This is a genomic window from Acidaminococcus sp. AM05-11 (assembly GCF_003472805.1).
In the GTDB taxonomy this organism is placed as follows: domain Bacteria; phylum Bacillota; class Negativicutes; order Acidaminococcales; family Acidaminococcaceae; genus Acidaminococcus; species Acidaminococcus hominis.
The window spans coordinates 57,672-172,211 of sequence record NZ_QRMX01000002.1; the positions used below are offsets into that span (position 1 = coordinate 57,672).

General features: G+C 53.1%; 111 protein-coding genes, 1 tRNA gene, 1 other RNA gene, 4 pseudogenes and 2 other annotated features (2 of these 119 running past the window's edge). Of the genes and pseudogenes, 22 read left to right on the plus strand and 95 right to left on the minus strand.

Annotation, left to right across the window (positions count from 1 at the left end; all coding sequences use genetic code 11):
• Both pfkB and DW089_RS01430 read right to left on the minus strand, forming a co-directional pair.
• Nucleotides 1-373: the 5' portion of a 1-phosphofructokinase gene (gene pfkB / locus DW089_RS01425; RefSeq protein WP_105325589.1), read on the minus strand. It extends 533 nt beyond the left edge of the window; only the first 373 of its 906 coding nucleotides appear in the window; its start codon is at nt 371-373; its stop codon lies off the left edge, out of view.
• A 17-nt stretch (nt 374-390) separates the two neighbouring features.
• On the minus strand, nt 391-1,242 hold the full coding sequence (locus DW089_RS01430) for a ChbG/HpnK family deacetylase (RefSeq protein WP_118286671.1): 852 nt from the start codon (nt 1,240-1,242) through the stop codon (nt 391-393).
• A 495-nt stretch (nt 1,243-1,737) separates the two neighbouring features.
• On the opposite strand from DW089_RS01430, the gene DW089_RS01435 reads away from it, so the two are divergent.
• Together DW089_RS01435 and DW089_RS01440 are read left to right on the plus strand one after the other, a co-directional pair.
• The gene (locus tag DW089_RS01435; RefSeq protein WP_118286672.1) at nt 1,738-2,349 is read left to right on the plus strand and encodes an ECF transporter S component; all 612 of its coding nucleotides are present in this window, start codon (nt 1,738-1,740) and stop codon (nt 2,347-2,349) included.
• Nucleotides 2,350-2,393: 44 nt separating this feature from the next.
• Nucleotides 2,394-2,759, plus strand: a complete 366-nt coding sequence (locus DW089_RS01440) for an ACT domain-containing protein (RefSeq protein WP_105325752.1) — start codon at nt 2,394-2,396, stop codon at nt 2,757-2,759.
• Between the two features lie 87 nt (nt 2,760-2,846).
• Here DW089_RS01440 and DW089_RS01445 read toward each other — a convergent pair whose 3' ends face one another.
• The 9 genes from DW089_RS01445 to DW089_RS01485 form a co-directional block, all read right to left on the minus strand.
• Entirely contained in the window at nt 2,847-3,716 is an 870-nt protein-coding gene (locus DW089_RS01445) for an aldo/keto reductase (RefSeq protein ID WP_118286673.1), read from the minus strand.
• Between the two features lie 15 nt (nt 3,717-3,731).
• Nucleotides 3,732-4,250, minus strand: coding sequence for a flavodoxin family protein (locus DW089_RS01450; RefSeq protein WP_105325593.1), 519 nt, complete (start codon nt 4,248-4,250; stop codon nt 3,732-3,734).
• A complete protein-coding gene (locus tag DW089_RS01455; RefSeq protein ID WP_105325594.1) occupies nt 4,247-4,567 on the minus strand; it encodes a carboxymuconolactone decarboxylase family protein in 321 nt (106 codons plus the stop codon). Before DW089_RS01455 ends, DW089_RS01450 begins: the two co-directional genes overlap by 4 nt.
• 12 nt (nt 4,568-4,579) lie before the next feature.
• On the minus strand, nt 4,580-4,984 hold the full coding sequence (locus DW089_RS01460) for a cupin domain-containing protein (protein WP_105325595.1): 405 nt from the start codon (nt 4,982-4,984) through the stop codon (nt 4,580-4,582).
• Nucleotides 4,985-4,986: 2 nt separating this feature from the next.
• Entirely contained in the window at nt 4,987-5,355 is a 369-nt protein-coding gene (locus DW089_RS01465; protein WP_105325596.1) for a cyclophilin-like fold protein, read from the minus strand.
• Nucleotides 5,356-5,612: 257 nt separating this feature from the next.
• On the minus strand, nt 5,613-6,077 hold the full coding sequence (locus tag DW089_RS01470; RefSeq protein ID WP_118286674.1) for a pyridoxamine 5'-phosphate oxidase family protein: 465 nt from the start codon (nt 6,075-6,077) through the stop codon (nt 5,613-5,615).
• A 97-nt stretch (nt 6,078-6,174) separates the two neighbouring features.
• Nucleotides 6,175-6,657 (minus strand): methylated-DNA--[protein]-cysteine S-methyltransferase, encoded by a 483-nt coding sequence (locus DW089_RS01475; protein WP_105325597.1) that lies wholly within the window; start codon nt 6,655-6,657, stop codon nt 6,175-6,177.
• Nucleotides 6,657-7,310, minus strand: a complete 654-nt coding sequence (locus DW089_RS01480) for a DNA-3-methyladenine glycosylase (RefSeq protein ID WP_105325598.1) — start codon at nt 7,308-7,310, stop codon at nt 6,657-6,659. The genes DW089_RS01475 and DW089_RS01480 overlap by 1 nt, the downstream gene beginning before the upstream one ends.
• A gap of 230 nt (nt 7,311-7,540) precedes the next feature.
• Nucleotides 7,541-8,821, minus strand: coding sequence for a M18 family aminopeptidase (locus DW089_RS01485; RefSeq protein ID WP_105325599.1), 1,281 nt, complete (start codon nt 8,819-8,821; stop codon nt 7,541-7,543).
• A 161-nt stretch (nt 8,822-8,982) separates the two neighbouring features.
• Here DW089_RS01485 and DW089_RS01490 point away from each other — a divergent pair.
• A pseudogene (locus DW089_RS01490) lies at nt 8,983-10,437 on the plus strand (amino acid permease).
• Between the two features lie 201 nt (nt 10,438-10,638).
• Here DW089_RS01490 and DW089_RS01495 read toward each other — a convergent pair.
• From DW089_RS01495 to DW089_RS01505, 3 genes are all read right to left on the minus strand, one after another.
• Nucleotides 10,639-12,285 (minus strand): ABC transporter ATP-binding protein, encoded by a 1,647-nt coding sequence (locus DW089_RS01495; protein ID WP_118286675.1) that lies wholly within the window; start codon nt 12,283-12,285, stop codon nt 10,639-10,641.
• Nucleotides 12,275-14,035, minus strand: a complete 1,761-nt coding sequence (locus DW089_RS01500; protein ID WP_233547527.1) for an ABC transporter ATP-binding protein — start codon at nt 14,033-14,035, stop codon at nt 12,275-12,277. Before DW089_RS01500 ends, DW089_RS01495 begins: the two co-directional genes overlap by 11 nt.
• Before the next feature lie 154 nt (nt 14,036-14,189).
• Nucleotides 14,190-15,566, minus strand: a complete 1,377-nt coding sequence (locus DW089_RS01505) for an MATE family efflux transporter (RefSeq protein ID WP_370450900.1) — start codon at nt 15,564-15,566, stop codon at nt 14,190-14,192.
• A gap of 365 nt (nt 15,567-15,931) precedes the next feature.
• On the opposite strand from DW089_RS01505, the gene DW089_RS01510 reads away from it, so the two are divergent.
• From DW089_RS01510 to DW089_RS01520, 3 genes are read left to right on the plus strand one after another with little or no spacing between them, the layout of a single operon-like run.
• Nucleotides 15,932-16,429 (plus strand): MarR family winged helix-turn-helix transcriptional regulator, encoded by a 498-nt coding sequence (locus DW089_RS01510; RefSeq protein ID WP_105325602.1) that lies wholly within the window; start codon nt 15,932-15,934, stop codon nt 16,427-16,429.
• Nucleotides 16,426-18,171 carry an ABC transporter ATP-binding protein gene (locus DW089_RS01515; protein ID WP_105325603.1) on the plus strand — a complete coding sequence of 582 codons (1,746 nt, stop codon included), beginning with the start codon at nt 16,426-16,428 and terminating at the stop codon, nt 18,169-18,171. The genes DW089_RS01510 and DW089_RS01515 overlap by 4 nt, the downstream gene beginning before the upstream one ends.
• The gene (locus DW089_RS01520) at nt 18,146-19,990 is read left to right on the plus strand and encodes an ABC transporter ATP-binding protein (RefSeq protein ID WP_118286677.1); all 1,845 of its coding nucleotides are present in this window, start codon (nt 18,146-18,148) and stop codon (nt 19,988-19,990) included. Before DW089_RS01515 ends, DW089_RS01520 begins: the two co-directional genes overlap by 26 nt.
• A 103-nt stretch (nt 19,991-20,093) precedes the next feature.
• Here DW089_RS01520 and DW089_RS01525 read toward each other — a convergent pair whose 3' ends face one another.
• Nucleotides 20,094-20,594, minus strand: coding sequence for a DUF805 domain-containing protein (locus DW089_RS01525; RefSeq protein WP_105325605.1), 501 nt, complete (start codon nt 20,592-20,594; stop codon nt 20,094-20,096).
• Between the two features lie 202 nt (nt 20,595-20,796).
• The gene (locus DW089_RS01530; protein WP_105325606.1) at nt 20,797-21,297 is read right to left on the minus strand and encodes a nitroreductase family protein; all 501 of its coding nucleotides are present in this window, start codon (nt 21,295-21,297) and stop codon (nt 20,797-20,799) included.
• A 245-nt stretch (nt 21,298-21,542) separates the two neighbouring features.
• On the opposite strand from DW089_RS01530, the gene bioD reads away from it, so the two are divergent.
• The 3 genes from bioD to DW089_RS01545 all read left to right on the plus strand — a co-directional run bounded on the left by bioD (nt 21,543) and on the right by DW089_RS01545 (nt 24,554).
• Entirely contained in the window at nt 21,543-22,229 is a 687-nt protein-coding gene (bioD, locus tag DW089_RS01535) for a dethiobiotin synthase (protein ID WP_118286678.1), read from the plus strand.
• On the plus strand, nt 22,229-23,581 hold the full coding sequence (gene bioA / locus DW089_RS01540) for an adenosylmethionine--8-amino-7-oxononanoate transaminase (protein ID WP_105325608.1): 1,353 nt from the start codon (nt 22,229-22,231) through the stop codon (nt 23,579-23,581). The genes bioD and bioA overlap by 1 nt, the downstream gene beginning before the upstream one ends.
• A gap of 67 nt (nt 23,582-23,648) precedes the next feature.
• On the plus strand, nt 23,649-24,554 hold the full coding sequence (locus DW089_RS01545) for a 4Fe-4S cluster-binding domain-containing protein (RefSeq protein ID WP_118286679.1): 906 nt from the start codon (nt 23,649-23,651) through the stop codon (nt 24,552-24,554).
• Nucleotides 24,555-24,621: 67 nt separating this feature from the next.
• Here DW089_RS01545 and DW089_RS01550 read toward each other — a convergent pair whose 3' ends face one another.
• Entirely contained in the window at nt 24,622-25,833 is a 1,212-nt protein-coding gene (locus DW089_RS01550; protein ID WP_105325610.1) for a diaminopimelate decarboxylase, read from the minus strand.
• 181 nt (nt 25,834-26,014) lie between these two features.
• On the opposite strand from DW089_RS01550, the gene DW089_RS01555 reads away from it, so the two are divergent.
• On the plus strand, nt 26,015-27,217 hold the full coding sequence (locus tag DW089_RS01555; protein WP_105325611.1) for an MFS transporter: 1,203 nt from the start codon (nt 26,015-26,017) through the stop codon (nt 27,215-27,217).
• Nucleotides 27,218-27,286: 69 nt separating this feature from the next.
• On the opposite strand, the gene DW089_RS01560 is transcribed toward DW089_RS01555, so the two are convergent.
• The 3 genes from DW089_RS01560 to DW089_RS01570 form a co-directional block, all read right to left on the minus strand.
• Nucleotides 27,287-28,474 (minus strand): MalY/PatB family protein, encoded by a 1,188-nt coding sequence (locus tag DW089_RS01560; RefSeq protein WP_105325612.1) that lies wholly within the window; start codon nt 28,472-28,474, stop codon nt 27,287-27,289.
• Nucleotides 28,475-28,581: 107 nt separating this feature from the next.
• The gene (locus tag DW089_RS01565; protein ID WP_105325613.1) at nt 28,582-29,247 is read right to left on the minus strand and encodes a PolC-type DNA polymerase III; all 666 of its coding nucleotides are present in this window, start codon (nt 29,245-29,247) and stop codon (nt 28,582-28,584) included.
• 38 nt (nt 29,248-29,285) lie between these two features.
• Nucleotides 29,286-29,546: a heavy-metal-associated domain-containing protein gene (locus tag DW089_RS01570; RefSeq protein WP_105325614.1), complete on the minus strand. Its 261-nt coding sequence runs from the start codon at nt 29,544-29,546 to the stop codon at nt 29,286-29,288.
• Nucleotides 29,547-29,756: 210 nt separating this feature from the next.
• On the opposite strand from DW089_RS01570, the gene DW089_RS01575 reads away from it, so the two are divergent.
• The 6 genes from DW089_RS01575 to DW089_RS01600 all read left to right on the plus strand — a co-directional run bounded on the left by DW089_RS01575 (nt 29,757) and on the right by DW089_RS01600 (nt 35,377).
• The gene (locus DW089_RS01575) at nt 29,757-30,344 is read left to right on the plus strand and encodes an HD family hydrolase (RefSeq protein WP_105325615.1); all 588 of its coding nucleotides are present in this window, start codon (nt 29,757-29,759) and stop codon (nt 30,342-30,344) included.
• 278 nt (nt 30,345-30,622) lie between these two features.
• Nucleotides 30,623-31,474, plus strand: a complete 852-nt coding sequence (panC, locus tag DW089_RS01580) for a pantoate--beta-alanine ligase (RefSeq protein ID WP_105325616.1) — start codon at nt 30,623-30,625, stop codon at nt 31,472-31,474.
• A 3-nt stretch (nt 31,475-31,477) separates the two neighbouring features.
• Nucleotides 31,478-31,861 carry an aspartate 1-decarboxylase gene (panD, locus tag DW089_RS01585; RefSeq protein WP_118286680.1) on the plus strand — a complete coding sequence of 128 codons (384 nt, stop codon included), beginning with the start codon at nt 31,478-31,480 and terminating at the stop codon, nt 31,859-31,861.
• A gap of 19 nt (nt 31,862-31,880) precedes the next feature.
• A complete protein-coding gene (locus DW089_RS01590; RefSeq protein WP_105325618.1) occupies nt 31,881-32,846 on the plus strand; it encodes a bile acid:sodium symporter family protein in 966 nt (321 codons plus the stop codon).
• Nucleotides 32,847-33,069: 223 nt separating this feature from the next.
• Nucleotides 33,070-34,650, plus strand: a complete 1,581-nt coding sequence (locus tag DW089_RS01595; protein WP_118286681.1) for a GDSL-type esterase/lipase family protein — start codon at nt 33,070-33,072, stop codon at nt 34,648-34,650.
• Nucleotides 34,651-34,783: 133 nt separating this feature from the next.
• On the plus strand, nt 34,784-35,377 hold the full coding sequence (locus DW089_RS01600) for a nitroreductase family protein (RefSeq protein WP_105325620.1): 594 nt from the start codon (nt 34,784-34,786) through the stop codon (nt 35,375-35,377).
• 146 nt (nt 35,378-35,523) lie between these two features.
• On the opposite strand, the gene rplT is transcribed toward DW089_RS01600, so the two are convergent.
• The 4 genes from rplT to thrS all read right to left on the minus strand — a co-directional run bounded on the left by rplT (nt 35,524) and on the right by thrS (nt 38,740).
• Nucleotides 35,524-35,877: a 50S ribosomal protein L20 gene (rplT, locus tag DW089_RS01605; protein ID WP_105325621.1), complete on the minus strand. Its 354-nt coding sequence runs from the start codon at nt 35,875-35,877 to the stop codon at nt 35,524-35,526.
• Between the two features lie 31 nt (nt 35,878-35,908).
• Nucleotides 35,909-36,106, minus strand: coding sequence for a 50S ribosomal protein L35 (gene rpmI, locus DW089_RS01610; protein WP_118286682.1), 198 nt, complete (start codon nt 36,104-36,106; stop codon nt 35,909-35,911).
• A 17-nt stretch (nt 36,107-36,123) separates the two neighbouring features.
• A complete protein-coding gene (gene infC, locus DW089_RS01615) occupies nt 36,124-36,627 on the minus strand; it encodes a translation initiation factor IF-3 (RefSeq protein WP_199614478.1) in 504 nt (167 codons plus the stop codon).
• A gap of 55 nt (nt 36,628-36,682) precedes the next feature.
• Nucleotides 36,683-36,791 (minus strand) — a sequence feature (ribosomal protein L20 leader region).
• A gap of 44 nt (nt 36,792-36,835) precedes the next feature.
• Entirely contained in the window at nt 36,836-38,740 is a 1,905-nt protein-coding gene (gene thrS, locus DW089_RS01620) for a threonine--tRNA ligase (RefSeq protein ID WP_370450901.1), read from the minus strand.
• Between the two features lie 57 nt (nt 38,741-38,797).
• Nucleotides 38,798-39,008: a binding site (T-box leader), on the minus strand.
• 218 nt (nt 39,009-39,226) lie between these two features.
• On the opposite strand from thrS, the gene DW089_RS01625 reads away from it, so the two are divergent.
• Nucleotides 39,227-39,871, plus strand: a complete 645-nt coding sequence (locus tag DW089_RS01625; RefSeq protein ID WP_105325625.1) for a lactate utilization protein — start codon at nt 39,227-39,229, stop codon at nt 39,869-39,871.
• 129 nt (nt 39,872-40,000) lie between these two features.
• Here DW089_RS01625 and DW089_RS01630 read toward each other — a convergent pair whose 3' ends face one another.
• The 31 genes and pseudogenes from DW089_RS01630 to DW089_RS01785 all read right to left on the minus strand — a co-directional run bounded on the left by DW089_RS01630 (nt 40,001) and on the right by DW089_RS01785 (nt 70,077).
• Nucleotides 40,001-40,270 (minus strand): hypothetical protein, encoded by a 270-nt coding sequence (locus DW089_RS01630; protein ID WP_105325626.1) that lies wholly within the window; start codon nt 40,268-40,270, stop codon nt 40,001-40,003.
• Between the two features lie 155 nt (nt 40,271-40,425).
• Complete coding sequence (locus tag DW089_RS01635) at nt 40,426-41,283, minus strand: ATP-grasp domain-containing protein (protein ID WP_158572305.1); 858 nt, start codon at nt 41,281-41,283, stop codon at nt 40,426-40,428.
• A gap of 679 nt (nt 41,284-41,962) precedes the next feature.
• Nucleotides 41,963-42,160 (minus strand): helix-turn-helix domain-containing protein, encoded by a 198-nt coding sequence (locus tag DW089_RS01645; protein WP_105325628.1) that lies wholly within the window; start codon nt 42,158-42,160, stop codon nt 41,963-41,965.
• Between the two features lie 120 nt (nt 42,161-42,280).
• Nucleotides 42,281-42,664, minus strand: coding sequence for a hypothetical protein (locus tag DW089_RS11305; RefSeq protein ID WP_105325629.1), 384 nt, complete (start codon nt 42,662-42,664; stop codon nt 42,281-42,283).
• A gap of 47 nt (nt 42,665-42,711) precedes the next feature.
• Complete coding sequence (locus DW089_RS01655) at nt 42,712-43,020, minus strand: hypothetical protein (RefSeq protein WP_105325630.1); 309 nt, start codon at nt 43,018-43,020, stop codon at nt 42,712-42,714.
• A 249-nt stretch (nt 43,021-43,269) separates the two neighbouring features.
• The gene (locus DW089_RS01660) at nt 43,270-43,533 is read right to left on the minus strand and encodes a hypothetical protein (protein ID WP_105325631.1); all 264 of its coding nucleotides are present in this window, start codon (nt 43,531-43,533) and stop codon (nt 43,270-43,272) included.
• Between the two features lie 127 nt (nt 43,534-43,660).
• On the minus strand, nt 43,661-43,924 hold the full coding sequence (locus DW089_RS01665) for a hypothetical protein (protein WP_105325632.1): 264 nt from the start codon (nt 43,922-43,924) through the stop codon (nt 43,661-43,663).
• Between the two features lie 361 nt (nt 43,925-44,285).
• Nucleotides 44,286-44,516, minus strand: coding sequence for a hypothetical protein (locus tag DW089_RS01670; protein ID WP_105325633.1), 231 nt, complete (start codon nt 44,514-44,516; stop codon nt 44,286-44,288).
• A gap of 579 nt (nt 44,517-45,095) precedes the next feature.
• Nucleotides 45,096-45,442, minus strand: a transfer-messenger RNA (tmRNA) gene (ssrA, locus tag DW089_RS01675).
• Between the two features lie 121 nt (nt 45,443-45,563).
• Nucleotides 45,564-47,948, minus strand: a complete 2,385-nt coding sequence (locus tag DW089_RS01680) for a ribonucleoside triphosphate reductase (RefSeq protein ID WP_118286684.1) — start codon at nt 47,946-47,948, stop codon at nt 45,564-45,566.
• Between the two features lie 384 nt (nt 47,949-48,332).
• A complete protein-coding gene (locus DW089_RS01685) occupies nt 48,333-49,043 on the minus strand; it encodes an anaerobic ribonucleoside-triphosphate reductase activating protein (protein ID WP_118286685.1) in 711 nt (236 codons plus the stop codon).
• A gap of 589 nt (nt 49,044-49,632) precedes the next feature.
• Nucleotides 49,633-50,853 (minus strand): annotated as a pseudogene (locus DW089_RS01690) (sodium/glutamate symporter).
• A 173-nt stretch (nt 50,854-51,026) separates the two neighbouring features.
• Nucleotides 51,027-51,887: a zinc metalloprotease HtpX gene (gene htpX / locus DW089_RS01695; RefSeq protein ID WP_118286686.1), complete on the minus strand. Its 861-nt coding sequence runs from the start codon at nt 51,885-51,887 to the stop codon at nt 51,027-51,029.
• A gap of 12 nt (nt 51,888-51,899) precedes the next feature.
• Complete coding sequence (locus tag DW089_RS01700) at nt 51,900-52,871, minus strand: divergent polysaccharide deacetylase family protein (RefSeq protein ID WP_105325638.1); 972 nt, start codon at nt 52,869-52,871, stop codon at nt 51,900-51,902.
• 10 nt (nt 52,872-52,881) lie between these two features.
• Nucleotides 52,882-53,787: a site-specific tyrosine recombinase XerD gene (xerD, locus tag DW089_RS01705; RefSeq protein WP_199614435.1), complete on the minus strand. Its 906-nt coding sequence runs from the start codon at nt 53,785-53,787 to the stop codon at nt 52,882-52,884.
• Nucleotides 53,780-54,031, minus strand: a complete 252-nt coding sequence (gene hfq / locus DW089_RS01710; RefSeq protein ID WP_105325640.1) for an RNA chaperone Hfq — start codon at nt 54,029-54,031, stop codon at nt 53,780-53,782. The genes xerD and hfq overlap by 8 nt, the downstream gene beginning before the upstream one ends.
• Nucleotides 54,032-54,046: 15 nt before the next feature.
• Entirely contained in the window at nt 54,047-54,979 is a 933-nt protein-coding gene (gene miaA / locus DW089_RS01715) for a tRNA (adenosine(37)-N6)-dimethylallyltransferase MiaA (protein WP_118286688.1), read from the minus strand.
• Nucleotides 54,969-55,751, minus strand: coding sequence for a class I SAM-dependent methyltransferase (locus DW089_RS01720; protein ID WP_233547528.1), 783 nt, complete (start codon nt 55,749-55,751; stop codon nt 54,969-54,971). The genes miaA and DW089_RS01720 overlap by 11 nt, the downstream gene beginning before the upstream one ends.
• A 10-nt stretch (nt 55,752-55,761) precedes the next feature.
• Nucleotides 55,762-57,702, minus strand: a complete 1,941-nt coding sequence (gene mutL, locus DW089_RS01725) for a DNA mismatch repair endonuclease MutL (protein ID WP_118286690.1) — start codon at nt 57,700-57,702, stop codon at nt 55,762-55,764.
• Nucleotides 57,699-60,308: a DNA mismatch repair protein MutS gene (gene mutS, locus DW089_RS01730; RefSeq protein WP_105325644.1), complete on the minus strand. Its 2,610-nt coding sequence runs from the start codon at nt 60,306-60,308 to the stop codon at nt 57,699-57,701. The genes mutL and mutS overlap by 4 nt, the downstream gene beginning before the upstream one ends.
• A complete protein-coding gene (gene miaB, locus DW089_RS01735; protein ID WP_118286709.1) occupies nt 60,305-61,633 on the minus strand; it encodes a tRNA (N6-isopentenyl adenosine(37)-C2)-methylthiotransferase MiaB in 1,329 nt (442 codons plus the stop codon). The genes mutS and miaB overlap by 4 nt, the downstream gene beginning before the upstream one ends.
• A 161-nt stretch (nt 61,634-61,794) precedes the next feature.
• Entirely contained in the window at nt 61,795-62,127 is a 333-nt protein-coding gene (locus DW089_RS01740; RefSeq protein ID WP_105325645.1) for a hypothetical protein, read from the minus strand.
• 47 nt (nt 62,128-62,174) lie between these two features.
• The gene (locus tag DW089_RS01745; RefSeq protein WP_118286691.1) at nt 62,175-63,404 is read right to left on the minus strand and encodes a glycosyltransferase family 2 protein; all 1,230 of its coding nucleotides are present in this window, start codon (nt 63,402-63,404) and stop codon (nt 62,175-62,177) included.
• 13 nt (nt 63,405-63,417) lie between these two features.
• Nucleotides 63,418-64,143, minus strand: a complete 726-nt coding sequence (locus DW089_RS01750) for a hypothetical protein (protein WP_105325647.1) — start codon at nt 64,141-64,143, stop codon at nt 63,418-63,420.
• Nucleotides 64,128-64,649 carry a 2-amino-4-hydroxy-6-hydroxymethyldihydropteridine diphosphokinase gene (gene folK / locus DW089_RS01755; RefSeq protein WP_105325648.1) on the minus strand — a complete coding sequence of 174 codons (522 nt, stop codon included), beginning with the start codon at nt 64,647-64,649 and terminating at the stop codon, nt 64,128-64,130. The genes DW089_RS01750 and folK overlap by 16 nt, the downstream gene beginning before the upstream one ends.
• Entirely contained in the window at nt 64,640-65,836 is a 1,197-nt protein-coding gene (gene folP, locus DW089_RS01760) for a dihydropteroate synthase (RefSeq protein ID WP_118286692.1), read from the minus strand. Before folP ends, folK begins: the two co-directional genes overlap by 10 nt.
• A 1-nt stretch (nt 65,837) precedes the next feature.
• Nucleotides 65,838-66,608 (minus strand): GTP cyclohydrolase FolE2, encoded by a 771-nt coding sequence (gene folE2 / locus DW089_RS01765; protein WP_105325650.1) that lies wholly within the window; start codon nt 66,606-66,608, stop codon nt 65,838-65,840.
• The gene (gene queD, locus DW089_RS01770) at nt 66,602-66,964 is read right to left on the minus strand and encodes a 6-carboxytetrahydropterin synthase QueD (protein ID WP_118286693.1); all 363 of its coding nucleotides are present in this window, start codon (nt 66,962-66,964) and stop codon (nt 66,602-66,604) included. Before queD ends, folE2 begins: the two co-directional genes overlap by 7 nt.
• A complete protein-coding gene (gene trmL, locus DW089_RS01775; RefSeq protein WP_105325756.1) occupies nt 66,961-67,428 on the minus strand; it encodes a tRNA (uridine(34)/cytosine(34)/5-carboxymethylaminomethyluridine(34)-2'-O)-methyltransferase TrmL in 468 nt (155 codons plus the stop codon). Before trmL ends, queD begins: the two co-directional genes overlap by 4 nt.
• 11 nt (nt 67,429-67,439) lie before the next feature.
• Entirely contained in the window at nt 67,440-68,627 is a 1,188-nt protein-coding gene (locus tag DW089_RS11560; RefSeq protein ID WP_231085809.1) for a glucosaminidase domain-containing protein, read from the minus strand.
• A gap of 28 nt (nt 68,628-68,655) precedes the next feature.
• Nucleotides 68,656-70,077 carry a sodium:solute symporter family protein gene (locus DW089_RS01785; protein WP_105325652.1) on the minus strand — a complete coding sequence of 474 codons (1,422 nt, stop codon included), beginning with the start codon at nt 70,075-70,077 and terminating at the stop codon, nt 68,656-68,658.
• A 246-nt stretch (nt 70,078-70,323) separates the two neighbouring features.
• On the opposite strand from DW089_RS01785, the gene DW089_RS01790 reads away from it, so the two are divergent.
• Nucleotides 70,324-70,998, plus strand: coding sequence for a metal-dependent hydrolase (locus DW089_RS01790; RefSeq protein WP_105325653.1), 675 nt, complete (start codon nt 70,324-70,326; stop codon nt 70,996-70,998).
• An 85-nt stretch (nt 70,999-71,083) separates the two neighbouring features.
• Here the strand turns inward: DW089_RS01790 and DW089_RS01795 are convergent, their stop codons facing one another.
• Both DW089_RS01795 and DW089_RS01800 read right to left on the minus strand, forming a co-directional pair.
• Nucleotides 71,084-74,422 carry an exodeoxyribonuclease V subunit beta gene (locus DW089_RS01795; protein WP_118286694.1) on the minus strand — a complete coding sequence of 1,113 codons (3,339 nt, stop codon included), beginning with the start codon at nt 74,420-74,422 and terminating at the stop codon, nt 71,084-71,086.
• Between the two features lie 5 nt (nt 74,423-74,427).
• The gene (locus tag DW089_RS01800) at nt 74,428-77,433 is read right to left on the minus strand and encodes a PD-(D/E)XK nuclease family protein (RefSeq protein WP_118286695.1); all 3,006 of its coding nucleotides are present in this window, start codon (nt 77,431-77,433) and stop codon (nt 74,428-74,430) included.
• A gap of 221 nt (nt 77,434-77,654) precedes the next feature.
• On the opposite strand from DW089_RS01800, the gene DW089_RS01805 reads away from it, so the two are divergent.
• Nucleotides 77,655-79,175, plus strand: coding sequence for a WG repeat-containing protein (locus DW089_RS01805; RefSeq protein WP_118286696.1), 1,521 nt, complete (start codon nt 77,655-77,657; stop codon nt 79,173-79,175).
• Nucleotides 79,176-79,249: 74 nt separating this feature from the next.
• Here DW089_RS01805 and DW089_RS11700 read toward each other — a convergent pair whose 3' ends face one another.
• From DW089_RS11700 to DW089_RS01815, 3 genes are all read right to left on the minus strand, one after another.
• Nucleotides 79,250-79,381, minus strand: coding sequence for a hypothetical protein (locus DW089_RS11700; RefSeq protein ID WP_255419926.1), 132 nt, complete (start codon nt 79,379-79,381; stop codon nt 79,250-79,252).
• Nucleotides 79,382-79,463: 82 nt separating this feature from the next.
• A complete protein-coding gene (locus tag DW089_RS01810) occupies nt 79,464-79,658 on the minus strand; it encodes a hypothetical protein (RefSeq protein WP_105325657.1) in 195 nt (64 codons plus the stop codon).
• Nucleotides 79,659-79,732: 74 nt separating this feature from the next.
• Nucleotides 79,733-80,146 (minus strand): peptide deformylase, encoded by a 414-nt coding sequence (locus tag DW089_RS01815; protein WP_105325658.1) that lies wholly within the window; start codon nt 80,144-80,146, stop codon nt 79,733-79,735.
• 118 nt (nt 80,147-80,264) lie between these two features.
• On the opposite strand from DW089_RS01815, the gene DW089_RS01820 reads away from it, so the two are divergent.
• Nucleotides 80,265-80,819 carry an NAD(P)H-dependent oxidoreductase gene (locus tag DW089_RS01820; protein ID WP_105325659.1) on the plus strand — a complete coding sequence of 185 codons (555 nt, stop codon included), beginning with the start codon at nt 80,265-80,267 and terminating at the stop codon, nt 80,817-80,819.
• Nucleotides 80,820-81,047: 228 nt separating this feature from the next.
• The gene (locus DW089_RS01825) at nt 81,048-82,007 is read left to right on the plus strand and encodes an L-lactate dehydrogenase (protein WP_105325660.1); all 960 of its coding nucleotides are present in this window, start codon (nt 81,048-81,050) and stop codon (nt 82,005-82,007) included.
• A 107-nt stretch (nt 82,008-82,114) separates the two neighbouring features.
• On the opposite strand, the pseudogene DW089_RS01830 reads toward DW089_RS01825, so the two are convergent.
• The 3 genes and pseudogenes from DW089_RS01830 to DW089_RS01840 all read right to left on the minus strand — a co-directional run bounded on the left by DW089_RS01830 (nt 82,115) and on the right by DW089_RS01840 (nt 85,072).
• Nucleotides 82,115-82,908 (minus strand): annotated as a pseudogene (locus tag DW089_RS01830) (SDR family oxidoreductase).
• A gap of 43 nt (nt 82,909-82,951) precedes the next feature.
• Nucleotides 82,952-83,878, minus strand: coding sequence for a fumarylacetoacetate hydrolase family protein (locus tag DW089_RS01835; protein WP_105325662.1), 927 nt, complete (start codon nt 83,876-83,878; stop codon nt 82,952-82,954).
• Between the two features lie 12 nt (nt 83,879-83,890).
• Nucleotides 83,891-85,072 (minus strand): pyridoxal phosphate-dependent aminotransferase, encoded by a 1,182-nt coding sequence (locus tag DW089_RS01840; protein WP_105325663.1) that lies wholly within the window; start codon nt 85,070-85,072, stop codon nt 83,891-83,893.
• 150 nt (nt 85,073-85,222) lie between these two features.
• Here DW089_RS01840 and DW089_RS01845 point away from each other — a divergent pair, with 150 nt between their 5' ends.
• A complete protein-coding gene (locus DW089_RS01845; RefSeq protein ID WP_105325664.1) occupies nt 85,223-86,173 on the plus strand; it encodes a LysR family transcriptional regulator in 951 nt (316 codons plus the stop codon).
• A 93-nt stretch (nt 86,174-86,266) separates the two neighbouring features.
• On the opposite strand, the gene DW089_RS01850 is transcribed toward DW089_RS01845, so the two are convergent.
• From DW089_RS01850 to rnr, 32 genes and pseudogenes are all read right to left on the minus strand, one after another.
• On the minus strand, nt 86,267-87,196 hold the full coding sequence (locus tag DW089_RS01850) for a M14 family metallopeptidase (protein WP_105325665.1): 930 nt from the start codon (nt 87,194-87,196) through the stop codon (nt 86,267-86,269).
• The gene (locus tag DW089_RS01855; protein WP_105325666.1) at nt 87,193-87,996 is read right to left on the minus strand and encodes an ABC transporter ATP-binding protein; all 804 of its coding nucleotides are present in this window, start codon (nt 87,994-87,996) and stop codon (nt 87,193-87,195) included. The genes DW089_RS01850 and DW089_RS01855 overlap by 4 nt, the downstream gene beginning before the upstream one ends.
• Nucleotides 87,989-88,828 (minus strand): ABC transporter ATP-binding protein, encoded by an 840-nt coding sequence (locus DW089_RS01860; RefSeq protein WP_105325667.1) that lies wholly within the window; start codon nt 88,826-88,828, stop codon nt 87,989-87,991. Before DW089_RS01860 ends, DW089_RS01855 begins: the two co-directional genes overlap by 8 nt.
• Nucleotides 88,825-89,649, minus strand: coding sequence for a nickel/cobalt ABC transporter permease (gene opp1C, locus DW089_RS01865; protein WP_105325668.1), 825 nt, complete (start codon nt 89,647-89,649; stop codon nt 88,825-88,827). Before opp1C ends, DW089_RS01860 begins: the two co-directional genes overlap by 4 nt.
• Nucleotides 89,650-89,651: 2 nt before the next feature.
• Nucleotides 89,652-90,590: a nickel/cobalt ABC transporter permease gene (gene opp1B, locus DW089_RS01870; RefSeq protein ID WP_105325669.1), complete on the minus strand. Its 939-nt coding sequence runs from the start codon at nt 90,588-90,590 to the stop codon at nt 89,652-89,654.
• Nucleotides 90,591-90,656: 66 nt separating this feature from the next.
• Nucleotides 90,657-92,246: a nickel ABC transporter substrate-binding protein gene (gene nikA, locus DW089_RS01875; RefSeq protein WP_118286697.1), complete on the minus strand. Its 1,590-nt coding sequence runs from the start codon at nt 92,244-92,246 to the stop codon at nt 90,657-90,659.
• Between the two features lie 113 nt (nt 92,247-92,359).
• On the minus strand, nt 92,360-93,262 hold the full coding sequence (locus DW089_RS01880) for a LysR family transcriptional regulator (protein WP_105325670.1): 903 nt from the start codon (nt 93,260-93,262) through the stop codon (nt 92,360-92,362).
• A 448-nt stretch (nt 93,263-93,710) separates the two neighbouring features.
• Complete coding sequence (locus tag DW089_RS01885; protein ID WP_158572301.1) at nt 93,711-95,318, minus strand: DUF4153 domain-containing protein; 1,608 nt, start codon at nt 95,316-95,318, stop codon at nt 93,711-93,713.
• 61 nt (nt 95,319-95,379) lie between these two features.
• Nucleotides 95,380-95,619 (minus strand): YdbC family protein, encoded by a 240-nt coding sequence (locus DW089_RS01890; RefSeq protein WP_105325672.1) that lies wholly within the window; start codon nt 95,617-95,619, stop codon nt 95,380-95,382.
• A 99-nt stretch (nt 95,620-95,718) separates the two neighbouring features.
• Entirely contained in the window at nt 95,719-96,159 is a 441-nt protein-coding gene (locus DW089_RS01895; protein ID WP_105325673.1) for a hypothetical protein, read from the minus strand.
• Nucleotides 96,156-97,637, minus strand: a pseudogene (locus tag DW089_RS01900) (DNA methylase). The gene DW089_RS01895 and the pseudogene DW089_RS01900 overlap by 4 nt, the downstream one beginning before the upstream one ends.
• A 174-nt stretch (nt 97,638-97,811) precedes the next feature.
• Nucleotides 97,812-98,261, minus strand: coding sequence for a GatB/YqeY domain-containing protein (locus tag DW089_RS01905; protein WP_105325674.1), 450 nt, complete (start codon nt 98,259-98,261; stop codon nt 97,812-97,814).
• A gap of 26 nt (nt 98,262-98,287) precedes the next feature.
• Complete coding sequence (gene rpsU / locus DW089_RS01910; RefSeq protein ID WP_105325675.1) at nt 98,288-98,464, minus strand: 30S ribosomal protein S21; 177 nt, start codon at nt 98,462-98,464, stop codon at nt 98,288-98,290.
• A gap of 92 nt (nt 98,465-98,556) precedes the next feature.
• Nucleotides 98,557-98,892: a histidine triad nucleotide-binding protein gene (locus tag DW089_RS01915; protein WP_105325676.1), complete on the minus strand. Its 336-nt coding sequence runs from the start codon at nt 98,890-98,892 to the stop codon at nt 98,557-98,559.
• A gap of 34 nt (nt 98,893-98,926) precedes the next feature.
• Nucleotides 98,927-100,240 (minus strand): tRNA (N(6)-L-threonylcarbamoyladenosine(37)-C(2))-methylthiotransferase MtaB, encoded by a 1,314-nt coding sequence (gene mtaB / locus DW089_RS01920; RefSeq protein WP_105325677.1) that lies wholly within the window; start codon nt 100,238-100,240, stop codon nt 98,927-98,929.
• A gap of 5 nt (nt 100,241-100,245) precedes the next feature.
• Nucleotides 100,246-100,980 carry a 16S rRNA (uracil(1498)-N(3))-methyltransferase gene (locus DW089_RS01925; protein ID WP_105325678.1) on the minus strand — a complete coding sequence of 245 codons (735 nt, stop codon included), beginning with the start codon at nt 100,978-100,980 and terminating at the stop codon, nt 100,246-100,248.
• A 4-nt stretch (nt 100,981-100,984) separates the two neighbouring features.
• Nucleotides 100,985-101,926, minus strand: a complete 942-nt coding sequence (gene prmA / locus DW089_RS01930) for a 50S ribosomal protein L11 methyltransferase (protein ID WP_105325679.1) — start codon at nt 101,924-101,926, stop codon at nt 100,985-100,987.
• Between the two features lie 184 nt (nt 101,927-102,110).
• Nucleotides 102,111-102,521 carry a hypothetical protein gene (locus DW089_RS01935; RefSeq protein ID WP_105325680.1) on the minus strand — a complete coding sequence of 137 codons (411 nt, stop codon included), beginning with the start codon at nt 102,519-102,521 and terminating at the stop codon, nt 102,111-102,113.
• Nucleotides 102,522-102,862: 341 nt separating this feature from the next.
• Nucleotides 102,863-103,348: an Asp23/Gls24 family envelope stress response protein gene (locus DW089_RS01940; RefSeq protein ID WP_105325681.1), complete on the minus strand. Its 486-nt coding sequence runs from the start codon at nt 103,346-103,348 to the stop codon at nt 102,863-102,865.
• A 78-nt stretch (nt 103,349-103,426) separates the two neighbouring features.
• On the minus strand, nt 103,427-104,260 hold the full coding sequence (locus DW089_RS01945; protein ID WP_231086251.1) for a nitroreductase family protein: 834 nt from the start codon (nt 104,258-104,260) through the stop codon (nt 103,427-103,429).
• 119 nt (nt 104,261-104,379) lie between these two features.
• Nucleotides 104,380-104,454 (minus strand) — tRNA-Asn (locus DW089_RS01950).
• A gap of 46 nt (nt 104,455-104,500) precedes the next feature.
• Nucleotides 104,501-105,163 carry a histidine phosphatase family protein gene (locus DW089_RS01955; RefSeq protein ID WP_118286699.1) on the minus strand — a complete coding sequence of 221 codons (663 nt, stop codon included), beginning with the start codon at nt 105,161-105,163 and terminating at the stop codon, nt 104,501-104,503.
• Nucleotides 105,164-105,188: 25 nt separating this feature from the next.
• Nucleotides 105,189-105,974 carry an RNA-binding protein gene (locus DW089_RS01960; RefSeq protein WP_105325684.1) on the minus strand — a complete coding sequence of 262 codons (786 nt, stop codon included), beginning with the start codon at nt 105,972-105,974 and terminating at the stop codon, nt 105,189-105,191.
• 1 nt (nt 105,975) lies between these two features.
• Nucleotides 105,976-106,797, minus strand: coding sequence for a pyrroline-5-carboxylate reductase (proC, locus tag DW089_RS01965; protein ID WP_105325685.1), 822 nt, complete (start codon nt 106,795-106,797; stop codon nt 105,976-105,978).
• A complete protein-coding gene (locus DW089_RS01970; RefSeq protein ID WP_105325758.1) occupies nt 106,785-107,288 on the minus strand; it encodes a cell division protein SepF in 504 nt (167 codons plus the stop codon). Before DW089_RS01970 ends, proC begins: the two co-directional genes overlap by 13 nt.
• Nucleotides 107,289-107,321: 33 nt before the next feature.
• Nucleotides 107,322-108,026: a YggS family pyridoxal phosphate-dependent enzyme gene (locus DW089_RS01975; protein WP_105325686.1), complete on the minus strand. Its 705-nt coding sequence runs from the start codon at nt 108,024-108,026 to the stop codon at nt 107,322-107,324.
• 17 nt (nt 108,027-108,043) lie between these two features.
• A complete protein-coding gene (pgeF, locus tag DW089_RS01980) occupies nt 108,044-108,814 on the minus strand; it encodes a peptidoglycan editing factor PgeF (RefSeq protein ID WP_199614472.1) in 771 nt (256 codons plus the stop codon).
• Between the two features lie 181 nt (nt 108,815-108,995).
• Nucleotides 108,996-110,486 carry a polyphosphate:AMP phosphotransferase gene (gene pap, locus DW089_RS01985; protein ID WP_118286701.1) on the minus strand — a complete coding sequence of 497 codons (1,491 nt, stop codon included), beginning with the start codon at nt 110,484-110,486 and terminating at the stop codon, nt 108,996-108,998.
• 249 nt (nt 110,487-110,735) lie between these two features.
• A complete protein-coding gene (locus DW089_RS01990; RefSeq protein ID WP_105325689.1) occupies nt 110,736-111,731 on the minus strand; it encodes a 2-hydroxyacid dehydrogenase in 996 nt (331 codons plus the stop codon).
• Between the two features lie 270 nt (nt 111,732-112,001).
• Nucleotides 112,002-112,376, minus strand: coding sequence for a desulfoferrodoxin family protein (locus DW089_RS01995; protein ID WP_105325690.1), 375 nt, complete (start codon nt 112,374-112,376; stop codon nt 112,002-112,004).
• 147 nt (nt 112,377-112,523) lie between these two features.
• A complete protein-coding gene (gene smpB, locus DW089_RS02000) occupies nt 112,524-112,988 on the minus strand; it encodes an SsrA-binding protein SmpB (protein ID WP_105325691.1) in 465 nt (154 codons plus the stop codon).
• Nucleotides 112,939-114,540 carry the 3' portion of a ribonuclease R gene (gene rnr / locus DW089_RS02005; RefSeq protein ID WP_105325692.1) on the minus strand. Its footprint extends 849 nt past the window's final position, so the window shows 1,602 of its 2,451 coding nt (coding positions 850-2,451); its start codon lies off the right edge, out of view — the gene reads right to left on this strand; the stop codon is at nt 112,939-112,941. The genes smpB and rnr overlap by 50 nt, the downstream gene beginning before the upstream one ends.

Below are 114,540 nucleotides of genomic sequence, written 5' to 3' on the forward strand. Positions count from 1 at the left end.
TCAGTTGGTCCAGCTGGGCTTCCAACCGGGACAGATCCTCTGGGGACACCTGGGGCCCCTGGCCGTTGATGGCCGTTTCCTTGCTGCCCCGCACCTTGACGTTTATCCGGGAAAAGCCGCTGCTTACCGGCAGCAGCTCTGCGGGAATGCCGTACTGTGCCAAAAGGCGTTCAATCTCGTCCCCGGTAAAGCCGGCCTTAAAGCCCAGGGCTTTGGTAGAAACTCCCAGGTGGGTAAGAATAATGGACACGTTGATGCCCTTGCCCCCGGGGAAAATTTCCTCGGCCTGGGTCCGGTTGATGTTCCCCACCTGAAACTGGGGCACGGTCACCACATAATCCAGGCTGGGATTAAAGGTTACGGTATAAATCATAAAAGTTCCTCGCGTTCTTATAAATCGGTGAAATTAATTACGGAAATCCCCTGGCTTTTCACCAGGTCCAGGTTTTGGGGCGCTGTTACTGCGGTCAGTTCGGCTTCAAAATCGTGGTCCCACTGGATAGCTGGCTGGAGCACTGCGTTGTCCGTGCCCGGGTGCAGCATCACTTCCGTGGTGCCTTCCTGAAGCTGCAGCAGAATGGTCCGGAAATTGCTCAGGTCCACCGCCTCCCCGGCCACAATGCCGCCAAAGTAATCGGGGGTAAGAAAGCCCCTGGCCTTGGCCTTGGACTGGGCCCGCTCTGCCAGCAGATGAAGGCCCATACGGCCCACCTGCTCACCCAGGTTGCTTTTCCGGGTGGCCAGCAGGGACACAGGAATGGCGGGAATCCGCACCCGTTTTACCCCGCAGCCTTCGCAGAGGCTCAGGATAATGTCGATGATTCCCGGCAGCACGTGCATATGCTGGTGGCTGTCAGCGTGGGTGGGACGCAGGCCGGTGGCCAAAAAAGCTTCCAGCTGGGCCTTGCATTCTTTTTTCACGTCACTTCTGCGGACCTTGCCGCTGAGATACTGCTTCACAAACTCCTTGTGGCTGGGGAAGAATTCACCGGTCTTGGGGTCAATCAGGGACGGAATCTCCCTAATTGGCAGCACCGGTTTGCCGTTTACCAGGGTGAAATGGATGCCCAGTCCCAGTTCCGGGTGGGTTTTGGCAATATCCACCGCTTCCTGGAAGGCTTCCCCGGTAACCATTACCGTGGCAGAACGGATAAGCCCCTGCTCCACCCCTTGGCGCACCGCCGCATTAATATAGGAATGCCGGCCAAAATCGTCGGCATTAACAATCAACTTTTTGGTCATAATCTAAGCCTGCCCTTATTTGAATACTTGATATTCTATTGTATCGTAAAATGAGGAGCTTGTCACTTATGAAACGAAAAGCCGATGCAGGCTTTCCAGCAAATTGGTCAATTTTGTTAGTAGCTTGACAGGAACGTGCTTGTTTTGTAATATTTCTATTAATAGAAGAAGACTGGACCCTGATGAGGACCTGTTGACCAGCAGCTTGTTGGGGAGTACTCTCTTCTTCATGGCCAGAAGGGCGCAGGGCTTGCTGCGTTCTTTTTTTGTGGGAAAATAGGCACCTGGCTGGGACAGTACCGAAAGGCTGGTCAGGCAAAAGTGTTGCAGCTGGCCATTCGTTTCTTAGTAAAAGCTCCCCTAACAGCAGTTTTTCTCCGTTGTTCCTGGTTTCCCTACAACCGCAGCCAATTTAGCAGAAATCTGTGCTATAATGATTCCATATCAGTACTCTGGGATAGGAGCACTGAGAAAACGCACCAAGGAGCGCTACGCATGATCAACGAATACAAAACCCGTTCCCGGGTCTTTATAGGGGTGCTGGGGGCTTTGTCCTCCCTGCTTATGGCTTTCGAGTTTCCGCTGCCCTTTGCCCCGGCGTATATGAAATTTGAGATTTCCGATGTGGCGGCGATTATGGCGGTCTTTTTTCTGCGGCCCGGTGCAGCTGCTCTGACAGCCCTGATCAAGATTCTCATCAAGGTGTTTCTCACCGGCAGCAGTACGGCTTTTGTGGGAGAATGGATGGCCCTGTTCTGCAGCCTGGCCTATGTGCTGCCGGCGTCCTATTTCTACCACCAGTTCCGCACCACCCAAAGTGCCATTCCTGCGCTGCTGTTGGGTACGGGCTTTGCCAGCTTGTTTGCGGTGCTGGCCAACCGGTACGTGGCCCTGCCCCTGTACGTCAAGATGTTTGGGATTTCCCTAGATACCATTGTGAAAATGGGCTCCGCCACCAACCCTTTCGTGCACTCTCTCAATGGGTTTCTGCTGCTGACGGTATTTCCCTTTAACCTGATTAAATACGGAATTGTATCCCTGGTGAGCTTCCTGCTGTTCAAAAAATCCAGCAAAGCCCTGGCGGACCTGATCAACAAAAATCGCTAACGATAAACCTGAATGAAGAAAGGATGCTGAGTATGACTGTGGCTTTGGAACTAAAACCCCTGCCCTACGACCTGACGGTCTGCAAGGTGGCTTCTCCCAAGGAGCTGCCTTTGTCCAGTGATTTTTATTTTGTGGGGAAAACGGACGAGGAACTGTCCCTGGTCTGTCTGACTAAAGATGTACCGGCAGCAGCGGAACCCCGGGATGATGGCTGGAAGGCTTTCCGCATCCAGGGAGTCCTGGATTTTTCCCTGATGGGCATTTTATCCAAACTGTCCGGAATTCTGGCCGAAAATCACATTGGCATTTTCGCCGTATCCACCTACAATACGGATTATATCCTGGTTAAGAAGGAAAACTTTACGAAGGCCCTGGACGTTTTGGCGGGGGCAGGCTACCTGATTCTGTAGCCAGCCGCCTATGGTCAACAAAAAAGGAAGAACAGCTTGAGGAGTACCTGAAGCCGTTCTTCCTTTTTATTTTTTCAAGGCCAATTCTTAGCCTTTATATTTCCCGCCAAAAACGGGGAATTTGCCGGCAGCGCCGTAATCGTCATAATGGACGTTTTTCAAGGTTTCCATATCGGCGTCACTGATGGTAAAGTCCACCGCGGCATTGCTCTTCATATGGTCGGGGTTTGCCGTCTTGGGCAACACCACCGTACCCAGCTGCAGGTCATAGCGCAGGCAGAGCTGGGGCACGGTTACGTTGTACTTGTGGGAAATTTCCTGCACGGCGCCAATGTTCATGGCTGCTCCGTGGGCAATGGGGGCGTAGGCTTCCACCTGGATGCCCTGGGTCTTGCAGTAGTCCAGGAGGGCTGCCGGGGTATGGCCCACATGGCACAGGACCTGGTCCACCATAGGTTTGGTGCCGCAATGCTTGATAATATTGTCCAGGTCTTCCTGAAGGAAGTTGGACACGCCAATGGCCCGGAGTTTCCCTGCCAGATAAGCATCTTCCAGGGCTTTCCAGACTTCTACGTTTTCTGCAAAATAACGGTTTTCCGACTGGTTTACCACTTTCCAGGGCTGGGGGCTGTGGATAATCATCAAATCCAGGTAGTCCAGACCCATTTTTTCCAGGGTGGCGTCAATGGACGCTTTGGCGCTTTGGTAATCCTTGTGTTCTGCGGCCACCTTGCTGGTCACAAACAGCTTATCCCGGCTAATGCCGCAGGTGCGGATGCCTTCCCCTACCCCGGCTTCATTGCCGTAGGCCTGGGCCGTATCAAACAGGCGGTAGCCGATTTGCGCAGCGGCCCGGACGGCGTCTGCTGCGTCTTTGTCTTCAATAAACCAGGTACCCAAACCAAATACGGGAATGTGTACCCCATTGGCTAGCTGTAAGGTTTCGTCAAAAATCATCGTAATTCCTTCTTTCTATAAGTTCCGGCCGAAGTCATACAGCTTCTGCCGCATTTTCTCAGTTTTGTTCTGGCTGCCGGCGGCGGTAAAAATGCCCCGGTTCCGACACCCCAGATAGTCGATAAATACGTTTTTGTACCAGGTTTCTACCGCAGCGTACACCCCGGGAGAACCGGAGCTAAGAAGCAGTGCGCTGTCCCGGATGGTACGGGGCATACCGGTGGCGTGCATCCGCTGGATGGCTGCCAGCAGCTGGGCCGAAGCCTCAAAAAAATAGATGGGACTGGCCAGCACCAGCAGCTCCGCCTGCCCTAGGGCTGCGATAACCTGGGGGTGGTCGTCCTTTTGGATGCACTTGCCCTGGCCCCTGCCGTGGCAGTACTCACAGCCCAAGCACCCGGCAATTTTCATAGAGGCCACCGGCAGCACGGTCACGGTATGACCGGCTTCTTGGGCTCCTTCTCTAAAGGCGTCCACCAGGAAGGCGGTATTGCCGTGGGGCCGGGGACTGCCGTTAAGCACCACAATATTCACTTGGCATAGACCTCCTTGGCATAGCGGAAGGCGGCCCAGGCTTTGGGCCACCCAGCGTAGAAAGCAGCCTGGGTGAGGATTTCCGCCATTTCTTCTTTGGTTACGCCGTTTTCCCTGGCTTTGGCAATATGGAATTTCAGGGAGCTGTCCAGCACACCGCTGGCCATAAGCGCCGTTACCGTAACAATGCTCCGGGTCTTCAGGGGCAGTTCTTTTTCCCGGGCCCAAACTTCCCCAAACAGAACGTCATCATTCAAATGGGCGAACTCCGGTGCAAAGTCTCCCAATTGATCTTTGCCTGCAGTGACTTTTGCCATGATTGCTTCCTCCTATTTCAACTTGTTATAGTCTTCAGCGGCTACGGGTTCCAGCCACTCGGTGGAACTGTTTTCGCCGGGAACGCCAATGGACAGGTGCTGGAACCATTCATTTTGGGCAGCGCCGTGCCAGTGTTTCACTCCTTCGGGGATATTCACCACATCGCCGGGCTTCAGTTCCCGGGCAGGTTTGCCCCATTCCTGGTACCAGCCCCGGCCGGCGGTGACAATGAGAATCTGGCCGCCGCCCTTGGACGCATGGTGAATATGCCAGTTGTTCCGGCAGCCCGGTTCAAAGGTTACGTTGGAAATATGCACCTGCTCCTTGGAAATGGGATACAGGTAGCTTTGTCCTACAAAATATTTGGCATAGGCATCATTGGTCTTGCCAATAGGAAATACGCTGAGTTCTTTCATGATTATTCCTCCACCCTTTCAAATTTGATTTTGGTATCGCCCAGGTTTTTGAAAAACGTTACGTCATCAGCAATGTGCCCGATGGGCTGCTGTTCAAAGATTTCCCCATTCTGGGCATAGAGAATCACCAGGCTGCCCCGGGGCGGCCAATAGGAAATATCGCCAATTTTGTAGCCGGTATACTTGGCTTCTTTGGCAGGCAGGCTGCCCTTTCCCATCCGGAAGCACATTTCCCGTTCATATAAATTCTGCATGGAATAGGTCTGGGGCAATTTGTTCCACAGCGCCCGGACAGCTTCGTTTTCCTGCAATTTGGCAACGAGAACGTGTTTCCCTGCCGTTATTTTGATTTTGCGTTCTTTTTCGGTCATGCTGCATCCCGCTTTCTTGAGGATTTGCCAGAAAGAAAGGAGCCTGACAGGCTTCCTTTTCCTTACAAGTACACTATAATCCTTTTGCAGGCGTATGTAAAAGGCCTATATTTTATAAAGCGTTATACAATTTATGCATGGAAGTTTCAGCGGACTCCCTGCCAAAAACGCCATTTTTCAGCGCAAAAAAGCCAGGCAAAAGGAGGCTTCCTTCTGTCTGGCTCTGCTGCGGTTCCAGCCGTATTTTTTCTGCTGTCTTAGCGTCTGGCCTTACCGGTAAGCTGCTCTACCTGCATCTCATAGACCCGGGTTCTGTCTTTAGCGGCCTGGGTATATTTGGCGCCCTTTTCCAGAAATTGGGGTGCGTACTTGGTGCCAAACTTCAAAAGGCCCTGAACCTTTTCTTCCCCGGTGAGTTCCCGCAGGGTACCAAAACAAATGGCGGAAATATACCGGGTGCTGAATTGCTCCGGCAGAGGCTCGGTAGGGCCTACGACCGTAAAGCAGGCCTTGGAGCAATAGGCCAGGTTGTCGATTTTATGCCCTTCCACAGCACAATGGAAGGTGATCAGGCCGGGATCCTCGTACACAAAGGAAATGGGCACGCCGTAGGGATACCCGTCCCTGCCCATGGTGGACAGGACGCCATACTGCTGTTGTTTCAACAAAGCAATGGCTTCCTCGTTGGGAATCTGCCGATCTTTCCGTCGCATTTCGTACATAAGTTTTACTCTCCTTAAACTTTCTTTCTAATATATAGTAATCCTACTGTCTTAGTATTATACTCCTTGCGAATTTCCTGACAAGGGGTCCTGGGAATTATTTCAGGGCTCCTTCCAGCTTCAGCAAAGCCGTTTTCCGTTCAAGGCCCCCGGCGTAGCCGGTCAGGCTTCCGTCCGTGCCAATAACCCGGTGGCAGGGCACTACCAGGGAAATGGGATTGCTGCCCACGGCACCCCCGATGGCCCGGGCGGCTTTAGGTTTCCCCAAGGCTTTGGCCAGTTGACCATAGGTAACGGTGCTGCCGTAAGGAATTTGCAGAAGCTGCTCCCAGACTTTTTTCTGAAACGCCGTGCCTATAAATTCCAGAGCCGGTGTTGTTTTTGGCTGCTTGCCGGCAAAATACGTATTCAGCCAGGTACAGGTTTCCTGCAGCACGGGCACCAGTTTTTCCTCCCGGTTTTCTGCCAAAGTACTGCCAAAAGCCTTTTGGCCGCTGAACCACAGGCCCACCAGTTTGTCCCCATTGGCGGCCAGCACCACTTCCCCCAGGGGAGAGGAATAGTTCCAGGTATATTGCATTATTTCTTCGCCTCTTTCTTTTTCTTGGGTGCCGGATCGGTCAGCCCCGGAATGGCGCCCCCGGCCACTTCCCAAAAGTACAGGCTGGCTACGGAGCCGTAGGGGGACAAACGCCTTTGAATCCGGGCAAACTGCTTCTTATCGATGCGGCGGTGGCGGTAGACCATGCGCAGCCCCCGCTGGATGCCCAGGTCGTCAAAGCTCAGCACATTGGGCCGCAGCAGGGTAAAAAGCAGCAGCATTTCCGCGGTCCACCGGCCAATACCCTTCAGGGAGCTAAGCCGTGCAATGACTTCTTCGTCGGGAAGCTCCGTCAAGGCTTCCAGGTCAAATTCTCCGCTGAGCACCTTTTGAGTAAATTCCAAAATGTAGGTGGCTTTCCGGGAGGAGACCCCCTGGGCCTGGAGGTTCTCCTGCCCCAGGGCCGCCACGTTTTCCGGGGTGACAGTACCAGCGGCTGCCGAGAGCCGGCCCCAAATGGCAGCCTGGGCCTTGCCGGAAATCTGCTGCCCCACAATGTGATGGACCACAGCGCTGTACAAGCCGGGCATCACTTCCCATTCCAAATGGCCCAGCTGGTCGATGACCGCCCCCAGTTTCTTGTCCTTGCTTTTCAGATAGCTGATTTCTTTTTCGCCGTAAGGATATAACATGGCCATCCCTCCCGTTTCTCTATGCTTTTATTCTAGCATAAAGCCCTGAAAAACATAGCTTGGAATCAGGGAAAAATAAGAGGAAATTGCCAAAAAATATCCCCACTGCCAGGCCGAAGCCTTACAATGGGGATATTGTCATTTTTCCCAGTGTTCAGGTGGGTATTCTTTTGCACAGTTGGTAAAAAATTTACCCAGCTGCTATGGAGTCCCTCTCCGCTTTGCCGTTCTCAGCCGTTATAGAAAGCGGTAAGCAATGCGTTGATGGCATCCTGGTCATCAGCGCCCATGGTTTCTCTGGCAGAATGCATAGCCAACAGAGCCACGCCGATATCCATGGTGCGGATGGGGGTCAGGGCAGAGGCCATGGAGCCCAAGGTGGAGCCGCCCTTCACATCACTGCGGTTCACAAACAGCTGGCAGGGAATGTGGTTGGCTTCGCACAGGCCCTTTACAATAGCAACAGCTTCAGCGTCACCGGCGTAGGACTGGGAGCAGGCTTGTTTCAGTACCAGACCGCCGTTCAGCACAGGTTTGTTAGTGATGTCGCATTTGTCCACATGGTTGGGATGCAGGGCATGGGCCACGTCCACGGACAGCATAAAGCCGGAAGCCAGGTCCTCGAACAGGTCTTCCTCATTAAAGCCCAAAGCCTTGTACACCCGGCGCAGCAGGTGGTCCAGTACCAGGGAATCGGCACCCTGTTTGGTCTTGGAACCAACTTCTTCGTTGTCAAACAGGGCAGCCACCCGGATGCCGCTGCCTTCGTTGTTGATGATGCCGGTCAGGCAGGCGAAGCAGGAGGTCAGGTTGTCCAGGCGGGCGGAAGAGATGAACTCGTCCTTCAAGCCGAAGGTGCAGCCTTGTTCAAAGGGATAGGTGGACAGTTCGAAGCTCAGAATGTCTTCGGCTTTGCAGCCCAGTTCCCCGGCCAGGAAGTTCACGAAGAAATGGGGATCCTTTTCGTCCTGACCCAGCATGGTAGCCAGGGGCAGCACGTCCTTTTGCTTATTCCATTTGTAGCCGTCGTTGACTTCCCGGTTCATATGGATGGCCAGGTTGGCCATGGTGAGCAGCGGCCGTTTGAAGTCCACCAGGTGTACCTTGGGAGCAAAGGGTTTGTCCGTACGGGTCACAATCTTGCCGGCCAAGCCCAGAGGACGATCCAGCCAGGTGCTGACAATCATGCCGCCGTAGCCTTCTACGTTCAGGGTCCCGTATCCGTTGGTGTTGATTTCCGCAGCCGGTTTCAGCCGGAAGCAGGGGAAGTCCGTATGGGCAGCCGCCATCTTCAGGCCCCGTTCCCCGGCTTTGCCGGTACGAAAGGCAATGAGGGCGGAATCAAAAATCTTTACGTAATACTTGCCGTCATCGGCCAGTTTCCAGTCTTCAGTCAGGGACAGGCCTTCAAAGCCGTTGTCCTGCAGCAGCTTTTCGCTGGTTTGTACCGTATGATAAGGGGACGTGCTGGTTTGGATGAAGTCAAGCAGAGCTTTTGTACTTTGTTTCATGGGAATTCCTCCTTGAATTGGCTCGAAATAATAACTATTCCGAAATGTTGTACAAACTGAACAAATATATTATAAAATAGTTCGGCAAAGTATTCAAGAAGATTGAAAAATATGATAAGATATTATCAACCGTATTATATTTTACAAAGGAGGCAATTCAATTGGACAACAAAAATGAATCCAGCAACACATCGAACAAGTACCTATCTTGGAAATCCCTAGCGCTGATGACCTTCACAGCCGTATGGGGCTTCGGCAACGTGGTGAACGGCTACGCAAACCAGGGCTTAAAGGCTGTGGTATCGTGGATCCTGATGTTCACCCTGTACTTTGTTCCCTACGCTTTGATGGTAGGCGAAATGGGGTCTACCTTCAAGGAAAGCAAAGGCGGCGTTTCTTCCTGGATCCGTTCCACCACCACGACCAAGCTGGCCTACTTCGCAGGCTGGACCTACTGGATCGTACACATGCCTTATCTGGCACAGAAACCTCAGAACATCATCATCGCCTGCGGCTGGGCAACCTTAGGCAACGGCACGCTCACCAAAATGATTGCGCCCCTGCCTCTGCAGCTGACCGCTCTTGTTATTTTCTTCTTCTTCCTGTGGTATGCATCTCGGGGCATTGGAGCCTTAAAGCGCATCGGCGCTTTGGCCGGTTCCTCCATGTTCGTCATGTCCCTGCTGTATATCGTCCTTGCCCTGGCCGCACCGCATCTGACCACCGCCAAGACCTTTACCTACAGCCTGGATTGGAATACCCTGATGCCCACCTTCGACTTTGACTACATGACCACCCTGGCCATTCTGGTCTTTGCCGTAGGCGGCTGCGAAAAGTTGTCTCCTTATGTAAACAACCTGGAAAAACCTTCTTCTGAATTCCCCAAGGCCATGATTTTCATGGCTGCCATGGTAGCTATCACTGCACTCCTGGGAACCTTTGCCATGGGCCTGATGTTCGACCCCAACAACATTCCCAAGGACCTGATGATGAACGGTGCTTACTACAGCTTCCTGAAGCTGGGTGAATACTATGGTGTGGGCAGAACCTTCCTGGTTATCTATGCTATCTGCAACGTGCTGGGCCAGTCCGCCACCCTGGCCATCTCCATCGATGCGCCCATCAAGATTCTGCTGGGCGACGTAGATCCGCAGTTCGTTCCCAAATCTTTCACCAAAATCAATGCCAACGGCGTGCCTGTAACCGGCTACAAACTGACTGCCGTACTGGTCAGCATTCTGCTGATTGTTCCGGCTCTGGGCATCGGCGATATGACCACCCTGTAAAACTGGCTGATCCGTCTGAACGCTGTGTGCATGCCCCTGCGGTATCTGTGGGTATTTGTTGCCTACATCATGCTGAAGAAACACTCCGACAAATTTGCCGCTACCTACCAATTTGTAAAGAGCAAAGGCGTAGGTATGGTATTCGGCGGCTGGTGCTTCTTCTTCACCGCTTACGCCTGCATCATGGGGATGTTCCCCCGCGGCGTCCAAAGCGGTACCAGCGGCTGGTACTTCCAGTTTGCCATGAACATCATCACCCCTGTGGTGCTGCTGGGCATCGGCCTGATTTTGCCTGAACTGGCTAAAAAAGAACGGGAACAGGGCAAATAAGCCTTCCCATGAGTTCTCGTTCCTAAAAAAATACCGTCCATTGCGCGTCCAATCGCAGTGGGCGGTATTTTTTATGGCTTTCCAACCAACGGGCCGGGCCTGGGCCAGAAGAGTAAGGCAGTTCAGCCAACTGGCGGCAAGTATGTGAGAAGAAACGACTCCCCCAGCCCGTCAGGACTGAGGGAGTTTTTTCGCAAAGCGTCAATTCAAATGGATTTTCCGTTTGTCGTTCATAACGGCAGACAGCCGGTGGGAAATGGACAGAACGGTTCTGCCTTCAGCGGCAGCTTCCAGGGCTTCCAGGATATTCTGCTCGGTTTCGCTGTCCAAGTTGGCGGTGATTTCGTCCAGCAGCAAGAGCCTGGGAGACGTAACCACAGCCCGGGCAATGGACAGCAGCTGGAGCTGACCTCGGGAGAAAAGACCGCTGGACATAGGTGTATCCAGCTGCTCCGGCAGGGCCCGAACCACCGCTTCCAGCCGGGAAAGGCGCAGGGCAGCCCAGATTTCCTCATCTGTAATGGCTGGGTCAAACAGGGCAATCTGGTCTCTCAGGTTTCCCTGTATAGCCTGGAAATCCTGCTCCACACAGCCGTACACTCGGCGTTTGGCCGCATCCGGAATAGCCTGGGGATTTTCCCCAAAAAGCCGGATGGCGCCGCCCTGGGGTTGGTACAGACCCAGCAGCAGCTTAAAAATGGTGCTTTTCCCGGCGCCGCTGCGGCCCAGGATGAATACGTGTTCCCCAGGAGCAATGGTAAAGGACAGCTGTTTTAAAATGGGCAAACTGGGGTCGTAGCCAAAGGTCACCTGGTCAAACACCACGGCAGGGGCGTTCTCCTCTGGTTTTTCCGCCTCCGGCACCACCCGGTCGGGCACGTTTAAAAAGTCGCTGATATGCCGTATACCTGCAATGGCGGTCTGGATATTCTGGAGCTCCATGCCGATGTTCTCAATCGGCGCAAAGAGCTTGCCCACGTAGGAAATCACGGCTACCGCAGACCCTACGCTGAGGCCAAACAGTCCCTGCAGCTCCAGCCCGGACACGGCGGCAACCATCATGACCGCCACCACGGCAGCCTGGACGATTTGGATAATGGAAGAATAAATTCCATCGTAGAAATTGGAACGGTTTACGGCGTTATAGCTGTCGCTGATGTAAGCGTCGTAGCGGGATTCCATGTACTTTTCCTTCCCCAGCACGTGGATCATGCGGATGTTCCGGATGGTTTCCGGTACGTGGTTGCTGACCCGGCCGATGGCCTGCCGGTTGTCCCGCTGGGCCACCAGGGTTGCCCGCTGAAAATGCCTGGTCAGAAGGAACAGGAAGGGCGTAAGAATCACCAGCAGGATTGCCAGGCCCGGACATTCGGTAAAGATGATGCCCAGGATGCCGATGAGCTTAAAGCTGTCGGCCAGCATCCCCACAATGCCATCGGAATACAGGGTATCAATGGTGTCGGCATCGTTGACGAAAACACTGGTAATCTGACCGGCAGGGTGTTTGGTAAAGTAGTCGGCGGGCAGCCGGTCCAGCTTGGCGCACAGCACGGAACGGATGCCGTGGGTAATTTTCTGGCCGAAGATGGTAATGGCGCTGTTCTGAGCCGTTTCAAACAGGTCGGAAACAATTACCAGCAGCAAATAGCCGGCGGACAGGCGGAAAGAAATCCCCTTCCCCGCCGTCAGTTCGTTGATTACCCGTTTCAGCACCAGGGGCGGCAGCAGGCTGGTTACTACGGAAGCCACTATCAGGGCTACCAGCAACAGTACGGCCCCAGGATGGGTCTTTAAGGAAGTTTTTACGGAAGCAATCACGGGAGCGTAGGTGCTTTGCTTATTTTGCATCTAAATCCACCCCCTCTGCCTGTTTCTGGTACAGCTCCGCATACTCCGGCTGGGAATCCAGCAGCTCCTGATGGGTGCCGAAGGTGCCGGTGCCATCATGAAGAAACAGTACGTGGTCAAACTCCGGAAAATGGAGCAGCCGATGGGAAATCAGCAGGATAACTGCCTCCGGGCACAGGGTCCGAAGATTGTTCAAAATGCGGCTTTCCCCCTTGGGGTCCACGGCAGAAAAGGGGTCGTCCAGCACCAGCAGGGGCCTGGCATGGGCCAGGGTCCGGGCCAGGGCGATTCTTGCCTGCTGGCCGCCAGAAAGCTGGGTGCCGCTGCTGCCGGCCAGGGAATTTTCCTTATCCGGCAGGGCGGCCACTTCCTGGTCCAGGCACACGGCCCGCAGATAGGACCAAACGTCGATTGGGTCGCCCAACGTGATGTTTTCCGCAATGGAAGCGGTCATCAGCTCCGGTTCGTGGCCCATATAGGAAATCAGGGCCTTCCGTTTCTCCGGGGACAGGGCGCGAAAATCCGTGCCGTTTAAGGTAATAGTCCCCACCCAGGGCACCTCCCCAATAAAGATTTTCCCCAGCATACTCTTGCCGCAGGCCACCCTGCCGGTAATACCCACAATATCCCCGGGCTGGGCAGTAAGACAAATCTGGCGCAGTACGGGAGAAGACTCATCGTACTGGCAGCTGACCTGGTCCAGTACCAGGGTTACCGGCCGGGCTTTTTCCAGCTTGCTGCTTTCCCGCTCTGTTACCTGAAGCTGGAGCAGCGGCTTTAACCGTACCCAGGAAACCTGGGCTTTCTGCACGGCGTTAAACAGCTTGGCCGCATGGCTGGTTTTTACCGCCAGTTTAGTAAAGCAGGCCACATAGGTGGTAAAGCCGGCAATGTCCCACTGGACCCAGCCCGTTCCCAACACGTTTCGGGAACCGAAATAGAAGATGATCAGCATCCCGCACATGGCAATGGCATCGTAGATGGGCATCATACTGCCTTCAAAAATATTGGCCCGGGCGCTGGCCCGTTCATAGGCCGCCAACTGGGCCTCGTAACCCGTATCCCGATTCTTTTCCCGGCCAGTAATCCGGTAGGTCAGGGCATGGCTCACCCGGTCCATGGTCAGTTGGTTCAGCTGGGCTTCGCAGGCCTTGTAGGCACTGTTGGTTTCGCTGACAATTTTCTTCAGCCAATTGGCCATGGCGTAAGCAACGGGAATCACCAGGCAGGCCAGAAGCGTCAGCCGCCAGTCGTAACCCAGCAGCAGGGCCAGATACACCACCATCACCACTCCGGTATCAAAAACTTCAGTGGTAAATTTCCGCATGCCCTCGGAACAGGCGTCCACATCGGACACGGCCTTGGTCATCAGATTCCCCAAATTCTCCCGGCGCAGCTCCTTGCTGTCCATATGCACCAGGCTGTGGTACAGGGTGTGGCGCATGAGCCAACCAATCTGGGCGGAAAAAATCCGGACGCTGTAGCGCTTCCCTGCCCGCATGACCTGGACCAGCGCCAGGACTGCCACATAGCTGAGTGCCAGTTTCACCATGTCCAGGGGGACAGCCCGGTGCTGGAGAATGTCGTACAGGCACTGGGCCATTTGACCTTCAAAATAGGGTCCCGCCCCCATACCCACGTTATAAAGAATCCCGGTAATGGTCACAATGACCAAAATGGGTGCCTCTGCCTTAAAATAGGAGAGGATTTTGGCCGGCTCTTCCACCCGGCGTTCCTTATGGTTTTTCACGCTGCTCAGCTCCCCTGCCAACTGTTTGTTATCGCTCTAATACAGAGTAGTATACTCCTTTCCCTGCCAAAAGAGGTTCCAGCATTTATAAATTTTTCGTGAAAAAAGCTGTGAAAAGCAAAAGCGCTTCTCACAGCTCCAGACAGTTATTCTCTTATTTCACTCCGTATTTCCGTTTCAGCCTGCTGAAATAGCGGTAAAACATGGGACCGGTGGTGCAAACCGCTACAGTATCCGCAATGGGTTCCGCCAAGAACACCCCTGTAACAGGTTCTGCCACCAGATGGGGCAGAATGAAAATCAAGGGAATCAGCAGAATGATTTTCCGCCAAATGGTTAGGAAAATGGCAGTAGGGGCCTGGTCCAAGGCCACAAAGCTATATTGGCAGGCCACCTGGACCCCATACAGGAACAGCATGGACAGGTAGATACGGATAGCCCCTGAAGAGTACTGGATCAGCTGGGCATTGTCCGTAAAGATGGCTGCCACCCAGTCCGGCCGCAGCATGCACAGCGCCCAGATGAGGCAGGAGCCGGCAACACAGGATACCAACAGGTCGCGAAAACAGTCCCGAACCCTGTCAATTTTCTCCGCGCCCAGATTATAACTGAGAATGGGCTGTGCTCCCTGAACCAGTCCGGGCAGCAGCAGCATGACAAACTGCATAATGGAATTCATGATGCTCATGGAACTGACGGCCATATCCCCACCAAAACGCTGGAGGGAAGTATTAAAGGAAATGGCTACCATATTTTCCGTCAGCTGCATCAGGGCAGGACTGGTCCCCAGGAGGATGCAGGGCAGCAGCAAATCCCGGCGAAAAACAATATTCTTTAACCGCAGCTTTAGGGTGCTGTGCCGAGACAGAAGAAAGCCTACCACGCAAAGGGCAGAAACTCCCTGGGACAGTATGGTAGCCAGAGCTGCCCCCTCTACGCCCCAGTGCAGCAAATTAATCATGACATAGTCCAAAACCACGTTGCAGACGGCTCCCACAGCCACATTCAGCATACTGATTTTTGTAAAGCCTTCTGCGGTGATAAAGGCATTGAGCCCCAGGGTCAGCTGAATCAGCACCGTCCCCAGACAGTAAATATTCATATAGTCCAAGGCATAGCCAATGGTACCGGAGCTGGCCCCAAAAAGCAGCAGCACCGGACGGCCGCACAAACGCATGAACACCGTGAGCAGCAGGGACAGCACCAAAATCATCCAGGTACAGGTCCCCAGGATTTCCTCTGCAGCCGGGTAATTCTGCCGTCCCATCATAATGGAGGCTTTGGGGGCACCGCCCATACTGACCAAGGCTGCCAGGGCGGATATGGCCAGAATCACCGGGGTGGTAATCCCCACCCCAGCCAGGGCCAGCGGTCCTTCCACGGGGATATGGCCGATAAACATCTTGTCCACCAGATTGTAGAGGATATTGATCATTTGGGCCAAAATAGCGGGTACGGCCAGGGAGAAAAAGAGACGATGGATGGGTCCGGTGCCTAAAAGGCTTTCCTGTTCTCCCTTCCTGTTTCCCAGGGTAAGCTTCTGCTCCTGCTTTTCCATAACCATCCCGTCCTTCATAACTCCTGCCGTTTGCGGTAAAACACCGCAGCGCCTTGGCAGGAGCATTAGATTTCTGCGGCCTGCCAGGCTGCCAGCACCCGCAATATTCGTTATTTTCATTCAAACAGTTTTGCAGTGCAAAAGTCAATACTCATTCTTTTCAGAGTAAGAAAGACCAAGCTAACGGCAAAAAATACCCTGCAAAAGGCAAAAATCACAGCAGCTATTGCCGGCATCCTCCCCAGCAGGTAAAAATGCGGGTTGATTATAATCCGATTTCGTACTATAATCTAATACAGGTTTAAAATACGATTTCGGATTATAAGGAGGCTTCCAAAGTGGAACAAGACCGTAAAGCTATGCGCCGGCTGATTATCGCCATAAATAATATTGACGAGCTCTATTACAACGATACCGCCAAAATTGGCATCAAGGAATCCCTGCTGTGGCTGCTGTATGCCCTGGATAACGGCCAGGCCCATTCCCAAAAGGAAATTTGTGCAGAATGGGGTTTTCCCAAAAGTACGCTGAACACCACCATTAAGCAGGCAGAGTCAGAAGGTTATCTGACGCTGTCCCCCATTCCCGGCAAACGGCGGGAATGCCATATTGAACTGACCCCCCTGGGACAAGCCTACACCCGAAAGGTACTGGCGCCGATTTATCAGGCGGAAGCCCAGGCTTTTACGGAAACGGTAGAAAAATACTCTACTTCCTTTATTGATGCCCTAGCTTTCCTCAGTGACCGGCTGAAGCTGGCATTCCAGACCCATGTGGAGAAACTGGAGGAAACCTCGCAGACAGGCCAAAAGGGGAAAGGGAGGACTACGCCATGAGGGTTCTGCTGCATTTTCTCAAGCCCTACAAATGTCTCTGCTTTTTCACCGTACTGGTGACTTTGATAGATGTGGCAGGCACCCTGTATATTCCCACCCTGGCAGCGGAAATGATCAACATTGGCCTGGAAACAGGCAATTGGCCGGAAGTGGTCCATAAAGGTGTCTGTATGCTGGGAGCGGTACTGCTCTCTGCCCTAGGAACGCTGGTGGGCAGTTTTCTCTGCGCCCGGCTGTCGGCCAGGCTGGGACGGGACCTGCGCAATGCTCTGTACGACCACGTCCTTGCCTTTTCGGAGACCGATTTTGACCAGTTTGGCACCGGTTCCCTGATTACCCGTACCCTGACAGATGTCAGCGTGGTCCAACAGGCTTTTACCTGGTCCATTCAGATGATTTTGCCAGTACCTGCCCTGTGCCTCATGGGGATGGGGCTGGCCTACTCCCTGAACCCGGAAATGGGAAAGCTGATGATTGGGGTCACCACGGTAATTTTGGGCGGGGCCGTGCTGATTACCCGGAAAGCGGCAGTCATTTTTGAAAAGCTGCAAACCCTGCTGGATAAAATCAATGTGCTGATTCGGGAAAATCTCACCGGGGTGCGGGTTATCCGTGCCTTCAACAAGGAAGCCTACGAAGAAAAACGGCTGCACCGGTCCTTTGCAGACTATGCAGAATCAGCCATTCATGCCAATGGACTGTTTTTCGGCCTGGAAAGCCTGGCCATCTTTGTCATGAACCTATGCATCTGTACCATTTTGTGGCTGGGAGCGGACCAGATTGGCGCAAGGCAGCTGGAGATTGGGGACCTGACTGCTCTCACGGAATACGCCATTCTGATTTTGTTCTACGTGATTTTGGCCCAAATGGTGGTGATTCTCCTGCCCCGGGCCAAAGTATGCCTAAACCGGATTGGTGCTGTTTTGGCAAAGCAGCCGGAAATTACTGATGGGAAGGCAAAAGCACTGCCTGCGGCTGCACCCGAAGTGTTCCGGCTGCATAACGTTACTTTCCGTTTTGCCAACGCGGCGGAGGCTGCTCTGCAAAACCTGGACTTTGCCCTGTGCCGGGGAAAAACCACCGCCATTATTGGCAGCACCGGCAGCGGAAAATCCACCCTGGCCAAGCTCCTGCTCCGCTTTCACGATGTAACGGAAGGAGCCATTACCCTGGAGGGAATGGATATTCGCCAGCTGACCCAGGAACAGCTGCGCAAACATATTTCCTATGTACCCCAAAAGGCTTGGCTGTTTTCCGGCACCCTGGCCGAAAACCTGCGGGTGGGCTGGAAAGAAGCTTCCCAGGAGGACCTGAAAAAGGCCCTTTCCATTGCCCAGGCGGACTTTGTGAAGGACCTGCCGGAAGGACTGGAAACCCAGGTATCCCAAGGGGGAACCAATTTTTCTGGTGGGCAGCGGCAGCGGCTGGCCATTGCTCGGGCGCTGCTCAAAAAAGCAGATTTGTACATTTTTGATGACAGCTTTTCTGCCTTGGATTTCAAAACGGATGCGGCCCTGCGGCGGGCCCTTAAAAACACCCTGGCAGGGAGTTCGGTTCTGATTATTGCCCAACGGGTCAGCACCATTGAAACAGCGGACCAGATTATTGTGCTGGAAGACGGCCGGACCGTGGGGGTGGGCACCCATCAGGAATTGCTGAAAGGCTGCCCAGCATACCAACAGATTGTGGAATCCCAAACGAAAGGAGGCAGCTGCCATGGCACAGGACAACCGGCAAACTGAACACCAACAGGACACTTCCCTGGCCTATGAACTGTCCTTTGAAAAGCCCCAGGCTGCCTGGAAAACCCTGAAACGACTGTGGCAAACAGCCCGGGCCTTCCACCAAAGGCTTATTCTGGTGCTGCTGTCCGTAACCTTCTACACCATTTTGATGATTGCAGCACCCTGGTACAGTGCCGGGGTCATTGACCATCTGTGGAACGACATTCAGATAAGCCAAACCCTGGGACAGGCATTTCACGTAACCTGGCAGCAGGGCGGCCGGGAAATCGGAATTTTGTTTCTGCTATATCTGGGAGCCTGGCTGTTCTATAGTCTGCAAAGCTATGCCATGCTCTCCTTTGCGGAGACCCTGTCCCTGCACTTGCGGACAGAACTAAGCCAGAAATTAAACCGGCTGCCCCTGTCGTATTTTGACCATCAGCCCACGGGAGACAGCCTCAGCCGCTTTACCAACGACCTGGACAAAATGTCCGAAGCCCTGCAAAATGGGGTGCTAGAGCTGTTTACTTCGGTCGGCATGGTGCTGGGGGCACTGGTTATGATGTTCCATTTCCAGCCCCGGCTGACCCTGCTGTTCGGGCTCTTTACCCTGCTGGCGCTGGGAGTTACCAAACTGTTTTCCCAGGCCACCCTGAACCAAGCCTCCGCCCGGCAGCAAGCTATGGGCAGGGTCACCAGCCTGATAGAGGAATACTACAGCGGCCGGGTAATTCTCAAAGCCTTCAGCCGGGAAGCGGACAGTTCCCAGCATATTCATACTGCCAACGAAGCCTTGGCCCGGTCTTCTGAAAAGGTAGATTTTCTCATTAATGTAGTGAATCCAGCCATCCGTCTGGTAAATCGGCTTGGACAAGTGGGCATCGCCCTTTGGGCCAGCAGTCTGCTGATTCAGGGACGCCTCAGTGTGGGGGCCTTCCAGGCCTTTCTCCAGTATATGAACCAGGCTGCGGAGCCGCTGACAGATGCTTCCTACGTAATTACCTCCATGCAGTCTGCCCTGGCCTCTGCGGAGCGAGTCTACCAACTGCTGGACGAGCCGGAACTGAGCCCGGAGCCGGCGCAGCCCCCGGTGCTTCCTACTATACGGGGCAAAGTGGAATTTCGTCAGGTACGGTTTGGCTACAGTCCGGACAAGGAAATTATGAAAGGAGTCAGCTTTACCGTACAGCCCGGCCAAAAGGTGGCCATTGTAGGGGAAACCGGTGCCGGGAAGACCACCCTGATCAATCTCTTGATGCGCTTCTACGAAGTTCAGGGCGGGAAGATTCTCCTGGACGATGTGGATATTGCCGACCTGTCCCGGCAGCAGCTCCGTTCCTATTTTGGCATGGTACTCCAGGATACCTGGCTGTTTGAAGGCACCATTGGTGAAAACATTGCCTATGGCAGGCCGGACGCTTCCCCAGAAGAAATCCGCAAGGCAGCACAGGCAGCCCGGGTGGACTTCTTTGTACGAACCCTGCCCCAGGGCTATGATACCCGGCTGGAAAATGACAGCGAAGCCATTTCCGTAGGCCAGCGCCAGCTGCTGACCATTGCCCGGGTCATTCTCTGCAACCCTCCCCTTTTGATTTTGGACGAGGCCACCTCCAGCGTGGATACCCAGACGGAAATGGAAATCAACCGGGCTATGAAGACCCTGATGCAGGACAGGACTAGCTTTGTCATTGCCCACCGGCTGTCCACCATTGTGGACGCAGACCTGATTCTGGTTATGGCCGGCGGCAATATTGTGGAACAGGGCACCCATCAGGAACTGCTGCAGCAGGGCGGCGCCTATGCGGACCTATACAACAGCCAGTTTGCCGGGGCATAATTTCGTTGGTACAGCAAAAAAGTCAGTTTCCCTTGTTTCGGTTTTGGGAAACTGACCTTTCTTTTTATCTGTAATTTGTGCAGCGGCTTGGCAAAAGCCTGCCCTACCATACCTCCGGGTAGTTGGTGGGGTCCAAGGGATCCGGGCCGTACCGGTTGTTCCCTTTGTCTCCTGGAATCAGTGCCAAACCGGCAAAGATAATCAGGTTCAAAGCATCTTTCATGTCCGGCCCGCTGGGCAGCAGGCGAAACATCACAAAAAGGGCCAAACACCACCAGGCAGATTGGCCAAAGTCGTGCAGCCGTCTGGCAGCCAGGGAGTAGAAAAAAATAAAACTGACCACGGCAAGAATCAGTCCCACATCCATAACGGCGGACATGCTCTGCGCTTCTCCCCAAAAGGCCAGGAGCATACCCACCATCAGCAGGGCAAAATCCCCCAAACCATAGAGAAAATATTTTTTCCGGCTTAACCTGCCGCTAAAGGACAGGATGCTCCCCGGGGCAAAGGCCGAAACAATAAGAACAAGGATTCCCACCAGAATTGGCAGTCCGAATTGAAAAAATAGCCCCAACTTGATTAAACCCATAAAAAAATCACCCATTTGCAAAACCTCCTCTGCTGGCTTGCCGGGTACCAGGGCACACCGGCTGACGGGCAGGACAGCTTGCCTCAACGCAGACTGCTAGGGCATTTGCTAGGCTAATCCTTCCGCTAACCTTAGTATAGCAAAAGGGTTGGGTGATAAAACTCCCACAAAAAGCAAGACACCCTGCGCTTTTGCAGAGTGTCTCTTTTTACGCGGTTTATTCCACCACGTGGATTCTCTTGGGATCCCAACGGTCCCGCTGCTGCCGTTCCTTGTCCGGATAGCCATAGGCCAAAATGGCAAAGGGCTGCAGGGTATCGGGAAGGTTCAGGATTTCCTTTACCTTGGCAATGCGGTCTTCAAAGGGAGCTACCCCAATCCAAACGCCGCCCAAACCTACTTCACTGCAAGCCAGCCACATATTTTCCATGCAGATGCTCATATCCACAGGAGCAACCGGCTGGAAGGGCAGTCCTTCGGTGCGCATTACGCTCAAAATGGCAATGGGTGCACGGCCTACGGCGCCGGAATATTCGCTGATTCGGGCCAGTTTGGCCAAAATAATGGGGTTCTTGATTACGTAAAATTCCCAGGGCTGCTGGTCCCCGGCGGAAGGTGCCTGCATGGCGGCCTTCAATAAGTAATCGGTTTTTTCCTGTTCTACAGGACGGTCCTCATACCGTCTTACGCTGACACGGGTAAAAATACTGCTAGTCATACAATTCCCTCCTAATACTGGCAAACGCCTGAAGCGCGGACTCCCCGGGGGGTACTCCAAACCGTGCTTCCTATATTTTGTCTCAATTGTAACACGAACGTACACAGTTATCAATACCTAATATATACAATTTATCGTTAACTTTTTACCGTTAACCTTGATTGTAATTTTGGTTTACGTTATCATAAATAAAGTTAACCGCGGCTCAACTAGAGCCGCACCAATCTGTTTAGGGGGAATATATGATGTCAAACGGACTTTTCATTACCGGTACAGACACGGATATCGGCAAAACGTATGTTACAGCGCTGCTGATCAAGACCCTGCGTCAGGGCGGTTATGACACGGGCTACTACAAGGCGGCTATCAGCGGAGCGGACTCGGTGGCGGAGTCGGATGCGGGTTTCGTCAACCGTTTTGCCCAAATTGGGGAACCGGAAGACCTGTTGCTTTCCTATCTGTACAAAACAGCGGTATCCCCGCACCTGGCGGCCCAGCTGGAGGGCAATCCGGTGGACCTTGCGGTGATTCACCGGGATTTTCAAAAGGCTGCGGCCCACTATCCCTATCTGGTAATGGAAGGTTCCGGGGGCATCGCCTGCCCCCTCCGCCGGGATGCAAAGGCCCATATCGACCTAACGGATATTATCCGGCTGCTGGAGCTGCCGGTCCTGCTTGTGGCCAAGGCCGGCCTGGGCACCCTGAACCATATTGTCACCACTGCTGCCTACTGTGAAAAGCTGGGGATTCCCGTAAAGGGCGTGCTGCTGAACCATTGGCAGGGTGGTGTCCTGGAAGATGATAACCTCAAAATGATTCCCGCAATGACCGGGGTACCGGTGCTGGCCAAAATTTTTACAGGAGCTGCATCGCTGGACTGCGACCCCAAAACCCTGGCAGCCTGCTTTGCGTCTTTGGAGGTGAAGAACTAATGGAAAAATCCTGGGAACAACTGGACAAGGAGCTCATCTGGCACCCTGCCCAGCAAATGAAGGACAATGAGATTTTCCCGCCGGTGGTCATCGACCATGCCAAGGGCGTATACCTGTACGACAGCCAGGGCAAGGCTTATTTGGACATTATTTCTTCCTGGTGGTGCAATCTGCTGGGCCACTGCAATCCAGAACTTAACGCAGCGGTCAAGGAGCAGGTGGACACCCTGGAGCACGTGATTTTCACCAATTTCACCCATAAGCCGGCTATTGAACTGGCCCAGCGGCTCCAGCCCCTGCTGCCCAAAGGGCTCACCAAATTTACCTTCCACGACAACGGTTCTTCTGCTGTAGAAGCGGCCATGAAAATGGCCTTTCAATACCAGGTGCAGACGGGACACCCGGAACGAAAGCGCTTTATGTGCCTGCCCTGCTCCTACCACGGAGAGACCATCGGCGCCCTTTCCGTAGGTTCCCTGGACCACTATGCAGCCCTGTTCCACCCCATGCTCATGGATAATATACATTTTGAAGGGCTGGACTGCTTCCGCTGCCCTTACGGGGAAAACCGGCAAACCTGTCACACGGACTGCTTCGAAGCAGCGGAGCGGGCCTTTGCCCAGTACGGGCACGAAACGGCGGCCTGTCTGGTGGAGCCCATTCTCCAGGGAGCAGCCGGTATGCGGATCTATCCCCCGGCCTACCTGATCAAGCTGCGTAAATTGTGCGATGCCTACGGAGTCCTGCTGATCGACGACGAAATCGCCGCCGGTTTTGGCCGGACGGGAAAGCTCTTTGCCATTGAGCATGCCGGGGTCAGCCCGGACCTGCTGTGCACCTCCAAAGGTCTGACTGCCGGGTATCTGCCCATGTCCCTTACCATTACCACGGACCAGGTGTACAACGCTTTCTATGATGACTACGGCACCCAAAAGGCCTTTGTCCACAGCCACACCTATGCGGGCAATCCTCTGGCCTGCTCCATTGCCCTGAAGGTACTGGACATTTTGGAACGGGACAACCTGCTGGAGCGGGTCCGGGAAAATGGGGCCTACCTCCACGCCAGACTCCAGGAAGCGGTGGGCAATCACCCCAACGTAGGGGAAATCCGCCATATTGGCCTGATCAACGCCCTGGAACTGGTTCTCAATAAACAAACCAAGGAGCCCTTCCCCAGCAAATGCCGGCTGGGCTGGCAAATTTTCCGCAAAGCCATGGACAAGGGCCTGGTGCTGCGAAACATGGGGGACGTACTGTACTTTAACCCGCCCCTTACCATTGAGCGAAAGGATCTGGACAAGGCGGTGGCCATTCTCCGGGACGCCCTGTACGACCAGCTGCCGGTCAGCTAACCGGACCTGACGCCAAGTGCCGGGTTGTGCTATAATAGCCCTACACGCTAACGGAAGAAGGGTCTTTATGTATATCTGCAATTTATGTCCCCACAACTGCGGGGTCAACCGTCCGGAATATGAAGGAGCACCGGGACAGCTGGGCTACTGCCGCTGCGCCCTGCGGCCTAAGGCAGCCCGAGCCGCCCTCCACCTGTGGGAGGAGCCGTGCCTCAGCGGTACCCGGGGCAGCGGTGCAGTATTTTTCTCCGGCTGCACCCTCCAGTGCGAGTTCTGCCAGAACAGTGAAATCAGCCGGGAGGGCAAGGGCTGGGAGGTTACCCCGGAGGACCTGCGGAAAATCTACAGTTCTCTCATTGACCAAGGGGCCCACAACATTGATTTGATTACAGCCACCCAGTTTGTGCCGCTGCTTTTGGAATCTTTGGAGCCCAAACTGCCAGTGCCGGTGGTCTTTAACTGCGGCGGCTACGAAAAGGTGGAAACCCTGCGGCTGCTGGAAGGCAAGATCCAGATCTACCTGCCGGACCTGAAGTATTACCGGGAAGCAACAGCCATCCGCTACAGCAACGCTCCGCAGTATTTCCAATTTGCCACCCAGGCCATTCAAGAAATGTACCGCCAGGTAGGCCCCTATCAGCTGGATGAGGACGGCATTTTACAGCAAGGGGTGGTGATCCGCCACCTGATCCTGCCAGGCCAGACGGAAGACAGCAAGCGGATTATTGACTGGGTTACGGACACCTTTGGGCCGGGACAGGTGCTGTTTAGCCTGATGCGACAGTACGTGCCCTGCGGTCAGGCAGACCAGTTCCCGGAAATCAACCGGACCCTGACGGATGAAGAATACGCAGACGTGGAGAATTATCTGATGGACAGTCCCCTGGAAGACGGGTACGTCCAGGAAGCGGCCTCCGCCGATGAAAACTTCATTCCCCTGTTTGACGGCACGGGAATTCGCAGCCACAAATAAAAGACAAAATAAAAGGGACCTTCTGCACCAAGCCCTCAGGTTTGGCACAGAAGGTTCCTTTTTTGCTTTATAACAGTACTTCGTGAAGGTCAGCCACGCTGGCAAATTGGTCCGGGGACAGAACCCGGCCATAGGCACCGGCGTTGGTGATGCCCACCACATCCCCAATTTCCAGCCGGGGCAGTTCCAAATCCTCAGCCACCACATCGGCCGCCGTGCACAGGTTCCCAACCAGGGTAACCGTTTCCAGGGCACCCGGCTTCTCCCGCAGGGTAAAGAACTGGAAGGCGCCGGCCTCGCTGTAGAGAGGTTCGCAGGCTGCCGGTTCCGGATTGGGGGAATAGTTCTGGACCAATTGGCCCAAGGACGGCCGGATAAAGCCGTTTAAGGTATTGCTGAGAATCAGGAAGGTTTTCCCGTGGGATTCCTTCCGATCCAGCACCCGGGTCAGATACACCCCGGCCTGGCCTACGGCGTAACGGCCGGTTTCAATGAGCACCTTGGTCTGGGGCATAGCCTTGGCAAAGGCTTCTTCCTGGGGTGCCAGCCCCTTGGCCAAGGCGTCCAGGTCCAGGGGCTTTTCCGACAGGTTATAGGGAATGCCAATGCCGGACCCCAGATTCACAAAAGCCAGGGGGCGACCCAGCGTTTTGGCGGTCTCCTGGGCCAATTCCAGTACGTGGCCATAGTAGGCTGCCAACAGCTTCGGATCCAGTTCCTGGCTACGAAGATGGACGTGGATGCCTTGAACGGAAATCCGGCCGGGCTTCCGATTTTTCAGGTATGCCAAAGCTTGGTCCTGATCCACCCCAAACTTGGAGGCCACCCCAGGGCCTCCGGTAAAAGCAAAGTTGGGGTTGATGCGGAGCCCCACTTCATAGGTGGTGCTGCGCTCTGCGGCCACTGCTTCCAAAAGCTCCAGCTCGTGCAGACTGTCTGCGATGATGACGGCCTTGCCCAGGGTCCGTTCCAAATCCTCCCAGGTTTTTCCCGGGGCGGAATAATAGATTTGGGAAGGCGGCATTCCCGCTGCTGCGGCCAGTTCCACTTCCCGGGCGCTGGCAGCGTCTGCTCCCACCCCTTGGCTGGCAATGGCCTTCACCAGGGGCGGAAAGGGGTTGGCCTTCAGGGAATACAGAAAGCCAAAACGGGGAAAATGCTGCTGCAGGTTATCCAGTTGGGTCAAGATGGTATCCCGGTGGTACACATAGACGCTGGGATACTTCTTGCCAATATCCCGCAGTTTTTCTCTTTGTTCCATAATCCAAAATGGTTCCATAAGGATTTTCCCTCTTTCTCGATAAGCCTAAAGAAACAGGTGCGATTTTCCCTTCAGCCTGCTACAATAAAAGAAATACCGCCTGCTTTAGGCTTGCGTTTCTAGGATGATTCCCCCTAAGGGGCTATATACTCTATTATAAGATAAAATAATCAAAATTGCATGAAGGGAAGCTAAAATTATGTCCACACTTACGGCGGCAGCACCGCCCTCCTCTGCTGAGAACCCCACCTCCAAGGCCCGCTACGTACTGGCCCTGGGGCATCTTTGTTCCGATATCAACCAGGGCTCCCTGGCAGCCCTGCTGCCCTTTCTCATTGCCGCCCACCATTACAGCTACACCACGGCAGCCACCCTGGTCATGGTTTCCAACCTGGCCGGCTCCATTATCCAGCCGGTGTTTGGCCATATGTCTGACAAGAAGAACCGGCCAGGCTTTATGCTGCTGGGAGTCTCCCTGGCAGCAGGCGGCATGGCCCTGACCGGTTACGTTACCAATTTTGCCGGCCTGTGCCTGGCGGTAATGGTCAGCGGTATTGGGGTAGCCCTGTTCCATCCCCAGGCGGCCAAGCTGGTAAACGCCACCAGCCGCACCGGCAAAAAGGGCGTCAGCATGGGCATCTTTTCCTTTGGGGGCAATTTGGGCTTTACCCTGGGCCCCATTCTCACCACCCTGGCCATGTCCCTGTGGGGACTGAAGGGAACCCTGCTCTACCTGCTGGGTCCCCTCCTTTTCGGCACGGCCCTGCACCTGTTCTTCCCCAAAGAAGCCGCAGACGCCAGAACCGGGACGGCTGCAGCCCGGGGACAGGACCAGGCACCCCAGCAGGACGATGTGAAGAGCTTTGCCAAACTCAGCGTGCTGGTAACCCTGCGCTCCATCGTGTACAGCGGGGTCAGCACCTTCCTGGTGCTGTATTTCATCCACGTGCTGGGCCAGACAGACACCTTCAGCAGCACCCTGCTAAGCATCTACTACGCCGTGACTGCTGCCTCTTCCCTCCTGGGAGGCAAATTGGCGGACCTGTGGGGCGAAAAGAAAACCATTGTGTTTTCCTGCACCCTGCTGGCACTGGGGCTGATGCTGTTTCCCCGGGTACACAGCGTTCTCGCCGCAGGGCTGCTGCTGGTACCCATGGGCATGGGCATCAGCCTGTGCTACAGCTCCCTGGTGCTCTCCGGCCAGCGTTACCTGCCCAACCATATGGGTCTGGCTTCCGGCGTAACCCTAGGCCTGGCGGTCAGCATCGGCGGCATTGTAGCACCGCTTTTGGGTAAAATCGCCGATACACGGGGCCTGACGGACACCTACTCCATTATCGGCCTTCTGGCCGTCGTCATCTGGGTCCTGGCCCTGTGGCAGACGCCGCTGAAAAAAGCCTGAAAAAACTCCCTTCCCCAGTCCTATTGTGCAGGAACTGACGGAAGGGAGCATTTTTATTTACTGGCCCTTTTACAGCCCTTTGGCCGTAAAGGCGTTTTTCAGCTGGGTAAAAGCCTGTTCCACCACCACTTTGGGGCAAGCCAGGTTGAACCGTTCAAACTGGGCAGTTGCAGGTCCGAAGATTTTCCCGGAGTCCAGCCACAGTTTGGCATCGTCCACCACCAGCTGTTCCAGTTCCTCATCGGTAAGGCCATAGCCAGAGAAATCAATCCAAACCAAGTAGGTGCCTTCGGGCTCCACAAAGGTGGCCTTGGGGAAGTTTTCTTGCACAAAGTTCCGGACAAATACCATGTTCTGGTAAATGTACTGGTTCAGTTCCCGCACCCACTGGGCGCCTTTGGTATAGCAGGCTTTCACGGCTACCTGACCCATGATGCTGCCCTGGCTGTAGCCGGCAGCAGCGTTGGCCTTTTTGTAGGCCTGCCGCAGGGTTTCATCGGGAATGATGATATTGGCAGGCTGGAAACCGGCCACGTTGAAGGTTTTGCTGGGAGAAGTAAAGACCACCAGGTTCTTGTGGAATTTTTTGTCCAGGGTAAAAAAGCTGGTGAAATGGAAACCCGGATAAATAAAATCGCAATGGATTTCGTCATCCAGGATAATCACGTGATGGGCCAGGCAGATTTCTCCCAGGCGCTGGAGTTCTTCCGCAGACCACACCCGGCCTACCGGGTTATGGGGATTGCACAGCAGGAATACCTTTACGTTGTGGTCAATAATTTTCTGTTCAAAATCCGCAAAGTCTATGGTGTAGCGGCCGTTCTCATAATGAAGCTGGTTGTTCACAAACACCCGGCCATTGTCCTCAATGACTTCTTTAAAGGGATAGTACACCGGCTGCTGGATCAGGATGGCGTCCCCGGGCTGGGAAAAGGCCTTCACCGCCGTAGCCAGGCCGTACACCACCCCGCAGCCCAGGGTCACCCACTGGGGTTCAACGGTGTAGCCGTGCTGGGTGGAGAACCAATGGTTCAGGGCTGCAAAGTATTCTGCGTCCGGGTCCGTATAACCAAAAATTCCATGGTCAATCCGTTGGTGGAAGTTTGCCAGAATTTCCTCAGGCAGGGCGAAGTCCATATCTGCCACCCACATGGGCAGCAGGTCCGTGCGGCCCTTGCGCTGCAGGCCAAAGTCGTATTTCAGGCAGCTGGTGCCTTTGCGGTCAATGATCTGGTCAAAATTATATTTGTTTGCCATAACAAGCCCTCTTTTCCCAGTAAATCCTAGAATTTCAATATAATATAGGTATTCTAACATAAAAAGTCCGGCTGATGCAAAATGATTTTGCATCGCCGGACCATTTCTTACCACAAAGACAATTGTTCTTCTTCCGCATGATACCCGGCCCGGCAGACTTCCTTGAAAAAGGCTTCTTCCGTGCCAAATTTGGCCAGGGCTTCCGCCCGCAGGCGGCCATACACCAGCCGGGTGGCATCTACGTCGCTAAGGGCCCGGTGGGCATTCTCGTTGGTGAGCCCATAGAGCCGGACCATGTCGGCCAGCCTGTGCCCCTGCTCCTCCGGGTGAAGGGTCTGGGCATAAATCAGGATATCCACGTAGTCATTTAAAATGGGCGTTCCCAAAAGGGCCTGGGACCGGGCTGCCAGGAATTGGGCGTCAAAGCCCACATTGTAGCCGAGAAGCAGCCCGTCTCCGACAAACTGGGTGAACTGCCCAAGCACGTCCTGGGCAGCCGGAGCCTCCTGGAGCATGGCGTTGGTAATCCCCGTAAGCCGGGTAATAAAGGGGGAAACGAACTGGCCTGTAAAATGGGCCTTAGGCTGGAGCAGGGAAGAAAAGGTATCCACCACTTCTCCCTGAACCACCTTCTCCGCCCCTATTTCAATAAGCCGGTCCCGGTCAGGGTAAAGACCGGTAGTTTCCACGTCCACTACAATATAATTGTCAGGAAAGGCCAATTGGCTTTTGCCCGTGCTGACAGCAGGCGCCCTGCGGCGTTCTTTGTACATACTGCACCTCTTTCTGACCAACGGGCAGCGGGCAGGGATTATCCGAACAAACGAGCCAGGAATCCCTTCTTTTGTTCATACGGTACGGTCTTGATGTCCGTCACCTGATACCCGGTAGCGTCGATAACCTTACGGACCGCTGCCTCGTCCAGTGCTTGTTCTGAGACGATTTCTGTCTGTTTCTTCGTGTGGGAAGACGAAACGCTTTTAACCTTAAAGTGATTGCGAATGGCGTCGTTGATATGGCTTTCGCACATACTGCAAGCCATACCCTCCACACCTACGATACATTTTACCATGGGAAATCCTCCTTGTGTGACCCAAAGGCCAAACTATTTGGTACCCTATACCATCCCGGGGTATCTGTATTTATTATAGTAGGTTCCTGGGAAATGTCAACGAAAAAGTTAGTTTTAGATAACTCAATAATAATTTCCGCCGGAGCTTGTTCATTTGCCCAGGCTGGCTTATACTTAACCTAGATATTTTCCCTAGGAGGCTATTTTTTCATGAAACCCGAAGTATTATTGGAGATTCTTGCCCAGGCAGGCAAATTGAAAACCACCACCCGCCACTGCTTTACAGCACCTGGCCGCAAGGAAAGCGTGGCGGACCACAGCTGGCGCATGGCGCTGATGGCTCTTTTGCTGGCCCAGGACCCGCCGTATAGCTCACTCAATATGAACAAAGTCATAGCCATGTGCCTGATCCACGACCTGGGAGAAAGTTTTACCGGAGATATTCCCACCTTTGTAAAGACAGAGCAGGACCGGACCGAGGAAACCTTTGCCCTGACTAACTGGGTGCAGGAACTGCCTCAGGCCCAGCGCCTCCTATTTACGGAACTCTTTGCAGAAATGGAGCAGAAACAAACGCAGGAAGCCAAAATTTATAAGGCCCTGGACCGGCTGGAGGCGGTAATCAGCCACAACGAGTCGGACCTGGATACCTGGCTTCCCCAGGAATATGACCTGCAATACACCTATGGGGCCGAAGACGTAAAGTTTTCCCCCCAGCTGACCCAGCTCAAAAAAGCCATCGATGCCCAGACCACCGCAAAGATTCAAGCCCAGCGCCAGGGAAAAGATAAAATTTGATTATAATGTTCGGAAAAAAATTGAAAATCAATCGTAGAAGCCCTATACCAGGGCTCCTTTTGTATTAATTTTAGTTATGTAAACTACAACTGCATGGTTAACCCGAACTACTGTCTTGACAACCTGTTTTTTTGTTGTACAATAGCACCCGTGAATGTGTATTTCTAAAGCAGCGTTCCCGAAATGCACAAATAAAACTGAGGCCTGGACCGGCAGCCACAATGACTCTGATCGGCAGGCTCGCCCCCAGGCCGTCCCAACCAGAAAGGATGTTTGAAATGCAGCTGATTCGAACGGTAAAGGAAATTCAGGAATTCGTCAAGACCTGTAAGGCAGAGGGGAAATCCATTGGCCTGGTACCCACCATGGGTGCCCTCCACGAAGGCCATGCATCTCTGATTGCAGCGGCCCACAAGGAAAACCAGGTGGTTATCGTCAGTGACTTCGTAAATCCCACCCAGTTTGGGCCCAACGAAGACTACGATGCCTATCCTCGGAAACTGGAAGCGGACAGCAAGGTTGCAGAAGCAGCCGGTGCCACGGTGCTGTTTGCTCCCTCCCCCGCTGAAATGTACCCCCATAAGGATATGACCTGGGTAGAGGTCACCGGCAATGTCACCAAGGTGCTGTGCGGCCGTACCCGTCCCATCCATTTCCGGGGCGTTACCACGGTGGTTTCCAAACTGATGCATCTGTCCCAGGCAGACCGGGCTTACTTCGGCCTGAAAGACGCCCAGCAGACGGAAGTGCTGCGGCGCATGGTAGAAGATTTGTTTATGCCGGTAGAACTGCGGATTATGCCCATTATCCGGGAAGCCGACGGACTGGCCAAGAGCTCCCGGAACGTGTACCTGTCTCCGGAAGAACGGAAGGCCGCTTTGGTGTTGTCCCGGAGCCTGAAACACGCCAAAGAAGCCTTTGACAAGGGAGAACGCAGCAGCGCTGCTCTCCTAAAGCAGGTAAAAGACGAAATCTCCGCTGAACCCCTGAGCAATATTGACTATGTGGAAATGTACGGTATGCCCGGCCTGACCGAAGTGGAAGAAACCATTTCCGGCCGTGTGCTGCTGGCTGTTGCCGTGAAATTTGGCACCACCCGTCTGATTGATAACGTAGTATTGGAGGCCTAAGTCATGCTGCATCAAATGTTCCATGGCAAAATCCACCGTGCTACCGTGACGGAGGCCAACCTGAACTATATGGGCAGCATTACCATTGACCATAATCTCCTGGACGCTGCCGGCATTCTCCCCGGAGAACGGGTGCAGATTGTCAACAACAACAATGGGGCCCGTCTGGAAACCTACACCATCCCCGGCGCCCGGGGCACCGGCGTCATCTGCCTGAATGGGGCTGCGGCCCGGCTGACCCAGGTAGGTGATACGGTAATCATTATCGCCTATGCCCAAATGGAAGAAGCCGAAGCTCGGAGCTTTGTGCCCAAAGTGGTGATGGTGGACGAAAACAATCACCCGGTAAAGGTCCGGGGCCAGGAAGCCGAACGGGAAATCGGCTGAGCCCGGAAGGAGGACCCCTATGCTGGATAAACTCGTTCATTTTTGTACCCGTTATATGTCCGCTGGCGTTATCCTCATTGGGATCTTGGGCATTGTAGAGCCGGCTTTGCTGAAGCCTTTGGCTCCCCGGATTCCCCTGTTCCTGGGCATTATCATGTTCGGTATGGGCATGAGCCTGACCCCCAGCGACTTTAAGGCAGTGCTGTCCCGGCCCAAAAGCGTGGCCATCGGCTCCCTGCTGCAATTTACCATTATGCCCCTGGTAGCCTATGTCCTGATTCACCTGTTCCAGCTGCCCCCAGCCATTGCCATTGGCGTGGTACTGGTCGGCTGCTGCCCCGGCGGTACAGCTTCCAACGTAATCAGCTACATTGCCCATGCAGATGTGGCCCTGTCCGTATCCATGACCATGGTCAATACCCTGCTGGCTCCTGTGGTAACGCCCTTTTTGGTGTGGCTGATAGCCGGCACCTGGGTGCAGATCAGCTTTGTCTCCATGATGCTTTCCATCGTGCAGATGGTGCTGCTGCCCTTAATTCTGGGGGTAGCCCTGAATACCCTGTTCCCTGCCAAGGTCCAGAAGGTCATCCGGATTATGCCCATGCTGTCCGCGCTGGTGGTTATTCTCACCGTGGGCTGCGTGGTATCCCTGTCCGGCAAAGCCATTGTAGAAAATGGCCTGGTAATCCTGGCAGTGGTAATTCTCCACAACCTGTGCGGGATGCTGCTGGGCGGTTTCTTCGCCAAGCGCTTTGGTCTGAATACGGCCCAATGCCGGGCTATGACCATTGAAGTTGGCATGCAGAATTCTGGTCTGGCCTCCACCCTGGCCCTGATGTATTTCACCGCAGTGGGCGGTATTGCCGGTGCCATCTTCTCGGTGTGGCACAATGTCAGCGGTTCCCTGTATGCTTCCTACTGTATTGGCAAGGACGAAGAAGAAGACCTGGCCTACCAGGAAGCAGACGCTGAAGTCAATAAATAAGTTTTTGCCAAAAGGCTTTGGAGGCTTTTCTCCAGCCCCTTTTCCAGGCAGCTGGCCTTGTGCCGCTGCCTGTTTTTTTGTCTCCTTTTGTTCATTTTGTGACAATTTGGGGAGAACTTTGCTTTTTCCCGGTAAATTTCCTACAATATATTAAGCAGTACTTGACGCACACGTCTTACAAACACTGCCCGCAATTTCTAAAAAAGTTGAGGTATAAGATACTATGACCTATCATAAACGAAAATTGATTCCCACGCTTGTACTGGCTTCTCTGCTCCAAACAGGATTCCTTCTGCCCTCCATTGTCCACGCAGCGGTAACGGATGCACCGTCCCAAGCGGCAGACGGGGTGCTGCCCCCTGCCAAGGAAAAACCGGGGGAGGTTCAGCCAGAAGCTGCCAGTACCTCCAAAGAACAGCCCAAGGCTAACCCAAAGACGGCTCCAGAAGCGGCTGCGGCGCCAACTGACACTCAGGCTGCCCCGCAGACAGCTGTTGCCCCCTTACAGCCTGCTGGAGATTCTGACAATAATGAGGACGTGCCCACGGACGCGGACAGCACCCTGCAGCCCGCTGCCAAAGTGGACCCGGCTACGGGTCTGCCCATTCCCGCCATCCTGTCCCACTACACCCAGACGGATCCCGCCTCCCTGCGGCCCTTCCTGACCTGGAACAAGGTAGTTGGCGCCGTTTACTACGACCTTACCATTACCCTGCCCAACAACACCCAAATGCCCACCCAAAGGGCCTACGTGGAAGGCCTGAACGTAATCCTGCCCCCGGGTACCCAAGGGAATATCCGCTGGACCGTACAGGGCTTTGACCTGGATGACAACCCGGTATCCGCCCCGTCCAAAACAGAGGTTTCCTTTGTAAATCCCAAGGAGGAGCCGGACCTGACCCCGGTGCCCCTGACCCGTTTCAACACCGGCAACGGCACCACCCTGCTCTACCCGGTATACAACTGGATTCCCGTGGACGGCGCTGACCACTACCAGATTGAAGTTCTGAAAACCAACAAAGTAAGCCCTACCTTGCCGGCTTTGGACAAGCAGCTGCTTGAGCGGGGCCGCTCCACCGGCTTTGACTGGTACGATGACAGCTCCCACTACGCCCCCTATACCATGTACTGGCGGGTCCGGGCCATGGACGACAACGACAAGCCCCTGGGGCCCTTTACCGACCCTCTCCCCCTGCGCACCAATCCCAATGACAATTGGGAAATCGGTACCCTGGGCGACAGTATCTCCCACGGGGGCGGCGACCTGTCCTACTCCCCTTCCGACTGGGAATACAGCTACCAGTACTACCTGGACTTTGACTCCATCAATCTGTCGGAAAGCGGCGATACCAGCGCAGCTACCCTGGACCGTTTTGACAAGGACGTACTGCCCTTCCACGTAAAATACCTGATTATCATGACCGGCAGCAACAGCCTTCGGGGCTGGGTCAGCGGCAATTCCGTGATCAGCGACCTGGATGCCCTCCGGCAAAAATGTGCGGATAATGGGATTGTTCCCATCTTCATGACCTTGCCGCCCATCAACCCGGCCAATATCAAGCAGGCCTTTGATGAGCCTACGGCGGACAACTGGCAAAGCCAATTCAAGCTTGTTAACGACTGGATCCGCAGCCAGCCCTACCACATTGACCTGTCCGGAGTTATCGACGAAAATCAGGAGCTGCCCACCAGTCTGGCTGCCGATGGGCTGCATCTGAACTTCCGGGGCAAGCAGCTGATGGCCCAAGCCATCAACAGCCAATGGCCCGGCATCATGGCCGCCCTCCAGCAAAACCATAACTAAACTGCATAGTGACTAGCAAAAAACCAGAAGGTGTAGGGAAATACAAGATAATTTCCCTACACCCTTGTTTTTTATAAATATACCCTATATAATTAAAGAAGGATAATTATTAACTACGAAAGGTGGAATATATATGAGAAACTTTGTAGAGGCCATTGCCAATCGCCGTACCAATTACGCGCTGGGCAAAAATATCCCTGTCAGCAAGGAACAAGTTGTAGAAACCGTGCAGAAACTGGTCCATGAAGTACCTTCTGCCTTCAATATGCAGTCCGGCCGGATTATCATTGCCACCGGCGAAAATCACGACAAAATCTGGAACATTACAATGGAAACCCTGCGGAAAATCGTGCCGGCAGAAGCTTTTGGCCGCACAGAAGACAAAATCAAAGGCTTTGCCGCTGCCTATGGTACCATTCTGTACTTTGACGAAACAGCTACCGTAAAGAATATGCAGGAACAATTCCCTGCCTATGCAGACAACTTCCCCATCTGGGCCCAACAAGCCAACGGGATGATGCAGTTCGCCATTTGGACGGCCCTGACCGATTTGGGCTTGGGTGTCAACATCCAGCATTACAATCCTCTGATTGATGAAGAAGTGAAAAAGACCTTTGGGGTTCCCGATTCCTGGCAGCTGATTGCCGAAATGCCCTTTGGGGAAGCCCTGCAGGCCCCCAATGCCATTACCAAATTGCCCATTGATGAACGGGTAAAGGTATTCTAATTCCAGGCACCTCCTAACCATGGCCTCCAGTCCCTACGGGGATCTGGGGGCCGTTTTTTTTGCGTCCCCAGCGCTTCTGCCCCTTTCTCCGACTTTTTGGGCATAAAAAAAGATACTGTAGGATTTCCCACAGTATCTTGTGTGTCTTACAGGGCAGCTTTAGCAGTTTCAACCAGCTTTGCGAAAGCAGCAGCATCGTTGACAGCCAGGTCAGCCAGAACTTTACGATCCAGTTCAACCCCAGCTTTGGTCAGGCCGCAGATGAAACGGCTGTAGCTCAGGCCGTTGGCACGAGTAGCAGCATTGATACGAGCGATCCACAATTGACGGAATTCGCGTTTCTTTGCTCTTCTGTCCCGACGAGCGTACATCAGGCCTTTCATTACGGTTTCATTAGCTTTTCTGAACAGCTTGCTCTTGGAACCTCTGTAGCCTTTAGCCAGCTTCAGAATGTGTTTATGACGTCTATGAGCAGTTACACCAACTTTAATTCTTGCCATTCTCTTACTCCTCCTTGGATTCTAATCGTGCTTATGCGTAAGGCAGCATTCTTGCTACGCGTTCATGGTCAGTCTTATGAACCAGCGCGGCTTTACGCAGATTTCTCTTCCGGGCAGGAGATTTGTGCTCCAGAATGTGGCTCTTGAAGGCTTTTGCGCGTTTGAATTCACCGGAACCAGTGACTTTAAAACGTTTCGCAGCGGATCTGCGGGTTTTCATTTTCGGCATAATTGACTTCCTCCTTGTTATTTGGCGCTTTTAGGTGCCACAATCATAATCATGTTGCGGCCCTCGAGTTTGGGTTTTCTTTCAACCACAGCAATTTCCTGCAGTTTATCCGCCATTTTATTCAGTAATTCTTCACCCAGTTCAGGGTGGGTCAATTCCCGGCCTCTGAACATAATGGTCACTTTTACCTTGTCACCGCTTTCCAGGAAGCGGACGGCGTTTTTGGTTTTAACGTCAAAATCGTGGTCTTCGATGCGGATACGCAGTTTAACTTCCTTTACATCGATCACTCTCTGGCGCTTACGGGCTTCTTTTTCCCGTTTTTGCTGTTCATACTGGTACTTACCATAATCCATAATCCGGCATACCGGCGGTTTTGCTTTCGGAGCAATTTCCACCAGGTCCAGATGCCGTTGTTCAGCCAGATTCAGGGCCTCACTCAAGGACATAATACCCAGCTGTTCACCATCAGCAGAGTTCACGCGGACTTCTCTAGCACGAATCTCTTCATTAATTCGCAGTTCTTCTTTCGCTATGACTGCTCACCTCCATCAGTTAATCACAACTTCTCAAATTCTCAAAAATAAAAAACGGGCGAACCAAAGTCCACCCGTTCAAAATACGTATCAATGACCCTGTCGAGCGTTGCCGCAAGGTGAGAAGCAGGTGGCCTCTACTTGGTTACTTGATTATAATACCACAGAGGCCCCCCACTGTCAACCGTATTTCTTATTTTTTGTTTTTGATTTCATCCAACAGTTTGGCCGTGAAAGCATCTACGTCCATAGCCCCTTGGTCCCCTTCGCTGCGGCTGCGGACGGAAACCGTGTTGCTTTCCACTTCCTTCTCGCCGATAACCAGCATATAAGGAACCTTCTTGACCTGGGCTTCCCGGATCTTGTAGCCAATCTTTTCATTCCGGTCATCCAGATGTACCCGTACGTTCAGGGCCAGCAGCTTGTCCGTTACCTTCTTGGCGTAGTCATTGTACTTGTCCGTAATGGGCATTACCCGAACCTGTTCCGGAGCCAGCCAAGCCGGGAAAGCACCGGCATAGTTTTCAATCAGGATACCAATGAAGCGTTCAATGGACCCATACACCACTCTGTGGATCATAACCGGACGATGTTTTTGCCCGTCTTCGCCAGTATAGGTCAGATCGAATTTTTCCGGCAGCAGCATATCCAGCTGGATGGTGCCGCACTGCCAGGTCCGGCCAATGGAATCCTTCAGATGGAAGTCGATCTTGGGGCCGTAGAAAGCGCCGTCGCCTTCATTGATGGTGTACTTCAGGCCGAAGTCGTCCATGGCTTTTTTCAGGGCGCCGGTGGTCATTTCCCAGGTAGCGTCGTCACCCATGGAGTTGTCCGGACGGGTGGACAGTTCTGCATGGTAGGTCAGGCCGAAGGTAGCGTATACTTCGTCAAACAGCCGGATGGTTTCTTGGATAACGCTTTCAATCTGGCTGGGCATCATGAAGATATGGGCATCATCCTGGGTGAAGCAGCGTACCCGGAACAGGCCGTGCAGGGCACCGGACAGTTCATGGCGGTGTACCAGGCCCAATTCGCCCACCCGCAGGGGCAGTTCCTTGTAGGAGTGGGGCGTGTTGGCGTAAACCAGCATGCCGCCGGGGCAGTTCATGGGTTTAATGGCGTAATCCTGGTCATCAATCTTGGTGAAATACATATTTTCCTTGTAATGATCCCAGTGACCGGAGGTTTCCCACAGCTGCCGGTTCATGATCATAGGAGTCATAACTTCCTGATAGCCATATTTTCTATGAACTTCTCTCCAGTAATCAATCAGCGTATTGCGGATGATCATGCCGTTGGGCAGGAAGAACGGGAAGCCGGGGCCGTAATCGCTGAGCATGAAGATACCCAGTTCCTTGCCCAGTTTCCGGTGGTCGCGCTTGGCAGCTTCTTCCATCATATGCAGGTATTCTTCCAGTTCTTCTTTGGTGGCAAAAGCCGTACCATAAATACGCTGGAGCATCTTGTTGTGTTCATCGCCGCGCCAGTAGGCACCAGCAATGCTCATAAGCTTGAACGCCTTTACACGGCCCGTGGAGGGGCAATGCGGGCCGGCACACAGGTCGGTGAAGTCGCCCTGGGTATAGGTGCTGATAACGGCATCTTTCGGCAGGTCTTCAATCAGTTCCACCTTGTAGGGTTCATCTTTTGCCTTGAATTTGGCCAAAGCTTCTTCCCGGGGCAATTCATTGCGCACCAGAGGATAGTTGGCTTTGATGATTTTGCCCATTTCTTTTTCAATGGCAGCCAAATCTTCCGGCGTAAAAACGTGTTCACTGTCCAGGTCATAGTAGAAGCCTTTGTCAATGGCAGGGCCAATGGCAAACTTCGTGCCCGGGAACAGATGCTGAATGGCCTGGGCCATGACATGGGAAGCCGTATGGCGAATGGCATGGAGGCCTTCTTCAGAATCCGGAGTAACGAATTCCACCTGGGCATCGTGGTCCAGGGTATCGCTCAAATCTTTGTTGACACCGTCAACCTTGGCCAGCAGGGCTTGTTTGCCCAGTTTCTGGGACAGGCTCTTGGCAATGGACAGCAAGCTGCTGCCTACTTCAACTTCTTTTACACTGCCATCCAGCAGTTTTACTTGAATCATTGACATGATAGTTCCTCCTCTATTCTTAGCCAGGCAAAACAAAAAACCCGTCCCTGTAATAGGGACGGGCCTAAGCTCGCGGTTCCACCCTGATTGGTTCGACAATACGAACCCTCTCGGACCCTTTAACGCAGGATTACGATCTGGCTTACTATTGGTTCAGCAGATGGTTTGAAGGTGGTTACCTGCCACTTATCCGGGTCGGTTCTCAGCATTCCGACTTCTCTGTACAGCATCTATGACAGCTTGTCCTTCGCATTACCTTTGGCTTTTGAAATTGGCTTAATTATACCACGGGAGAAAATATTGTCAACCCCGGAGAACCATTTTCCAAAAATAATCCCCTACGGGAAGCTTTTTGGAATAAAATGTAACATTTCATACATAGAAAGTACAATCTAAAAAAATGCTGAAAATTCTACTGCCTTCCAGTTTCCCCTACGCCCCCCACTCTGCTACAATCCATCTTATAAAGGGGGAGTTCAAATGGATCGTTCTGATACTATGCATACCATGTATGACAAAAAGGGCCCTGTGGTGGCCAAGAATTTTGAAAAACGGGGCTTTGCAGCCTATTACTGTCCCACCCAGGAAGAAGCTCTGTCCAAGGCCATTTCTCTGATTCCAGCCACGGATGTGGTTTCCTGGGGCGGCACCGTTTCTGCCACCCAAATCGGCCTGCTTGACTACGTAAAGGCCCACAACAAGGTGATTGACCGGGATACCGCCAAAAATCCTGCGGAAAAATGGGAGCTGATGCGCCAGGCCCTGCTCTGCGACACCTACATTATGGGCAGCAACGCCGCCACCGAAGACGGCCAGCTGTTTAACGTGGACAACAACGGCAACCGGGTAGCCGCCCTGTGTTTTGGTCCCAACCAGGTTCTGGTCATTTTGGGCATGAATAAATTTGCCCCCACCCTGGAAGCCGCCATTGCCCGGGCCCGTTCTGTGGCTGCCCCCATCAACACCCAGCGCTTTGCCATCAAAACACCCTGTCTGGTCAATGGCATGTGTGCCGATTGCCTGAGCCCCGACAGCATCTGCAACCAGTTGGTCCACACCCGCCGCAACGGCGGCCCCAAAGGCCGGATCAAAGTGATTCTGGTAGGAGAAAATCTGGGCTATTGAAGCCAAAATCCTATAAAAGGCTGTCCGTACTTGGGCAGCCTTTTTTGATTTTCCAGCTTGGTGAATTGGAGACTTCCTGATTTTCCGCTTTTTCCCGGGGTCTCACAAGGCGCCGGCTTTTACCCAAAATTAGCCCCTCAGAAGGCTGTTTATCTCTTCGTTGGCCAGTTCTTGCGCCTGCTGCCGTCTCCAATTCAGTTCCCGCGCATACTCCTGCTCGTCCAGCCCTTCCGGAATGTCCCGTTTCAGGATTTCCAGGGTCTCCTGTTCCCGTTCTTCCACATCGTCAAGGAATTTCTCCAGACTGGCCTGGGGATGTTTCAGCTCTTTTAAGAGTCTCGGATTATAATCCTTCAGGTCCTCAATCAACGCTTTCGCTCTGCTGCTGTTTTTACCCATTTCTCTCGCCTCCAAATTGTCTAAAATACCATTTCGTTTATTTCAAGCCTGGAAATTTCAGGTTTAAAATAAATTTTTATAGAAAAAGCCGATTCCCCAATCCCCATACCTACCCTACATCCACATTTCTTTTTGAAGCAATCACATGTTCCACCTTATGTAGAGCAGCCATTAAGACACTCATATAGCGTCTTGTAATATGTTTCATAGTCTACAGAATCCGGTAGTCCGGAAACGCCGCCGTCCCCAGTCTCAAGAATTTTCCAATTTCCATCTTCTAACTCGGCATAATCCACGGTGTAGTAATTGCTGCCCAGCCTGCGATAGTGGTCAATCAGCTTCTGCGGAGGCCTTGGGGTAGCTGTTCCTTGGCCCGAATTGCGACTGATTGATGCCGGTATATGGTTGATGTAAAACACTCGATATTCGTTTGTATGATTTTCATACCGTTTTAGCGGGAGGTACTCTTTAATACAGATACCGCCTGTCAGCAGGTCTCCCCGGTACTTGTAAAATTCTCCCATCCAATAATCAAACTCCTGCTGAGTTACCGCTGCATCAAAATATTTGGGGAACTTTGTTCCCTTAACTGACTTCACATAGTCTTTCACCATGAAGCGGGAGAACTGTTTCTGAAGCTCAGCCACTGGAATCTCCGCATGAAGTGGATAAATCAGCATTTTCGCTGTATCTGCCTCCACGTATGGATACACATTGGGAAAAGTATGCAGCAACTTATATTGTTCCGGACTGGTAATTAATTGGATATTCTCCTTCAGCAGCAGGTTATAAAATTTTTCATATTGCTCCGGTTTCATCATCCACCCCCTGTAAACCGCCCTTGTAAGCTCTGCGGGAGCAGTGGATAGAATCAGTCTGCCTTCCTCAAACCAGGCATCATACCCAAATAAAGTCGCTCGAAACAATCCAGTACCCAATGCTGCCAGGTACTCCTCTCGCAATTCCTCATCTACTTTCTTAGGGTCAAAATAACTGGAAGGAAAAATAAGCATACTCACCAACGCCATCACTACCTTTTTTCTTATATAAAACCTCCTGCATTCGGTGCCTGCGCTATACAGATTTTGTCGCTTCTTGGCAAAGTATCAAATCCCTCCTGTCTTTACTTCAAAATTGCCAAAGCCAGTGCAATCAGAGATATTGCCAGTGCCAGATAAGAAATATATTTGTCCATGTTTCTCCCCCCCTCCTCATACGATTCATACCACAGCCCGTAATCACCCTAAGCCCTATTGCCATTACGCTTTTGCCGTGTATATTCATAAGCAGCATCATACCGCAAGCCATTATCACCAGGATACGGCTTATCGTGCTTTATTTCTTCCCACCAAATTTTCTTAGGGATTCCCTCAGGAAAAGCATCACAATAAGGACGGCCTATCATGTCTTCCCTTGGATAAACAGCATAATGTTTGCACGTCATACATTTACATATTGGAAACATAAACAAGACCTTGCCTCTTGAATAAGATCTGATTCTTTCACAGCTAGCCACACTGTAAAACGTTTGCAGTTTTTAAAATCCCTCCAGTTTTTCTTCTCCCTTCAGTATAGCAGATGTCCTGGTCAAAAAAGCTCCCAGAAGTTTTGCTGTCGTTTTCTTCCCGGCTGCCCAGTACAATTTGAACCAAACAAAAAAGGAGCCCCTCGCAGGGACTCCCTTCTTGTTGCTTATTTCTTCGGTTCACCATACAGCCGGTTCATTCCTTCCCGGGTCACCAGCCAAATCCGGCCAGCCTTTCTGGCTTCGGTTGGCAAAAACCGGGGAGCATTTCCTTTATACCCCGTACATGCCTGCTGCACCGTAACAGGAGATTTTCCCCAAATTTCCGCTGCTTCCGCAGCTGTCATCACCTCATCCAGCAACATTCCATTCACCCCCAAAATGTATCTATGCTCTTATTATGCCCGTTTGCAGGCATATCGTCAAATGGTTCCCGCGCAGTATAAGCAACAACAGCTACTGCAACAATTACCCGAAATAGGGGCTTAATCAAGCTCTCTTATTGATTTTATTTCAGAAGGGTAAAAAGTGAATCCCTTATTTTCAATTCCTGGTACGTCTAAAACTATAAATTCATCTTCATCATCTTCTATTTCACCAGCTGGATAGTAACCGGACACGTGACCTTTCCAACTCTTTTCGTCCACGTCGATTATTTCCACGTTTCGGCCTAAATATTCATATATGTTTTTCATTATCGTTCCACCCGCCTTGATACGACATGAGTTTCTGTCTTTGGGTAGTAAATTGTAAACCCTTTTGTTCCTGCTTCTCGTTGTTATGTAAGGCAAACTACCTACTACCGTGTCTTCTATAACCTCTTCGATTCTATCCTCCGTTATTACTATGCAAAATTTATTCAATTCCATGGAAATTATTAACTAATTTTTATACTTCATCTATAAAAATCGTCAGCTTATTTTTCTTCTCTCACTAAAGGCGGGTGCGTTTTCAAATACTCTTTTTTTATTTCTTCTTGTCTAGCCATTGCCTCTGCAAGTAGTCCGTCTTCATCTTCCACGATTTCAAATTTCCCGTACAGTCCTTCTTTATCAAGGGATTGCGGCCTTAACATGTAGTAAAGATAATCTTCCTCTGACTCATCAATTACGCGAATGAAAGGTGGTTCAATGCCTACCACATCATAAATCACATTAGATTTTAATAAAGTAACACCTAAATCCGGACCTACATAACGCACTTTTCCAACAATTTTTTTCTTCACGGCACATCACCTTCTCTTAATACTTTTGATTTAAATCAAACATTGAATTTCATATTAGCATTTCTGTACCAATGAAGGGCAAATAAATAGGCATCAGATTTTATTACTCCAATACATGCAGAATCAATGAAACACAATCTTTTTCGCCTGCGGTATTAAAAAGTACTCTGCCAAAACAGAAGAGCTTTTAGCTGCCTGGCAACAACGCTGCCGCCGAGATAACGATTATGGCACACGTTAAATCCGTTCTTAGTCTTCATCGTCATAGCCCAAAGTTTTCTGCGTATACTCGGTCTGCTCAAAAGTCAACGCATCACCCTGACTTATAACAATCAAGGCAATAGGCAGGGGGGCATTCAGATCGTAATTTGGAGGGGTATCAGCAAGAACGAAATAATCATCTGGTCCAAAACTCTTTCTTGCTGCTCTAAATTTTTTGACGGAAAGATGATGTTCGGCACAATATTTTTCAATCTCCGGTATTCGTTTTTCCCAATACTTAACATCTGACATCGAAATCATCCCTTCTCATAAATTTTATACAGGCATAAAGCGTACCCTGCCAAAACAGAAGTGCTTTTACCTGCCCAGCAGCGACGCTGCCGCCGAAATAATGGTTGCAGCACCCTTCACTCCATTTTTAGTCTTCATCATCATTGCCCAAAGTTTTCTGCGTATACTCGGTCTGCTCAAAAGTCAACGCATCACCTTGACTTCTAACAATCAATGCAGGAGGCAGGGGAGCATTCACATCGTAATTGGGAGGAGTATCAGCAAGAACGCAATAATCATCTGGCCCAAAACACTTTCTTGCGGCTCTAAATTTTTTGACGGAAAGATGATGTTCGGCACAATATTTTTCAATCTCCGGTATTCGTTTATTCCAATACTTCAGTACAGACATCGAAATCCCTCCTTCCAATAAAGATTATATCGGCCTTGTGAACTATAGCTGATGCCACTTCATTGATAAATCGAGTTCTAATATGTAAAACAGCCCCTGCTGGTCAACTACTGACTGAACTATAGTGCTATTATTGATAAACACTGGAAACCTTATGGGTACGAATTGGCCCCTTCAGTATTTCGCTCACATCCTAGAGCATAACAGGGGACTACAAGGCTCTTGTCTAATGTGAGCCATACAACAGCCGTCCAAAGAGAAATTACCTTGGTGCGTAGCTGCTTTGGATACGGTGAACTGCTAAGGAGTTATCAGCCAGCACGGCTGACTGAGGAAGTTTATTTTCATTTTTTCACAGCCTCTATAACTCAACATTTTCTATTTCTGAAGATATTTCCGACAGGCTTTTACCATCAAAAAAAGGTTTGTTCATAACTTCCTCAATGCTTTTCATTGTTTCGTATTTATCACCATACCACACGTCGAATTCATGTGCTGAAAATGGGTCTACCCCACAATGAATACCCTTGTAATCAAAGAGTACGTGTGTAAATAAAGAACTGATTCTATCTTTTAAGATTTGGCTGTTCATAATATATCCACACCCTCCTTTCTTTCCTCATCGGCCAATTATCTTGTTGTTTTTCCAACAATTTCTTTATTCTCATTGCCGATATATCTCACCCTTTTGGAAGCAGTCTTTCTTGTGTTGTTCTATTGTCACTTTTATGGTCTTCAATTTCTTCTTTAGTATATTCATCTCTTGAATTCAAAAAACCGTGTTCCTAAACATCGACTCCTGTCGATCTTTTAAATTTTTCCAGTTGGCATCAGCTCCTTTACAGAGATTATATTCTGCCTTTGACTGCTCCTCAGTTGATTGCTGTGCCCTGGTTGTTGCAGTGCTAGTGAACTTATAAACTTTCTTCTCTTTGCTCTTCTAATATCAGTATAGCAGAAAGTATGGGTAAAAGAACGGTCAGTTCCTGCAGCAAGCTGTGTGCAATTCCACTTTTTGAGGGAAACCTGAAATGGCCTGTGTGCAAAATATGTGCACTTTTGGCAGGATACTCCTCCGCGCCCCTTTTCCGCAAACAAAAAAGAACCGCAGCCAGCCTTATTCAGGCTTGCTGCGGTTCTTGCTAAACCGTCACGGTTTCAATCCGAAAGATGGTGGAGATGAGGGGAGTCGAACCCCTGTCCGAAAGCATTGTCATGCAACTTTCTCCGAGCGCATCCGTCATACTTTATTTCGCAGCCTCATCGCCTAACGGCGGGCTAATCAGCTGCTATCTCGATGGGTTTCCCCACAGGCCTCCGAGAATTGGTCCATGGGTATCCTGCAAGTGTCGTCTGCTCTTCTTCAGCAGGAATGAAGAAGGGAGACGTTAGCATTTAAGCTGCTAAAGCGTAAGAATCGTCTGCGTTTATAACGCGTTTCCACCGTTTAATGGGGTTGATGGAATCCCAGCTCGCTTATCACACCACATCTACCCCCGTCGAAACCGGTACATCCCCAAGGGTATTTGTAACAATTTATTATAGCATGGAATTTCCTATTTTGTAAAGCTGATAAAATTCCCTGCCCAGTCTAAAAGAAGACCTGCCGCAGCAGGTCTTCTTCCATTCCTAGTTAAGTTTACTGGCTTTGTTTTTGCAGGAATGCCCGAATGGGGCCAAAGCCTTCAATCTTGGACAGTTCCTCGCCGCTCTTTACCAGCAAGGTGGGTGCGCTTTGCACCTGGTATTTCTCTGCCAGTTCAGGATGTTCTTCCGCGAAGATTTCCCGGAAATCAGCTCCCTTGGCTTTCAGTTCCTGTACCGCCCGCTTGCAGTTGGGGCAGGTATGGGTACCAAAGAGAATCCAGTTGCTTTGGGCCGTGCTGGGAGCCTGTTCTTCCTTTACCATAAATACAGGGCGTTCTGCCTTACTGGGTTCTGCTTTGTGCAGGTAGGAATGGGCCAGGTCATAAACCTTCCGGTCCTTGAATTCCTGTACCTTGCCGTCGTTCCAGTTCTGAATCGGCCGATAGTACCCGGTGATCCGGCTGTAGACTTCGGTTTTTCCGCCGCAGTACGGGCAGGTGTATTGCTCGCCGTCCAAATAGCCGTGCTCCTTGCAGATGGAATAGGTAGGAGACAGGGTGAAATAGGGCAGCTTGTAGTTTTCGGCAATCTTCTTCACAAGGGCGGCAGAGGATTTCCAATCCGGCAGTTTCTCGCCCAAGAAGGCGTGGAAAACGGTACCGGAAGTGTACAGGGTCTGCAGTTCATCCTGGACGTCCAGGGCGGAGAAGATATCTTCGGTGTAGCCCACAGGCAGGTGGGAAGAGTTGGTATAGTACGGGGTACCGTGTTCGTTGGCGGTAATGATGTCAGGATATTGTTCCTTGTCATGCTTGGCCAGCCGATAGGTGGTGGATTCTGCCGGGGTTGCTTCCAGGTTGTACAGGTCGCCGTACTGTTCCTGGTAGTCTCTCAGGCGCTCCCGCATGTGCAGCAGCACTTCCTTGGCAAACTTCTGGGTTTCCGGATGGGTCAGGTCTTTCCGGAGCCAGTTGGCGTTCAGGCCTACTTCGTTCATACCAATCAGGCCAATGGTGGAGAAGTGGTTGTTGAAGGTGCCCAGGTACCGTTTGGTATAGGGGTACAGGCCGGCCTCCAGGAGTTTGGTGATGACCGTTCTCTTGGTTTTCAGGCTCCGGGCGGCAATATCCATCATATGGTCCAGACGGCCATAGAAGTCCTTTTCGTCCTTGGCCAGGTAGGCAATCCGGGGCAGGTTGATGGTGACAACCCCTACGGAACCGGTGGATTCCCCGGAACCGAAGAAGCCGCCGGACTTCTTTCTCAGTTCCCGCAGGTCCAGGCGCAGACGGCAGCACATGCTGCGGACGTCGCTGGGTTTCATGTCGGAGTTGATATAGTTGGAGAAGTACGGGGTACCGTATTTGGCGGTCATTTCAAACAGCAGCCGGTTGTTTTCCGTGTCGCTCCAGTCAAAGTCCTTGGTGATGGAGTACGTGGGAATGGGATACTGGAAGCCGCGGCCGTTGGCGTCCCCTTCAATCATGTTTTCGATAAAGGCCTTGTTGACCATATCCATTTCGGCTTTGCAGTCGCCGTAGGTAAAGTCGCATTCTTTGCCGCCTACAATGGCCGGCACGTCCTTCAGGTCCTCGGGAACCGTCCAGTCCAGAGTAATGTTGGAGAACGGTGACTGGGTGCCCCACCGGGAGGGAGTGTTCACGCCGTAAATAAAGGATTGGATGCATTGCTTCACTTCTTTGTAGGACAGGTGGTCCACTTTTACAAAGGGTGCCAGGTAGGTGTCAAAGGAAGAGAACGCCTGGGCTCCTGCCCATTCATTCTGCATAATCCCCAGGAAGTTTACCATCTGGTTGCACAGGGTGGACAGGTGGCTGGCCGGGGAAGAAGTAATCTTGCCGGGGATGCCGCCCAGGCCTTCCTGGATCAGCTGTTTCAGGCTCCAGCCGGCGCAGTAGCCGGTGAGCATGGACAGGTCGTGGATGTGCATGGCAGCGCTCTTGTGGGCATCCGCCACTTCCTTGTCATAAATTTCGTTGAGCCAATAGTTGGCTGTAATGGCACCGGAGTTGGACAGGATCAGACCGCCTACAGAATAGGTCACAGTGGAATTTTCCTTTACCCGCCAGTCGTTGACTTTCAGGTAGTTGTCCACCAGGTCCTTGTAGTTCAGCAAAGCGGAGTTCACGTTGCGAACCTGTTCTCTTTGTTTCCGGTACAGGATATACGCCTTGGCCACATCAGCATAGCCCGCATCGGACAGGATTTTTTCCACGCTGTCCTGGATGCTTTCCACACCAATCAGGTCGTTTTTGATCTTAGGGTCAAAGTCAGCTGTCACCTGCAGAGCCATCATATTGATAATACTGGGATGATAGTTCTTATGCAGTGCCTCAAAGGCCTTTGTAATTGCCTTACTGATTTTGGCAATTTCGAAGTCTACGATTTTGCCATCCCTTTTTACCACCGAATACATGGCTGATTCCCTCTTTCATTTCGATTTCGCAATTTCTGTGTGCTTGTTTATTCTACCCCGTTTCCCGGGTGTTGTCAATATGATGTATTGTTTATTTTAATAAATACTATATATAGTATGTTTACGCTTTTTAACAATTTTTCACGGAAATCTCCCAAAGCCCCAGTACATGGGTTCTCTCCCGTTCTGAGTGTAAGGTCAGGTCCCTGGAAAAAAGAAATTTTGCGTTCCTCTTGACCTGTATCTTGTGTCAAGAGGAAAATTTTCCGAATTTTTTCAAAAACACCTGTCCAAGCAGCATAAACAAATATTCGCTGTCTAAAAATAATTTCACAAAAGTCAAGCAGCCAGCGGTTGTCCGCCAGCTGCTCCGCCAGGTTCCTGCTAAACGCCCCGGAGTGCCACCTTGTCCGCCACCGGCCGCAGCAATTGCGCATAGGCTTCCAGTTCTTCTTTGGTGGGAGCAGAAAGGCCGGCAAAGGGTACCGTATCCCGGTCCTGGAAGGCCTGGAGGTAGTAGGCGGGAATCTTCCTGCCGTAGGCCTCTACCAGGGGCAAAAACGCCTTCTGCAGTTCCTGAAACCGTTCCTTGGTATGCAGCTGTGCCACAGTGGTGGTACGCAGCTCAAAGGCCGTTTTATGAGAAAAGAGCAGCCGCAGGCTCTGCAAAATCAGGTCCAAGGGCACCTGCTCCACCCCACTGGCTGCAGCATAGCCCTGGGGAGAATTCTTGATGTCCATGGCCACGTAGTCTACCAGCTTTTTGTCCAGCAGTTCCTGCAGCACCGCTGGATAGCAGCCATTGGTATCCAGTTTGGTCAGATACCCCAGTTGTTTCAGCTCTCCCAAAAAATCTGCCAGGTCCGGCTGCATACAGGGTTCTCCCCCGGAAACCACCACACCGTCCAAAGTGCCCTGTCGCTTTCTTAAATACTCCAGGATATCTGGGATATGAAGGGCCGGGATTTGGGCGTCCAGAAGCTCACTATTGTGGCAATAGGGGCATCTCAGGTTGCAGCCGCCGGTAAACAGGGTGCAAGCCACCTTATCCGGATAATCCACCAGACTGAGTTTTTGCCAGCCCGCAATGAACATATGCCATGCCTCCTTCAAAATTTCCTGCTGCGTGTCAGACGGGCCTAAGCCCAGCCCAGCCTGCCGCGCTGCTTTGGCAAAAGGCTCCTGCCCAGACAGGAAAGCCCTTCGCCCGTTGTTTAATACTGTGCCGGACCACATTGCCAGTTCCGGCACATAACCTTCCCTATGATACCACAAATCGGACCCTTTGCTGCAGCTTTTCCGAAATCCTCAGTTTTTCTTATAGTTCTACAAGCTAGCAATCTTGTGTACATAATACAATATGCATAATTATTTTTCTATGTCGGTATTTTTGGAATATTCATTCATTAAGTAATTCAATCATAATTTGTGGTTTGCAAAAAAGCCGCGCGGGTCACCTGCCAGGCACTCCCGCAGCCCAGCCAAACGTCTCCCATTCCCGGCCCCGCGAAAGTACCTGGCGCGCCCCCGGGGAACCCTCCAGACAAATACCCAGCCTGTGCAGTTTACTGCCGGCTTCCCCTTCTCCCCAGGTTCCAACGTAAAAAAGCAGCCATTCCGGAAAACCGGAATAGCTGCTTGGCAGGCCTTCTGGAGCAAACCCAAGACTGCGAAACTGGCCAGATTACATCAGGCCGTGAGCAAAGTTCAGGAACCAGGTGATGATCACTGCGTTGGTGATATTGCTCAAGAAACCGCCGATAACGGGCACTACGAAGAATGCCAGTTTGGAGTATCTGTAGGTATCGCAGACGGTGGTCATGGTGGTCATGGATACAGGCACAGCGCCCAGACCGAAACCAGTATGGCCAACGGAGATGATAGCTGCATCGTAATCCTTGCCCATCAGCGGGAAGTCTACCAGGTAGCAGTAGAAGATGATGAACACAGCTTGTGCCATGCACAGGATGAACAGCTGCAGGCCCAAACCGGACAGCTGCCACAGTTTCATGGAGATGATGGACATAGCTACGAACAGACCCAGGGAGAAGTCGCTGACGGTGTCAATGCCTTCGTACAGACGGTCATGGTTGCCAGGTTTGGAATCGTAGTACAGACGTACCAGAATACCACCCAACATGCAGCATACGTGAATCGGGAAGTTGATGGAGAAGTGTTTCAGGATTACCATGAAAACGTCACCAACGCCCAGAGCCAGCATCATCAGGAACATAGCTTGAATAACGTCCCCTTTGTAGATGGCTAAACCAGTAGCATTACCAGTTTCTTCAGCAGACAGGCCCTTACCATCTTGGGAAGGATCTTCCAGGTGATGTCATCTGATAATGAAACGGCCGAACGGACCACCGATGATGGAACCGGAAATCAGGCCGAAGGTAGCAGCTGCAATAGCTACTTCCAGGGCAGCCGGAGCGCCCATGTTAACAGCTACCGGAGCAAAAGCAGCAGCGTTGCCGTGACCACCGGTCATAGGAATGGAACCGGTCATCATAGAAATCAGCGGCGGAACGTGCAGAACTTGGCCCAGGCCAATGGCCAGAGCGTTCTGCAGGGCTGCCAGGACGGCTGCGGAAATGCAGAACAGGACAACATACTTACCACCGGTTTTCAGCAGGGACAAGCTTGCTCCAGCACCGGAAGCCGCGAAGAAGATACAGTAGAACAGGTTGTTGGCTACTTTGTAATCGAAGTTCAGTTCACAAACGCCAAATTCATACAGTGCCAAAGAAATGATTGCAAAAATCGTACCGCCTACTACAGCACCGGGCAGACAATATTTCTTCAGGATGGAGAACTTGCTTCTCAGCCAGTTACCAAACCAGATAGACAATACAGCCAAAGCCAGTGTGTGGAACATGGATAATTTGATTACCATAGGTCCCATAAAATAATACCCCCTCTAATAATAAAAACCCTCTTTGGAAAATCATGTAGCGCTCCAGTTGCATGACTTTCTCTTGAGGGTTATTGTATCATGTTGCATATGAAATTTCAATGCAATTATCAGAAGATTTGCACCTATAATTTTTTCTTAATGATTCTGTAATGGTGTACTTTTCAAACAATGGGATCAATCTGGCCCTTTTGTTTCATTTCTTCCGCTTCTGCCCGCAGCCGCTGGATTCTTTGCTCCGTGGACGGATGGGTGCTGAACAGGGCCTTAGCATCCCGGGCACTAAAAGGCGAGATAATAAACATATGGGCTGTAGCTTCCGTAGCCCGGGGCATGGTACGCATATGGGCGTAGCCGTCAATCTTTTCCAGGGCGTCCGCCAGGGCGTCAGGATCTCCGCAGAGCTCACCCCCGGTATGGTCCGCCATATATTCCCGGGTCCGGGAAATGGCCAGTTGGATAATGGCTGCTGCCAAAGGTGTCAGCACCAGAATCAGGATGGCCCCCAGCGGGTTTCTCCGGTCATCGTCCCGGCTGCCGCCGAACCAATAGGCAAAACGGGCCAGCAGGGAAATCACCCCGGCCATGCCGGCCGCAATGGTGCTGATCAGGATATCGTTGTGTTTGACATGGCTCATTTCGTGGCCCAGAACGCCGGCGATTTCCCGGGGTTCCAGGGTTTCCATTAGGCCCGTGGTCACGCAGACCGCTGCGTGTTCCGGGTTTCGGCCGGTAGCAAAGGCGTTGGGCAGAGCCGTATCCACCACGTACACTTTGGGCATGGGCAGTCCAGCCCGCTCAGCCAAACGGGCTACAATGCCGTAGAGCATGGGGGCACTTTGGGCGTCCACCGGTTTGGCCCGATACTGGGCAATGACCATTTTGTCACTGAACCAATACATCAGTACGTTGGACAACAGGGAAAAAGCCAGCATAAAGGTCATGCCGCTGGTTCCTCCCACATAATCACCAATCAAAAGCATCAGGGCTGTCAGAAAGCCCATGAGCAGGGTCGTTTTCAGCATTGCAGATTCCTCCTATTGCAAAAGGTCCGTTACCGGGACCAGGGTAATGCCGGAAGTCTTTACTGCGGCTTCGCTGCGCCGCCAGGCCTCCGCCGTGTTGGGGCGGGCGTGGCAGATGACAATCATGGCTCCGTAGCGGTCCGCGTCTTTGATGGCTTCCGCAATTCGCTCCTGAATGGCCGCAATATCGCTGCTGTTATCCAGGAACATACTATTATGCCCCGTAAGAATCCCTTCCTGCCGGGCAATTTTTTCTGCCACCGAAGTACTGATGGTCCGGCTGTCCACAAAGAACAGGCCGTCCCCGCCAATAACCTTCAGCGCCGCCCGAATGGTAGGCCCATCGGAGGTGGCTTTGGAACCCTGGTGGTTGTTGACCCCCTGGATTCCTGGCAGGCTGTCGATGGCTTCGCGGGTATAATTTTGGATTTGTTCAGCGGTCATCCCCACCCGTACAGCCCGGGTCTCAGAACTGCCGCCGCTGACAGGTTCCATGGGCAGGTGCAGCATGGCAATGTGCCCGCTGCCCTTAATGATGGACAGGGCCTCACTGCTGTTGGGTTTAAAGGGAATCACGGCATAACTAAACGGAAAAGGCAGGCTGGTCAGGGTCCGTACCGGATCCAGGGCGTAGCCGCAGTCGTCGATAATGACGGCCAGTTTCCCGTGATATTTTTGACCGGACAGCGCTGCCAGGGGACCTTCCTCCCTTGTAGCGGAAGAAGGCGAAGCCTTTTGCTGGGGCTCCGTCTTCTTGGCCGGTGGTTTTTCGGTTTTGGTTTCCGGGGTTTTCTCTGACGGGTGCAGATTCTTTTTCACGGTATCGGTAATGGTTTTGGCCGCAGAGCCAGGAACCGTCTCCGTTCCTCGCCCTGTGGCTGCATACACCATTCCCACCAGGACGGCACATACGGCCAGTCCCAGCAGCCAGCGGAAGGGACCCCGTTTCCCCCGCTGGCTTCTTCTGGTGGCTCTTTTTTTCATAATCTGTCCTTTACGCTCTGGGGTGTGCCTTGTCGTACACAGCCTTCAGGCGGTTGTTGGTCAAATGGGTATAAATCTGGGTAGTGGAAATATCCGCATGTCCCAGAAGTTCCTGCACCGTACGCAGATCCGCTCCGTTGTCCAGCATATGGGTGGCAAAGGAGTGGCGCAGGATATGGGGCGTCAGGGACTTGTTGATGCCAGCCTGCTGCCCGTAGGTTTTGATGATCTGCCAGAAACGCTGCCGCGTCATGCCGGTACCCCGCACCGTCAGAAACAGCAGATCACATTCCCGGCCCGCCTTCAGAAAATGAGGACGCACCCGGTTGATGTACTCTTCCAAATAGGACACAGCATATTTCCCCAAAGGAATAAGCCGTTCCTTAGAGCCCTTGCCATAGGCAATGACGTAATGGGTCTGCAGATTTACGCTGGAGACCGTCAGGCTCAGCAATTCTGTGACCCGCATGCCGGTGGCGTACATGACCTCCAGCATGGTCCGGTCCCGAAAGCCCTCGTTTTGGCTCAGGTTGGGCTGGGCAAACAAACGCTTTACTTCGTCCAGGCTCAGGACCTTGGGCAGCAACATACCGCGGCTGCCAGCCTCTACCACTTCCGACGGGTCATCCTTGATGTAGCCTTCCGTTACCATAAAACGGAAAAACGACTTCAGGGCGGCCAGTTTCCGGGCGGAAGAAGTAGCTGCATAGTTTTCAGCTTTCAGCACCTGCAAATATTGGACGATATCATCCCGGGTAATTTCCGAGAGGCTTTTCTTGGTCCAGGTTGCAAACAGGCGCAAATCTCTGCCGTAGGACTCTCTGGTATTTACCGAGAGCCCCAACTCTACGGTCAGATAGTCCAGAAAGGTTTCGATCTCTTTTTCCAGCTTGTTTTTTAGTGTCACCCTAATCATTCCCTTTTTTTAGGACTAAGACAGGTTCTGCCTCCAAGGGTGCGATGGTAGAAATAGCGTGCTTATAGATCAGCTGCTGTTTTCCCTCGGACTCCATGATGACAGTAAAGTTGTCAAATCCCCATACTTTTCCTCTTACTTGAAAGCCGTTCAGCAGATAGATCACAATGGACCGTTTCTCACTTCTGACTTTGTTCAAAAAGCTGTCCTGTAAATTTAGCGGTTTGCTGGTGGTTGTTGTCATAATTCTTTACTCCCCTTAGTAAAAGTTCTTTTGGTGCAAGTCCTCCATCATTTCTTTGATGCAAGCCTCATAACAGGGTGGTTCTGTCAGTTCAAACCAATGGATATAGGGCATTTTCTTGTACCAGGTAATCTGCCGTTTGGCAAAGTTGCGGGTGGCCTGCTTGATTTTGTCAATGCATTCCTGCCTGCTCCACTCCCCATCAAAATAGCGCAGGACCTGTCTGTAGCCAATGCTCTTCATAGATTGGGCATCCCCCTCGACGCCTTCCTCCAGAAGTGCCTTGGTTTCCTCAAACAAACCCTGTTCCACCATGATGTCAACCCGGCGGTTAATCCGCTGGTACAAAATTTCCCTGGGCATAATCAAGCCATAGACAGCGGCTTCATAGGGGCTTTCCGGGGCCCTTTCCACCGAAACCCTGTCTCCGCCCAGTATGGTTTCTACACTTCTTATTATACGCCTTCTGTCGTTAATCTTCAATTGTGCAGCGGCTTGTGGATCAAGTTCTTTTAAGCGCTGGTAAAGGGCTGCATTGCCGTTATGTTCGGCAAACTCCTCTAATTCCCGGCGTAGCTTGGCAGATTCATCCACCGAAGAAAATTCGTACTTCTCCAGCAGTGCCTTGATGTAGAGCCCAGTTCCCCCTACAATAATGGGCATCTTGCCCCTGGCCTGGCAATCTCTAATCAGGGCATCGGCCTGCTGCTGAAAATCCACCACCGAATATTTTTCATTGGGTTCCAAAATATCAATAAGATGGTGGGGCACCAGGGCCAGTTCTTCCGGCGTAGGCTTAGCCGTAGCTACATTCATCCGGCGGAAAACGCACATGGAATCCCCGGAAATGATTTCTCCATCCAGCTCCTGGGCTAAACGGATGCCACAGTGGCTTTTGCCGGTAGCCGTAGGGCCGGTGATAACAATCACCTTAGGTTTAGTTTCCATGATTCCTCCTGACAATTCCGTATTTTACCTTGCTGTAGCGGCCGCCCTGGATTTCCTGGGCACCCAGGTTTTCCAATACTTCCCGGAAGCGCTCCTTGATCACTACCCGAGGTGCCACCCGCAGAGCCTCCTCCACGGTTTCCCGGTCCAAAGGGTGCTTGTAGGAAGCTGGCCGCAGGGAAGTCATGCTGGAGGAACCCTCCACCGGCCGCTGGAACATGGGGTCCAGGTACACCACCGTAAAAGAATTGTCCGGCAGCTGCCGCAAAAGGTCTTTCGTAATACCGTGACGTACCTCTATCCGCCGCAGGGCTGCCAAAAAGTCAGATTCTCCTTCACTGTAGTTTTTAAGACCCAGGGAGGTCATTTTGTAGATAACCGGGGAAGCCTCCGTTCCCAGCACATACCCGGTAGGTCCTACCAAAAAGGACGCCACCGCTGCGTCCGCCCCCAGGCCCAGAGTCCCATCAAAGAACCGATCTCCGGGCTTTAACTGGCAGGCTCGCGCCAGATGGTCCGGCTCCCCTCTTTTAATCACTTTGATGCGGAGCATGGCCATGCCGGGATGGTAGCGCATAACCCCCTGCTCCGTATACACCTGGGGTCCCAGCCGGGTGGCTGCCAATAAGGCCTTCAGCCCGTACCGGCGGAGCATTTTTTCCAGGCCCCCTTCCCTCTCCAGGAAGGGCAGGTGCAGCTCTTTGGCCCAGGCCTGGGCTTCCAGCACCTGGTCCGTGCCGCCTTTGCGGCCCACTGTTACTGCATAGTCCACAGCTGCCTCCTTACGTCCGTTTGAACATATGGTACAGCTCCTGGCTGGTCAGTTTGATCATGCAGGGCCGTCCATGGGGACAGGTAAAGGGGTGCTCCGTATTGAGCAGTTCCAGGATTACCTGGCGCATCTGCCGGATATTCAGGATTTCTCCCGCCCGGATGGCGCTGTGGCAGGCGGCGTAATGCAGCACTTCCTCCCGCAGGTCGCTGGGCCGGATGGTTTTGTTTTCCGACAGAAGCTTCAAAATATCGTCGATAAAGCCCTCCGCCTGGCTGCCTTCCACATCGGCGGGCAGGGCGGACACCCGGAGTACCGTTTCCCCAGCGGGCTCCGCATCCACCCCCAGCTTCAGAAATTCTTCCCGGTATTCTTCCACTGCATCCACATCCTGTTTGGTAACGTTGAGAAACAGGGGAATCAGGAGCTGCTGGCTGGGAATTTCCTGCTGCTGCCGAATAAACCGGTCGTACATAATCCGCTCATGGGCAGCGTGCTGGTCAATCAGGTACAAAGCCGTTTCCGACTGGGCGATGATAAATACCCGGTCCACCTGGCCCAGGGGCCAGATGACGTCCACGCCGGAAGTCCCTTGGGGCAGTGCTTCCCCGGGCTCTCCCTGGCTTTGGGCCAAAGGTGCTTCGTAGGCGCTGGGAAGGGGCTGGCTGCTATTGGGTGCATACTCGTCCCGACGCTGGGCCGCATAAAGATTTTCCCGTTCCTCCTGGGTCACGTCCGGCGTTTTCCACACCTGCTGGCCAAAAGCCGGGTTCTTGGGGAAGGAACTAGAAGCAAAGGTGCTGCTGCCAAAGGACTGGTTTCGGCCTTCCCGTCCCCGGTCTCCCCCGGTAAACAGCGGAGCTTCTTCCTTCACCAGGCCCACATGGGCTGGCTGGGGTTCCTCGGCTAACGCCGGCATGGCTGCCGCCAGGGTATTTCCTGCTTCCGGCCGTCCGGCCATGGGCTGGGTCAGCGCCTTGCACAGGGCATGGTATACGGCCCGGTACACCGCCGACTCGTCCCCAAACTTGATTTCACTTTTTTGGGGATGGACGTTGATATCGATACTATGGGTATCCACCAGGATATTCAGCACGGCAAACGGAAAGCCTGCCTTGGGAATTTGGGACTGGTAGGCGTGGTCAATGGCCTTGCTGACCATCCGGTTGTTGATGGAGCGGCCGTTGACAAACAGGGTCTGCCAGGTCCGGGTTCCTTTAAGCAGCGTAGGCCGGCTGATATAGCCCTTTACCTGGATGCCGTCCTGCTCATGGTCCACGGTCAGCAGCTGCTTGGTCACTTCCCCACCGTACAGGGCACTGATGGTATCTGCCACGTCCCCGCTGCCCGGGGTGTTGATCACTTCCTTGTCATTATGGGTCAAGGTAAAATGCACATCCGGCCGGGACAGGGCCATGTGGGTAATCACTTCGGAGATATAGCGGCCTTCGGTGTTTACCGTCCGGAGGAATTTCCGCCGAGCGGGCACATTGTAGAACAGGTCCTTTACCGTTATGGTGGTGCCCACATCACAGCCCATGGGCTCTACCTCCATATTTTCTCCTCCGTCCAGGGTCAGCGAGGTGCCAAATTCGGCACCGGGCTCCCGGGTGAGCAGAGAAAAATGGGAAACGGACGCAATGCTGGGCAGGGCTTCCCCCCGAAAGCCCAAGGTATGCAGGGTCAGCAAATCATCCGCTTTGAGAATTTTACTGGTAGCATGACGCAACACAGCCATCCGGGCATTTTCCTCGTCCATGCCGGAGCCATTGTCCTTGACCCGGATAAATTCCGTGCCGCCAGCAAATATGGTCACGTCAATCTGGTCCGCCCCAGCGTCCAGTGCGTTTTCCACCAGTTCCTTTACTACCGAAGCCGGCTTTTCTACTACTTCACCGGCAGCAATCTGGTTGGAAGTGGTTTGGTCCAACAGATTTATTTTTTTGCTCAATAGGTTTTACCTCCCTCCCGTTTGGCTTCTTCCTGAAGCTTATAGAGTGTATTAAGCGCCTCCAGGGGCGTCATGGTCATTACATCCAGGCTGCACAGGGTTTCCCGCAGGGCGTCCCCAAACAAACTGGGCTCCGCCGCCTGCTGGGCAGGGGCAGGCTCAGGGGCTGCTTTGGTCTTACTGGGAGCAGGCGCCGCCGTGGGCAGCCCGCTCTTGGCGTATTCTGCCAGCAGTTCATCCGCCCGCTTTACCACCGCATCCGGCAGCCCTGCCAGCTTGGCTACATGAATCCCGTAGCTCCGGTCCGTGCCCCCCGGCACAATCCGGCGCAGGAACAGGACCTCCCGGCCCTTTTCCTTTACCGCTACGGAGTAGTTCTTGATGCCCGCTTCCTGGTCTTCCAGTTCAATCAGTTCGTGGTAATGGGTGGCGAACAAGGTTTTGGCCTTAATCTTTTCGTTAATGAATTCCACCACCGCCCGGGCAATGCTCATGCCGTCGTAGGTGCTGGTACCCCGGCCTACTTCGTCCAGGATAATCAGGCTGCGGCTGGTAGCGTACTTCAGAATATTGGCCACTTCGTTCATTTCCACCATAAAGGTGCTCTGGCCGGTGGCCAGGTCGTCGCTGGCCCCTACCCGGGTAAAGATACGGTCCACCGGGCAGATATCCGCCTCCCGGGCGGGAATAAAGCTGCCCATTTGGGCCATCAAAGTCAGCAGTGCCACCTGGCGCATATAGGTGGATTTACCGGCCATGTTGGGGCCCGTCAGGATAATCAGCCGCTCATCGGTGTTGTTCAGGTGCACGTCGTTGGGCACAAACAGCTCCCGTTCCAGCAGTTTTTCCACCACCGGATGCCGGCCGTCCTTAATCTGGATTTCCTGCCGTTCGTTGAGCCGGGGGCACACATAGCTGCCCTTAAAGGCTGCCATGGCAAGGGAATACAGCACGTCCAGTTCCCCAATGGCCCGGGCCGTTTCCTGGATTTCCACCAGGTGGTCCCGAATCTCCTGGCGAATCTCGTTGAACAGGTAGTATTCCAGCTGCTGGATTTTTTCCTTGGCGCTGAGAATCTTGTTTTCAAATTCCTTCAGCTCCGGCACAATGTACCGTTCCCCGTTGACCAGGGTCTGCTTCCGGACGAAGTTGTCCGGCACCTGGGAAACCATGCCCTTGGACACTTCGATATAGTAGCCGAACACCTTGTTGAACCCTACCTTCAGTGTCCGGATGCCGGTTTCTTCCTTGATTTTCTGCTCGAAATTCTGCATCCAGGCATTGTTGTTTTCCGCAATGTCGTGGAGTTCGTCCAGCTCAGCATTAAAACCCGTACGGATCATGCCGCCGTCCCGCAGGGAAAAAGGCGGCTCGTCCACAATGCCCCGTTCCAGTACGTCCAGAATATCGCTGTGGAGAGCAATGCGCCGGTTCAGGACCCTCAAAAGGCCGTCCGGGTGGGTTCCCAGCCATTTTTTAATTTGGGGCAATTCCCTAAGGGCCGCTCTCAGCGCCGCCATATCCCGGGCATTGGCAGAACCCACTTCCAGCCGGGAAAGAATCCGTTCCAGGTCGGTGATTTCCTTCAGGCTATCCCCCAACCCGTTCCGGAACTTCACATCTTCCACCAGGGTGCCGATGGCCTGCTGGCGCTGGCGGATTTTTGCCACGTCAAGAAGGGGAGCTTCCACCCACTGGCGCAGCTGCCGGGCTCCCATGGCAGTCTGGGTATAGTCCAGCACATCCAAAAGGGTCCCATGCCGGGAGCCGTCCCGCATATTCTTCACCAGTTCCAGGTTACGGATGGCAGTGGCATCAAGCGCCATCACCTGGTCCGTGGTAATCTCCTGAAGCTGGTTGATTTGGGCCAGGTCGCTTTTTACATTTTCGTGGATATATTGCAGCATGGCTTCCACGGTCCGGTGCACCAAGGGGCGCTTCAGGGCCGGGTTGTCGCTGCCGAAATGCTGACTGAAATAATCCAGCCCCGGCGCCGGGTCAAAATGGTTCAGCATACAGTCCGGCAGCTTCTGCTGGAGCTTGTCCAGCAGGGACTGGAAGGCTTCATTGTCTTCCGTCAGCACCAGTTCAGCCGGCTGCAGCCGGTACAGCTGGTCCAGCACCGCTTCCTCCCGGTTCTTGCCCCCGGCAATATACCAGGCACATTCCCCAGTGGAAACGTCTGCAAAGGCCAAACAATAGTTGTCCTGGTCCTGGGTCAGGCAGGCCAGGTATTGGTTATGATTTTCTTCCAGCACCGCATCACTGAGCACCGTTCCCGGTGTCAGAATCTTGGTGACCTCCCGTTTTACAATGCCAACGGCTTTTTTCGGGTCTTCCATCTGGTCGCAAATGGCAATCTTGTAGCCTTTTTTGATCAATTTGGCCAGGTAGCTGTCCACGGAATGGAAAGGCACGCCGCACATGGGCATGGCATCACTGCCCCCGGCCCGTTTGGTCAGGGTCAGGTTCAGTTCCCGGGACGCCGTAATGGCATCGTCAAAAAACAGTTCGTAAAAGTCACCCAGGCGGAAGAACAGCAGCTCGCCCTGATGTTCTTCCTTGATTTTCAGATACTGCTGGACCATGGGTGTATAAGTGGTCATAATTCTGCACGTCCTTTGAGCAGCCAGGTTTGGGCTTTTTCAATGGTCACCGGCACCACGTCCCCGGGGTTGAAAATTCTATCCCCTACGGGCCACAGCACCAGCTTGTTGCCGTCCGTACGGCCGCTCCACATTTGTTTGTTGTTATGGCTTAGACCCTCCACCATAATGGGCAGGGTCTTCCCCACCAGTTCTTGGTTGTGTTTCAGTCTGTGTTTGTTTTGCAGCTCCATCAGCCGGTTCATCCGGTCCTTCTTCACCGCTTCCGGCACCTGGTCTTCCATGGCAGCAGCCGGCGTTCCGGACCGCTTGGAATAGATGAAGGTGTAGGCTGCATCGTAGCGGACTTCGTCAAAGAGGCTCATAGTCTGGGCAAAGTCCTCTTCCGTTTCCCCGGGGAACCCCACAATAATGTCCGTGGTCAGCACCGCATTGGGTACATAGCTGCGGATGCGCCGCACCAGTTCCAGGTAGGATTCCCGGGTATAGCCCCGGTTCATGGCCTGCATAATCCGGGTGCTGCCGCTTTGCACGGGAATATGGAAATGCTTGCACACGTGGCGGCTTTCGGCCACAGCCTTGATCAGTTCCTCGCTCATATCACGGGGATGGCTGGTCATATAGCGGACCCGTTCCACTCCGGGAATCCGGTCCACCTGGCGCAGCAGCTGGGCAAAGGCATTGGCCTCACCCCGGTCCTTGCCATAGGAGTTTACGTTCTGGCCCAAAAGGGTAAATTCCCTGTAGCCCAGGGCTACGGCCTTTCTGATTTCCTCACAGATGGCTTCCGCACTGCGGCTCCGTTCCCGGCCCCGAACATAAGGTACGATGCAGTAGGTGCAGAAGTTGTTGCAGCCGTACATAATGGGCACCCAGGCCGCGTATTCGCTTTTCCGGACAAAATGGCCTTCAAACTCCTGGGGCATAATAGTCAGGTCGTTGTAGATACCTGCTTTCCGGTTCTTTTCCGCCAGATATTCCTGCAAAATGGCCTTGAAGTTGTTCACATGGGCCGTGCCGATGAGCAGGTCCACCTGGGGATAGGTCTTGAGAAAGTCTTCCCCATCCTTTTGGGCCATGCAGCCTGTGACGCAGAGCACCTTGTGGGGATCCTTGGCCTTTACGGCCTTCATCTCGCCGATTTTTCCCAGGATCTTCTTCTCTGCACTTTCCCGGACACAGCAGGTGTTGATCAGAATCACGTCTGCTTCATGAAAGTCTTCTGTATAATGATAGCCCAGGTCGGACAATTGCCCGGCGTAATGCTCAGAATCGCTTTCATTCATCTGGCAGCCGTAATTGAGAATGGTATACGTTTTATTCATGGTCATGCAGGTTCTCCTCTAATTTAATCGTGATATTCTATTGTACCATGTTTGCTGGTTCCGGGGCAAACGGTTGACCCTGCCGTCCCAACGGAAAAAGGACCGACTGGAACCAATTTTGTTCCAGCGATCCTTTGTTTTTGCGTATTGCTCGCAGCATATTATTGTACTCCCGGGAAAGCAGTCACGTACTGGATCCGGATGTCCGGAAAACTGGTAACGAACTGAACGGTAAAATCCTCCCCGTATTCCACAAACTGCCATTCTCCAACTTCCGAAGGAAAATGGTCCACTACTTTTACTTTCAGGTCCGGGAAACTGGTAACCACCTGGACTTTTACATCCGGGTTGTATTCCACAATCCGCACCTTGCCCATCAGTTTAATGCCATTGAAATAGCCGCCTGCATTAATGGGTGACGATGCCAGCGCAGAAGCAAAAGGCACCAGCACCAGCAAAAGAATCAGCCAAACACGCCCCAAGGTTTTCTTCACGGTACATCCCTCCCTTTCCTCTATTATAACAGAATTCCTGTATTTTTTCAGTTAGGGGAGTCGGGAAAATCCCGGGGAAAGTCTTTATGCCGGTGGGCAATGGGAATCCAGGCCCGCTGGGGCTTAAACAGGGAATATACAGCCACCAGGCTGATCAAAAGGCAGTACAGCCCGCTGGTCAGAATCCCCGGCAGCATCTTGGTCAGGCTCAGCCCACCCTTTGCTGCAGAGTAGGTGCCAATGCCCAGGCTCAGCAGGTAGAGAAAAATCCACCACAGTACGTCCTTGGGAGCAAACAGCGGCAGCCCCGAAACAGCGTTGTACAGCAGCCAAAACACATTGGAAATGAAATAGAAGCCGAACACCGTGCACATCAGCATGGGCACAAAGTTATCAATCAGCCGGGCATCCGGTTTGGCCCGAAAATGCCGGAACCAGACAGTACGATAGTGCTGGGCAATCTCAAAATTTCCCGTGCACCACCGGCGCAGCTGCTTGATCATGGTGCCAAAGCCTGTAGGCTGCTCGTCATAGAACCGGGCCTCCTCCTGATAATCGGAAAAAACGCCCTTAAAGTTCTGCTGCATGGAAAATTCCATGTCCTCGGTAATGGTCACCGTATGCCACCCCTCCGGCTCCAACAGGGACAGGTCAAAGCCAAACCCCGTACCGGAAATAATGGCGGATAGGTTCATGCTGTGGTGGGGCTTGCAAAGCAGGTTATCCACCGTCAGCCAGTACATGCTGTACCATTCACTGATGATATTATCATAGGGATTGAGCGGGAGCCGGTTGCCCATAATCAGGCGGCCGCCCCGGTCAAAGCTCTGGTTCAAGGCGGACAAAAAGCCCGTATCCGCCACATTATCCGCATCAAAAATAACCATATGGGTAAAACGCCCGGGATTTTTCTCCAGGATCAGCGGAATGCCCCAGGTGAGTACGGCGCCCTTCCCCGTCCGGGGGCCGCTGCTCCGTTCATACACTGTCACCTGTTCAAAGGTCCGGCCCACCGCTGCGGTGCGGTCAGAACAATGATCCGCCAGCAAAAACACGTGGAATTTATCCCGGGGATAATCCTGCTCCGCCAAACTCTGGAGCAGTTTCCCCACCACTGCTTCCTCATTATGTGCGCAGACAACTACTGCCATAGAGCAATAGGCTCCGCTTCCTGGTTTGTCTTTTTTGGGGTGCAGCAGGCCCATGAGGGTGGTGCCTGCAACCCAGAGAAAGGTAATCAGCAGCAGAAGCTGCACAAGTACGGTGATCGTGTACATGGTAACCATCCTTTTAGAAACCGGTCATGACCAATAGCAGGAGGGCAAAAACCCCCATGGTATATTCCACCACCTTGGAATGGAATTCCGGCGGCACCATCAGTGCCAGGCCTGCTGCCAGAAACAACCCGGTAAGAGTAATCCGCAGCATAGCCACCGCCATATTCCGGGTAGTGGTTTTCTTATCTTCCAGGCGTCGCCACAGGGCTTCGCCCTTTCCTGCAAAGAAATAGGCCGAGGCCTTTCTGTACAGGAGGAAACCGCCTGCCAGGGTAAAAAGCAAGGTAGGCAGCAGAATTTTGAAAAAGGAGGCTGAAAAAGGAACCACTTGGTAGATTTCCGCACCCACCGCCGGATAAACCGCCATGGGAGCCACGGCCAAAAGGCCCAAAATCACAAACATGGTAACGGTCCGCTGGTCATACAGTGCCAGCCGGGGTTCCTGGGGACTTTTCATTCCCTGCCAGACCCGGAAGGGCAGATAAGCAGAAATCAGGGCTGCCAGAAATTCCAAAGGAATCTGGTTTAGATTGGCTCCCACAAGAAAAAGCGCCAGGGCACTGCCAAAGGCTGCACTAATAGCGCCCAGCCGGCCAAAAATCAGGCCGTAGGGCAGCGACAGCATGGCTTCCAGCCGCAGCCCGGACACCTGGGGCACCACCCTTACCGCACTGGAGATCAGTGTAAATACTGCATAAAGAAGAACCAGGCAGCAGCCTGTTTTCAATCGTTTCTGCATGAAAATCCCTGCTTTCCGTCTGATTCAGAATTTGTCGTTTTTTGGGCCCTGGCCCGGAGTTCCTGTTTCAGGGCGCCAATGGTTTTGTGCAGCACCGGGTGCACCACGTCCCCGGCAATATCCGCTAAAGGATCCAGCACAAAAGCCCGGTTCTGCATATCCGGGTGGGGCAGCACCAGGTCATCCGAATGGACCACTTCCTGGTCAAAAAGCAGCAGATCCAGGTCAATGTTCCTCTCCCCCCAGTGCCGCTTCCGCTCCCGGCCCATATCCAGCTCAATGGAGAGCAGGGTGTGAAGCAAGGCCTCACAATCCCCCTGCCACTCCACCTTGGCGGCTCCGTTTAAGAATACCGGCTGGTCCGTTACCCCGTAGGGCTCCGTCTGGTAAAAAGGAGAAACGGCCAAGACCTTGATGCCCTGCTCTTCCATCCGCCGGAGCGCTTCCCGCAGGTTTCCTTCCTTGTCCCCCAGGTTGCTGCCCAGGGCCACGTAGGCTATTGACATGCGCGAATCGCCTCCAGCATCCGGATCAGCCGGACATTTTCTTTCACATCGTGGACCCGCACCAGGTTGGTACCGGCGTACACGGCCGCAGCCGTTACCGCCAGGGTCCCTTCCAGCCGTTCTTCTGCCGGCAGGTCTCCCAGTGCCTTGCCGATAAAGCCCTTCCGGGAGGCGGCCACCAGCACCGGCAGGCCGTGACCCGTCAGTTCTTCCAGGGAATTGCACACTTCCAGGGATTGGGGGGGATTCTTGGCAAAGCCCAGACCCGGGTCCAGAATGACTTTATCCCGGCCCAAACCGGCTTCGGCGCAGACCTTGGCCCGTTCCAGCAGGTACTGGGTCACATCGGAAGTGATATTTTCATAGACTTTGTTGCTTTGGAGCACCATGGTCTTGGGGGTGCCCCGCATATGCATAAGAATCAGCGGGGCCTTGGCAGCCGCTGCCACCTCCACCATAGCAGGGTCTCCAGTGCCGGCGGTCACGTCGTTAATCATATCCGCACCAGCTTCCAGGGCCGCCTTGGCCGTGGGCGCATGGTAGGTATCCACGCTGAGAATGGCCCCGGGATAGGCTTTCCGCAGCTGGCCAAGGGCCGTGGTCACCCGGCGGATTTCCTCCTCCGGGGGCACGGTTTCCGCCCCAGGCCGGGTGGATTCCCCGCCGATATCCAAAATATCCGCTCCGTCCTCCAGCATTTTGCCGGCCGTGTGAAGCAGGGTTTCCTCCTGGATTACCCGGGACCCGGCATAAAAGGAGTCAGGGGTTACGTTGAGAATCCCCATCACCCGCATTTTTTCGTAGGTCAGCTGCCGGCCGTCCACCAAGGTGGTCACAAGCGGCGTTTCGTCCAAATAGGCTTTCAGGTCAGCAATAACCTCTGCAAAGCCAAACCAGGCCCGCATGGTTTCCAGTTTTTCCACCAGATGGCGGTACTGGTTCTTATTGCCCAGGAGCAGCACATCCCCCACGGGCACGCTGCAATTGATGGCCCCCTTTACGGTGACGCATTCGCAGCCCATGGACAGCATTTCCTGCTTGATAATATTGGCCGCCGGGGACTTTACCTGGAACAATTTCACTGGGCAAAGCTCCGCCTTGGGGGCCATAATCTGGATGCCCACTGGGTGGACAGCCATTTTCTCCATTTCGTGGAGCACCAGCCGGGAAGGCACAGGAATAAACATATTATTCCTCCCCCTTCTCCACGGTGGCAAAGGCGTTGTGGTTGTGAATGCTTTCCTGGCTTTCCACGGTGACGCTGTACCAGTCAATCCGGCTGTCGGCGTTCAGCTGCAGGGCAATATCCCGCACTGCATCTTCCACAAAGCGGGGATTTTCGTAGGCTTCTTCCGTAACAAATTTTTCGTCCGGCCGCTTCAGCAGGGAGAACAACGGCGAAGAAGCGCCTTTTTCTGCCATTTCCACCAATTCTTCAATCCAGATGGGTTTTTGGCTCCGGACCGTCATTCTGGCCCAGGCCCGCTGGTTGTGGGCGCCGTATTTGCTGATTTCCTTGGAGCAGGGGCACAGGGTGTGCACGGGCACATCCACGCCCAGGTCCAGGACGAATTTTTCGCCTTTTTCCGCCCGGAAATGGCATTCCACGTCCAGGTAGCTTTCAATGCCGCTGACCGGGGCCTTTTTCGTTACAAAGTACGGGAAATCCAGCTTCACCATGGCGGAGCGGGCTCCCAATTTCTCTTTCAGGTTATCCAGGAATTTCTCCAGGTCGCTGGGACGCACGCCCCCCAGCTCCTTCAGGCATTCCACAAACCGGCTCATATGGGTGCCCCGCTGTTCCTTAGGCAGATCTACGGACAGCTGCACCACGGCCACGGAGTGCTGCTCGCCCCGTTTGGGGTCCTTCAGCACCAGGGGCCACTTCAGGTCTTTGATTCCCACGTGTTTCAGGGGAATATGACGCACATCCTGCTGTGCCTGTACATCTTTTAACATGTTTCACCTCTGTAGACTATACCGCTGGTTTTGGTTTCCCAAACTTCCACTTCTGCCAAATGGTAGTTGGGGCCCGTCAGAGGCTTCTCCAGCTGCTGCCAAACCCATACCGAAATATGTTCGGCGGAAGGCTGGGGCAGCAGGTCGTTCAGGCAGGTGTGGTCCAGTTTGTCCACCACCAGTTCCTTGACCGTTCTCTTAAACTGGACGAAATCCAGGACCATGCCTTCCTGATCCGGGGTGCCTTCTACTTTTACCACCAGCTTATACGTATGTCCGTGAAGATGCTCGCACTTACCATGATAATTGGGCAGATAATGGGCTGCGTCAAACTCAAATTCTTTTATGCAAATCATATGGTTCCCTCCTGAAGGTCAAAATCATTTTGGCGTAAGGCTTCATACAAAACGACGGCCACGGAGTTGGCCAGATTCAGGGAGCGGGCTTCACTCACCATAGGAATCCGGACGCACTCACTTGCATGGGCTTCACGGAAGCTTTTCGGCAGACCTGCGGACTCTTTTCCAAAAATCAGCAGGGAATCCGGAGCGTAATGGACCCTGGTATAGGACTGATGGGCATGGGTGGTCAGTAAAAAGCGGGGGCTGTCAGGATAGGCTGCCAACACCTCCTCCACGCTGTCGTAGTAGTGGATGTCCACCAGATGCCAATAATCCAGTCCTGCCCGTTTCAAGTACTTATCGTCCACGGAGAACCCCAAAGGGCGCACCAGATGCAGGGATGCCCCTGTAGCGGCGCACAGCCGGGCGATGTTGCCCGTATTGCCCGGGATTTCCGGTTCTACCAGAACAATATGCATAGGCAATTTGCTCACCTCGTTTCCTTGGGCCAGTCAGCACCAGAGACGGTAATCAAGGATTTCATCTGTTCGTGGATGTTCATGATTTTCTCTGCATAATTGCTGCCTGTAGCCCATTTTCCATTTAGCTGGGACCAGCGATCGAAAAACCCGTTTCGTACCTTACCATCATAAACCAACTGATAGCGTGGGTCAACAATGGGCGTGGAAGGTTTCCGGCTGGTGCTGTAGGCCATCAAATGCTGGATGTGGGCCCGCACCCCCAGGTCCGGGGTAGCAAAATAGGCGCCCCGCACCTGGCTGCTGGTGGTTCCCAGGCCGCAGAAGTTATTCTGGGCCGGCACCACCGTGCCTCCAAAGTGGAAGAAACCTGTTTCCAAAAGTGCTTGGCAGAAGGCCAAATCCCAACGGATGCCCTCTTTTCCTGCCTCATTGTAATACATTTCCACCAGTTGTTCCGGGGTAGCCTTAATGGGCAGCCGGTTATTGTACAGCTTCAGCAAAGCCACAGCCTGGTCCCGGGTGGCTTCTGCCTCCCCGGCAATGGTCACCTGGTCATAGTCCTTGGGAATGTTCCACAGCTGGGATTTGGTCATCACCCGGTTGAGAATCAGCTGCAGGCTGGGGTCCTTTACCGCCCGGTCCTTAAAGGAACGCTGGCGGCTTTCTTCAAAATTGATGGGCTCGGTCAGAACCAGCTTTTTGCCCTCAATTTCCAGGGACGGCCGCAGGGTAAGTCCAGCCAGCTCGGAAGCGCTGAAATGGCCCGGATTCACCGGGGTGTTGTCCTCAGCCTGTGTTTCAGCCTCTGCCGCTTGGTTCCGCGGAGAAGTTTTGGCTTCCTTTTGGGGCTTTTCCGGTTTTTGCCGTTTGGCCTCTTTAGCCGATTTCGTTTCCTTTTGGGAAGCGTCCTCTTTAGGCGTTTCTTTTTTTACCGCTGTTTTATTTTTTTCTTCCTCAGGCTGCTGTTTCTCCTCTGCCTGGGTTTGGGGCTTATCCCCCCGGCGCTTTGCCCGGATTTCCTCGCTTTTTAGGGCAAAATCCTCTTTCCGGGCGTTGGCAATCGCCTGCACCCGTTCCTTAAAAGACAGCTGCTTTGTTTCTTCTGCAGCCTGTACCGGCCGGCTTAGGGGCAAAACGCCCAGCACCATAGCCGCAAGACCGATTTGCACCGCTTGTTTCAGCTTATATTTGTTCACGCAGGATTTCCTTTCTCTAACAATGATATTAGACCTTCTTCTTTTGGGGAAACAGCCACAGGCTCAGGAGCATTACCACCGCAGCCGTAAGAATTCCCAGGGAAGTGGCATTCAAGATACCAAAGCCCTTGCCCCCATGAAACAGCTGGAGTCCCAGTACCAGGGCCACCCCAAGGCCTGCGGACAGGAAAGCGCCCTTGGTGGAAGCCCGTTGGGTAAACAGGCCAAACAGGAAGGGGGCTGCCAGGCTTACAGTCATTAGGCTATAGAAAATAGCCAGAGCCGTAATGATGTTGGCCATAAAGAGAGCCACAAAAATTCCCACAATGCCGCAGAGCACGGAGATTTTCCGGCTGACGCTAAGCAGTTGCTGGTCGGTAGCCTGGGGCCGGAAGAAGGTCTTGTACAGGTCCTTGCTTAAAGACGTGGCCAGCATATACAGCACCGTGTCGCAGGTGCTGACTTCTGCGGCAAAAATAGCCGACAGGGCCAGGGCCGAAATGCCAAAGGGCAGCATTTCCTTCATAACCTTGGGCAAAGCCAGTTCCTGGTTGCCCAAATTGGGGAACGCCGCATAGGCGCACATCCCAATCAGCATGGGCAGGAAAGCAAAAAGCAGCTGGACAATGCCGTTCAGCAGCGTGCCCACCTTTACGGCGTGTTCGTCCCTAGCACTGTACACCTTGCCAATAAGGCCCGGAGAAATACAGAAGGCCGGGGTCAGCATCAAAAAGTATCCCAAAATGGCCTGGTTCCCCATCCCGTTCCAGCTAAAGTAGGAGGCCGTTTTGGCCGCACTGCCGGTATTTTGGCTGACGGCCTGGACCAGGCCCTGCCAGCCCCCTACGTAAGCCAGGGCATAGGGTACCGCAATGCAGAAGCCCAAAAGGATTACCGCCAGCTCAATGATATTCACGATGGCTGCGGATTTCAGGCCTCCGGCGGAGAAGTACAGGGTCACCACCACGGACGCGATGATAATACCCAGGGTCCGGTCCACGCCGGCTGCCACGTTGAGAATCCAGGCGATGCCCAGCAGCTGGCCGGAAAACAGGGCCAGGGTGCCAATGGCCATCAGGGTGGAGGTTACCCCCCGGAAAGCCGGAGAATACCGCAGGTCCAGGTAATCCCCCATGGTAAACAGATTGTGCTTTTTGGCCTGCCGCCACACCGCAGGGCCCACCACGTAGGCCAGAATCAGGGACCCCAGGCCGCTGCAGCCAATCCACCACCAGCTGGAGGCGCCAAAATGGTAAGCCAGGCCCGTCACCCCTACGGTGGAACCGGCGCCAATATTGGCCGCAATCAGCGTAGTAAAAAGCAGCCCGGAGCCAAAGTTTCGGCCGCCTACAAAAAAGTCGGAAGCACCTTTTACGTGCTTGCCAATCCAATACCCCAACAAAATCAATAGTGCAGCATACCCAACGATTACTGCCAAATACCAATTCACTGTAGCCACCTCACCAAATTCTGGAATATTCCCAGTCCATCTTTCACAGCTTCAAAATTCAACAAACTTCATTGTACTTTACTTGCCGGAAGTTGTAAAGAAAGGTTACCCAGCGAAAGCCAGTTTTCCCGGCAAAATTCGAATATTTTTCAGAAATTTTGATTTTTCCCCGCACGGGACTAGTTGTCAAAACGCACACTTTGGTTGATAATAAAGAAGACGAATACTTTAAAGGAGGCAAATTTTATGCTGCAATTTCATTATATCCACCATTCCTGCTTTACCCTGTCCGATGGTACCACCACCCTGCTGTTCGACCCCTATCTGGAAGGCAACCCCGAAGGCCTGACCCCCAAGGACATCAAGGCTGACTACATTCTAGTAAGCCACGCCCACGGGGACCATCTGGGCTCCGCCTACGAAATCGCCAAGAACAAAGATGCCCTGATTATCTCCACCGCTGAAATCGCCCACGCTGCGGCGGACCAGGGCTGCCGTTCCCACGGTATGCATATTGGCGGCACTCATGAATTTCCTTTTGGCCACGTACGGATTACCCCTGCTTTCCACGGCAGCGGCATTGCCGGCGGCCACGCTGCGGGCTTTATCGTCACCTTCGGCGGCAAGACCGTCTACTTTGCCGGAGATACCGGGGTCTTCTCCGATATGCAGCTGCTGGCCCGGCTGGAGCAAATCGACTACGCCCTGCTGCCCATCGGTGACAATTTCACCATGGGACCCCGAGATGCCCGGGTAGCTGCCCAGTTCCTGGAAGTCCCCTATGTCATTCCCATCCACTATAACACCTGGCCCCTGATTGCCCAGGACCCTGAAAAGTTCAAGAAATCCGTAGAACTGAAGACCGAAGGCAAAACCCAGGTCATCATTGTTCCCTTTGGCACCACCCGGGAACTGGACTAAGAAAACAGGAACCATACAAAGCTAAACATTCAAAAAAAACGACCTGCGAATCAACCTGATTCGCAAGTCGTTTTTTTATGGCACTTTAGGCTTTGGTGCAAAAATACTGATAGGGACAATAGGAGCAGGCCTCGGTCCGCACCGGGAACGCCGTCTCCTCATCCCATTCACTGAGGTTCTTCAGGAGAGCCCGAAGTTTTTCCGTCTCGGCTTCCCTATCCTTCAATTCCCAAATACTGTTGTTTTGGAGAAAATGGAGCTGGGCCCAGGCCACGGTATAACCTTTGTACAGGGTTTCTGCCGCCAGGGCGTAGATGGCCAGCTGACGGGTATACCCCTGCCGTTCCTCCCCGTCCACTGGGGGATGGCCGGTCTTGTAGTCCACAATCCCCAGCTTTTGGTCCGGCAGGAATACCAGCTTGTCGATGCTTCCCTGGAACCAGATTTCTGTCTGCCCCAGCGTAAACAGGTTCAGGTCGAAATCCCGTTCTGCCTGAGCTTCATAACCTTCCAGATTGGTATACAGCGGACTGGCGCAGTAGCTGCCAAGCAGTGCTCCTCCGTCTTCCCGCATATACCGGCGCTTTTCTTCCGACCAGTTCTCGTTTTCTGCCAGAGCCAGTTCCAAAGCTTCTTCCTGGGGCAGGGTATTCATCAGCTGGAGCACCCGGTGGACAAAGGTCCCCAGATCCATAACGGACACCCGGTGCTTGCCGGTTCCCGTCATTTCCACTTCCACCGGGGGCATATGCCGCTGGTAGTGATAGTAATAGCTTCTGGGACAGGTATCATACTCCAAAAGGGCCGAAGCACTGAGCCGCAGGGCCTTGGGAAAGGCCACCGGGGCAGCCTGCTGGTAAACCTTGGCGGGCACCTGAGGCGCAGAATGCGGCACCTGCCGCTTTGCCAAAATGCCTTCCTCCGTGAGGATACCCACGGACTCCACCGGGCATTCATCATAGGCGACCTTGCCGGCTGCAGGCCCCTGGGGGCCAAATACCCGGAGTAGGGCACTTCCCCATTTTTCCTGGGTGGCTTCCTTTACAGGCTTTTTCTTTATTTCTTCAATACTTACCATATACAGGTATTTTTCTGCCCGGGTCATGGCCACATACAGCTGGCGTTTCTTTTCATTGAATTCCAGGGCTGATTTTTCCCTGCTCAGCAGGGTATAGATACCGGTATTCTCCAGCACTCCTTCTGCATTGGGTACCCGCACCCCAAAGGCCGCCTGGGGAATGAACTGGATTCCCAGCTTATCTGCCGGTGCATTCTGATCCAGGTCCGGCAGGATAACCGCCGGGAATTCCAGGCCTTTGGACTTGTGTATGGTCATAATCTTCACGGCCTCCGGATCCGCTTCCTGGTTGGCATCACTTTCCCGTGCCCCCAGCGCCCGCATCAGCTGCAGCCGCTGGAGGAAATCCTGGACACTGCTGCCCTGGTTCATGGCTGCTTCCGTGCCCAGGGTCCGCAGCTTACGGTAGTTGGCCAGCTTTTCCCGGCCCCCCCGCTGGGAAAGCAGCAGGGGTTCCGCCTGAAACTCCTGATTCAGGCAGTCAAAGAATTCCGGCAGGGACTGGTACAGCGCCATTTGCCGCAGGGTGTGCAAGCTAGCGGCCAGTTTTACCTGCCGGGGTTCCAGGGCTTGCTGGAGAGCTTCCCACAGGGTTAACTCCGGGTAATCCTTTACCAGTTCCCCGATTTCCGGGTCGGACAAGCCGCCCCAGGGGGAACGCAGGAATCCCGCCAGGGCCCAGTCCTTCCGAGGATTGAGCAGACAGGTCAGCAAATTGATGACGTCCACAATTTCCTGCCGGTCGTAGAAGCCCTTGCCGTCGCTGACCTGGCTTTTGATACCCAGAGCATCCAGCGCTTCTTCATACTGCCGGGACAAACGGATTGCCGGCAGCAAAATGGCCACGTCCCCATACTTTAATTCCGGGTGGGAAGCCACCAGCTCCTGGATGGCGGCTGCCACCCACTGGGCTTTGACCCGCTGGGCAGCCCCCTTGTCCGTTTCGGATTGCTTCTTCAGTACCATAAAGCGGGGCAGCTCTGTAGGAGCCTGGTGGGGCGTCAGGGACTGGGCCTGGACGTCCGCCGTCTCGTCGGTACCCAAAAGGTCCTCAAACAACACATTGCAGGCTTGGATAATCTCTGGAGCTGAACGGAAATTGTCGTCCATAATGATGTCTTTGCCGCCGGAAGCCACAATGGCATCCCGCACCTGCTTAAAGACGCTGACATCGGCACCCCGGAACCGGTAGATGGACTGCTTGGCATCCCCTACCACAAACAGATTGTTTCCCCGCAGCACCTTGGCGTCCCCACCGGACACCAGGTAAACCAGACGCTTTTGTTCCTCGTTGGTATCCTGGAACTCGTCCACCATCAGAAACTTGAATTTATTCCGGTAGGTGCGCAATAGTTCCGGATCTGTGCCCAGCAGCTTCACTGCCTTGGCGGAAATATAGGAAAAGCTGTACATCTCCTGCTGCTCCGCTGCAGTAAACAGGTACTGGTCCAGCCGCTCCAGTACGGTCTGCCACTGGGCCGCTTGGGCAAGGCCCGCCCGGTTCAGGTCCAGGTCCAACAGGGTACTCACCGTCTCTTTCAGCTTTGCGGCAAAGTCTTTGATTGCGCCTGCCGCCCGAAGACCTCCCACAGCCTCTGCCAGCGTTTCGTAATCGCCTTTGGCAATGGCCTCATGAAGGGAGTCCCGCTGTTCTTCCAGCCGCAGGATAAGTTCCTTGCCCTTGGGGCCTGCTGTGTCCTTGACGGCAATAAGGTCGTCCAAGGCAGACTCCGCCTCAAGCTTCAGGTCTTCTTCCTTGTCCAATTCTTCCTGATAGGGCCGGGACAGGTCTCCCAGCGCCAGAATATCCGGCAGCGCGTCAATCAGCAGCACCAGCATTTCTTCCAGCCGCCGGGGACCATATATATCCAATAGGCCGAAAAAGTCTTCGTTTTCCCCTTTCAGCTCCTGATCCATAAAGGTATGGACGGCCTCTTGCCTAAAATCTGCAATTTCATATTCTTCCCGCACGGCAAAGCCAGGGTCCATTCCCGCTTCCACCGGATTTTCCCGGATAATCCGGGCACAGAAACTGTCGATGGTGGTAATGGACGCATGGTCCAGCTGATTCAGCTGCTCCTGCCAGTACTGCTGCCGCTGGGGGTCTGTGGCTTCCGCCAACCGGTCCAAAATTCCCTTCTGTACCCGCTCCCGCATTTCCCGGGCGGCCTTCCGGGTAAATGTAATGGCCAAAATTTCCTGGGCAGAGGCTTTCTCCTCCTCCAATATTTTCAAAAACCGTTCCACCAGCACCCGGGTCTTTCCGGAGCCGGCCCCGGCAGAAACGGATACGTTCCGGCCCAGGGTGGAAATGGCTTCCTGTTGTTGTCTGGTAAAATCTGCCATGGTTTTCACTCCTGTTCCTGTTCACTGCTTTTGGGATTTTCCGAAATCCGGCACACATCCTTGGCCGGACAATAGGGCGGACAGCTGCCGTAAGGGGCTGCCGGGAAAGCTCCCTGCCGCAGGGCCCGCACAGCCTTGTCGATTTCTGCAAAAGCCTTTTCCATACTTTCCTCCAGCTTGGGAGCCCGGGACCTGGCCAGATAGTCCAGGTACTTCTTGGCCTCTGGCGACCAGGTTCCCCCTTCCCGCTTGCCGGAACGCAGGGAGCAGTAGCCCCCGCCCAAAATATTCTGCGGGTCAACAGGCCCCAGTTCCATCAGGGCTCTTGCATAGAGGGGCAGCTGAACGGCTTTCCCGTCCTTGATCTGGCTCCCGCTGGGGTGCTGCCCGGTTTTATAGTCCAAAATGGCGTAAGTTGTTCCGTTGGTATCAATCCGGTCAACCTGGCCGGAAAAGTATACGGGCTTGTCGTCCACATACCGGCACAGGGCACGCCAAGGGCTGTCCTTGCGGCCGAAACTCCATTCCAGCTTGGAAGGCAGCAGGCTGCTGGTTTGCTCGTATTCACATTCCTGCTTCAGCCAGTTGCTCAGCCAGCTGCCATAGACCTTGCGCAAATGGGGCAGTAGACTGGATTGGGAAATCTTGCCGCTTTGCACCAGCGCCTCAAATTGGTCCGCAAAAACCTGCTGCAGTTCGTCCCGCAGCTGGGGCAGGTCGCTGAAGCTCAGGGCCTTGCTCAGATGCCGACTCAAGAACTCCGCCAGTACCGCATGGAGCAGGCTTCCCACCACATCAGGACCGGGGTAGCCCGTCTGTTCCTCCCAGGGTTCCATTTTCCACACATTGCCAAACAGATAGGCAAAGGGACACTGAAGATACACATCAAGCCCCGAAGCGCTGAGCCGCAGGGGCTCCTTCAAGATTCCCGGCACCGTGCCGTTCCAGGGACTTTCCGGGTCCTCCCAGCGTTTTTTCCCGGTGGCCGCCCGCTGGGCATAATCGCTGCCCAGCCGCTTAGCCAAAAAGGCCTGTTCCTTGAGAGCCAAAGCTTCCTGCTGCATCAGCAGCTGTTCCAGCAGGGCCTCGCTGGCGCAATTGTCCAGACTGTCGTAAAAAGTCTGGGGCACCAGGGAGCCTTCGGCGTACAAATTCAGCAGTTCCTGGATATAGGGAGAGGGACCCCCTTCCTCGTCCCGGTACCAGCTCAGATACAGGTCCTGGGCAGCAATAGCAGCCGCTGAGGCAAAGAAGAACCGGTCCGCTTCCAGGCTGCGGCCGGACACCGCCAGTTCCACCCCCAGGCCGTTGAGTTCCGTGCGTTCCCCGTCGTTGTACAGCCAGCTTTCCCGCTTTACGGAAGGAAAGAGCCCGTCCCGCAGGCCCATAATGAACACATAGGGATAGGAAACCCCCTGAATATCCCCGGCTTCCATGACGCTAATGCCCTGAGGATTGCCTTCCTTGAGAATCAGGGTGGCTCCCTTTAGGGAATCCTGCCAGAATTCCAGAAGCTGGGCTGGGGTTACGGCGGCAGCCTTTTGACCGCAGTCTTCCCAGGTCCGCTCCAGCATTTCAAAGGTATGCTTCACCAGCTCCACGGCATTTCCCATCAGCTTTACCTGGGCCAGATCCACTTTGCCAGCCTGGTGCAGGCTTCCCCACCGGCCCATCAGGTTCCACCGGTCCAGCAGGTCCTGCATGCCCTCCTGCCATTCTTTGGCCGTATGGTCTGCCTGGAAAAAAGCCAGGTCCGTCCAAAACTCATCATTAATCCGCCGTTCCCGCTTTACATGGGAACGCAGTGCCCCAGCCCGTTCAAAATACAGCTGGGTATAGTCCTGCTCCAGGGCATCCCGCTGGCAGTCCCACAATAGAGGCAGCAGGGTGCAGCGAAACAGGTTCTGCCAGGCTCCCTGGTCCTGAGGTTGGCTGACAGCCTGGAGCAGCTTGGTAATCAGGTCCGGCAGGGGTTGGCTGGCCGCGCCAGTAACCGTAGGCATGGTGGTTTCCAGGCCGTACAGGGCAAAGGCCCGGGCAAGGCCGGGATAATCACTGGTGCTCCGCATCAGGAGCAGGATATCCTGGGGCGCTGTGCCGGACTGAAGTTTTTTCTTGATTTGGGTCAGCACCAGGCGCATTTCCTGCTCTGGAGTCCCTGCCTCTGCCAAATGGATATGCTCTGCTTCCGGCCGGGAGTAGTCGCTGCCCCGCCAGTTCTGGGCAAAAAAGTCCAAATCCGCTGGCCGCTGAATTTGGGGGGCTTCCTTTAGGTCTGCAAAACCTGCTCCCACCAGCTGGGCATGGATATTTTCCGTTACGGCGCTGAGTTCGGGCCGGGAAGGGTCATAAAAGAGCCCTATTTCCACGTCACACAAATCTCCCAACGCTTCAACCAGTTCCAATTGCACAGAGGAAAGCTGGTTGAATTCGCTGATATAGCATTTCTGCCAGGGCACCGTACCTCCCTGCTGCAAAGCTTCTACCGCCAATTGGTAACGGCCGGACAGGTCGGTAACCTGCTGCTCCCGGAGCTTGTTCACAAAAAGCAGGTAGATCAAAGCCATTTCCCGGTCCTTTTTGCCCAGTTTTCCAGGCCGTCCCCAGCTGACCAGAATCTGGTTAAACTGTTCCGGGGCCAGGCTGTTTTGGGCAAATTCGTTGAACAGATTCAAAAGACTGTCCAAAAAGCCTTTTTTCTTCACCAGCTGGGCAAAATAGGACACCTGTCCCCCTTCTACCGCCACTGCCAGGGCTTCTTCCAGAATTTTCTTCTGGGCCTGCCGGGAAATGCGGCGCAGAGGAGTTCCTTGGGTATTTTCTTTCAAGATTTCTCCGGCCAGGGCATCCAGGGACAGGGTTTTCACCACACCCCGGGCCTTTACCAGATGCTCCAAAATCCGGTTGGGCACTAAATACAGTACCTCCCCATAGGGATATTGGGCGGCGTCCGCCAAAAACTGTTCCCGCAGGGTTTCCCCCAGGGACAGCGAATACAAGCGTTTGGTCATAACATTTTCCTTTCTGCTTGAGTGCAAATAAATTCAGATACAGCAGGATCATCAGGTTTCCGTTCTATTGTACCCAAATTAGCCTAGGGGAACAAGTCCGGGGGCAGAATTGTACGTATTGTGTTAACCTCTATTTACGAGGAGTTTACTATTTTGCTATAATCATTCTAAAATTCTCATCAATCAATCTATTTTTACCATGATTCTAAAGGAGGCTTTCTATGCACCATCACCCCAAACCCCATACCGTTTGCAGCGCCGCTGCCCTGCTGACCTGTCTTCTTCTGTCCCCACCGGCCTTTGCCGAGACAGGAGCCCACGTGTACTCCCATGAGCATCGGGAGGTTCGTACCACCACCCAAAGCTCCAGCCGCGAAGTTACCCGGGAGACCACCCGCAGCAGCGGCACCCATACCAGCACCACGGTCCGCAAGGACCGGCTGGGCCCAACTTTGGGCACGATATTGTTCCCCCGTTTGGGGTCTTCAGGAACCAAGGGCCGTTCCTCCGTTCTAGAAAAAATCACCGATACCATTCCTCTGGAGTCCCGGGAAAAGGGCATTTTGGCCGCTTTCCAGGGGGATAACGGCAAATGGGGGCTGTTAGACCTCAAGGGCCAGGAAGCCGTGCCGCCCCAGTACAAAAGCATTGGTCTAGGCAATAACGGCACCTTTGCGGTCACCGGCAAAAAGGCTGTGACCGCCATTACGGCTGACGGCCAGCCCTTAGCGGCAGACAGTCCCGAGCTTCAGCAAACAAAACCTCCTGGACTCTATTCCTTCAAAAAAGACGGCAAATACGGGTTTCAGGATGAAACCGGAAAAACCGTTCTGGCACCGATTTATAAGGACGTAATTGCTGGTTTTCAGGCAGGCATTGCCTTTGTCAAAATGCCCGACGGCAAAAAAGCGGCCATCAATTCCCAGGGCCAGCTATTGTATCTCTTGCCCTACGACCGGGTATTCCCCTTCCAAAATGGACTGGCAGAATACCAGCGGGACGTCAGCGGGTTTAACTGGGCTTCCGTCCTTGGTATTGTCGGCGCCGTTCATTTTGGCCTGGGCTACGACCCCCAGACCAACGGTCCCCTGACCCGGGACGGGGTAAAGCGGGGCTATATCGACCGTTCCGGCCAGATTGTCATTGACAGCCACAACGATTTCGTTTACCCCATGACCCCCTTTGGCACTTTTGTGGAAGACAAGGGCCAAACCATTTTCGTAGACCGGACCGGAAAGCTGCTGTACGGCCCCGGCAAATTCCATATTGCCGAAGATACTGCCTGCCAGACCGAAGCCCTGGCAAATGGCCAATTGTCCCTGGTGGACGAAAAGAGCAAAAAGATGGGGGTGTTGGACCTACGCAGCGGACAGCTGATTATTCCTTACACCTTTGAGGAAGCTTACTTCCTAGGCAGTGACCGGTACCTGATCCGGGATGGGCAAAGCACCCTACTGGTCAGTGGTACGGACGGCAAAGTCCTGGCCTCCTACCCAAAGAAAGCCAAGCTCCTGCCCTACGGCACCAGCCAGGTAACCTGGCTGATTCAGGACAAACAGTACTCCCTGGTGGATGCCAATGGTCAGGTGGTCTACACTGCCCCCAAGGACTCCATCACCACGGCCGGCACCTTTCTGAAGATCTTTTCCCTTGCCAAAAGCGGCGGCCGGTACGGCATAATAGACACGGCTGGAAAATGGCTAGTCCCGCCCCAATACAAAAACCTCACCTGGGTTTGGTAAACCAGTAAATAAAAAAAGGACTGTGAAAAATGAACTTCATCTTTCACAGTCCTTTTTGCAGTTTGTGTCATTCTCTACTGCCGATGGGCCAGCCGCATCAGGGTGCAGCTCAGGGCAATCATACCGACGCCTAAAACCAGCTGCCGGTTCAAAAGGGCCAGGCAGCCAAAGCCCAGGGCCAGCTTGGCCAAATTTTCTACCTTCATAGGACCATCTCCCTCACGGCAAAACCAGACCATATCTCTAAGGTTACTTTTCGCCGTCTGACAGGGGAAATCCTGCTGAAAATCAGTACACGCCCAGTTTTTCCAGGCCCATGCCAATGCCAAACACCACTACCAGGGCAATGATGCACACCTGGGTCAGCTTTTCTTCCCGGGGCGGCGGCAAAAAGAATGCGAAAGTATCTGGACGCTTTTGGGCCAGCAGGTACCAAATGCAGATAATCAGTTCTATTACGCCAATAATTTGGGGTATGCTCATGAAAGTCCCTCCTCCAATTGTTCAGAAGTATACACTAAGCGTATTTCTTCCCGTTGTCAAGGCATTTCTTGGGGCTAGATCAGGATACCCTGGAGATGGTCCAGTTCATGCTGGATAATTTCCGCCGTGAACCCCTGAAAGGTCTTTTTCTTCTTTTTGAACTGAGCATCCCGATAGGTCACTTCCAGGGTTTCGTACCGCTTGCAGGGCCGGACCCCGGACAGGGAAAGGCAGCCCTCTTCTGTGTCGTAGGCCTTGGGGGAATGCTTCACAATTTCCGGATTGTACATGACCACCGTATGGTTCCCCTCCCGAAAAACAATAATGGCCTTATTTACGCCAATCATGTTGGCTGCGAGGCCTACACAGTGGTCCAGATGGGCTTCCAGGGTATCCTTCAGGTCCTGGGCTACAGCTGCGTCTTCCTTGACGGCCGGAACGGCCTTTTGCTGCAAAAAAATAATATCCCGGATAATTTCTCGTACCATAATTTACTCCTTACGCAGAAATGCGGTATTTTTGCCATTTATCATGATATAATAATACTATCAAGATAAACCTGGCAAGTTTCCTCTATTATAAGCTAAGAAAGAAGGTTTGCAAATCATGGCACATATTTTATGCATTGCAGGTCATCCCCATCCGGAACAATCCCTGGCCAATGCCGCCATTTTGGCAGAAGTAGAAAAGGCCGGTCTGGACCTTACCGTAGAAAATCTGGCAGAAACGGGCGGCCAGTGGGACATTGCCGCCGAACAGGAAAAGGTCAAGGCCGCAGACGTACTGGTCTTCCAGTTTCCCTTTTATTGGTACTCCTACCCTGCCCTTTTGAAAAAGTGGGTGGAGGAAGTATTGGCTCACGGGTTTGCCTACGGCAGCACGGGAACGGCCCTAAAGGGAAAGGATTTCTTCCTGTCCTTTACCACCGGCGGCGCCAAGGATACCTACCGCCCCGGAGGCGTCCAAAACCGGCCGGTAGAAGAATATCTGTATAATTTTGATCAGTTGGCGCTCTTTACCGGCATGAAGGCTCACGCTCCCTTTGTGACCTACGGCTGTATGTACGTTCCTGGGGTCAGTGCTGAAGCCGACAAGGAACGGATTCTCAAGGACTGCCAGGCCAGTGCCCAGAAGTTAATTGCCGCCCTGGAAAAATGCTGAAGGAATTTTCTCTTTGACGCCCCTTTGCGGGCGTCTTTTTTTCCAGTTTCTTACCGGCTGCCAATACCCAAAATGTTCCAGCTCTAACGAATTGCCCACAATTTCGGACAAATGTTTGAAATTTCCGGGAAAAAGCAGATTCCTGCTTTACACAGTGCTGGAATCATGTTACATTTTAAATTATACGTTACATAAAACAGTATTCTTTTGCTTAAGGGAGGCAATACTATGATAAAGAAACGTGTTGTAGGTGTAGTTGGGGTGGGCCATGTAGGTGCCCATGTAGCATTCTGTCTGGGCATGATGGGTGTAGCCGACGAAGTTCTGCTGTGTGATGTAGAAGAAAAGAAAGTAGGCGCTGAAGCCAACGACCTGATGGACGCCATGATGTTCATGCCCAACCACACTACCTACCGGGTAGTGGATTATGCCGGCCTGAAAGACTGCGACGTGATTGTCAATGCCGTAGGCGATATTACCATCTGCCGTTCCTTCAACCGGGACGATGAACTCTCCAACAGTGTCCGTCAAGTGGCTGACTATGTACCCAAAGTCATGGCTGCCGGCTTTGATGGGATCTTTGTCAATATCACCAATCCCTGCGATGTAATCACCCGGCTGATTGCCCGGAAATCCGGCCTGCCCAAGGGCAGAGTCCTGGGCACCGGCACCATGCTGGATACCTCCCGCCTGGTTCATCAGCTGTCCGAAATCACCGGTTGGGACAGCAGAGGCTTCTTTGGCTTCATGATGGGCGAACACGGCAATGCCCAGTTCACGCCCTGGTCCCAGGTTACCTTCTTCGGCCAAAGCGTAGATCAAATTGCCGCCACCGAAAAGTTTGCCTTTGACCATGAGAAAATCCAGCACGATGCCATTCAAGGCGGCTGGATTACCATGTCCGGCAAGTGGTGCACCGAATATGGCATCGCTTCTGCAGCGGCCACCCTGGTACGCACCATTTTCCACGATGACAAGCGGATTCTCCCCTGCTCCGTAGAACTGGACGGGGAATACGGTGAACGGGATATCTTCACCGGTGTGCCCGCAGTAATCGGAAAGAACGGCGTAGAAAAGGTGCTGGAATTCCAGCTGCCCGAAGCAGAAATGCAGACCTTCAAGAAATGCGTAGCTACCATCCGGCAAAATATTGCCAAAGGCAACGCCATTTTGGACGAACTGCACTAAATACAGCAACAAACAAGCCCCTGGAGCCTAATGCCTCCAGGGGCTTGTTTGCGTTAAAAAGGACCGCACCAAACGGTACGGTCCTTTTGCAGTTTAGCGGTTGGCTCTTAATAAGCTTTGGTCATGGCGCCATCCAGCAGAATGGTCTGGCCGGATACGTAGCTGTTGGCTTCGCTGCACAGGAAGGCAGCCAGCCGGCCGTATTCGTCCAAATGGCCATAGCGGCCCAGAGGGAAGCTCTTCAGGTCGATTTTTTCGTAATCTTCCACGGATACCCTGCCTTTTCGGCTCTCATTGCATTGAGTTTCAGAATCCGGTCGGTACCAATCCGGCCCGGTCCGATGACGTTGACCAGGATATTGTCGGGACCTACTTCCCGGGCCAGGGTCTTGCTCATGCCCACCACGCCCATACGCATGGTATTGGACAGAATCAGGTTATCCAGGCAGTCCTTGACGGAAGAAGATGTGCTGTTGACAATGCGGCCGCCGCCCAGTTTTTTCATAGAAGGCAGTACCGCACGGATAGTGCGCACATATGACAGCAGGCACATGCCAAAAGCCTTTTCCCAGTCTTCGTCAGAGAAGTTCACGAAGGGGCCGGGTTTGGGGCCGGGGCACATATTCACCAAAGCCCAGATGTCACCCAGGGTGGCGATGGTGTGTGCTACCAGTTTGTCGATATCTTCAGCTTTATTTACATCGCACAGGTAGGCTTCCGGACGGTTGCCGGTTTCCTTTTCAATTTCATCCTGGGCAGCGTACAGCTGTTCCTTAAAGGGTTCTGCGGTGCAGATCATCACCTTGGCGCCTTCCCGGGCCATTTCCGTAGCAATACCCTTGCCCAGGCCGGCAGCAGAAGCCATACACAAAACAACTTTTCCTTTTAATCCTAAATCCATAGTTATCCTCCTATTAATTCAACAGTTCGTTTATTCGTTTCCGTTATTCTTTTTCCGGATGGATTTTCAAGTCCACAACAGGGTTCACCAGGGCTCTCATTGCAAAGCCCTTGGGTCCGTAAATCCGGCATTCTGCCTGATCCCCATCCACAATGTGGAAAGCTCTGGGGGTACCGGTGGACAGCACGTCCCCAGCATACCAGCCCTGAATCTTGCTGTGCAGGGAAATCAGTTCATCCGGCTGATGCATCATATGGTCCACTGTGTTCTTGGCGTGGATTTCGCCATTATGGACGCTTTGGATTTCCAGCTTCAGCACATCGGGTACTTCGTCCGGCGTAACCAGTTCAGGCCCAAAGGAGAAGAACGTAGGGAAGTTTTTCACGATGGTCAGGTAACGGGGGTTGCCTGCCAGGAAATCATTGCCCTTCAAAATGGATTCTTCCGTCATGTCCAAAATGGTGGTGTAGCCCACAATAGCGTCCTGCCAATCGGCCTTTTCCACATCCCGGCAGTCCTTACCCAGGATAATGCCCAGTTCGGCTTCTGCCGTGGTCTTTTGGGCTTCCTTCAGTTTGGGAAGCTTAATCTCATCGGCAGGTCCCACCAGGGTATCTGCCTGTTTGAAGAAGCTGCCAGGGAAACCGGTAGGAGGCGCACTGCCAATATCACCAGCGTGATCCCGATAGTTCAGGCCAATGCCGAAAATCCGTTTGGGATTCCGGTACAGAGGGCCGTACACCACCTGGTCTTGGGGAATGACCCCAGGAATGGTTTCCAGTTCGGCAGCACCGCCGGCATTATACCATTTGGTCAAGCCGGGAATCTGACCGGCCTGAATCAGACCCATCAGATCTTCCTTCCAGGCAGTCCCCTTGGCTGCATTCAATTTAGCAACGGGCAGAACGCCTGTCTTGGTTACAATCCCGGCCACTTCCTGGCCTTTTACTTTCACAGTTGCAAAACGCATGGAAATTCCTCCTTAGTTTTTCTGCAGAGCAGCCACAGCTTCTTTGAGCTTCTGGCAGCCCTCCACAATGGAATCATAACTGGCGGCAAAGGACAGCCGCAGGTACCCTTCCCCGCCGGGGCCGAACACGTCACCGGGAACCAGGGCGATCTTGGCATTTTCCAGCAGATAGGCAGAAAGCTCTGCGGATTTCATGCCCAGAGACTTGCAGTTGATAAAGATGTAGAAAGCGCCTTTAGGGCATTGGCAGCTAATTCCGGGAATGGCATTGATGGCTTTCACCGCATAATCCCGGCGGCGCTTGTACTCTTTCACCATTTCTTCTACTTCGTCTCCTTCCTGATTCAGGGCGGCGGCGCCGGCCACCTGAACGAAGTTGGGGGCACAGGTTGTATTATGTTGATGGAATTTGTTCATGGCAAGAATATATTCTTCCGGGGCGGCCACGTAGCCCAGCCGCCAGCCGTCCATGGCATAGGCCTTGGACATGCCGTTCAGGGTAAAGGTGTGTTCCTTCATGCCCGGCAGGGAAGCAATGCTCACATGTTCGGCGTCATCGTAGAGCAGCCGTTCGTACACTTCATCGGCTACTACCATCAGATCATTTTGGATGGCAATGTCCGCCAGCTGCTGCAGCACATCCCGGGTCAGCACGCCGCCCGTAGGATTGTTGGGAGTAACAATGACAATGGCTTTGGTCTTTGCCGTCACTTTGGAATGGATTTCCTCAATGTCCAGCTGATAGCCATTTTCTTCCTTCAGACTATAGGTTACCGGTTTTGCGCCCAAAAGATTGGGTACGTTGATGTAATTTAACCAAACCGGATCCGGCACCAAAATTTCATCTCCCGGATTCAGCAGGGTGGCCAGCACGGCCATTACGGCCTCGGACAGGCCTACCGTCACCAGCACTTCGGTGGGTTTATAGCTCACCTGGTTTTCCCGAAGCAGCTTGGCTGCAATGGCTTCCCGCAGTTCCATCAGTCCAAAGTTGGACGTATAGTGGACTTTGCCGGCTTCCAGGGCTTCCCAGGCAGCCTTTTTGATATATTCCGGCGTATCAAAATCCGGGCGGCCCAATTCAAAATGGAGCACCCGTTCCCCAGCCCGTTCCATGGCCAGGGCTTTTTCATTTACCTTACGAATTCCGGAAGGAGCCATCCGGTTCATACGTTCTGCAATCTTCACAGTCATCTTGATTCCTCCACTCAAACACCAGATTCGGACAGCTCACAATTGCGCCGGTTTTGGTTTGATGGTATGATTATAAAATTGATGACAGGGTTTTGTGAAATACGTAAATGTATATCAGCCTATAGGTAAATTTGTATAAGGGGGACAAAAATGGCCGATTATAAAGAATATGTACACGCCGTGTACCAGGAAAAAAGTTTTTCCAATGCCGCCAAGAAACTATTTGTTTCCCAGCCCTGGCTTAGCGCCACCGTCAAAAAGGTGGAGCAGGAAATTGGCTTTCCCATCTTCAACCGGAGTACCAATCCCATTTCCCTGACGGAAGAAGGCCGGTATTATATCCGTCATATCGAACAAATTATGGCCCTTGAAAAAGAAATGGCCCAGCATTTCAAGGAGCTGCGGGAGGGGCAGAACCTGCGGCTGCACATTGGCAGCTCCATGTTTTTCTGTACCTATGTGCTCCCCAGCCTGCTGGCCGAATTTCAGGCCCAATATCCCCAGGCAGTGCTGTCCTTTACAGAAGGAACCACTGCCAACCTGGCCAAACGGCTGTTAGACGGGAAACTGGACTTTTTCCTGGAGGCAGAGGATCCGGCCGATCCCCAAATCACCACCCAATCCTGGGCCACGGAAGAAATCGTCCTGGCAGTCCCTGCCCAGAATCCCCTGAACCAGGAGCTGCGGCCTTACGCCTATTCCTTTACGGACTTTCTCCAGCGGGAAAAGCCCCAGGTAAAAAGGCCTCCGGTCCCCCTCCGGGCTTTTCAGAACGAAAGCTTTCTGATGCTGAAATCCGGCCATGACATCCATACCCGCAGCGTGACCCTGTGCCGGAACGCCGGTTTTAACCCAAAGGTATCCATGTACCTGGCCCAGATGATGACTGCCTACTACCTGGTCTGCGAAGGCCAGGGCATTACCTTCCTCCGCTCCACCATCCCGGAATACGTAACACCCACGGACTCCGTGGTATTCTACCAGCTGGAGGACCCGGCTGCCCTTAGGACCATCTATCTGTCCTACCTGTCCCAAGGCACCAGTACCCTTGGCCGAAAACTTATCGATTACGTTTGGAGCCGGAACCTTCTGGGCAAATAAAACTGTCTGCAAAATGAGAAAAGACTTGCCGCCCCGCTTTGGGGGCCGGCAAGTCTTTTTGGTTTCTGAAGCACAAAATAGCTGCGGTTTGCGTTATTGGCCGTAGGCAAGCAGGGACTCTCCTTTGCGTACGCCTAAGGCAACAGTTTGGTACAAAATCACCCCGTCATACTGGGCCCGCACTTCCTGGAGGAGGCTGCCGGTCAGGGTTTCCAGCTTTCCCAACAGTTCTCCCTGGGAGATGGTTGCGCCCGGGCTTTTTACCGGCTGCCAAAAGCCTGGAGCCTCTGCTTCCACATAGGAGGCCCTGCACAATTTTCGCTGAATCTGGGGCTGTACCCTGCCAGGTAAAATAGCCAGGTGCTGCAGCAGTGCCCGTACGTCCCGGCAGGCGTCCTGCACCTCCCCTTCCGACCAGGCTCCCCTGCCGCCCCGTTCCAAAAGCAGGGAAGGGATATTTTGCTGCACGGCCCAGCTGTACAGCCCATTCCGGGCCTGGGAGGGTACTTGGTACGGGACCGCCAACACCTGGGCGGCTTTTTCTGCCGCCTGATTTACAGCTGGCGTTCCTCCGGCCGGAACAAACACCAGGGGTTCCAGTGCTTCGTTCCAGTCTCCTCCGTGCAAATCCAAAAGGAAGTCGGCTGCCGGATACAAAGCGGCCTCCAGGGCCCAGGCCAGCCGGGCTGAAAGGGAGCCCTCCGGATTTCCCGGAAAGGCCCTGTTCAGGTTGAGGCCGTCCTCCGGCACCACCTGCTTGCTGCCTGCATAAAAGGCACTGGGATTCGCCAGCGGCAGCAAAACAACACTGCCGGACAGGGTTTCCGGGTCCAGCTCCTGGGCCAGCCTGCGCAGGGCCTGGATGCCCACATACTCGCAGCCGTGAACTCCGGCTGTTACCACAAGGGTTTTTCCTGGCTTTTTCCCACAAAAGCAAAAAGCGGTTAACGGCGCAGCTCCCGGTACCGGAACCGCCGCTGGTTTCTGCTCTCCGGGCAAAAGTTGGGTTCCGCAAAAAATCATACGGCCTCCTCCGCAGCCCGGTCTTCCAACGGAATAATGGCTTCCAGCAACTTCCTAGCATAGGGGTCCCGGGTACTGCCCAGTTGTTCCACCGACAGATATTCCGTTACCCGGCCCCGGTACAGAAAGAGGACCTCATCGCACAGATAGGTAACGGACGTCAAATCATGGGTAATAAACACATAGGTCAGGCCCAGTTTCCGTTTCAATTTCTGCAGCAGGTCCATTATCTGCACCTGGGTATGGGCATCCAGGGAAGAAATGGCCTCATCAAAGAGAATCACTTCCGGCTGGCAGGCCACAGCCCGGGCAATGCACACTCGCTGCAGCTGTCCCCCAGAAAGCTCATGGGGGAACCGGTCCGCCAGGGCGGCGGGCAGCCCGGCCAGCTCCAGCAGCTTGGCCGTTTCCTCCTCCCGCGCGACCTTATGGCCTTCCCGGCGCTCCCGGACCCTCAAACCTTCCCCGATAATATCTTTTACCCGAAAGCGCGGATTGGCCGAGGTGGTATAATCCTGGAACACTATGCTCAGCTTATTCTGCAAATTTTTCCTCCCTGCCCGGGATTCGTAGACCGACAAATCGTCCCACAGTACTTTTCCCTGATCCGGCTGCAAAAGGCCGCAGAGCACCCGTCCCAGGGTGGATTTCCCGCTTCCGGATTCGCCCAAAATCCCCAGGCAGGTTCCTTTCTGCACCTTTAGGGACACATCAAACAACACCTGCTGCCGGCTATGCCCAAACAGCGTATTTTGCCGTTCCCGGCGAAAACTTACGGATATATTTTTTAGCTCAAGCATATCCCTGCTCCTTTCCTTTACCCTGCAGCACCCTTTGGTACCGTTCCATAACCTCTGCCCTTTTTCCCACCAAAAGCCGCGTGTAGGGATCTTTGGCGTGGTGAAGAATCTGATAGAAACTGCCCCGGTCCACCACCTGGCCCTGGCTGAGCACCACCAGCCGGTCTGCTACCCGGGAAATGGCGTTCAGGTCATGGGAAACAAAGACCAGGGCCGTTCCCTTCTCCTCCTTGATTTTCAGCAGCTCAGCCAAAATTTCCACCTGGGTTATGGCATCAATGGCGGTAGTGGGCTCGTCGGCAATCAGAAGCGCCGGCTCCAGGGCCGCTGCAATGCCGATCATAATCCGCTGCAGCATTCCTCCGGACAGTTGGTGGAGATATTTTTCCAGCACTTCTTCCGGCTGGTGGATGCGCATTTTTTCCAATACTGTCAGGGAGCGCTCCCGAATCTCTCCCTTTCTCCAGTTTCCGTGGGCCGCAAAGGTTTCAGCCAGCTGGCTGCCAATCCTGTACAGCGGGTCAAAACAGGTCATGGGGTTTTGCAAAATAATCCCCACCTTGCCGCCCCGCAGACGGCGCAGCTCTTCACTGGACTTGGTAAGCAGCTCTTGCCCCTGAAACTGGACGCTGCCCGTTACCTGAAAGCTGCTGTCCAAAAGGCCCATGGCAGCTTTCAGGGTCAGGGACTTGCCGCTGCCGGATTCCCCCAGAATGCCCAGGCATTCCCCAGGCGCCACAGAAAAGGAAACGTTTCTTACCAAGGGAACCAGCAGCCCCTTCCGGCCTTTTAGCTGCACCTCCAGGTTTTCCACCTGAAATAGGGGTTTCATGATTCCACCTCCTTTGGATCCAGCACATCCCGCAGGGCATCTCCCATGAGATTGAAACAGCATACCAAGGAAACCAGGGCAACGCCCGGCGCCAGCATCTGGATGGGATTCCGAGTCAATACATCTTTGGCCTCATTGAGCATGGCACCCCATTCAGGAACCGGTGCCTGCACTCCCAGCCCTAAAAAGGACAGGGTGGAAATATTGATAATCGCCCAGCCCACGTCCAAGGAAGCCAGCACCGCCAGGTCGGAAGTAATGGAGGGCAGCAGGTGGCGGAAAAGGATAAAACGCTCCGGCATACCCACACAGCGGGAAAACTGCACAAAATTCATATCCCGATACTGCATAACCCCAGTGCGGATCATCCGGGCATACCAGGCCCATTTGATGAAGATATTGGCAATAATCACATTCTGGACGTTAATACCCAAAAGCCCGACCACTGCAAAAACCATAATCTGGCTGGGAAAGGACAGCATCACGTCCACCACCCGCATAATGACCTCTTCCACCACACCCCGGAAATAACCGGCCATAATGCCCAGCACAGCTCCCAAGCTGATGGTTCCCAGCATGGTCAAAAGGGCCAGGCCCAGGGTGGGCCGAATGCCGTAAATCAGCCGGGAGAGGACGCAGCGGCCCAAATGATCGGTACCCAGCGGATAGGTCAGGCTATAGGGCCGAAACTTTTGTAGGATATTGGTGACATAGGGGTCATGGGGCGCCAAAACCGGAGCCAATAAGCCAATCAGGGCAATAAGCAGTACAAAAGCCACGGTCAGCACCGCTGCCCGATTGTTCCAAAACCGTTTTCCCATGGTTAGACCTCCCTTCTGAGTCTGGGATCCGATACCGTTTGCAGCACGTCGAATACCAGATTAAAGACCACAAATAAAATTCCAATAAACAGCACATAGGTTTGAATTACCGGCAAATCCCGGTTAAAGATGGAGCTGATGCACAACGTACCCAGCCCCGGCCAGGAAAACACATTTTCCACCACAATGGTTCCGGCAATCATCTGGGGAATGCTCATTCCCATGGCCACAATGCAGGTATGCATGGAATTTTTCAGGATATGCTTCACCAAAATGGCCCGCTGGGGCAATCCCCGAACCTGGGCATAGAGTACGTAGTCCCGCTTCATATTTTCCAGCATATTGTTGCGAATCAGCCGGATGTAGGTGGAAATATAGCTCAGGGCTACCGTAAAGGCCGGCAGAACCAAATGCTGCCAGGTACCATTCCCATTAGTAGGCAGCAGCCGCAGCTTGACGCTGACGCCCCACATCAGCAGCAGCCCCACCCAATAGGCGGGCATGGCAGTGGAGATAAAGACCAGGGCCCGCATGCCCCGGTCGAACCAGCCATCCTTGTACACCGCACACAGGAACCCAATGGGAATGCTCAGCACCAGTACAATCACAAAAGACGCCGCCGCCAATTGGAGGGTGGCCGGCAGGCAGCGGGCCAGTTCCCCAGCCACCGTCCGGGCCGGGTTTACATAGCTGACGCCAAAGTCCCCTTGCAGGCAGCCCAGTACCCAGTCGGTATAACGCACCAAAAAGGGTTTGTTCAGGCCCAGTTCGGCTTCTGCCTTGGCAATGGCCTCAGGGGTAATGATGGGGGTCTGCTGGATGCGCAGCACCACCTCCGCCGGATTGGAGGGGATCAGGTTGATAAATACGAAACAGACAAAAGAAATGGCCAAAAGCAGCGGAATGGCCATCAGCAGCCTGTGGATTACGTAACGTTTCATGGTATTTTCACTTCTCTTTCTCTCCTTACAGCAAGAAAGCCGCTCCTTGCGAAGCGGCCCCCTGGATTACTCAAAATACATACTGGCAAAATCTACGTCGTATTGGTCGATGCCAAAGTGGACACCCTTCAATTTGGACGTATAGAGTGCCTTGTTGGTTTCATAGGTCAGCGGCAGGTAGACCGCGTCCTCGTGCAGCCGGGTCAGCACAAACTTGTACAATTCCTGCCGCTTGGCTTCATCGGTGGACGTGAGAATATCCGTAATGGCCTGGTCAATCTCTGCCTTATCTGCCAGCCCCTGCTGGGTTGCAAAGTCCCCGTACACCGGAGCCCGCATGGCCGCCAGAGAAGACTGGGGATCATAGGGCATGCCCCAGCAGATATTAAAGACCATATCGAAATTCCCGGCCTTCATATTATCCCGGTAGGACTGTTCTTCCTCCCCATGGATATTAAGAGCAATGCCCAGTTTCCGATACTCACTTTGGAGATACTCGGCAATGGTTTTCTCCGTTACACTGTCACTGTTGTAGAGCAGATCCAGTTCCAGTTTCTGGCCGTCCTTGGCCCGCAGCCCATCGCTGGCCATAACCCAGCCAGCCTGGTCCAGCAGCTGGCCCGCCGCTGCGGTATTATAGGCATAGGGCTCCAGCCCCACATTGCAGTAAGGAACGGTAGGGGAATACAAGGTATCCGCCGCCGGTTCCAGTCCGTAAAAAATACCCTCTGAAATGGCCTTCCGGTTGGTGGCGTGCTGAAGGGCTTTCCGAACCGCACTTTCCCCTAAGATTTCATGGGTGGTATTGAAGACAATGTGCCGGGTAGAGGTGGGATTGGACAGCTGGGTGGTAAATTTATCGCTTTTCACATACTGGCTGATGGCATCTGCATCCAACATATTCTTGCCAAAAATCAGGTCAATTTCCCCATTTTCCAGCGCCATGATCCGGGTTTGGTTATCCGGAATGACCTTTACAGTAATTTTCTTCAGGGCCGGCTTCTTACCCCAGTATTTTTCGTTCCGTTCAAATACAGCGTATTCGTCAGTGACAAAGTCTTTCAGTACATAGGGCCCCGTCCCAATATAACTGGTTACCCCATCCTTGGTGCTGCCGTTTTTCATGCTTTTGGGGGAAATCATGGCAAAGGGCCGGATGCAGGCCAATTCCGTCAGCATGGGATAATAGGGCTCGCTCATTTCAATAACAAAGGTATCCTTGTCCGGAGCAGAAACACTGGTGAGCAAATTCATCATTTCCAGCCAGGTATGCCGTTCCCGGTTTTCCAAAATAGCATTAAAGTTGGCCAAAATGGCGTTGGCATCACAGGGCGTTCCATCGGAGAAGGTAACCCCCGGACGAATCTTAAAGGTGTAGGTCCGCCCGTCCGGACTGATAGTCCAGCTTTCCGCCAGACAGCCCACATACCCCTTTTCCGTATTGGTCACCAGGGTATCGTACAGCATGGACTGGGCGTACATCTCCCCAGCGTACAAATGGGGATTCAGGTTCCGGATATCCCGGTAATTGACGTACACCAATTCATCTTTCTTTCCGCCTGCCGTTTTGCCTGCCCCGCCATCGGCACCACAACCCGTAAATGCGGTCAGCAGCAGGACGCCGCCCAGCAGCGCCACCAAAATTTGTTTTTTCATAAGGACCTCCTGACAAATGTTGCGTACATATCATACTTTGTCAGAATACACTGGTTAGTCGAAACTTACTAGGCCCGAATTTTTTATAGAAATCTATAACGAATCGTTATACCCTATAAAATCTTTGCCAATTCCTGGATCAGCCACTGGGCTTGGGGAGACAAGGGCCGCTCAGGGTCCTGCACATACCCCAGCTGAAGAAAAGGCTCACAGTTCTCGATGGCAAGGGGCTTGATGGCATACTGCTCATAGGGCTCGTGCATAAAATTAAGCCCCAGACTGCAAACATCGGTGTGCAGCAGCATATCAATCAGCAAATGGTCACTATTGGTATAAACCACGTTCTGCAGCAATTTAGGGTCAATGACCCCCATGCTCACATGCTCCAAATGGTGCTCCATGGAGAAAAAGTCCCGCACGCCCCGCATAAACTTCAGCTTGTGCAGGTCCGCAAAATCCACACTGTTTTCCTGGTACAAGGGATGCTTGGGCCCCACATAGACGCAGATGCTTTTTACGCTCAGCGGGATAAATTCCAGCTTCTTGTGGGACAAAATATGCTGGAAGGCCGCTGCCTGCTTTTGGGCCACATAGACAATCCCCACTTCGGAAATCCCCTGCTGTACCTGCTCCGTAATTTCTTCCACCGTTCCTTCGTGGTGTTCAATATGAATGTCCGCCCCCCAGGTTTTGTAGAAATCCACCAAAAGCCGGGCCACCATATTGCTGGGATAGGTGGATACCCTGAGGCTTTCCTGCTCATCAGGAATGGCCAGGGAAGCAATGGTAGCCGTGGTTTTCAAAATCAGCCGGGCATATTCCAGCACGGTCTTGCCATACACCGTAGGCTGCACCCCTTTGCCGCTGCGAATCAGCAGGTTTCTCCCCAGCTCATGCTCCAAAGTACGTATGGTCTTGCTTACATTGGGCTGGGTCGTATACATACAGGCCGCAGCCTGGGATAAACTGCCTCGCTCACAGGCAGTGACAAAAATCTCCAGTTGTTTGATGTCCATAGGTCACGCTCCTTGTATTCCGGGAGTTTGTTTGTGCTAATCCGTTTTACTATACCGTTTCCTATAGATAATTGCAAGTTGCCTAAACGTTATAGGAATGGCCGCAAGCAAAACAGCCCAAAAAAGCCTGACCGCAGGTTCTCCCCCGCAATCAGGCTTGATACTTTCGGCACCTAAAATGGGCTGCCTTATCCTTTCGGACAGGCAGCCCATAGGGTCCCTATTTCTAATTGGAATGTAAGCGCAGCCCAGCCTTTGTCTTTTGAGGTGCCGGTCCATTTCGACCTAATGGGGCCCGGCGTTATAAATCGACTAGATGAAATAATAAAGGAGACTCAAAGCAACAGGGGCATGAACTGCAGGCTATAACACTTGCTGCGTGGGACTTGCAAACGGAATCCGGGGCTTCCTGCTGGAAGTTCCGTTTTCCGAAATTGCCAAGGTGTAGCTATCTTTCTAAAACTAGACCTCGTACGGCGATTACTCCCGGCTTGGTGCCGGTAAAGGATTTCTCCTGACCGCCCACAAAGGTAAAGTAAAACATATGATGTTCGTCAATCATCCAGGTCATATCCTTCAGCGGGATCTCTCCCCCATTGGGATACAGCTGGTAGAGTCTATCTACAAAAGCTGTCACGTCATAGGTTGCCAGCTGACCATTTTCCTGGGTATAGGTCAATTTCCCGTCTTGGATTTTGGCCGGATCCAGAATATATACCCGGCTGTAATCCTTTACCGGAAAGCTGCCTGCATTATAGGCATAACGCAGATGCGTTTGCTGCCGGTTATTGGGCAGGGAAGCCAACAGGCCGGAGGCTTCTACTTCTTTTACCAGCGGATACCGCCAGCTGCCGGGATTTCCTTTCAGATATTCCCAAGCGCTGTAAATCCGGTCGGCCCGCTGGACGGAAATAGCCGGATTGGCCTGGAGCTGGCCGTCCACCAGCATTTGGCCCTGCAGCAGGTTTTCCCGCAGCTGACTATACTGGAGCTGGGCCGGGAAATCAATGGCATTCAGCGGGGTCACTGTAACCAGCAGGGCCAGCACAGCGCCCAGGCCAAAGAGTTTCCGGGGTTTCATTCCCACCAGCCCCGCTGCCAGGATGCAGACCCCGTAGGCACTGCATACCAGGGACAAATACCGCAGGGACGTGGCCCCGTAGGCGCTCCAGCGCATCTGCACCCCGATGCCCTGCACCAGCAGTACAGGAATCAGCAGCAGCCCGCCCAAGAGGAATACCTTGCGAAACCAGCGCTGGGACAAATCTCCAAAGCTGAAGTACAGCAGGGCGTATACCGCCGTGGCAGCGGAAGCAAACCAGTTCATGGTGCCCACAGGCATGGCTCTTACCCAGGCAATCTTTCCCATATACAGATACAGGATCAGCAGCAAAAGTCCAAAAAAGGGGAGCAGGACCCGCCGCCACAGGGTGGTAAACCCCGGCACTTCCGGAATTTCTTCTTCCGGAAGGGGAATGTAGGAAAGAAAGGTGAGAAAGCCCACTACTCCAAAGGCAAAGACGAAGATACAGCCCAGCCATTGGATGCCTACGGGCATGACCAGAAACTGGAAGCCCAGGTAGCAGATGGACAGCAGGACCAGAATCAGCAGCCCTATGCCCAAGCTTTTCACCAGGGACAGGAACAGCCAGGGAAAAACCCGGTCCCTGCCCTCTGGGACATCACAGTAATACAGGGTGGCGGTAGCTGAAGCTGCCAGAATGCCTCCCGCCGCCATAAAGCAGTACGGAGTCAGCGGCAGTCCTTCCAAAAGCCGCCAGCCAATAATAAAGATCAGGAAACCCAGGGCATCCCGCCGGGGACCTACTTTGTCCGCCCGTTCATTGTACAGCCGCCAGGGAATGGACAGGGCAGTCACACAAAGCATCACCAGGATGCCCCGCTGCCAAATGTCCCCCTCCCCGCCAGGAGGCAGGTTCAGCTTGGTTTCCACCAGGCTGGCGGCGAAAATATACAGGCTGCCAAACACGGCCAGTTTAAACCGTCTGCTGCGCTGGAAAAGCGCAGCAGCAAATTCTCGTATGCGCTGCAGCATTTGCATCATCTCCCATGCTATGAACTTACCTGTTCATTATACCATGGAAGCGGAGAAGCGGTTATTTCCCTGGATGGTTTTTGAAGTAGTTGTACAGCAATCTGCCCAGTTCCCGGGCTTCTGCTTCGTTCAGGGTAATCCCCCTGTACATTTTTTCCCGTCTGGGGGCCCATTCCCGCAGATCAAACTTGGCGGGAGTATTGTTGTAAGAAATCCGGTTCAATTCCTTGGTATTACCAGTTTTGGTATTTTCCGACAAGATTCCTAGTTCTTCTTCTACTTCGTAACTGAATTCAGCCATTGTAATCCTCCTTACAAGATGAGCCTTTGGCCATCCGCTTGATGATTTTATTATAACGGATTTTATTTTTTTGCCTACCCCTTTTGGGCCATCGGGTATTTAAAGCGTACCATCGGGTATTTTTTCGTTTAAAGCACCCAGTTTTAGTTCCAAAATCCGTTTTATGGGGACCCATTTCCCACTTTTCAGCAAAATTCTTTTCCGAAAAGTATCCAATTTCACCGCCTGCTCCTGAAGTACCAGCTCCCGCCCGCCTTCCTTATGGGCATCCGGCTGAAAGTACGTAAGCAGCAGCAGGGGCTGCCGGCCCTGCTGCAATTCCAAGCCCACCCATTGGAGCTGCCGGTCCAGCCGTTCCTTTTCAGTCTCGTCCAGCTCCCGCTGGGCCTGGGTAAGCCGGGCCTCCTCGGCCACCAGTTCTTCGTACCCGGTAAGGGCTGCAAAGGGCATAAACTGGGCCGCCCGCTGGGAGCGGGACAGCTTGCGGCGTCTGGGGCTCTCCGGATGGGGCAGCGCAAGCATATCCTGATACCGTTTCATGCCCGATGCCCCCCTACCTGCTGGTTGCGTTCTATGGTCATGCCGCCGGCACACAGATTGCTGCCCTTTAAAATGGAGTTTTTGCCAAACCGCTCCTTTAAAGCCAGTACCGTTTCCTGGAGCCGGTATTCCTTAAAGGGATCCTGCCAGGCGGATTCCTCCTGGGCAAACAAATCCGCTTCCTGGGGCCGGCTGCGCTCCTGGGAAACTGGCAGCACCCGTTCTGCCGTAAGGCTCACCTTGCGGAGCAGCAGCTGGGGATCCACAATTTTCCGATACAGCGCCAGGGCTTCCTGGGTAAGCACCTGCCCGGAGGCCGTGTATTGGAGCAGTGCCTGGGTGCCCCGGGCCGGAAAGGGCACCAGCCGGCCATAATGGTCCTGGGCCACCCGCCCCCGGTAGGAGCGCAGCCTTTCCAAGTCCTCCAGGTTGGACCGGTCATAGCCCAAATGCAGCACCAGCCGGTCCGTTACAAGGCCCTTGCGTACCAGGTCCAGGGCCAACTGATCCGCCATTTCCCAAACAATCAGCCCCGCCTGCTCTGCTGTATAGGCATGCTGGAGCACCTGCCCTGACCCCAGGCTGGAGCTTTGGGGGGTGTATTTTTTGATGTCCTCCAGGGTGCAGGGTTCCCAACCCCAGGCATGGTCAATGAGCAGCTCCCCATTGACCCCAAACAGCCGGTACAGCAGGTCCTCGTCCACAAGGGACATCCTGGCCACATCCCCCAGGGTATACATCCCGTACTGGGCCAGCTTCCGGGCAATCCCCGGACCAATCCGCCAAAAATCGGTAAGCGGCCGATGCTCCCACAGCTTTTCCCGGTAACTTTCCTCCGTCAGGGCCGCAATGCGCACCCCGTCCTTTCCTGCGGGCAGATGCTTGGCTACAATATCCATGGCCACCTTGCACAGGTACAGGTTGGTACCAATGCCGGCCGTAGCCGTAATCCCCGTTTCCTGAAGCACCGCCTGGACCAGCTTCCGGGTCAGCTAATAGGGCGTCAGCCCATAGGTTTCCAAATAAGGGGTCAAGTCCAGCAGCACCTCATCCACCGAATACACGTGGATATCTTCCGGAGCCAAAAAGCGCAGATATACGCCGTAGACCCGGACACTGTACTCCATATAAAGCGCCATCCGGGGCATCGCCGTAATATAGGTCAATTTCTGGGAAGGATCCGCCTTCAGTACCCGGTCGGAAGCCGATTCTCCCTGGAAGTGCCGCCCCGGCGCCATGGCCCGCCGGTCCGCATTGATTTCCCCCACCTGCCGGATTACCTCGAACAAACGGGGCCGTCCAGGTACCCCACGGGCCTTGAGAGCCGGGGAAACCGCCAAGCAGATGGTTTTATCCGTCCGGGACTGATCCGCCACCACCAGGCACGCATCCAAGGGATTCAGCCCCCGTTCCACACATTCCACCGAAGCATAAAAAGATTTTAAGTCAATGGCCGCATAGACCTTTCCTTTCGCCATAGTACTCCCTCACTCTTTGTTCGTTTATTATAACTTATTCGAACATTTGTTCGTTTATACTATAGCATAAACCCCCAGGGTAAGACAAGCCCCCTTTGCAGCTGCTTTCCCGCAGCAGCCCAAAAGGGCACAAAAAAAGAGCCGTGACCTAAGCCACGACCCTTTGTTTTGCGCTTATTGCAGGAGAGCTTTGACAATGGCATTTACCCGCTGGCCAGAAGCCCGGCCTTGGGTCTGGGCCATTACCGTACCCATTACCTTCCCCATATCCTTCATGGATTTGGCACCCGTCTTGGCAATGGCGGCTTGAACGATTTCTTTCAGTTCGTCGTCGCTTAATTGCTGGGGCAGATACTTTTTCAAAATGGCAATTTCCTGCTCATTTTTCTCTACCATTTCAGGACGATTGGCATCCTTGATTTCTTGGATGGTATCTTCTCTCTGCTTAATTTCTTTCATAATGACAGCCATGACAGCGTCATCTTTCAGCTCTGTCTTTTCGTCAATTTCCTTATTCCGAATGGCAGCCCATACCATACGCAGAACGGTCAACTGCAATTTGCCGTTTTCCCGATCCTTCATGGCGTGCTTCATATCGGTTTGTAAGATTTCTCGTAAAGACACCTTAAAGCCCCCAAATCATAAAATGATTATCTGGATTTGCGTTTTCTGGCAGCTTCAGACTTTTTCTTGCGTCTTACGCTGGGCTTTTCGTAGTGTTCGCGCTTTCTTACTTCGGACAGAACGCCAGCTTTCTGCGTAGCACGTTTGAAACGACGCAGTGCGCTGTCCAAAGATTCAGTTTTGCCAACTTTAATCTCAGTCATCTATATCCCTCCCTCCACGATCTCTTTCGGGAAGTGTTTTAACATTAACACCTAGCCATTATACATTAAACCAGGCGTCTCTGTCAACAACATTAGCAGGGAGGCCAGCCTAATTCCTTTCCTCCCAAGACATGGAAATGCAGATGGGGAACCGTTTGTCCGCCTTCTGCGCCAGTGTTCACCACAACACGGAACCCTTTTTCCAAAATACCCAATTTCTTGGTAATCTCAGGAAGAATCTTTTGAACATGAGTCAGCACCTCGGGGGATGCCGTCAAAATGTTTTCCGAATGTTCCTTGGGGATAATCAGGACATGAACGGGCGCACCCGGGTTCAAGTCATTGATTACGATGACCTTGTCATCTTCATAGACCCGCTCGCTGGGAATTTCACCTGCAACAATCTTGCAAAAAATACAATCTGACATAATTTCACCCCCTGCCGACTAAAATTTGGTACTTTTATATTATAACACCGTTCATGCCGTCTTCAAATAGAGAATCCAGCCGAACTGGGGTTATTTTTCCTTCCAGATCCTGGTCACTGTGGGTATACACCCGAATATAGCCAGGGGTCAAGCCTTCCCAGTACCCTTCCTTGTTCACCTGCTCCCACAGGACAGAGGATTCCGCCCCCAGCAGGGTTTTCCGGAAGGCTTCGTGACCTTCGGCGTCAATCACTTCCAGCCGGTGCACCCGTTCCTGTTTCTCCTTGTTGGAGAGCTGGCCGGGCATCACCGCTGCCGGCGTTCCCTTTCTTTGGGAATAGGGAAAAATGTGGATCTTGCTGAACTGGCAGCTGCGGATAAAGTCCAAGGAGGCCTGGAAATCTTCTTCCGTTTCTCCCGGGAAGCCTACAATGACGTCGGTGGTAATGGCTACCCCCGGCACCAGGCTGCGAATCCGCTCCAGGAGACCTGCAAAGTCTGCGGTGGTATAGGGACGATGCATCCGTTTTAACGTAGCGTCACAGCCCGCCTGCAAGGGCAGATGGAGATGGGCACACAGCCGGGAATCTTCCTGCATCACCTGAAGCAATGCGTCTTCCACCTCCACGGATTCCAAAGAGCCCAGGCGTACCCGGCGCACCTCCGGTACGGAAAGGGCGGCCTTTACCGCATCGGACAGCCGGTAGCCCTGGCCGTCTTCCTTGCCGTAGCAGCCCAGATGGATGCCCAGCAACACGATTTCCTTAAAGCCCTGATCCACCAGCCGCTGGGTTTCTTCACGGATGCTTTCCAGGGAACGGGAACGGAGATGACCTCTGGCGTAGGGAATGATGCAATAGGAGCAGTATTGGTCGCAGCCTTCCTGGATTTTCAGGAACGCCCGGTCCCGGCTTTCGTCCACGGCCGCTTCCATAGCCTCAAAGCTCCGGCCAATGGGCAGCTCGTGAACAGCGTTTAAGGGTACAGCTTGCTCCGCTTCATCCTCCTGCAGCCGCTGCTGCACCAGCTCCACCACCTTGCTCCGGTCCTGGTTGCCAATGAGCAGGTCCACTCCGTCAATATGGGCTACCTCGTCAGGGGAAGTCTGGGGATAGCAGCCCGTTACCACGATAAGCGGCTTGGGGTCCCGTTTGGCTGCCCGGCGGATCATCTTCCGGGACTTGCTCTGACCCATATTGGTCACCACGCAGGTATTGATCAGATAGATGTCCGCAGGCTGCTCAAAATCCACAATCGTAAAGCCGGCTTCCCGGAACAATTTCTCCATGGATGCAGTATCCGATTGGTTTACCTTGCAGCCCAAGGTATAAAAAGCTATTTTTTTCATCTATCTTATCCTCCCAAATTTCCTGTTTCGTACATGATGGCCGTAAGGGCCGCCAGGGCGGCGGTCTCCGTGCGCATAATCCGGGGCCCCAGGCTGACGGACGCCCAGCCCAGCTTCTGGCTCAGGGCGAACTCGTCCTTGCTGATGCCCCCCTCGGGGCCAATAATCAGGGCCGCCGTCTTGGCCTCCTGCTGTACCTGAAGAGCCTGGCGAATGCCCTGCCCGTCCTCTACTTCGTAAGCAATGATTTTCAGTTCTGCCGTACAGCCCTGGAGTACTTCTTTAAAAGCTCTCACCGGCAGCACCTGGGGAATGATATCCCGCTTGCTTTGTTTGGCCGCTGCCTCGGCAATTTTCTGCCACCGTTCCAGCTTCTTTTCGACCTTAACAGGGTCCAGCTTTACCACCGAATGGTCCATCACAGCCGGCTGGATGGCCGTCACCCCCAGCTCAATGGCCTTTTGGATAACCCATTCCAGCTTGTCCTGCTTGGGCAGGCCCTGGATCAGGGTTACCTGCACCGAGGGTTCGTGGCAGCGTTCAATTTTTTCTACCAGGGACAGCGCCACCTGATGCTCCGTAAAGCCGGTAATTTCCATCAGGGCCGTTACCTGGTCCAGGCTGACAATCTGCACCTGATCCCCAGCCTTCATCCGCAGCACGTGGGAAATGTGGTGGGCATCCTGCCCGTCAATAACCATTTCCGGTGCAAAATTCCGGGGTACAAAAAAACGATACACAGCCTTATGCCTCCCTGCCCATGGTAATGGCGGTCCAGCCAGCTTTCCGGCTGACCTGAAGAATCTGGAAGCCCTGCTCCTTAGCAGCTGCTTCCACATCCGGGAACCGTTCTTCAATGACGCCACTGGCCAGGAACTTACCGCCAGGAGCCAGTTTGGCAGCTACCTCCGGCAGCACCAGAATGATGATGTCCGCAATAATGTTGGCGATGATAATATCCGCCTGACCATTGGTATCGTCCAGCAGGTTCCCCTGCTTTACGTCAATTCTGTCGGAAAGGCCGTTTAGGGCAATATTTTCCTTGGCCACTTCTACAGCCTTGGCGTCGATGTCCACCGCTTCCACAGTTTTGGCACCCAAAAGGGCGGCCGTCATGGCCAAAATCCCGCTGCCGGTACCTACGTCAAATACCGTGCAATCCGGGTTCACCAGCTCTTCCAGCCGCTGGATGCACATACTGGTGGTGGCGTGGGTGCCGGTACCGAAGGCCATCCCCGGATCCAGGGAGATGACCAAATCCCCTTCCTGGGGTTCATAGGTTTCCCAGGTGGGTTTAATCACCGTTCTCTTCCCTACCCGTTTGGTGTGGAAGAATTGCTTCCACTGATTGGCCCAGTCCTTTTCGCTAATCTGCCGGAACAAGGTGGCCCCAAACCGGCACTTGCCCAGCCGAGCTTCAATTTCCTGCATACCGTTTTCAATGGCCTCCAGGCGCTGCTGAAGCTCCTGGTTTTCCGGATAGTAGGCCGTTACCGTCACCACTTCCGTATTTTCCTGGGCAGGAATATCGCACAGTTCCCAGGTGGCGTGTTCCCGCAGCTCATTGAGCAGCAGGGGGTCTTCAATTTCCACGCCATTTCTGGCGCCCACTTCCCGCAGCAGTTCGGCTACCGCTTCCACCGCTTCGTGAGTGACTTTCAAGCTGACTTGCAGCCAAGTTTCCATTTGCATTCTCCTTTGTCTTCCAAACAAACTTCTCAGCAGCTTTCCAGACCTTTCTGGAGCTGCTGTCTATTTATGCGCAATTATTATATTATACCTTATTTTTCCCCGTCCGTCACGGACCCCGCCCCTAAGGGACACGAAAGCCCCCGCACCGCAGATTGCTCCGCAGCCCGAGGGCCTGATTTTACGCTGATTTTTCCTGCATAGCCTGTGCCAGTTTCTCTTCCTTTTTGGTCAGCTGCTTTAACCGCTTGAGGGCCAACAGGAACCAGGGCAGGTTCTTGTCATCCAGGACGTATTCGCTGAGAGAATGCTCCGTCACCTGAAGCCAGCGGGAGTAGATGCCGCTGCCCAGGAGAAGGGGATCCTCTATCTGAAAAATCACCTGTTCCAGGGTTTCCCAATCCTGGTAAGCTCCTTTGGAATACGCCTTGCTAAAGCCCTTTCCCTGGTCCGCTTTGAAGCCCAGGGCAGTGCATTCCTCTCCAAAGACGCTTTCCTCCACCACATCAATGGGGGTCATGGGGTCCTTGTACAGGATCAGATATTTTTTGGCGAATTTATGAATGTCTTTCCGGTTCTTTAAAGCCTTCATGCTGTTCTCCTCCACTGCCGCACTTCCTGGAGAAAAGCAGCAGCGCTATACCTTTTATGCATAAACAAATCCATTTTCCCAGCTTCTAACGTCTTCTAGTATAGCAGAGATTTAACATTTTGCAATGTTTTTCTTTTCACAGTCAATTCTTTACTAACCACAGGCTTTTTGCAAGAAAACATTCCCATTTCGTATCAATTTATACACAAAATAGGGATCCGTACCTGCCTTTGTCCCCCGCTTTGCCAATTGCAAACTTTTGGGCTTCCCTTTTAAAGCAGCGGACCGCATACCCCCAGGACGCCAAAAAGGATGCGCCTTGGCGCATCCTTTTCCCGCACTTATTCTTCTGCAGTTTCCGCAGCCGGCTGTTCTTCCGCAGTTTCTTCCACAGTTTCAGCCGCCGCTTCTTCCCCTTCTGCCGGCACTTCCTCTGCTTCTACAGCTTCCGGTTCGGGTTGGGGCTGAACTAGCCTCACCACCACTACATCCACGGCATCTACGGCGTAGTCGGTAATGGCAACCGTTTCCCGCACTACTGCTTCCCGCAGGGCTTCCACCACTTCAGGGATATTGGCCCCGTATTCCACGCTGACCTTCACCTCAAAGCTCACATGGCCTTTTTTCACCGTGCCGCTTTCTTCCACGGACGCATCCGTTTTCTTTACGGCAATCTGGGACGTAATCTTGTCCGTCATCCGTTTGGCCAGGGAAAAGAAAGAGCCGCCTTCATTTAAGGTCAAAGATACGTGCTCCACCTTACCTACAGCAATCCGCACAAGTTCCGTAAAGACTTCTTCACTGATGATGGTTTTGCCTTGAATCATACCAATCCCTCCTTACAATACAGAAAGGGAGAAGGACAATGGTTTGCGTCCTCCTCCCTTCTTACAGCGCCGCAGCGCTTAACGGAATTCCACTTTCAAATGCTGCCGATTGGGCAAACGATTGTATTTATACTTGGGATACCCTACCAAAAGGGTGCCCACCACCACCTGTTTGGCCGGAACGTTCAACAGTTCCCGCAGCGGCTGGTAATCAGCCTGGGCACAGGTCTGAATGAAGCCCATAATGGTGGTACCCAGACCCAGGGTGGGTGCATACAATTCAGCGTAGGCCCATGCCTGTTCGCAGTTGCTGATGCCGGTCATGTTCAGTCTCCGGGCCAGGGCGAAAATCAGCTGCTTGGCATTGCGGCCAATAATGTCGATTTTCCGCTCCCGGTATACTTCCAGCACCTTCAGATAGTACCGGCGCTGGGGAGCTTTTCTGTCGATTTCTTCCTGCATCCAATCAGCCACGCAGTCGGTAATCTTTTGGATCAATTCCCGGTCAGATACCACAATGTAGTACAAACCTTGGGAATTGGCAGCAGTAGGAGCGTACCGGGCAATATCCAGCAGCTCGGTAATCTTTTCTTCGCTGACCAGTTCATCCTTAAAATTCCGGATGCTTCTGCGCATACGCATAAAATCATAGGCGGATTTTTTATCTAGTACTGACGTAGGAACCGGATCCGTTTCCTCGTAGGGGCAGCGGGAGTTGTCCAGGGCGCCCGTAGGGCAAACAGAAACACAATGGCCGCAGGACATACAGGACATATCATTGATGCAAACCGGGCCTTTTTTGCCTTCGCTTTGGTTCATTTCCAAAATGCAGCTGGGGCAAACGTTGGAACATATCCCGCAATTAATGCACTTGTCTTGATCGACCGTTATTATACCAACCAAATATAACACCTCAAATTCTTACTGTCAGCGCAGTACTCATTTAACTATACTGCGAATTGTTTTAAAAATGATTTCAATTTGCTTATAAATCCAAAAAAAGCCGGACATCCGTCCGGCATATTTTTAAATGGCTCCCCGAGTAAGACTCGAACTTACAACAACTCGATTAACAGTCGAGTGCTCTACCATTGAGCTATCGGGGAATCTCTCAACGAAGATTATTCTACACGAAAGTGCCTATCCTGTCAACTACTTTTTTAAAAAAGGATAAGAAAAAAGTTGGAACATACCCTGGTCATGAAGATAGCCGGTATCATTCAAGGCAAAGAGCGTTCTTTCCCCCCATTTATTGATGCCCAACACCGTTAAGGATGCCGGAAGAATATCAAAGGAAATCTGTTTATCGGCCACCTCCTGGATATCCAGGCCCAGCCAATAAAAAATCATGTTCTGGATGGTTCCCTTATGGGATACAATAATCAGGTCCCCAGGCTCCTCCATAAGCTTCTTGAAGCCTTCCACCGTGCGCTGGTAAAACTGCCGGCGGGTTTCTCCACCCTCGTAATTGATATGGTCCAGCTCCCGGCCGGTTACCGGCGGGTGGTAAAAGGCCTTGGATTCCTTGAGAGAAAGGCCAGCTGCCCGGCCATTGTTCTTCTCCCGAAGGAAGGCATAGGACTCCACCCCTGAAGCACCCAGTCTTTCTGCAATCATTTCGCCGCCCATTCGGGCCCGCTTCAGGTCGCTGGTCACAATCCTAGGGGGCGTATGGCCGGCAAAGTCCCGGGCCAGGCAGTCCGCCAGTTTCTTGAACTGGCCGCAGCCTTTTTCAGTCAGGGCCGAGTCGGTCCAGCCCCCGGTCAATGCCTGCACATGATGATCTGCTTCCCCATGCCGAATCAGGATAATCATGGTGTTCCTCCCTCGCTGCTGACGGTTAGATATACCGTTTCAGGGTAATGGCAAAACGGCCCTTCTTGGTGGTGCCCCGTACTTCGGACAGTTCCACCCTGCCCCGGGACCGGAAGGAAATAATATCCCCTTCTTTGACGGTCTGGGACGGACTTTTGGCGTCCTGCCAATTCAGCCGCACATTCTGACCCTTGATTTCATCTGCCATCCGGGAACGGGAAACCCCATAGCCCGCAGCAGCCACGGCGTCCAGCCGCAAAGCGGCTACCGTAGACGAAATCAATTTGATTTTTTGTTCCTTTTCCTGCAAGTCCGCAAAAGCAATTTCCCGGACTTCTACAGTGGCGGCACCGATTTTGGTCAGATTGGTCACCACGAAATTGCTCATGGCCGTATCCACCACTATCTGCCCGCCTTCTTCGTTAAATACAATGTCACCCATGATTTCCCGCTTGCACCCCAGGCCCATAAAGGCGCCCAGCACGTCCCGGTGACCGATATCGTAATACCGCTTGTCCCAGGTGATTTGCAGGGGAGTAATGGCGAAATCCGGCTGGCCGTAGAACTCTTCACTGACAAAAGCAGCCCGCAGGCGTTCCGCATTCTGGAACCCGCCGTTTAATTCCACCCGGATATTGGGAAAGTTGGCAGCAATAATTTCTGCCACATTCTGTTCATGGGGATCCAAAAAGCCGGTTACCTTATAACGGCGGCTTTTCCGGGCCCCCTCAGCCAAATCCAGCAGCTGGCTGGCCAATTCGGCGTCTCCGCCGGCCTTAAAGTAGCGTAAAATTTTCTCTCGATCTGCCATCTTATTTTTTGAGTGCAGCGCTGCGGTCAAGGACGGCCTGCACTGCATCGTAGAACGCTCCTCTCACTCCATGATTTTCCAGTGCCTTGATGCCGGCAATGGTAGTGCCGCCAGGGGACGTTACCTGATCCCGGAGCTGGGCCGGATGCACGCCGGTTTTCAGGGCCATCACCCCGCTGCCTGCCATGGTGGCAGCTGCCAGCTGAATGGACAAAGCCCGGGGCAGCCCTGCCATCACCCCGGCATCTGCCAGGGCATCCATGACCACAAAGAAATAGCCGGGGCCGCAGCCGCTGATGGCCGTAATGGCCTCCATGGCTTTTTCGTCCACCCGGACCACCTGGCCGCAGGAGGCAAAAATAGCTTCCGTCAGCTCCAAGTCCTCTGCCGAAGCCTTGTCATCGCCGGTAATGGCAGTCATACCCATGCCCACCGCAAGGGGCGTATTGGGCATACAGCGGATTACCCGGTGGCCGGGCACCAGGTCGTGGAGCATGGCAATATCATAGCTGCCCATAATGGACACCACCAGGGCCTCCGGGGCCATTGCCTTGCGCAGGTCGTCCGTTACAGCCGCTTTTGCCATTTGGGGCTTTACGGCCAGGATCACCAAATCCGCCCCCTGGACAGCTGCTGCATTATCCCCTACAGCCGTAATACCGTAGGTGTTTTGCAGATATTCCTGACGGGCTGCCGTAGGTACGCCAGCCGCCACTTGTCCCTTCTTTACCAAACCGCCCTGGAGCAGCCCCTTTAAAATAGCCTCACCCATGGCGCCGCAGCCAATAAAGGCAATTTTGGCGATAGTATTTATTGTTCCCAAGGAGAATTCCCTTCTTCCTCTACGTAATTGGTATTTTCCGTATCGATGTCAATATTAGGAGGCGCGCAGACCAGGATATTCCGGCCAATTTTCTTGACGGTGCCGTCCAAGGCATAAATGGTGCCGCTGACAAAGTCCACAATGCGCTTGCGCACGTCGGGATCCGTATCTTCGAAATTGATGACCACCGGCTGGTTTTTGCACAGATAGTCCGCCATTTTTTGGGAATCATTGAAGTCAATGGGTTCAATTACCACCACACTGACCGGATTGCGGTTTACAGGCATGGACATGACCTTGTCCGCATCGTTATTGCGATTTTCCACAGGGGGTACCTCCCGTCTGCTTTCTTCATAACTGGTTTCCGGCTGGCTGTGTCTGCCAAAAATGGGAACCACCTTGCTGTCCTCATCCCGCAGTTCTTCCCCGCCGTCCATTTCCGGTTTGTCTTCTTCCTTATAAAAGCCAAGGGATTCCGTAATTTTTCTCATAAAGTCGAAATTCATGCAGTCCACCGCTCCATCTTAAAATTTTAGTGAGTAATCCCGGGCGCCAAACAGTGCGGAACCTACCCGGATTTCATTGGCTCCTTCTTCGATTGCTACCCAGTAGTCGTGGGTCATGCCCATGGACAAGGTGTCACAGGCAGGGGATTGCAGCTGGTTTTTCAGGTACAGGAAATCCTGATAGCCTGCCGCAAAGACAGGACGGGTTTCTTCCACCTGGTCCGTTGCCTGGGCAATCACCATAACGCCCCGGACCCGGAGGTGGGGATAGTTCCCCAGCTTGGGAATAACGGCCCGGAATTCCTCCGGTGCAAAGCCGCTCTTTTGTTCTTCCCCAGCTTCGTTGATCTGGAGCAGCACATCCTGAACCTTGCCCAGGGCGGCCGCTTCCTTATCCAGATGCTGCATAATCTTTTCGCTGTCCACCGATTCAATGATGGCAAAATGCTCCACCGCATGCTTGGCCTTGTTGGTCTGCAGGTGGCCGATCAAATGCCAAACACCACCAGGAGGCAGTACCTCCTGCTTGTGCATGGCTTCCTGGACCCGGTTTTCCCCCACATCCGTCAGCCCTGCCGCCAGTGCTTCCGTTACAATCTCCGGAGGATGATTTTTGGTCACCGCCAAAATGGTCACCTTATCCCCCGTTGCTTTCTTTTCCTTGCGATTGGCAAGAGCCTCCTGAACCTTGGCCTGTACCTTCGCCAAATTTTCCTGTAACATAGGCTCTCTCTCCCTTCCTATTTTCTAAACAAAATGCCCGCCAGTCTCCCGGTCTTGCCATGCTCGCCACGGTAGGAGAAAAAGTCTCCCTGATGGCAGCAGGTACAATAATCGGACCGGAAAATCATCTCCTGAGGCACGCCGGCCTCCAGCAGCTGCAGGGTATTCATTTTCCACAGATCCAGCTGGTAGTGTCCTTCCCGACCCGGTGTAAAACAGGAGGCATAGGCTTCTGCCTGGGACCGTACGGCCTCGTCCACTTCGTAGCAGCAGGGACCGATGGAAGGCCCGATGCCCACAGCTAGATTATGGGGCTGGCAGCCAAAGGCTTCTGCCAGCTGTTCTACTGCTTTCTTAGCAATACCTGCCACGCTGCCCCGCCACCCGGCATGAACTAGGCCGATGGCATTGCTGCAGGTATCCACCAGTAGAATAGGGACACAGTCGGCAAATACCAATAAAAGAGGCAGGTTCCGGCAGTCCGTAATGAGACCGTCCGTTTGGGGCAAGGTATCTTCATAGGTAAACGCCCCTTTGCCTGCATCCGCCTCTGTCACACGCACAATGTGGGTGCTGTGCACCTGGTTGCAGGTGACCGTCCGGTTCAGGTCAAAGCCCAGTGCCTTGGCCACTTTCTGCCGGTTGCGGACCACCTTCTCCGGGTTATCCCCTGAGTGCAGGCCCATATTCAAAATGCCTTCCAAATTATCGCTTTCCCCGCCTGTACGGCAGGTAAAAGCATGGCCAACGCCCAGTTTTTCCCAGGCTGGGAAATAGCTAAAGCGCAAGCCGTCTTTTTCTCGTATTGCAAATGGAGCCACGCTCCCACCTCGTTTCCCCTTGGAGTTATATAAAAATGGAAGTTACCGAAAACTTGCTTTCAGTAACTTCCATTGTACTGTTTTTTTTGGCGTTTGTAAAACGAAAAGCCAGAAAATCCCGTCCAAAACCACGGGGTTCCAAAGAAATTTACGCCTTTTGTCCCGCCTTGGCCAGAGCCGCTTCCATCCGGGCAATCACCGTTTCCAACACCTTGATCCGGGCGTACAGTTTGTTGTTGGCTTCCACCACCGTCCAGGGTGCCTCAGGGGTATCCGTCCGGTAGATCATTTCGTTTACCGCATCCACGTAGGCATCCCATTTGGACCGGTTCCGCCAATCGTCCGGGGTAATCTTCCAGGTCTTGTTGGGATCATTCTCCCGGTCCTGGAACCGCTTTAACTGCTCATCCTGGTCAATGTGCATCCAAAATTTCTGCACAATAATGCCCTGCTTCACCCATTGGGCTTCCATGTCCTGGATTTCCCCATAGGCCCGGCGCCATTCTGGATTGGTGGCAAAATGCTCAATTCTCTCCACCAGCACCCGACCATACCAGGTACGGTCAAAGATGGCAATCTCGCCTGGGCGGGGAATCTTGGTCCAGAACCGCCACAGATAGTGGAACTGGTTCTCCCACTCGTTGGGAGCGCTTACAGGATTCACCTGGTAGCCCAGGGGATCAAAGGATTCCGACAAGCGCTTGATGGCGCCGCCCTTGCCGCCGGCATCCTGCCCTTCAAAGGCAATAATGGTGCTGATTTTCCGTTTGGCCAGCTCCACCTGCAATTCACCCAGACGCTTGTGGCATTTCTTCAGTTTCTTGTCATATTCGTCCGAATCCATGGGCTGGTTGGGATCAAAAGTAGCCAAAATATCCGGCACCGAAGGATCCTTCACCGGGGCAATATCCCGCTGCACCTTCAGCTGGCTCTGCCGCAGGGCCTTTTCCATACAAGCAATCAGCACCTGGAATACAGCTTCCGTCCCGGTCTTTTTGTCTTCCATGGGAATAATGTGCCAAGGAGCCACGCTGGTATCCGTAGCCGCCAGCATCTTCTCGTATACCTCCCGGTAGGCATTGTAGTCGATGCCCTCAATGCCGGAAGGCGTCAGCTTTTCCCACAAGCTGCTATCGGAAGGTCCCTTTTCCAGGTTTTCCTTCTGCTGCTTTTTGGAGATATGGGTAAATATCTTGATGATGGTATAACCGCCATCGGTAAGTTCTTTTTCAAAGGTATTGATTTCCTCGTAGGAAACATTGTACCAGGAAGCCGCTTCGTCCGGGTCCCCTACCAAATGCTCATTGCACAGAAAATACCAGGCCCTGTGATGAATGGCAATATGCCCCTTGGCCGGCAGTTCATTCCAGAATTGGGTAAAGAAAGGACTTTCCTTTTGGGCGTCCGTGGTCTTAGAAGCAGAAAATACCCGAAAACCACGAGGGTCCAATGCAGAAATCACCTTGCTGATCAGCTCGCTGCGGAAGGTCCCCCGAAAGCCTTCGAACAGAATAATCACAGGTACCCCTGCATCCCGCAGAGACCGCTGCAAAAACCCCAGCCGATTGGTTTCTTCCTCCATTTTATCCGTATACTCTTTTTTAGAAACCTTAGTGTCCAAATCAATCTTGTCCAGCATGAGCATTCCTCCCTCCGGCAGGGAATCAGGCGGTGCGTGTAATTCCTATGCCATGTATCTTTATATTATACCATGCTTTTGGTTTTTCAGGACCAAACTTTATTACAAATACTTCCATGTTTCTTCCTATTTACTCCGAAATTGTACGGTTTTCTATGGAAAGTGAGCAGGAATTTTTCTGGGTTCCATAAAAAAGGAGCCGTGAAAAATGATTGCTCATTTTTCGCAGCTCCTTTAAGCGAGGCAAAATTATTTGATTTTGTTCTTGCAATCGCCAGTTTCCACGTAATCTTTCAGGTTCTGATAGCTGGTTTCCACCATGTTCTTCACGGCTTCATCAGTGTAGGAACCCAGATGCGGGGAGATCAGGACTTTCGGGTACAGGCTTACCAGTTTGGCAAATTGCGCATTGGGGATTTCTTTGTCGCCAAAGTTCTTGCCGAACAGTTCAGCTTCGCCATCCAGGGTATCAGCAGCAAAGCCGCCCAGTTTACCGCTTTCAATGGCTTCGATGACAGCATCGGTATCTACCAGCTGGCCGCGGGCTGCGTTAACCAGGATAGCGCCGTCTTTCATCTTGCTGATGAATTCTTTGGTAACAACCTTGCCGTTTTCCTTGATGTAAGGAGCATGCAGGGAAATGATATCGGATTTAGCCAACAGTTCGTCCATGGAAACCTGGGTAGCATAGTCATCGATGCCTTTGATTTGGAAGACATCTTCGCCGATTACGGTAGCACCCATGCCGTGGAAAATCTGAGCGCAGACACGGCCGATACGGCCCAGGCCTACGATACCAACGGTGCAGTTGCGGATTTCCTTGGAGAACATTTCGCTGTCAACAACGAAGTTCTTTTTGGCGGATTGGCTGGTAGTGTATGCCAGATGTCTCAGCAGCATCATAGCATGGGTAACGGCCAATTCAGCAATGGCGTTGGGGGAATAGCCAGGAACAAAGGCCATCTTGAAGCCCAGTTCTTTAGCATAGGGAATATCGATATGATCGGTACCAACAGTTCTGGTCAGAAGATATTTAACACCCAGTTCTTTGTAGATGTCCAGGTTCTGTTTGTTGGCAAAGCAGTTGCCGCGCAGGATAACAGCTTCGTAGCCCTTAGCTTTTTCAGCAGATTCTTTCGTATTCAGATATTCAGGAATACAAGTGATTTCATAATTGAAATCTTTGTTGCAAGCCTCAAAAATCGGTAATTCTACGTCTCTAACTCCATAACATAAAACTTTCATACCATTACCTCCTGTAGATGCACTTATTGCTGGACTGTTTTACCAGTCCGCCCCTCAGTATCATTTTATCATGGAAAAATTTATTTTCAATATAATTTCCGTATTTTGTATACATTTATAGAAAAGTTAAATAATTACTTTTGATTATGTATACTTTATTAGCCAAAAAGGGTCTGTACCATAAACAGGTCAGCAGACTGCTGCTCTGCTGAAAAAAGAAGCTGTGCAAAATGGATTTCCTTTTTGCACAGCTTCTCCAATTACACGGTCTTAGGCTTTCCACAGACCATGCAGGTTGCAGTAAGCGTAAACGCCTTCGACTTCATCCCCTGCTACCAGAGCAAAAGCTGCTTTCGGAGCATCGCCCGGTTTCAGGTCTTTTCTTTGTACGCCATTCTTGGTGGCCAAAACGATGAATTCAATATAATGTTCTGCAGTCATAGGATGTTCCACAGAGCCAACGGTAACATTCACTACGCCGTCCTTCACTTCATAAACAGGTACGTGTTTTTCTTTGGCAGCGTCAACCGTATTGGGGACCAATTCACCCATTTTTTCGCCGCAGCAGATTACGGGAACACCGGTAGCTTTTACCAAAGTAATGATTTGACCACAATGGGCACATTTAAAGAATTTAGGTTCCATAATAAAGCCTCCTCATAGATAACCATAACCAATTGAATGTCTGTCTTCAACATCTATTGATGTTACCTATATAGTAACACAAAATGAAGGTTTTTACCACAGATTTCTATTTCTTAATAAATGTTCTTATTTATACACAACTATATATTACCGGTTCCGATCCTTCATGGCCCGGTCAATATCCCGCTTGGCAGCCCGCTCCGCCATGTCCCGGCGCTTGTCATAGATTTTTTTACCGGTAGCCAGGGCCAGCTTGCATTTCACCAGGCCATGGGAAAAGTACAGCTGCAGGGGGACCAAGGTAAACCCTCTTTCCTTGGTCTTGCCAATGAGCTTTTGGATTTCCCGCTTGTGCATGAGCAGCTTCCGGTCCCGCAGGGGTTCATGGTTAAAGATGTTCCCGTGGTCATAGGGGCTAATATGCAGATTATACAAATAGACCTCGCAGGTTTTGGTAATGGCCGCGTAAGCGTCCTTCAGATTGGCTTTCCCCTGGCGCAGGGATTTCACCTCTGTGCCGGTCAGGACAATGCCTGTTTCATAGGTCTCGTGGATATTGTAATCATGCCTTGCTTTTCTGTTTTCGGCTATGACCTTCACCGTTTTTTCCATGTCGATTCCTCCGTCTTCTTCTGCCGCCGTTGGTGGATTTACCCTGCTCTAGCGGGGCCTTGGTACTGGTGGGGCTATTGGACGTATTTTGACCCTGGGCTGCATTGCCGCCCTTCTTCTTGCGTCTTCTCTTTCTCTTGTGCTTCTTGTCTCCGGCGGGAGCCTCTCCGGCAATCAGGTCCTTCTTATCCAGCGCACCGCCGGTCTGGCGTTTTTCCTTCTTCTTGCTCTGCCGGGTCAGGTCCTGACGCATCCGGGACAGCTGGTATTCCGGCATCCCGGCCAGTACAAAGTCGATTTTCCGTTCGGCCACGTTCACCTGGAGCACCTGAATCTTTACAGTATCCCCCAAACGGTACCGATGGCCCAAATGCTCACCAATCAGGGCATACTGCCCTTCCAGATATTCATAGTAATCATCGGTCAGACTGGAAATATGCACCAGTCCTTCCACCCCATTGGCCAATTCCACAAAGAAGCCAAAGGAGGAAACCCCGGAAATGGTTCCTTCAAATTCCTGGTCCACAAACTGGAGCATATATTCCGCCATTTTAAGATCTACCGTCTGGCGTTCCGCTTCAATGGCCGCCCGCTCCCGGGTGGAGCAATGGGTGGAAATCAGCGCCAGCTTGGCCGTTCTTTCTTCCGCTTCTTCCCGGGACAGACGCTTGCCGGACAGCTGCTCCCGCAGCAGCCGGTGCACCATCAAGTCCGGATAACGGCGGATGGGCGAAGTAAAGTGGGTATAGTAGGTAGCAGCCAGGCCAAAGTGCCCAATGTTTTCCGGCTGGTACACGGCCTGTTTCATGCTCCGGAGAGCTACCGTAGAAATCAGCCGTTCTTCCGGCTTGCCTGCCACCTTTTCCAAAGCCTTGGCCAAGGTCTTGGGTTTGATATCGTCTTCGTCAATTTTCAGGGTGACCCCAAAGACGCTCATCAGCTTGGCCAGGTCCGTAATCTTGTCCCGGTCCGGCACATCGTGCACCCGGTAGATAAAAGGCCGTTTCTTTTTGGCCATATGGGCAGCCACCGTTTCGTTGGCCGCCAGCATGAATTCCTCAATCATCATTTCCGCAATGGAGCGGATCCGCTGCTTGATTTCAATGGGGTGCTTCTTTTCGTCCAGGATCACCTTTTGTTCCGGCAGCTCAAAGTTGATGGAGCCCCGTTTTTCCCGGCGCTTCTTGAGTACCTTGCTGAGTTCTGCCATGGTTTCCAGCATGGGAACGATATCCTGGTACTTTTTCCGCAGTTCAGGATCCTGTTCCACCAGAATATCCCGGACATCATCGTAGTTCATCCGGTGCAGGGAATTGATGACCGCAGGGGCAATCTCATAGCTCAGAAGCTTACCGGTTTTCCCGTCCAGGAGCATTTCGCAGCTCATGGTCAGCCGGTCTTCCCCTTCGTTCAGGCTGCAAATGCCATTGGAAAGTTCCACCGGCAGCATGGGCAGTACCCGGTCCACCAGGTATACGCTGGTACCCCGCTCGTAGGCTTCGTTGTCCAGGGCCGTATGGGGATGAACGTAATAGCTGACGTCGGCAATGTA

Bases quoted from the DNA above. Each gene is read 5' to 3' on its own strand.
- DW089_RS01630 (WP_105325626.1), bottom strand. From the start codon at position 40,270: ATGGGTAAAAACAGCAGCAGAGCGAAAGCGTTGATTGAGGACCTGAAG.
- DW089_RS11305 (WP_105325629.1), bottom strand. From the start codon at position 42,664: ATGGAATTGAATAAATTTTGCATAGTAATAACGGAGGATAGAATCGAA.
- pap (WP_118286701.1), bottom strand. From the start codon at position 110,486: ATGCTGGACAAGATTGATTTGGACACTAAGGTTTCTAAAAAAGAGTAT.
- queD (WP_118286693.1), bottom strand. From the start codon at position 66,964: ATGATTTGCATAAAAGAATTTGAGTTTGACGCAGCCCATTATCTGCCC.
- DW089_RS01515 (WP_105325603.1), top strand. From the start codon at position 16,426: ATGAGGGTTCTGCTGCATTTTCTCAAGCCCTACAAATGTCTCTGCTTT.
- DW089_RS01445 (WP_118286673.1), bottom strand. From the start codon at position 3,716: ATGATTTTTGACGAAACCTTACAGCTAGCCAATGGGGTACACATTCCC.
- smpB (WP_105325691.1), bottom strand. From the start codon at position 112,988: ATGGAAAAAACGGTGAAGGTCATAGCCGAAAACAGAAAAGCAAGGCAT.
- DW089_RS01850 (WP_105325665.1), bottom strand. From the start codon at position 87,196: ATGATTTTTTGCGGAACCCAACTTTTGCCCGGAGAGCAGAAACCAGCG.
- DW089_RS01565 (WP_105325613.1), bottom strand. From the start codon at position 29,247: ATGTACAAAGAACGCCGCAGGGCGCCTGCTGTCAGCACGGGCAAAAGC.
- nikA (WP_118286697.1), bottom strand. From the start codon at position 92,246: ATGAAAAAACAAATTTTGGTGGCGCTGCTGGGCGGCGTCCTGCTGCTG.
- DW089_RS01825 (WP_105325660.1), top strand. From the start codon at position 81,048: ATGATAAAGAAACGTGTTGTAGGTGTAGTTGGGGTGGGCCATGTAGGT.
- folP (WP_118286692.1), bottom strand. From the start codon at position 65,836: ATGTTTATTCCTGTGCCTTCCCGGCTGGTGCTCCACGAAATGGAGAAA.
- DW089_RS01470 (WP_118286674.1), bottom strand. From the start codon at position 6,077: ATGTACGAAATGCGACGGAAAGATCGGCAGATTCCCAACGAGGAAGCC.
- DW089_RS01545 (WP_118286679.1), top strand. From the start codon at position 23,649: ATGTATATCTGCAATTTATGTCCCCACAACTGCGGGGTCAACCGTCCG.
- trmL (WP_105325756.1), bottom strand. From the start codon at position 67,428: ATGCATATTGTTCTGGTAGAACCGGAAATCCCGGGCAATACGGGCAAC.
- DW089_RS01625 (WP_105325625.1), top strand. From the start codon at position 39,227: ATGGATCGTTCTGATACTATGCATACCATGTATGACAAAAAGGGCCCT.
- DW089_RS01570 (WP_105325614.1), bottom strand. From the start codon at position 29,546: ATGGTAAAATGTATCGTAGGTGTGGAGGGTATGGCTTGCAGTATGTGC.
- DW089_RS01670 (WP_105325633.1), bottom strand. From the start codon at position 44,516: ATGAACAGCCAAATCTTAAAAGATAGAATCAGTTCTTTATTTACACAC.
- DW089_RS01790 (WP_105325653.1), top strand. From the start codon at position 70,324: ATGCTGCAATTTCATTATATCCACCATTCCTGCTTTACCCTGTCCGAT.
- DW089_RS01600 (WP_105325620.1), top strand. From the start codon at position 34,784: ATGAGAAACTTTGTAGAGGCCATTGCCAATCGCCGTACCAATTACGCG.
- DW089_RS01960 (WP_105325684.1), bottom strand. From the start codon at position 105,974: ATGGCAGATCGAGAGAAAATTTTACGCTACTTTAAGGCCGGCGGAGAC.
- folK (WP_105325648.1), bottom strand. From the start codon at position 64,649: ATGTCAATAGCCTACGTGGCCCTGGGCAGCAACCTGGGGGACAAGGAA.
- DW089_RS01880 (WP_105325670.1), bottom strand. From the start codon at position 93,262: ATGGACATCAAACAACTGGAGATTTTTGTCACTGCCTGTGAGCGAGGC.
- DW089_RS01890 (WP_105325672.1), bottom strand. From the start codon at position 95,619: ATGGCTGAATTCAGTTACGAAGTAGAAGAAGAACTAGGAATCTTGTCG.
- DW089_RS01810 (WP_105325657.1), bottom strand. From the start codon at position 79,658: ATGAGCATACCCCAAATTATTGGCGTAATAGAACTGATTATCTGCATT.
- DW089_RS01595 (WP_118286681.1), top strand. From the start codon at position 33,070: ATGACCTATCATAAACGAAAATTGATTCCCACGCTTGTACTGGCTTCT.
- folE2 (WP_105325650.1), bottom strand. From the start codon at position 66,608: ATGTTAAAAGATGTACAGGCACAGCAGGATGTGCGTCATATTCCCCTG.
- DW089_RS01935 (WP_105325680.1), bottom strand. From the start codon at position 102,521: ATGAAGGCTTTAAAGAACCGGAAAGACATTCATAAATTCGCCAAAAAA.
- xerD (WP_199614435.1), bottom strand. From the start codon at position 53,787: ATGATTAGGGTGACACTAAAAAACAAGCTGGAAAAAGAGATCGAAACC.
- DW089_RS01805 (WP_118286696.1), top strand. From the start codon at position 77,655: ATGCACCATCACCCCAAACCCCATACCGTTTGCAGCGCCGCTGCCCTG.
- DW089_RS01745 (WP_118286691.1), bottom strand. From the start codon at position 63,404: ATGTACACGATCACCGTACTTGTGCAGCTTCTGCTGCTGATTACCTTT.
- DW089_RS01840 (WP_105325663.1), bottom strand. From the start codon at position 85,072: ATGACTGTGAAGATTGCAGAACGTATGAACCGGATGGCTCCTTCCGGA.
- DW089_RS01970 (WP_105325758.1), bottom strand. From the start codon at position 107,288: ATGAGAAAAATTACGGAATCCCTTGGCTTTTATAAGGAAGAAGACAAA.
- prmA (WP_105325679.1), bottom strand. From the start codon at position 101,926: ATGGAAACTTGGCTGCAAGTCAGCTTGAAAGTCACTCACGAAGCGGTG.
- DW089_RS01795 (WP_118286694.1), bottom strand. From the start codon at position 74,422: ATGGCAGATTTTACCAGACAACAACAGGAAGCCATTTCCACCCTGGGC.
- panD (WP_118286680.1), top strand. From the start codon at position 31,478: ATGCTGCATCAAATGTTCCATGGCAAAATCCACCGTGCTACCGTGACG.
- mtaB (WP_105325677.1), bottom strand. From the start codon at position 100,240: ATGAAAAAAATAGCTTTTTATACCTTGGGCTGCAAGGTAAACCAATCG.
- DW089_RS01465 (WP_105325596.1), bottom strand. From the start codon at position 5,355: ATGACCGAAAAAGAACGCAAAATCAAAATAACGGCAGGGAAACACGTT.
- DW089_RS01815 (WP_105325658.1), bottom strand. From the start codon at position 80,146: ATGGTACGAGAAATTATCCGGGATATTATTTTTTTGCAGCAAAAGGCC.
- DW089_RS01895 (WP_105325673.1), bottom strand. From the start codon at position 96,159: ATGAAACGGTATCAGGATATGCTTGCGCTGCCCCATCCGGAGAGCCCC.
- thrS (WP_370450901.1), bottom strand. From the start codon at position 38,740: ATGATTCAAGTAAAACTGCTGGATGGCAGTGTAAAAGAAGTTGAAGTA.
- DW089_RS01485 (WP_105325599.1), bottom strand. From the start codon at position 8,821: ATGAAACAAAGTACAAAAGCTCTGCTTGACTTCATCCAAACCAGCACG.
- DW089_RS01860 (WP_105325667.1), bottom strand. From the start codon at position 88,828: ATGAAACCCCTATTTCAGGTGGAAAACCTGGAGGTGCAGCTAAAAGGC.
- DW089_RS01575 (WP_105325615.1), top strand. From the start codon at position 29,757: ATGAAACCCGAAGTATTATTGGAGATTCTTGCCCAGGCAGGCAAATTG.
- DW089_RS01555 (WP_105325611.1), top strand. From the start codon at position 26,015: ATGTCCACACTTACGGCGGCAGCACCGCCCTCCTCTGCTGAGAACCCC.
- bioA (WP_105325608.1), top strand. From the start codon at position 22,229: ATGGAAAAATCCTGGGAACAACTGGACAAGGAGCTCATCTGGCACCCT.
- panC (WP_105325616.1), top strand. From the start codon at position 30,623: ATGCAGCTGATTCGAACGGTAAAGGAAATTCAGGAATTCGTCAAGACC.
- DW089_RS01995 (WP_105325690.1), bottom strand. From the start codon at position 112,376: ATGGAACCTAAATTCTTTAAATGTGCCCATTGTGGTCAAATCATTACT.
- DW089_RS01525 (WP_105325605.1), bottom strand. From the start codon at position 20,594: ATGGGTGATTTTTTTATGGGTTTAATCAAGTTGGGGCTATTTTTTCAA.
- DW089_RS01560 (WP_105325612.1), bottom strand. From the start codon at position 28,474: ATGGCAAACAAATATAATTTTGACCAGATCATTGACCGCAAAGGCACC.
- DW089_RS01975 (WP_105325686.1), bottom strand. From the start codon at position 108,026: ATGTTACAGGAAAATTTGGCGAAGGTACAGGCCAAGGTTCAGGAGGCT.
- rpsU (WP_105325675.1), bottom strand. From the start codon at position 98,464: ATGACTGAGATTAAAGTTGGCAAAACTGAATCTTTGGACAGCGCACTG.
- DW089_RS01530 (WP_105325606.1), bottom strand. From the start codon at position 21,297: ATGACTAGCAGTATTTTTACCCGTGTCAGCGTAAGACGGTATGAGGAC.
- rpmI (WP_118286682.1), bottom strand. From the start codon at position 36,106: ATGCCGAAAATGAAAACCCGCAGATCCGCTGCGAAACGTTTTAAAGTC.
- DW089_RS01665 (WP_105325632.1), bottom strand. From the start codon at position 43,924: ATGTCTGTACTGAAGTATTGGAATAAACGAATACCGGAGATTGAAAAA.
- DW089_RS01480 (WP_105325598.1), bottom strand. From the start codon at position 7,310: ATGTTATATCCTTACGGCGAAAAAGAAATCAGCTATCTGAAAAGCAAG.
- miaB (WP_118286709.1), bottom strand. From the start codon at position 61,633: ATGAATAAAACGTATACCATTCTCAATTACGGCTGCCAGATGAATGAA.
- DW089_RS01435 (WP_118286672.1), top strand. From the start codon at position 1,738: ATGATCAACGAATACAAAACCCGTTCCCGGGTCTTTATAGGGGTGCTG.
- DW089_RS01855 (WP_105325666.1), bottom strand. From the start codon at position 87,996: ATGCTTGAGCTAAAAAATATATCCGTAAGTTTTCGCCGGGAACGGCAA.
- htpX (WP_118286686.1), bottom strand. From the start codon at position 51,887: ATGCTGAAAACGACCCTGCTCATGGGCTTTCTGACAGCCCTGATGCTT.
- DW089_RS01430 (WP_118286671.1), bottom strand. From the start codon at position 1,242: ATGACCAAAAAGTTGATTGTTAATGCCGACGATTTTGGCCGGCATTCC.
- DW089_RS01660 (WP_105325631.1), bottom strand. From the start codon at position 43,533: ATGTCAGATGTTAAGTATTGGGAAAAACGAATACCGGAGATTGAAAAA.
- DW089_RS01990 (WP_105325689.1), bottom strand. From the start codon at position 111,731: ATGAAAGTTTTATGTTATGGAGTTAGAGACGTAGAATTACCGATTTTT.
- DW089_RS01940 (WP_105325681.1), bottom strand. From the start codon at position 103,348: ATGATTCAAGGCAAAACCATCATCAGTGAAGAAGTCTTTACGGAACTT.
- DW089_RS01835 (WP_105325662.1), bottom strand. From the start codon at position 83,878: ATGCGTTTTGCAACTGTGAAAGTAAAAGGCCAGGAAGTGGCCGGGATT.
- DW089_RS01885 (WP_158572301.1), bottom strand. From the start codon at position 95,318: ATGCTGCAGCGCATACGAGAATTTGCTGCTGCGCTTTTCCAGCGCAGC.
- miaA (WP_118286688.1), bottom strand. From the start codon at position 54,979: ATGGAAACTAAACCTAAGGTGATTGTTATCACCGGCCCTACGGCTACC.
- DW089_RS01635 (WP_158572305.1), bottom strand. From the start codon at position 41,283: ATGCTTATTTTTCCTTCCAGTTATTTTGACCCTAAGAAAGTAGATGAG.
- DW089_RS01680 (WP_118286684.1), bottom strand. From the start codon at position 47,948: ATGTATTCGGTGGTAAAAAGGGATGGCAAAATCGTAGACTTCGAAATT.
- DW089_RS01460 (WP_105325595.1), bottom strand. From the start codon at position 4,984: ATGAAAGAACTCAGCGTATTTCCTATTGGCAAGACCAATGATGCCTAT.
- DW089_RS01845 (WP_105325664.1), top strand. From the start codon at position 85,223: ATGGCCGATTATAAAGAATATGTACACGCCGTGTACCAGGAAAAAAGT.
- DW089_RS01590 (WP_105325618.1), top strand. From the start codon at position 31,881: ATGCTGGATAAACTCGTTCATTTTTGTACCCGTTATATGTCCGCTGGC.
- opp1B (WP_105325669.1), bottom strand. From the start codon at position 90,590: ATGAAACGTTACGTAATCCACAGGCTGCTGATGGCCATTCCGCTGCTT.
- DW089_RS01475 (WP_105325597.1), bottom strand. From the start codon at position 6,657: ATGCAATATACCTGGAACTATTCCTCTCCCCTGGGGGAAGTGGTGCTG.
- DW089_RS01495 (WP_118286675.1), bottom strand. From the start codon at position 12,285: ATGCAAAATAAGCAAAGCACCTACGCTCCCGTGATTGCTTCCGTAAAA.
- DW089_RS01685 (WP_118286685.1), bottom strand. From the start codon at position 49,043: ATGTTCATTGCGGGCTGGCAAAAACTCAGTCTGGTGGATTATCCGGAT.
- DW089_RS01520 (WP_118286677.1), top strand. From the start codon at position 18,146: ATGGCACAGGACAACCGGCAAACTGAACACCAACAGGACACTTCCCTG.
- DW089_RS01550 (WP_105325610.1), bottom strand. From the start codon at position 25,833: ATGGAACCATTTTGGATTATGGAACAAAGAGAAAAACTGCGGGATATT.
- opp1C (WP_105325668.1), bottom strand. From the start codon at position 89,649: ATGGGAAAACGGTTTTGGAACAATCGGGCAGCGGTGCTGACCGTGGCT.
- DW089_RS01750 (WP_105325647.1), bottom strand. From the start codon at position 64,143: ATGCAGAAACGATTGAAAACAGGCTGCTGCCTGGTTCTTCTTTATGCA.
- bioD (WP_118286678.1), top strand. From the start codon at position 21,543: ATGTCAAACGGACTTTTCATTACCGGTACAGACACGGATATCGGCAAA.
- DW089_RS01955 (WP_118286699.1), bottom strand. From the start codon at position 105,163: ATGATTATCCTGATTCGGCATGGGGAAGCAGATCATCATGTGCAGGCA.
- DW089_RS11700 (WP_255419926.1), bottom strand. From the start codon at position 79,381: ATGAAGGTAGAAAATTTGGCCAAGCTGGCCCTGGGCTTTGGCTGCCTG.
- hfq (WP_105325640.1), bottom strand. From the start codon at position 54,031: ATGACAACAACCACCAGCAAACCGCTAAATTTACAGGACAGCTTTTTG.
- DW089_RS01700 (WP_105325638.1), bottom strand. From the start codon at position 52,871: ATGAAAAAAAGAGCCACCAGAAGAAGCCAGCGGGGGAAACGGGGTCCC.
- DW089_RS01645 (WP_105325628.1), bottom strand. From the start codon at position 42,160: ATGTTGCTGGATGAGGTGATGACAGCTGCGGAAGCAGCGGAAATTTGG.
- mutS (WP_105325644.1), bottom strand. From the start codon at position 60,308: ATGACCACTTATACACCCATGGTCCAGCAGTATCTGAAAATCAAGGAA.
- DW089_RS01455 (WP_105325594.1), bottom strand. From the start codon at position 4,567: ATGGCAAAAGTCACTGCAGGCAAAGATCAATTGGGAGACTTTGCACCG.
- DW089_RS01800 (WP_118286695.1), bottom strand. From the start codon at position 77,433: ATGACCAAACGCTTGTATTCGCTGTCCCTGGGGGAAACCCTGCGGGAA.
- DW089_RS01820 (WP_105325659.1), top strand. From the start codon at position 80,265: ATGGCACATATTTTATGCATTGCAGGTCATCCCCATCCGGAACAATCC.
- rplT (WP_105325621.1), bottom strand. From the start codon at position 35,877: ATGGCAAGAATTAAAGTTGGTGTAACTGCTCATAGACGTCATAAACAC.
- DW089_RS01915 (WP_105325676.1), bottom strand. From the start codon at position 98,892: ATGTCAGATTGTATTTTTTGCAAGATTGTTGCAGGTGAAATTCCCAGC.